109 protein-coding genes, 4 pseudogenes and 1 riboswitch (1 of these 114 running past the window's edge) are annotated in these 115343 nt (G+C 35.0%); of the genes and pseudogenes, 67 read left to right on the top strand and 46 right to left on the bottom strand.

Translation table 11 applies throughout. The annotated features are described in order from the left end of the window. Positions 1 to 2 carry a 2-nt sliver of a bifunctional hydroxymethylpyrimidine kinase/phosphomethylpyrimidine kinase gene (thiD, locus tag ERK18_RS02255; RefSeq protein WP_187154104.1) on the bottom strand. The gene continues 802 nt to the left of window position 1, outside the view, so a 2-nt sliver of its 804-nt coding sequence is all that appears in the window; the start codon is cut by the window's left edge — 2 of its three bases fall inside, at positions 1 to 2; its stop codon lies beyond the left edge, outside the window. 11 nt (positions 3 to 13) lie between these two features. Further along, positions 14 to 802 carry a hydroxyethylthiazole kinase gene (thiM, locus tag ERK18_RS02250; RefSeq protein WP_187154103.1) on the bottom strand — a complete coding sequence of 263 codons (789 nt, stop codon included), beginning with the start codon at positions 800 to 802 and terminating at the stop codon, positions 14 to 16. 75 nt (positions 803 to 877) lie between these two features. Beyond that, positions 878 to 976: riboswitch (TPP riboswitch) on the bottom strand. A 216-nt stretch (positions 977 to 1192) separates the two neighbouring features. Here thiM and tenA point away from each other — a divergent pair. The 3 genes from tenA to ERK18_RS02235 all read left to right on the top strand — a co-directional run bounded on the left by tenA (position 1193) and on the right by ERK18_RS02235 (position 2759). Continuing rightward, the gene (tenA, locus tag ERK18_RS02245; protein WP_187154102.1) at positions 1193 to 1852 is read left to right on the top strand and encodes a thiaminase II; all 660 of its coding nucleotides are present in this window, start codon (positions 1193 to 1195) and stop codon (positions 1850 to 1852) included. 106 nt (positions 1853 to 1958) lie between these two features. Further along, positions 1959 to 2219 carry a hypothetical protein gene (locus tag ERK18_RS02240; protein WP_187154101.1) on the top strand — a complete coding sequence of 87 codons (261 nt, stop codon included), beginning with the start codon at positions 1959 to 1961 and terminating at the stop codon, positions 2217 to 2219. 123 nt (positions 2220 to 2342) lie between these two features. Then, complete coding sequence (locus tag ERK18_RS02235) at positions 2343 to 2759, top strand: hypothetical protein (protein ID WP_187154100.1); 417 nt, start codon at positions 2343 to 2345, stop codon at positions 2757 to 2759. Between the two features lie 102 nt (positions 2760 to 2861). Here ERK18_RS02235 and ERK18_RS02230 read toward each other — a convergent pair whose 3' ends face one another. Continuing rightward, positions 2862 to 3188 carry a hypothetical protein gene (locus ERK18_RS02230; protein WP_187154099.1) on the bottom strand — a complete coding sequence of 109 codons (327 nt, stop codon included), beginning with the start codon at positions 3186 to 3188 and terminating at the stop codon, positions 2862 to 2864. Positions 3189 to 3433: 245 nt separating this feature from the next. Then, a complete protein-coding gene (locus ERK18_RS02225) occupies positions 3434 to 4273 on the bottom strand; it encodes a helix-turn-helix domain-containing protein (RefSeq protein ID WP_187154098.1) in 840 nt (279 codons plus the stop codon). A 472-nt stretch (positions 4274 to 4745) separates the two neighbouring features. Between ERK18_RS02225 and ERK18_RS02220 the strand changes: the two genes are divergently transcribed. Next, on the top strand, positions 4746 to 5099 hold the full coding sequence (locus ERK18_RS02220) for a hypothetical protein (RefSeq protein WP_187154097.1): 354 nt from the start codon (positions 4746 to 4748) through the stop codon (positions 5097 to 5099). A gap of 449 nt (positions 5100 to 5548) precedes the next feature. Here ERK18_RS02220 and ERK18_RS02215 read toward each other — a convergent pair whose 3' ends face one another. Next, positions 5549 to 6226 (bottom strand): type 1 glutamine amidotransferase, encoded by a 678-nt coding sequence (locus tag ERK18_RS02215; protein WP_187154096.1) that lies wholly within the window; start codon positions 6224 to 6226, stop codon positions 5549 to 5551. 65 nt (positions 6227 to 6291) lie between these two features. Then, complete coding sequence (thiD, locus tag ERK18_RS02210; RefSeq protein WP_046332760.1) at positions 6292 to 7104, bottom strand: bifunctional hydroxymethylpyrimidine kinase/phosphomethylpyrimidine kinase; 813 nt, start codon at positions 7102 to 7104, stop codon at positions 6292 to 6294. Between the two features lie 147 nt (positions 7105 to 7251). On the opposite strand from thiD (ERK18_RS02210), the gene glpK reads away from it, so the two are divergent. From glpK to ERK18_RS02150, 11 genes are all read left to right on the top strand, one after another. After that, the gene (glpK, locus tag ERK18_RS02205; RefSeq protein ID WP_046332759.1) at positions 7252 to 8754 is read left to right on the top strand and encodes a glycerol kinase GlpK; all 1503 of its coding nucleotides are present in this window, start codon (positions 7252 to 7254) and stop codon (positions 8752 to 8754) included. Positions 8755 to 8780: 26 nt separating this feature from the next. Next, the gene (locus ERK18_RS02200; RefSeq protein WP_109586857.1) at positions 8781 to 9554 is read left to right on the top strand and encodes a tyrosine-protein phosphatase; all 774 of its coding nucleotides are present in this window, start codon (positions 8781 to 8783) and stop codon (positions 9552 to 9554) included. Between the two features lie 465 nt (positions 9555 to 10019). Further along, positions 10020 to 10937, top strand: a complete 918-nt coding sequence (gene yhfZ / locus ERK18_RS02190; protein WP_187154095.1) for a GntR family transcriptional regulator YhfZ — start codon at positions 10020 to 10022, stop codon at positions 10935 to 10937. Between the two features lie 17 nt (positions 10938 to 10954). Beyond that, a complete protein-coding gene (locus ERK18_RS02185; protein ID WP_187154094.1) occupies positions 10955 to 11311 on the top strand; it encodes a PRD domain-containing protein in 357 nt (118 codons plus the stop codon). A 1-nt stretch (position 11312) separates the two neighbouring features. After that, positions 11313 to 11675 carry a DUF2620 domain-containing protein gene (locus tag ERK18_RS02180; protein WP_187154093.1) on the top strand — a complete coding sequence of 121 codons (363 nt, stop codon included), beginning with the start codon at positions 11313 to 11315 and terminating at the stop codon, positions 11673 to 11675. Between the two features lie 55 nt (positions 11676 to 11730). Further along, a complete protein-coding gene (locus ERK18_RS02175) occupies positions 11731 to 13026 on the top strand; it encodes a YhfT family protein (protein WP_187154092.1) in 1296 nt (431 codons plus the stop codon). A gap of 9 nt (positions 13027 to 13035) precedes the next feature. After that, on the top strand, positions 13036 to 13929 hold the full coding sequence (locus ERK18_RS02170) for a phosphotriesterase family protein (protein WP_187154091.1): 894 nt from the start codon (positions 13036 to 13038) through the stop codon (positions 13927 to 13929). Next, complete coding sequence (locus tag ERK18_RS02165) at positions 13922 to 15019, top strand: aminotransferase class V-fold PLP-dependent enzyme (RefSeq protein WP_187154090.1); 1098 nt, start codon at positions 13922 to 13924, stop codon at positions 15017 to 15019. The genes ERK18_RS02170 and ERK18_RS02165 overlap by 8 nt, the downstream gene beginning before the upstream one ends. Further along, a complete protein-coding gene (locus ERK18_RS02160; protein ID WP_187154089.1) occupies positions 15019 to 16185 on the top strand; it encodes an alanine racemase in 1167 nt (388 codons plus the stop codon). The genes ERK18_RS02165 and ERK18_RS02160 overlap by 1 nt, the downstream gene beginning before the upstream one ends. After that, positions 16185 to 17411, top strand: a complete 1227-nt coding sequence (locus ERK18_RS02155; protein WP_187154088.1) for a phosphopentomutase — start codon at positions 16185 to 16187, stop codon at positions 17409 to 17411. Before ERK18_RS02160 ends, ERK18_RS02155 begins: the two co-directional genes overlap by 1 nt. A 145-nt stretch (positions 17412 to 17556) precedes the next feature. After that, a complete protein-coding gene (locus ERK18_RS02150) occupies positions 17557 to 18069 on the top strand; it encodes an O-acetyl-ADP-ribose deacetylase (RefSeq protein ID WP_187154087.1) in 513 nt (170 codons plus the stop codon). Between the two features lie 164 nt (positions 18070 to 18233). Here the strand turns inward: ERK18_RS02150 and ERK18_RS02145 are convergent. The 9 genes and pseudogenes from ERK18_RS02145 to ERK18_RS02105 form a co-directional block, all read right to left on the bottom strand. Next, a pseudogene (locus ERK18_RS02145) lies at positions 18234 to 19850 on the bottom strand (glycoside hydrolase family 13 protein). An 83-nt stretch (positions 19851 to 19933) separates the two neighbouring features. Further along, the gene (locus ERK18_RS02140) at positions 19934 to 21007 is read right to left on the bottom strand and encodes a P1 family peptidase (RefSeq protein ID WP_187154086.1); all 1074 of its coding nucleotides are present in this window, start codon (positions 21005 to 21007) and stop codon (positions 19934 to 19936) included. 107 nt (positions 21008 to 21114) lie between these two features. Continuing rightward, complete coding sequence (locus tag ERK18_RS02135) at positions 21115 to 23067, bottom strand: MucBP domain-containing protein (protein WP_187154085.1); 1953 nt, start codon at positions 23065 to 23067, stop codon at positions 21115 to 21117. Positions 23068 to 23395: 328 nt separating this feature from the next. Next, complete coding sequence (locus ERK18_RS02130; RefSeq protein ID WP_187154084.1) at positions 23396 to 24175, bottom strand: SLAP domain-containing protein; 780 nt, start codon at positions 24173 to 24175, stop codon at positions 23396 to 23398. Positions 24176 to 24185: 10 nt separating this feature from the next. Next, on the bottom strand, positions 24186 to 24461 hold the full coding sequence (locus ERK18_RS02125; protein ID WP_187154083.1) for a BspA family leucine-rich repeat surface protein: 276 nt from the start codon (positions 24459 to 24461) through the stop codon (positions 24186 to 24188). 49 nt (positions 24462 to 24510) lie between these two features. After that, on the bottom strand, positions 24511 to 25560 hold the full coding sequence (locus ERK18_RS02120; RefSeq protein ID WP_187154082.1) for an IS30 family transposase: 1050 nt from the start codon (positions 25558 to 25560) through the stop codon (positions 24511 to 24513). A 180-nt stretch (positions 25561 to 25740) separates the two neighbouring features. Continuing rightward, positions 25741 to 26868, bottom strand: a complete 1128-nt coding sequence (locus ERK18_RS02115) for a MucBP domain-containing protein (protein WP_187154081.1) — start codon at positions 26866 to 26868, stop codon at positions 25741 to 25743. A gap of 506 nt (positions 26869 to 27374) precedes the next feature. Continuing rightward, positions 27375 to 27545: a hypothetical protein gene (locus ERK18_RS02110; RefSeq protein ID WP_187154080.1), complete on the bottom strand. Its 171-nt coding sequence runs from the start codon at positions 27543 to 27545 to the stop codon at positions 27375 to 27377. Between the two features lie 260 nt (positions 27546 to 27805). Continuing rightward, entirely contained in the window at positions 27806 to 28759 is a 954-nt protein-coding gene (locus tag ERK18_RS02105) for a class A sortase (protein ID WP_187154079.1), read from the bottom strand. Between the two features lie 250 nt (positions 28760 to 29009). Here ERK18_RS02105 and ERK18_RS02100 point away from each other — a divergent pair, with 250 nt between their 5' ends. The 3 genes from ERK18_RS02100 to ERK18_RS02090 all read left to right on the top strand — a co-directional run bounded on the left by ERK18_RS02100 (position 29010) and on the right by ERK18_RS02090 (position 33459). Further along, on the top strand, positions 29010 to 29879 hold the full coding sequence (locus tag ERK18_RS02100) for a PRD domain-containing protein (protein ID WP_187154078.1): 870 nt from the start codon (positions 29010 to 29012) through the stop codon (positions 29877 to 29879). 145 nt (positions 29880 to 30024) lie between these two features. Next, entirely contained in the window at positions 30025 to 31998 is a 1974-nt protein-coding gene (locus ERK18_RS02095; protein ID WP_187154077.1) for a beta-glucoside-specific PTS transporter subunit IIABC, read from the top strand. Positions 31999 to 32013: 15 nt separating this feature from the next. Then, complete coding sequence (locus tag ERK18_RS02090) at positions 32014 to 33459, top strand: glycoside hydrolase family 1 protein (protein WP_187154076.1); 1446 nt, start codon at positions 32014 to 32016, stop codon at positions 33457 to 33459. Between the two features lie 124 nt (positions 33460 to 33583). Here ERK18_RS02090 and ERK18_RS02085 read toward each other — a convergent pair whose 3' ends face one another. Further along, entirely contained in the window at positions 33584 to 35305 is a 1722-nt protein-coding gene (locus ERK18_RS02085; RefSeq protein ID WP_187154075.1) for an ABC transporter ATP-binding protein, read from the bottom strand. 370 nt (positions 35306 to 35675) lie between these two features. Here ERK18_RS02085 and ERK18_RS02080 point away from each other — a divergent pair, with 370 nt between their 5' ends. After that, a complete protein-coding gene (locus tag ERK18_RS02080; protein ID WP_187154074.1) occupies positions 35676 to 37823 on the top strand; it encodes a PTS sugar transporter subunit IIABC in 2148 nt (715 codons plus the stop codon). A 453-nt stretch (positions 37824 to 38276) separates the two neighbouring features. Here the strand turns inward: ERK18_RS02080 and ERK18_RS02075 are convergent, their stop codons facing one another. Together ERK18_RS02075 and ERK18_RS02070 are read right to left on the bottom strand one after the other, a co-directional pair. Then, entirely contained in the window at positions 38277 to 38783 is a 507-nt protein-coding gene (locus ERK18_RS02075) for a hypothetical protein (protein ID WP_187154073.1), read from the bottom strand. 194 nt (positions 38784 to 38977) lie between these two features. After that, positions 38978 to 39841, bottom strand: a complete 864-nt coding sequence (locus ERK18_RS02070; RefSeq protein WP_187154072.1) for a helix-turn-helix domain-containing protein — start codon at positions 39839 to 39841, stop codon at positions 38978 to 38980. A 107-nt stretch (positions 39842 to 39948) separates the two neighbouring features. On the opposite strand from ERK18_RS02070, the gene ERK18_RS02065 reads away from it, so the two are divergent. Continuing rightward, positions 39949 to 41193, top strand: a complete 1245-nt coding sequence (locus ERK18_RS02065) for an MFS transporter (protein ID WP_187154071.1) — start codon at positions 39949 to 39951, stop codon at positions 41191 to 41193. Between the two features lie 582 nt (positions 41194 to 41775). On the opposite strand, the gene ERK18_RS02060 is transcribed toward ERK18_RS02065, so the two are convergent. The 3 genes from ERK18_RS02060 to ERK18_RS02050 form a co-directional block, all read right to left on the bottom strand. Continuing rightward, positions 41776 to 42108: a type II toxin-antitoxin system PemK/MazF family toxin gene (locus tag ERK18_RS02060; RefSeq protein WP_122053019.1), complete on the bottom strand. Its 333-nt coding sequence runs from the start codon at positions 42106 to 42108 to the stop codon at positions 41776 to 41778. Next, positions 42102 to 42353: an AbrB/MazE/SpoVT family DNA-binding domain-containing protein gene (locus ERK18_RS02055; RefSeq protein WP_052059690.1), complete on the bottom strand. Its 252-nt coding sequence runs from the start codon at positions 42351 to 42353 to the stop codon at positions 42102 to 42104. The genes ERK18_RS02060 and ERK18_RS02055 overlap by 7 nt, the downstream gene beginning before the upstream one ends. A 156-nt stretch (positions 42354 to 42509) precedes the next feature. Continuing rightward, entirely contained in the window at positions 42510 to 43748 is a 1239-nt protein-coding gene (locus ERK18_RS02050) for an MFS transporter (protein WP_187154070.1), read from the bottom strand. A 150-nt stretch (positions 43749 to 43898) separates the two neighbouring features. On the opposite strand from ERK18_RS02050, the gene ERK18_RS02045 reads away from it, so the two are divergent. Beyond that, complete coding sequence (locus tag ERK18_RS02045; RefSeq protein ID WP_187154069.1) at positions 43899 to 44816, top strand: cytochrome C5; 918 nt, start codon at positions 43899 to 43901, stop codon at positions 44814 to 44816. A 234-nt stretch (positions 44817 to 45050) separates the two neighbouring features. Beyond that, complete coding sequence (locus ERK18_RS02040; RefSeq protein WP_109586824.1) at positions 45051 to 45374, top strand: hypothetical protein; 324 nt, start codon at positions 45051 to 45053, stop codon at positions 45372 to 45374. Between the two features lie 111 nt (positions 45375 to 45485). Here ERK18_RS02040 and ERK18_RS02035 read toward each other — a convergent pair. The 3 genes and pseudogenes from ERK18_RS02035 to ERK18_RS02030 form a co-directional block, all read right to left on the bottom strand. Continuing rightward, positions 45486 to 45764: pseudogene (locus tag ERK18_RS02035) on the bottom strand (type II toxin-antitoxin system PemK/MazF family toxin); the annotation flags it as partial. Positions 45765 to 45967: 203 nt separating this feature from the next. Next, entirely contained in the window at positions 45968 to 46099 is a 132-nt protein-coding gene (locus ERK18_RS09455; RefSeq protein ID WP_261982404.1) for a hypothetical protein, read from the bottom strand. A gap of 306 nt (positions 46100 to 46405) precedes the next feature. Next, positions 46406 to 49393 carry a TIM-barrel domain-containing protein gene (locus ERK18_RS02030; protein WP_187154068.1) on the bottom strand — a complete coding sequence of 996 codons (2988 nt, stop codon included), beginning with the start codon at positions 49391 to 49393 and terminating at the stop codon, positions 46406 to 46408. A gap of 156 nt (positions 49394 to 49549) precedes the next feature. On the opposite strand from ERK18_RS02030, the gene nagA reads away from it, so the two are divergent. The 3 genes from nagA to ERK18_RS02015 all read left to right on the top strand — a co-directional run bounded on the left by nagA (position 49550) and on the right by ERK18_RS02015 (position 53536). Further along, a complete protein-coding gene (gene nagA, locus ERK18_RS02025; protein WP_187154067.1) occupies positions 49550 to 50704 on the top strand; it encodes an N-acetylglucosamine-6-phosphate deacetylase in 1155 nt (384 codons plus the stop codon). A 216-nt stretch (positions 50705 to 50920) separates the two neighbouring features. Continuing rightward, positions 50921 to 52564, top strand: coding sequence for a malolactic enzyme (locus ERK18_RS02020; protein WP_187154066.1), 1644 nt, complete (start codon positions 50921 to 50923; stop codon positions 52562 to 52564). A gap of 6 nt (positions 52565 to 52570) precedes the next feature. Further along, on the top strand, positions 52571 to 53536 hold the full coding sequence (locus tag ERK18_RS02015) for an AEC family transporter (protein WP_187154065.1): 966 nt from the start codon (positions 52571 to 52573) through the stop codon (positions 53534 to 53536). Positions 53537 to 53638: 102 nt separating this feature from the next. Here ERK18_RS02015 and ERK18_RS02010 read toward each other — a convergent pair whose 3' ends face one another. Continuing rightward, positions 53639 to 54076: a GNAT family N-acetyltransferase gene (locus ERK18_RS02010; RefSeq protein WP_187154064.1), complete on the bottom strand. Its 438-nt coding sequence runs from the start codon at positions 54074 to 54076 to the stop codon at positions 53639 to 53641. 363 nt (positions 54077 to 54439) lie between these two features. On the opposite strand from ERK18_RS02010, the gene ERK18_RS02005 reads away from it, so the two are divergent. From ERK18_RS02005 to ERK18_RS01985, 5 genes are all read left to right on the top strand, one after another. After that, entirely contained in the window at positions 54440 to 55042 is a 603-nt protein-coding gene (locus tag ERK18_RS02005) for a rhodopsin (RefSeq protein WP_187154063.1), read from the top strand. 161 nt (positions 55043 to 55203) lie between these two features. Beyond that, entirely contained in the window at positions 55204 to 55908 is a 705-nt protein-coding gene (locus ERK18_RS02000) for a hypothetical protein (protein WP_052726905.1), read from the top strand. A 10-nt stretch (positions 55909 to 55918) separates the two neighbouring features. Further along, entirely contained in the window at positions 55919 to 56554 is a 636-nt protein-coding gene (locus tag ERK18_RS01995) for an ATP-binding cassette domain-containing protein (RefSeq protein ID WP_046332705.1), read from the top strand. Next, positions 56544 to 57068 (top strand): hypothetical protein, encoded by a 525-nt coding sequence (locus ERK18_RS01990; RefSeq protein WP_187154062.1) that lies wholly within the window; start codon positions 56544 to 56546, stop codon positions 57066 to 57068. The genes ERK18_RS01995 and ERK18_RS01990 overlap by 11 nt, the downstream gene beginning before the upstream one ends. Positions 57069 to 57078: 10 nt before the next feature. Continuing rightward, positions 57079 to 57867 (top strand): hypothetical protein, encoded by a 789-nt coding sequence (locus ERK18_RS01985; RefSeq protein WP_187154061.1) that lies wholly within the window; start codon positions 57079 to 57081, stop codon positions 57865 to 57867. A gap of 48 nt (positions 57868 to 57915) precedes the next feature. On the opposite strand, the gene lepB is transcribed toward ERK18_RS01985, so the two are convergent. Both lepB and ERK18_RS01975 read right to left on the bottom strand, forming a co-directional pair. After that, positions 57916 to 58572, bottom strand: coding sequence for a signal peptidase I (gene lepB / locus ERK18_RS01980; RefSeq protein ID WP_187154060.1), 657 nt, complete (start codon positions 58570 to 58572; stop codon positions 57916 to 57918). Positions 58573 to 58909: 337 nt separating this feature from the next. Continuing rightward, a complete protein-coding gene (locus ERK18_RS01975; protein WP_187154059.1) occupies positions 58910 to 60355 on the bottom strand; it encodes an SLAP domain-containing protein in 1446 nt (481 codons plus the stop codon). Positions 60356 to 60646: 291 nt separating this feature from the next. Between ERK18_RS01975 and ERK18_RS09615 the strand changes: the two genes are divergently transcribed. From ERK18_RS09615 to ERK18_RS09450, 3 genes and pseudogenes are all read left to right on the top strand, one after another. Further along, entirely contained in the window at positions 60647 to 60736 is a 90-nt protein-coding gene (locus ERK18_RS09615) for a putative holin-like toxin (protein WP_081945396.1), read from the top strand. A 518-nt stretch (positions 60737 to 61254) separates the two neighbouring features. After that, the gene (locus ERK18_RS01965) at positions 61255 to 62838 is read left to right on the top strand and encodes an ATP-binding cassette domain-containing protein (protein WP_187154058.1); all 1584 of its coding nucleotides are present in this window, start codon (positions 61255 to 61257) and stop codon (positions 62836 to 62838) included. 192 nt (positions 62839 to 63030) lie between these two features. Next, a pseudogene (locus ERK18_RS09450) lies at positions 63031 to 63138 on the top strand (IS3 family transposase); the annotation flags it as partial. A gap of 57 nt (positions 63139 to 63195) precedes the next feature. Here the strand turns inward: ERK18_RS09450 and ERK18_RS01955 are convergent. After that, on the bottom strand, positions 63196 to 64656 hold the full coding sequence (locus tag ERK18_RS01955) for an SLAP domain-containing protein (protein WP_187154057.1): 1461 nt from the start codon (positions 64654 to 64656) through the stop codon (positions 63196 to 63198). Positions 64657 to 65030: 374 nt separating this feature from the next. After that, positions 65031 to 66383, bottom strand: coding sequence for an FAD-dependent oxidoreductase (locus tag ERK18_RS01950; RefSeq protein WP_187154056.1), 1353 nt, complete (start codon positions 66381 to 66383; stop codon positions 65031 to 65033). Positions 66384 to 67116: 733 nt separating this feature from the next. On the opposite strand from ERK18_RS01950, the gene ERK18_RS01945 reads away from it, so the two are divergent. The 3 genes from ERK18_RS01945 to ERK18_RS01935 are packed head-to-tail and all read left to right on the top strand — an operon-like array spanning position 67117 to position 69266. Then, positions 67117 to 67821, top strand: coding sequence for a lantibiotic protection ABC transporter ATP-binding subunit (locus ERK18_RS01945; protein ID WP_187154055.1), 705 nt, complete (start codon positions 67117 to 67119; stop codon positions 67819 to 67821). Beyond that, a complete protein-coding gene (locus tag ERK18_RS01940) occupies positions 67814 to 68542 on the top strand; it encodes a lantibiotic immunity ABC transporter MutE/EpiE family permease subunit (protein WP_187154054.1) in 729 nt (242 codons plus the stop codon). Before ERK18_RS01945 ends, ERK18_RS01940 begins: the two co-directional genes overlap by 8 nt. Next, the gene (locus ERK18_RS01935; protein WP_187154053.1) at positions 68535 to 69266 is read left to right on the top strand and encodes an ABC-2 family transporter permease; all 732 of its coding nucleotides are present in this window, start codon (positions 68535 to 68537) and stop codon (positions 69264 to 69266) included. The genes ERK18_RS01940 and ERK18_RS01935 overlap by 8 nt, the downstream gene beginning before the upstream one ends. A gap of 232 nt (positions 69267 to 69498) precedes the next feature. On the opposite strand, the gene ERK18_RS01930 is transcribed toward ERK18_RS01935, so the two are convergent. Both ERK18_RS01930 and ERK18_RS01925 read right to left on the bottom strand, forming a co-directional pair. Beyond that, positions 69499 to 69879 carry a type II toxin-antitoxin system HicB family antitoxin gene (locus tag ERK18_RS01930; protein WP_187154052.1) on the bottom strand — a complete coding sequence of 127 codons (381 nt, stop codon included), beginning with the start codon at positions 69877 to 69879 and terminating at the stop codon, positions 69499 to 69501. A 38-nt stretch (positions 69880 to 69917) separates the two neighbouring features. Next, positions 69918 to 70106 carry a type II toxin-antitoxin system HicA family toxin gene (locus ERK18_RS01925; RefSeq protein ID WP_187154051.1) on the bottom strand — a complete coding sequence of 63 codons (189 nt, stop codon included), beginning with the start codon at positions 70104 to 70106 and terminating at the stop codon, positions 69918 to 69920. A 260-nt stretch (positions 70107 to 70366) separates the two neighbouring features. Here ERK18_RS01925 and ERK18_RS01920 point away from each other — a divergent pair, with 260 nt between their 5' ends. The 4 genes from ERK18_RS01920 (at position 70367) to ERK18_RS01905 (ending at position 75266) form a co-directional block, all read left to right on the top strand. After that, complete coding sequence (locus ERK18_RS01920; protein ID WP_187154050.1) at positions 70367 to 71479, top strand: SLAP domain-containing protein; 1113 nt, start codon at positions 70367 to 70369, stop codon at positions 71477 to 71479. Positions 71480 to 71511: 32 nt separating this feature from the next. After that, positions 71512 to 72597 (top strand): SLAP domain-containing protein, encoded by a 1086-nt coding sequence (locus ERK18_RS01915; protein WP_187154049.1) that lies wholly within the window; start codon positions 71512 to 71514, stop codon positions 72595 to 72597. Between the two features lie 345 nt (positions 72598 to 72942). Next, positions 72943 to 73932: an SLAP domain-containing protein gene (locus ERK18_RS01910; protein ID WP_187154048.1), complete on the top strand. Its 990-nt coding sequence runs from the start codon at positions 72943 to 72945 to the stop codon at positions 73930 to 73932. Positions 73933 to 74156: 224 nt separating this feature from the next. Beyond that, positions 74157 to 75266 (top strand): SLAP domain-containing protein, encoded by a 1110-nt coding sequence (locus ERK18_RS01905; protein ID WP_187154047.1) that lies wholly within the window; start codon positions 74157 to 74159, stop codon positions 75264 to 75266. A 140-nt stretch (positions 75267 to 75406) separates the two neighbouring features. On the opposite strand, the gene ERK18_RS01900 is transcribed toward ERK18_RS01905, so the two are convergent. The 7 genes from ERK18_RS01900 to ERK18_RS01870 form a co-directional block, all read right to left on the bottom strand. Further along, positions 75407 to 75751: a hypothetical protein gene (locus tag ERK18_RS01900; RefSeq protein WP_187154046.1), complete on the bottom strand. Its 345-nt coding sequence runs from the start codon at positions 75749 to 75751 to the stop codon at positions 75407 to 75409. 264 nt (positions 75752 to 76015) lie between these two features. After that, positions 76016 to 76327 carry a MazG nucleotide pyrophosphohydrolase domain-containing protein gene (locus tag ERK18_RS01895; RefSeq protein ID WP_187154045.1) on the bottom strand — a complete coding sequence of 104 codons (312 nt, stop codon included), beginning with the start codon at positions 76325 to 76327 and terminating at the stop codon, positions 76016 to 76018. Positions 76328 to 76446: 119 nt separating this feature from the next. Beyond that, positions 76447 to 77394 (bottom strand): GIN domain-containing protein, encoded by a 948-nt coding sequence (locus tag ERK18_RS01890; protein ID WP_187154044.1) that lies wholly within the window; start codon positions 77392 to 77394, stop codon positions 76447 to 76449. A 22-nt stretch (positions 77395 to 77416) separates the two neighbouring features. Next, positions 77417 to 78304, bottom strand: coding sequence for a DUF4097 family beta strand repeat-containing protein (locus ERK18_RS01885; protein ID WP_187154043.1), 888 nt, complete (start codon positions 78302 to 78304; stop codon positions 77417 to 77419). Between the two features lie 36 nt (positions 78305 to 78340). Next, positions 78341 to 79192, bottom strand: a complete 852-nt coding sequence (locus tag ERK18_RS01880; protein WP_187154042.1) for a GIN domain-containing protein — start codon at positions 79190 to 79192, stop codon at positions 78341 to 78343. A 44-nt stretch (positions 79193 to 79236) separates the two neighbouring features. Further along, positions 79237 to 80088 (bottom strand): DUF4097 family beta strand repeat-containing protein, encoded by an 852-nt coding sequence (locus ERK18_RS01875; RefSeq protein ID WP_187154041.1) that lies wholly within the window; start codon positions 80086 to 80088, stop codon positions 79237 to 79239. Positions 80089 to 80428: 340 nt separating this feature from the next. Continuing rightward, entirely contained in the window at positions 80429 to 81253 is an 825-nt protein-coding gene (locus ERK18_RS01870; protein ID WP_187154040.1) for a helix-turn-helix domain-containing protein, read from the bottom strand. Between the two features lie 203 nt (positions 81254 to 81456). On the opposite strand from ERK18_RS01870, the gene ERK18_RS01865 reads away from it, so the two are divergent. From ERK18_RS01865 to ERK18_RS01840, 6 genes are all read left to right on the top strand, one after another. Then, a complete protein-coding gene (locus ERK18_RS01865) occupies positions 81457 to 81720 on the top strand; it encodes a hypothetical protein (protein ID WP_187154039.1) in 264 nt (87 codons plus the stop codon). A gap of 27 nt (positions 81721 to 81747) precedes the next feature. Beyond that, positions 81748 to 82002: a hypothetical protein gene (locus tag ERK18_RS01860; RefSeq protein WP_034978277.1), complete on the top strand. Its 255-nt coding sequence runs from the start codon at positions 81748 to 81750 to the stop codon at positions 82000 to 82002. A 196-nt stretch (positions 82003 to 82198) separates the two neighbouring features. Further along, positions 82199 to 82873 carry an HNH endonuclease gene (locus ERK18_RS01855; RefSeq protein WP_261982420.1) on the top strand — a complete coding sequence of 225 codons (675 nt, stop codon included), beginning with the start codon at positions 82199 to 82201 and terminating at the stop codon, positions 82871 to 82873. Beyond that, a complete protein-coding gene (locus ERK18_RS01850; protein WP_187154037.1) occupies positions 82843 to 83187 on the top strand; it encodes a hypothetical protein in 345 nt (114 codons plus the stop codon). Before ERK18_RS01855 ends, ERK18_RS01850 begins: the two co-directional genes overlap by 31 nt. Positions 83188 to 83727: 540 nt before the next feature. Continuing rightward, complete coding sequence (locus ERK18_RS01845) at positions 83728 to 83889, top strand: hypothetical protein (protein WP_187154036.1); 162 nt, start codon at positions 83728 to 83730, stop codon at positions 83887 to 83889. Further along, positions 83886 to 84779 carry an EamA family transporter gene (locus ERK18_RS01840; RefSeq protein WP_187154035.1) on the top strand — a complete coding sequence of 298 codons (894 nt, stop codon included), beginning with the start codon at positions 83886 to 83888 and terminating at the stop codon, positions 84777 to 84779. Before ERK18_RS01845 ends, ERK18_RS01840 begins: the two co-directional genes overlap by 4 nt. Before the next feature lie 262 nt (positions 84780 to 85041). On the opposite strand, the gene ERK18_RS01835 is transcribed toward ERK18_RS01840, so the two are convergent. Beyond that, positions 85042 to 85803 carry a hypothetical protein gene (locus tag ERK18_RS01835; RefSeq protein WP_122052967.1) on the bottom strand — a complete coding sequence of 254 codons (762 nt, stop codon included), beginning with the start codon at positions 85801 to 85803 and terminating at the stop codon, positions 85042 to 85044. Between the two features lie 827 nt (positions 85804 to 86630). Here ERK18_RS01835 and ERK18_RS01830 point away from each other — a divergent pair. From ERK18_RS01830 to ERK18_RS01800, 6 genes and pseudogenes are all read left to right on the top strand, one after another. Then, a complete protein-coding gene (locus ERK18_RS01830; RefSeq protein ID WP_158595214.1) occupies positions 86631 to 87338 on the top strand; it encodes an ABC transporter permease in 708 nt (235 codons plus the stop codon). A gap of 91 nt (positions 87339 to 87429) precedes the next feature. Then, positions 87430 to 88367, top strand: a pseudogene (locus tag ERK18_RS09610) (ABC transporter ATP-binding protein). Next, entirely contained in the window at positions 88333 to 88959 is a 627-nt protein-coding gene (locus ERK18_RS01815; RefSeq protein ID WP_122052963.1) for a hypothetical protein, read from the top strand. Before ERK18_RS09610 ends, ERK18_RS01815 begins: the two are co-directional and overlap by 35 nt. 299 nt (positions 88960 to 89258) lie before the next feature. Then, entirely contained in the window at positions 89259 to 89552 is a 294-nt protein-coding gene (locus ERK18_RS01810) for a MazG nucleotide pyrophosphohydrolase domain-containing protein (protein WP_122052962.1), read from the top strand. A 450-nt stretch (positions 89553 to 90002) separates the two neighbouring features. Then, positions 90003 to 90671, top strand: coding sequence for a dTMP kinase (locus tag ERK18_RS01805; RefSeq protein WP_122052961.1), 669 nt, complete (start codon positions 90003 to 90005; stop codon positions 90669 to 90671). A 306-nt stretch (positions 90672 to 90977) separates the two neighbouring features. Then, complete coding sequence (locus ERK18_RS01800) at positions 90978 to 91340, top strand: hypothetical protein (RefSeq protein WP_187154034.1); 363 nt, start codon at positions 90978 to 90980, stop codon at positions 91338 to 91340. Positions 91341 to 91399: 59 nt separating this feature from the next. Here ERK18_RS01800 and ERK18_RS01795 read toward each other — a convergent pair whose 3' ends face one another. Then, entirely contained in the window at positions 91400 to 91678 is a 279-nt protein-coding gene (locus ERK18_RS01795) for a hypothetical protein (RefSeq protein WP_046325577.1), read from the bottom strand. 215 nt (positions 91679 to 91893) lie between these two features. Here ERK18_RS01795 and ERK18_RS01790 point away from each other — a divergent pair, with 215 nt between their 5' ends. Further along, entirely contained in the window at positions 91894 to 93288 is a 1395-nt protein-coding gene (locus ERK18_RS01790) for an MFS transporter (protein WP_222710077.1), read from the top strand. Between the two features lie 120 nt (positions 93289 to 93408). Here ERK18_RS01790 and ERK18_RS01785 read toward each other — a convergent pair whose 3' ends face one another. Continuing rightward, positions 93409 to 93747, bottom strand: coding sequence for a hypothetical protein (locus tag ERK18_RS01785; protein ID WP_187154033.1), 339 nt, complete (start codon positions 93745 to 93747; stop codon positions 93409 to 93411). A gap of 171 nt (positions 93748 to 93918) precedes the next feature. Here ERK18_RS01785 and ERK18_RS01780 point away from each other — a divergent pair, with 171 nt between their 5' ends. Both ERK18_RS01780 and ERK18_RS01775 read left to right on the top strand, forming a co-directional pair. Next, the gene (locus tag ERK18_RS01780; protein ID WP_187154032.1) at positions 93919 to 94584 is read left to right on the top strand and encodes a type 1 glutamine amidotransferase; all 666 of its coding nucleotides are present in this window, start codon (positions 93919 to 93921) and stop codon (positions 94582 to 94584) included. 410 nt (positions 94585 to 94994) lie between these two features. Beyond that, complete coding sequence (locus ERK18_RS01775) at positions 94995 to 95087, top strand: putative holin-like toxin (protein WP_081945322.1); 93 nt, start codon at positions 94995 to 94997, stop codon at positions 95085 to 95087. 737 nt (positions 95088 to 95824) lie between these two features. On the opposite strand, the gene ERK18_RS01770 is transcribed toward ERK18_RS01775, so the two are convergent. Next, complete coding sequence (locus tag ERK18_RS01770; RefSeq protein ID WP_109586793.1) at positions 95825 to 96301, bottom strand: nucleoside 2-deoxyribosyltransferase; 477 nt, start codon at positions 96299 to 96301, stop codon at positions 95825 to 95827. A gap of 23 nt (positions 96302 to 96324) precedes the next feature. Beyond that, positions 96325 to 97125 carry a tyrosine-protein phosphatase gene (locus tag ERK18_RS01765; RefSeq protein WP_187154031.1) on the bottom strand — a complete coding sequence of 267 codons (801 nt, stop codon included), beginning with the start codon at positions 97123 to 97125 and terminating at the stop codon, positions 96325 to 96327. Between the two features lie 141 nt (positions 97126 to 97266). On the opposite strand from ERK18_RS01765, the gene ERK18_RS01760 reads away from it, so the two are divergent. The 6 genes from ERK18_RS01760 (at position 97267) to phnE (ERK18_RS01735) (ending at position 102863) form a co-directional block, all read left to right on the top strand. After that, positions 97267 to 97758, top strand: a complete 492-nt coding sequence (locus ERK18_RS01760) for a universal stress protein (protein WP_034978255.1) — start codon at positions 97267 to 97269, stop codon at positions 97756 to 97758. Between the two features lie 517 nt (positions 97759 to 98275). Next, positions 98276 to 99208, top strand: coding sequence for a phosphate/phosphite/phosphonate ABC transporter substrate-binding protein (locus tag ERK18_RS01755; RefSeq protein WP_187154030.1), 933 nt, complete (start codon positions 98276 to 98278; stop codon positions 99206 to 99208). A 325-nt stretch (positions 99209 to 99533) separates the two neighbouring features. Beyond that, positions 99534 to 100460 (top strand): phosphate/phosphite/phosphonate ABC transporter substrate-binding protein, encoded by a 927-nt coding sequence (locus tag ERK18_RS01750; RefSeq protein WP_045928673.1) that lies wholly within the window; start codon positions 99534 to 99536, stop codon positions 100458 to 100460. Positions 100461 to 100481: 21 nt separating this feature from the next. Then, positions 100482 to 101255 carry a phosphonate ABC transporter ATP-binding protein gene (gene phnC / locus ERK18_RS01745; RefSeq protein ID WP_187154029.1) on the top strand — a complete coding sequence of 258 codons (774 nt, stop codon included), beginning with the start codon at positions 100482 to 100484 and terminating at the stop codon, positions 101253 to 101255. Then, on the top strand, positions 101248 to 102051 hold the full coding sequence (gene phnE / locus ERK18_RS01740; protein ID WP_046332658.1) for a phosphonate ABC transporter, permease protein PhnE: 804 nt from the start codon (positions 101248 to 101250) through the stop codon (positions 102049 to 102051). The genes phnC and phnE (ERK18_RS01740) overlap by 8 nt, the downstream gene beginning before the upstream one ends. Beyond that, positions 102051 to 102863, top strand: coding sequence for a phosphonate ABC transporter, permease protein PhnE (gene phnE, locus ERK18_RS01735; RefSeq protein ID WP_046332657.1), 813 nt, complete (start codon positions 102051 to 102053; stop codon positions 102861 to 102863). Before phnE (ERK18_RS01740) ends, phnE (ERK18_RS01735) begins: the two co-directional genes overlap by 1 nt. A gap of 59 nt (positions 102864 to 102922) precedes the next feature. Here the strand turns inward: phnE (ERK18_RS01735) and ERK18_RS01730 are convergent, their stop codons facing one another. Beyond that, on the bottom strand, positions 102923 to 103489 hold the full coding sequence (locus ERK18_RS01730; protein WP_187154028.1) for a DNA-3-methyladenine glycosylase I: 567 nt from the start codon (positions 103487 to 103489) through the stop codon (positions 102923 to 102925). A gap of 202 nt (positions 103490 to 103691) precedes the next feature. On the opposite strand from ERK18_RS01730, the gene ERK18_RS01725 reads away from it, so the two are divergent. The 6 genes from ERK18_RS01725 to ERK18_RS01700 all read left to right on the top strand — a co-directional run bounded on the left by ERK18_RS01725 (position 103692) and on the right by ERK18_RS01700 (position 112414). After that, entirely contained in the window at positions 103692 to 104177 is a 486-nt protein-coding gene (locus tag ERK18_RS01725; RefSeq protein WP_187154027.1) for a hypothetical protein, read from the top strand. A 52-nt stretch (positions 104178 to 104229) separates the two neighbouring features. Then, positions 104230 to 105627: a metallophosphoesterase gene (locus ERK18_RS01720; RefSeq protein ID WP_187154026.1), complete on the top strand. Its 1398-nt coding sequence runs from the start codon at positions 104230 to 104232 to the stop codon at positions 105625 to 105627. A 109-nt stretch (positions 105628 to 105736) separates the two neighbouring features. Continuing rightward, positions 105737 to 107686: an asparagine synthase (glutamine-hydrolyzing) gene (gene asnB / locus ERK18_RS01715; protein ID WP_187154025.1), complete on the top strand. Its 1950-nt coding sequence runs from the start codon at positions 105737 to 105739 to the stop codon at positions 107684 to 107686. Between the two features lie 19 nt (positions 107687 to 107705). Then, the gene (locus ERK18_RS01710) at positions 107706 to 108962 is read left to right on the top strand and encodes a carboxylate--amine ligase (protein ID WP_046332652.1); all 1257 of its coding nucleotides are present in this window, start codon (positions 107706 to 107708) and stop codon (positions 108960 to 108962) included. Between the two features lie 186 nt (positions 108963 to 109148). Continuing rightward, the gene (locus ERK18_RS01705) at positions 109149 to 110369 is read left to right on the top strand and encodes an MDR family MFS transporter (protein WP_187154024.1); all 1221 of its coding nucleotides are present in this window, start codon (positions 109149 to 109151) and stop codon (positions 110367 to 110369) included. A 95-nt stretch (positions 110370 to 110464) separates the two neighbouring features. Next, positions 110465 to 112414: a M13 family metallopeptidase gene (locus ERK18_RS01700; protein WP_187154023.1), complete on the top strand. Its 1950-nt coding sequence runs from the start codon at positions 110465 to 110467 to the stop codon at positions 112412 to 112414. Positions 112415 to 112544: 130 nt separating this feature from the next. Here ERK18_RS01700 and ERK18_RS01695 read toward each other — a convergent pair whose 3' ends face one another. Together ERK18_RS01695 and ERK18_RS01690 are read right to left on the bottom strand one after the other, a co-directional pair. Next, on the bottom strand, positions 112545 to 114575 hold the full coding sequence (locus ERK18_RS01695) for a KUP/HAK/KT family potassium transporter (RefSeq protein WP_187154022.1): 2031 nt from the start codon (positions 114573 to 114575) through the stop codon (positions 112545 to 112547). 121 nt (positions 114576 to 114696) lie between these two features. Next, positions 114697 to 115143, bottom strand: coding sequence for a hypothetical protein (locus tag ERK18_RS01690; RefSeq protein ID WP_187154021.1), 447 nt, complete (start codon positions 115141 to 115143; stop codon positions 114697 to 114699). Between the last annotated feature and the right edge of the window lie 200 nt (positions 115144 to 115343).

Raw genomic sequence — 115343 nt, 5'->3', positions numbered from 1 at the left:
ATCATAAAGTTCCTTAATCAAAATCAGCAATTTGTTCAATATCTGCAACTTTTACTTTATACAGATAATCCATGAGATACATGCCAAAAGTAGCGGGCCCGACATTGGGATGATCTTTAACTACTAATTGACCAGCGCAACTGAAAACTAAAGCACCTATTTGAGCTGCTTCAAAAGGATCGTCAGCAACAGCTGTAAAAGCTGTGACAATACTGGTTAACATATCTCCTGAGCCGACATGAGTTTTAAAAAGGGGTGAGCCGTTATGGATATGGGCTATTCTTTTACCGTCGCTTATTGTGTCTATAGGCCCGCTCGCAATGACTGTGCAACGATATTTTTGAGCAGTTTTTGCAGTAATTTCATCAATATCACCAGAACCGGAGCCTGCATCAATCCCCTTTGAGCTCCAATCAAAGCCACCTAAGGCAGCTATCTCACCAATATTGCCCCGAATACTACTGGTATGAAAATCCCATAAAAGTTTATCTGTGATTTTATAACGGTACTCCACGGCGCCAACGGCAACGGGATCAAATACTATGGGTTTATTATATTGGCGCGCTAAATCTTCCACTTTTTTAATGTGGTTAATTTGCTGCTTGGTTAAACAACCAATATTAACTGCCACAGCGGAAGCCATCCGCACAATTTCTTCAGCTTCAGCGATTTCATTGCTCATAATTGGTGAAGCACCAATAGCATTAACAGCATTGGCCACGTCTTGAACTGTTACAAAATTAGCAATATTGAAAATAACAGGGTTTTCTGCTCGTAATTTGTCTAATAATTTTAACTGCATTTTATTACTCCTAATTTAATATCCTTAAAATTTGTGACTAATAAAAAAACTTTGGCATGCGGAAATGCCAAAGCTTCAGCAGTTTTGACACGTTCCTACGCAAGTATTAACTTACAGGTTCAAAGGGTCTGAAATATTTTCATCTCAGCCAAAAAGGCACCCCTCGTGTTATCGCTTACAATTATAACGGAATTTATTACTGATTACAATAGTAGGTTGATAAAGTTGCTATCTATTATAAACTATAAATGCTGGTACTTTGACTGTTATTAAAAGATTGTGCATAACAGTCAAAAACAGTATAGTGGTTAGAGTTTATCTTTAGTAAAATGTAATCAATAATAATTAACAGTCATTTTACAATATTATTTAACTCGAAGGAGAATATTCATGAATTTTACGGATCGACTGCACGAAGCTGGGAAGGCATTGTGGCATAAAAGTATGGTGCATCCCTTTATAAAGGAGTTACAAAGTGGCGAACTCCCAATTGCAACTTTTAAATTTTATCTGTTGCAGGATCGCTATTATTTAAGAGAATTCAGCAAGTTGCATAAATTAATTGCGGCAAAAACGGATAATCAGGAAGTAAAGGAATTTTTACTGGCAGGGGCACAAGACTTGAAAGATGTCGAAATATCAGTGCGAGGCCATTTTTTTGAAGAATTAAACATAACTGCGTCTGAAATTGCTGAAACTCCGGTGGCGCCAGCAGCTTATAACTACGTTAACCATATGCATATGACATTAAATCGATCTGGTGTTAAACCAGCGGTTGCAGCACTTTTACCATGTTACTGGCTCTATCAGGAAATTGGCCAAAAAATGGCAGAAAAGGGCTCACCGGTTTCTTATTACCAAGAGTGGATTGATACTTATGATGGCGAGTGGTATGGTGCCAACGTAACAAAAATGCTGCATTTAACCAACTCTTTGGCTGAAAGTGCGACTAATGAAGAACTTGAGCAAATGCAAACTGCGTTTGTGCGCAGCAGCTATTATGAATTGCAGTTTTGGCAGATGGCTTATGAAAAGCAAGATTGGAAGTAACTTCTGTAAAAACCGCTTTTATTTTATTCTTACTTGTCTTTAGTCAATTTCATAATAAAATTTTGATATTGGACAATGTAATTATTGTTCAAAGTCCCAGGAAAGTGTGCAACTTGGGGAAAGCAAGATATATTTATTTTATAATAATGTAGATTTACCTAGTACTGTTAATGGTGATTTAGGAATTTCTAAAATGTGGGTTACTAGTGGCAGCATATATTATGCACTAAAAGCAACTGATCTTAAACCTGTATTTCTAGTCTATAATTGGTCTGGAGAGCTAACAATGCACTACTATGCTAGTGGAAGCAAAAAAGCAAGAACCGTCAGTTATAGTGCTCGCGGTATAGGCCGATGCCAAACTTAGCCGCAATATTCTTATTCTTGCATTCGTAGATGACATGGCTATGCCACTTTAAGCGGCAAAATTGATGGCTTCATAGGAGATATAATGTTTCCGAGCACCGCCTTTTAAATGAGAATAATAAAAATGAATGATGAACAATTTTTTAAATTAAGAAAGATACTAGATTTTTTTAAAAAGCAAGCTCCGACAGCTATTATTGAAGAGAATGTAAATAGCGTTGAAAATCATAAGGCAGAATCTGCTGATGAGTATAATAGAGCAAAAAGTTATCTTGGCGAAAATAATAATTCGTTTAAATCTTTTCATGTAAGTGTGGATTCCGCAAAAGATTTCTTGTGTTTATTGAATTTGCTGGTTGCAATACATGCAAATTTTAATATACGTTCAAAGCCTTTTATAATAGAAGGAGAAGAAAACAGCAAGGCGCTAAAAAGAGAGAACGACTATTATAACAACTGGATGGAGTGTTTTTCAAACTATGAATTTATGATAGTTGATTTTGATGAAACTGCTTTAGACCAGGATCAATATTACGGTTAATTTCATTAATTTATAGAAAAGGCAGCTTACCAAGTTTAAGCTGCCTTTTTAGTTCAGTCATTTCGCATTGTTAAAATCATTATATTAAAAGCTAATATGCTATTATTCATCAATTTTTTTAATATAAATTAATTTTGCTTTTCTTAATATGCCACGATCTTTAAATAGAAAGCCATAATATCTATTATTAATTTTTCCGACATAATAAAGCGTATCATAAGATCCTTGATTATCAGTAGTTATTTTAACAGAAGCAATTTTTTTATTATGTAAGCATTTATATGTGTCTAAGTTATATGAATATTTTCTTTCGCCAGCACTAAGATATACGGTTTTTTCTAAAGAATTAATTCTATAATAATGTATAAAGCCCATTCCCATGCCTATAAAGAGAAATGTTAAAATAAATACAGTTATAGTTTTTTTCATTTTTGCTTCCTTGTTTAATACGATAATATGCCTGAGATGAATAATACATCGGCAGAGCCTTTTGAGCTTGTCGCAACATATAAAAAATATAGCAACAATTGACAACACAGTGGTTATGGAGGTCAAAGGCAACGATGTAACTCTCATTAAAATATATATGGGAGATAAAGTACACTTTTGCGAACATATTAGAATTTATATGATTATAGAGGAAATAATTGTTCACTAGACTATGTTCAATAAGTCTAAAGAAATTCTTTGATTTCTGATTTCAAATTATTAGCTAATTGTTGCGCCTCAATTTTTTCTAGTAAACTTACTTGTTCCAAAGCTTTAGTTTTATCTTTTTGACAAACCGCAATTCTTGCCCTTATTACAAGCAATTTATCATATTGACCAAGCTTTTTAATTAGCGGCTTTAGCTTAAGCATATTATCAGCTGCCAGCTTAAATTTATGATCCAGCATTTCTATCATGGCCTGATTAATTAAAGTATTAATTTTCAAAGCTTTTTTAAAAGGGTAATCTCTGTCAATTACCATAATGATTTTAGCAATAATTTCATTTGCAGTTTCATAATCAAAAGCAAATAAAATTGTATTTAGAACATAAATATCAGTGATTGTAAGAATTTTAGTTTTAGCCAGATAATCAAACCAGATTGGTTGCACCATCTTTTTAGCTTTGTCTAACCCTTTAGGTTTATTGGCTAATAATAAAGCTTCTAAAATTGTTTTAATTCTTCCGATGTCCCCGTCATTTTCTACCAAAAAGCAATCTTGCAACAATGCTTCTATATCAGCGATACTATTATCGGCAGTATCTGTACTTATTTCAAGTTCAAAAAAACGGTGTAATAGTCGTCGCTTAAAGCTTAAAGTATAATTATTACTAATATATTCAAATTCATCTGGTGTAAGACTTAGTCGTTTAATCAGTTCGATTTCATTCTCATAAGAAACAGCTAATTCACTATGTTCTATCTTATAAAGTTCACTGCGGTCAAAAAGATCATTTGCTAACTCTTGTTGTGTTATTCTGCGGGATATTCTCAATTTTCTAATAGTTATACCAAATCTACTCATACCGGCCAATTACCTTAATTAGTTTTATTAAAAAATTATTCTGTTTTTAATATTTATTCTATAAATATTAAACAATATTTTTTCCTTATTGTGCAGGCTTTGCACACATTTTCATAAAAATCAATGTTATTATGAAAGTAGGAATAAAATTAAAAATAGAGTTCTAAATTTAACATAATTTCTAATATATATATTAATTCTTTATAGAAAGAATTTATAATGTTTATTACATTTTCAGTTATGCGGTTTTTAAATAAAAGCTTGCACTTTTAGCAAAATGCCTCGGCTATAGTACAAAACAGGGCACAAACCTGGGCAACTAATTTATCTAACTTTAATGCCAGCTATAGAAAATCAGGAATTTATCAAGATATAAATTAGGCTGCACAAGACTCCGAAGGAGTTTTGCACGATTAAAATTCTAAAAACATTACAGACTATCAAATAGTTTGTATGTTAAGGGGGCTCAAAAATGGCTACTTCACCAGTTATACAATTCATACTTCATGTAGGTCAGCTTTCATTAATTATCCTTGTGATAGCAGGTATATTTTATGTAAGTAGACACAAAAAAGAAGTCTATAGTAGACCACGACTATATCCTAAAAATGTTGAAATATTTTTATCTTGTATTCCTTTTTTGGTTCCATGGGGCGCATTATTCATGTACTTCATATTTCCAATTAAAGCTAATGTTTCAGTATATATTCAAAAAGTAGTTGATGTGTGGCCATTAATTATAATATGCGCCGTTTGGACATTGATATTACTTATTGCCATACATTATGACTTAAAGATGCGTAAAAAATATGGTGGAGATCTATAAATTTAACAATTAAATTTTAAGTCAAAGAGATTGGTTAAAATGTTTTAGCCCCGCCATTTTATTTCTAATAAAGAATGCTCCTAACAACTTTGCTTGCTAGGAGTATTTTTATGTAGTAATTAAAGTCAGCAATATAACTAATTAAATAAATTATTTATTTAAATGTGGCATCTATTTATACGAAAGAAAGATATTTAATATCTATAATAATGTTTGGATCAACTCAAAATAGTAAAGAATAAAAGAAGAATAGATGAGTTTTAGTTCACTAAACAATAAAAATACATTTAACGCCAACTTAATTCACCAGAGCCAATTTGATAATCATGCCAAAGATAATAGATTTCAATTTTATCTTGCTTAGACAATTTAGACATAAAAATATGACCTGCGAAATTGTCTTAATTCAGGGGTCATATCATTTACTACGTCTAGTAGCTTTTTTGCAATTAATTTGTTTTAGCTGCTATTCGCTCATCATGCCATTCAAGAATCATCTTTACTATGGCATTAGCGACATTCAAGTTTTTTAACAATGGTCCGTGAGAATAGGTACCAGTGAAATTACGATAACGCAGGCCTTCAACGTGGTCTTGCGGGTTGTTGCCGTAGCCTTCAATCATTTCTCCTAAGGGATGCAGCTTATCCTGATCGTCAAAATAAGTTTGCCCGGAATGATTTTCAAAGGCCTTGACTTCGCCCCATTCACTCATGTAGCGGGTATCGCCAATCATGCGCTTATCTGCTTTAAAAACAGTATGGAAGGGCAGGATATCTAGCCCCTTGATAGTCACACCGGCATTAGTTTTGTAATAAGTGCCAACGAGTTGGTAGCCGCCACAAACGCCTACCATAGGTTTACCTGCGTTAATGTACTTGGTTAAAGTTTCTTTATGACGCGGTAAATCTTTGGCAATAACAGTTTGCTCGAAGTCCTGTCCACCGCCAAAAAAGATGAAATCATAGTCAAAAGCATTGAACTCACTACCAAGAGAAATATTATCGACTTGCGTAGTATAGCCTTGCTTTTTAAGTAAAAAACTTATGATTTTAACATCTCCGGAATCACCATAGGTGTTCATCAGGTCTTCGTATAAATATGCAATCTTGATTATTTTGTTCGCCATTGTTTACCAACCCCTATTTTCTTGTTTAAAGTATATCTTAATAGTTAGAAGTGGGCAAAGAATAGTTATTTAAGATTTTGTTGCGCTGCAAAATGATTAATAGGGCCATATTTGGAGCCAACTGCAATGGGGTGAGCAATAGCTTCATAAGTAAAATCTTTAGCAGTTTGTACACTGGCAATAATTGATTGTCCTTTTGCTAATTCAGCAGCAATTACTGCTGATAGTGTGTCACCTGTACCATTAATTCTATCTGTATTAATAAACGGCTTGGTAAATTCGTGAAATTTTCCGTCTGCAGTGAGTAAAATATCTGTTACTTGCGACTGCGCAGAATCATCATGACGGCCTTTCATTAAAACATTTTTGGCTCCCATATCCTGCAATTTTTTGGCTCCCTGATGAATTTCATCTTTGCTAGCTAAATTCAAACCGGTTAATTTTTTCTGTTCGTAAAAGTTAGGCGTAATAATGTCAGCCAGTGGCATTAACTGCTCAAGAAAAGCCTGGTAGGCATCGTCATCAAGCAAGGTATCACCGTGTTTGGTCATAATAACCGGATCGAGTACGATCTTACCCATATCATACTTGTGCAAATTAGCAGCAACACAGGCAATTACGTCCTTGTTAGCCAGCATACCGGTTTTTAGTGCGTCAATTTTAAAATCATCGTTTAGTACGTCAAATTGTTCCTGAATAAAAGAAATAGGCATAACTTCTTGTGCATATATACCAGTTGTATTACCAGCAACGGCAGCTGTTAAAAGCCCCATACCATATACTTGACGGGCATAAAATGAATGTAAATCAGCAGTCATCCCCGCACTGCCATCGCTGTCATTTCCCGCGATTGTTAAAGCAATAATTTCTTTTTTCATTTTCATGTATCCTCTTTTTAACGTAAGCTCTATGTAACCAGTATAACTTAAAATAGGGATAATGTTATAATAATTTCTTGTAAAAGCAAGTCCGGGTAGTAAAATTAGTATAAACCGCTTTCTGTCGGAGAGGATACAAGAAACAATATGCTAAAACAATATATTATGGCAATCGATGAGGGAACTACTTCAACCAGAGCGATGATAATTGATCATCAGGGCAGAAAAATAGCTTCATCACAAAAGGAATTTCCCCAATATTTTCCTCAACCTGGTTGGGTAGAGCATAAACCTGAAGAGATTTGGCACGCAGTTCAAACAACAATTGCCAATGCCATTATTAATTCTGGCGTGCGACCGGGGCAAATAGCAGCAATTGGTATTACTAACCAGCGTGAAACAACGGTAATTTGGGATAAAAAGACCGGCAAACCCATTTATAATGCAATTGTTTGGCAGTCACGGCAGACAACCGACTTGGCTGAAAAGTTAAAGACCGATGGCTATAGTGAATTGATCCATAAAAAGACGGGACTAATAATTGACCCGTACTTTAGTGCTACCAAAATTCGCTGGATTTTAGACCATGTTGCTGGTGCACAAGAAAAGGCCGAAAATGGTGATTTGCTTTTTGGTACAATTGACAGCTGGCTTTTGTGGAACTTAACTGATGGTGAAGTCCATGTGACTGACTACACTAATGCTTCGAGAACGATGCTGTTTAATATTCACGACTTAAAATGGGATGACGACATTTTGAAACTGCTCAATATTCCCAAAGTAATGTTGCCAGAAGTTAAGTCCAATTCTGAAATCTATGGTTATACCAAGTCTTATACCTTTTTTGGTGGCAAAGTACCAATTGCCGGTATTGCCGGAGATCAGCAGGCAGCCTTGTTTGGTCAACTGGCTTTGAAAAAAGGCATGGTTAAAAATACTTATGGTACTGGCTCCTTTATCGTGATGAATACCGGTGAGCAGCCGACAGAGTCGGACAATAATCTATTGACGACTATTGCTTATGGCTTGAATGGGAAAATTTCTTATGCTTTAGAGGGTTCTATTTTTGTTTCAGGCAGTGCTATTCAGTGGCTGCGCGACTCGTTAAAAATGATTAAGACGGCTGCAGATTCGGAAAAAGCAGCCAGACAATCGAAGTCTGAAAATGAGGTTTACGTTGTTCCGGCTTTCACAGGTTTAGGTGCACCGTACTGGGATTCAGAAGCACGTGGATCCGTTTTTGGAATTACACGTGGAACAAATGATAAGGATTTTATCAAGGCGACGTTGCAATCGCTGGCTTATCAAACACGGGATGTAGTGGATACGATGCAGGTTGATTCCGGCATTAAAATTCCAACCTTGCGCGTTGATGGCGGAGCGTCCAATAATGATTATTTGCTCCAATTCCAGTCAGATATCCTGGGCATTAAAATCGAACGTGCTAAAGTATTGGAAACAACTTCAATGGGCGCAGCCTTCTTGGCTGGCCTCGCAGTCGGCTATTGGCAAAATGTGGCTGAATTAAAAGATATTTTTGTTGTAGGCAAGACCTTTGAACCTCAAATGCCTGAAAGTGAAAAAGAACATTTATATCAAGGCTGGAAGAAGGCCGTAAAAGCTACTCAGGTTTTTGCACATGGTGAATAAGTTATTTAAAAAAGGGGGACAAGAAATTGGCACATGATCGAATAGTAGCACTAGATAGTCCGATGAACTTTCGTGATGTTGGCGGTTATCAAAGTGTGACTGGTAAAACAGTTAAATGGAATAAAATTTATCGTTCAGATTCACTTAGTTCTTTAACGGCCAGGGATCAAGTTAAATTAGCTAAAATGCGTGTCACTGTTGATTGCGATTTACGCTCTGAATACGAGAAGTCCTCTTCACCGGATATTTCTTGGCCCGATGTGGAATATGTGGACTTGCCGGTATATTCTGATAACGTCAATGATGCCCAAAACAATCGTTCAATCTACCGTTTTTTGCACCATATTCCTGATATGCACAATAATTTTATTGGTCGCATTTACCAGCAAACTCTGCTTAGTTCGCACAGTCAGGAAATGTTTGCCCGTGTTTTTGCGGAACTGCTAGAATTGCCCGCAGATGAAGCACTGGTCTATCACTGCAGTGCTGGTAAGGACAGAACAGGAATGGTTTCGGCTTTAATATTAATGGCACTTGGAGTAGATGATGATACCATCGCCCGCGATTATTTATTAACTAACGAGTTATATGATTTTGCTGTTTCTCGCCAATTGCCAAGTAATGATGAAATTACGCAAATGGTTTCAAAAATGAATGTAACTAAAGGTGAAGGTATAGCTATTCGCGGCATTACAGAAACAGTCCGTGGCGGCTGGGGCGATTTTCCCACCTTTTTCAAAAAAGTATTGGGCTTTAATGATGATGACTTGGCTCAACTAAAACGAATGTACTTAGATTAGGGGCGAATCGTGATGGTAACCTTGCTTGATGTTGCTAAAAAAGCTAATGTTTCAAAGATGACAGGTTCATAAGTGTAGTCCTCTGGTGTAGTCAGGTGATGGGTTAATAGTTCTGTAAAATATTAAACAAAATGCTTAATTTAAAAAGAAAAAATCAACGAGATAAAAAGGCATTGAATTTTATTGTTCAATGTTTTTTTTCATATATATTTTTTCTTGAACTTAATATTAGTTATCAGTAAAAATATCAAAATTTAACCGTAAGGTATAAGAACTATATAAAGCCCTTTTTTAAGGAGATTAACCATTTATTTTTAAGTTTTACCGATAAGTTTTCTTTAAAGCTTGTATTTGATATATTATGGCAAATTTAAAATTATATTGACAAAAGGCACGATTTGAGTAATACTGAAACCGTATTCAATATACGGTATTTTGAATATTCTATAAAAAGGAGATTTTAAGTTGCAAACTGCACAGTATAAAATGAGAGGATTAGCGCTAACATTTTTAGCAAAAAAGTATTTACTTTTGGAACCTGACGATCGCGTACCAACAGTAGAGGAATTTTGCAAAGAATCAAATATATCTCAGGGTACAATGCAGGCAGCAATTAGTATCTTAAAGGAGGATGGTGCAATTAGTACAAGATCAAGAGGTCATTTAGGTACATTTGTTGAAAATGTTAATCACCAAAAGCTACTTTCTTATATAGGAAATCATACATTGGTTGGTTCATTACCACTACCATATACTAAAAAATATGAAGGACTCGCAACTGGAATTTACAAGGCATTTTTGAACAATGAGATTCAGGTCAGTCTTTCGTATATGAATGGTAGTGAAAAGAGACTTTCGGGATTACAGGAAGATCGTAGCAATTTCATTATCACTTCAGGCTTAACTGCTGATTATTTAATTAAAAAAAATGACAACTTAGCGGAATTTTTAGTACTGCCTGAACAAACTTATGTTACAAAGCACGTTTTAGTTTTCAGAAAAGGTGAAGATGCACAAATAAAAAGTGGTGCCAAAATTGGGGTAGATACACAGTCCATTGATTATACTTTACTGACTAAATATGTGACTAAGGGCCAAGATGTACAGTTAATTCAAATGCCATATAACCAAGTGAGCAAGAGTATAGAAGAAGGACTAATCGACTTTGCTATTTGGAATGAGGATGAAGTTGTCGAACATAACTATCCACTTGCTTATAATGAAATAGATAATAACTTAACTGTTCGCTCTTCTCAAGCTGTATTTGTTGGTAAAAAAACGGATATTTTTACAAAAAGTATTTTAGAGAAAACGATAGATGTAGATAAATTACTAAGCACACAGAAAAAAGTGATTTCTGGAGAACTTCTTCCAGAATATTAAGGATGTGGTCATTTTTAATGCAAAAACAGACACAAAATAAGTTAAATTTACTATTGCAGGTAGGTAAAATTAATGATTTAGACGTAAAATTTCTTAACGAAATTGATAATGATTTGAGTAAATATGATGATGGAAATAAAGAAGAGATGTTATTAATTCATGTGGCAATGACCATCTCAAGACAAAGAAATAACGAAATGATTGATACCATGCCGGAAGCTCTTTGGCAGCAAATAGAAAATAAGCCTGCATATCAACGAGCAAAGCAATATTGGCTAGAAAAGAAAGCAAAAGCACCAGTTGTCCTTAGTAAAGATGAAGATCAATATATTATTATGCATTTAGTAAATGTTTTATCGAAGGGAGGTCAATAATATGACTAAAATAGTAATTGGTGGTCAAATGGGCAAGGATGATATCAAGAAAGATTTACAAAAGTTAACAAGCGATAAAAATGTCGAAATTACTGTGCAGAGTGACCTGGATGCTGCAATGGCAGTCCAAAATCATCAAGCTGATTTTTACATCGGTGCCTGTCAAACTGGTGCTGGAGGTGCATTAGCGATGGCTACCGCCTTACTTGGTTCGGGAAAAACCCTCACTGTTGCTACACCAACTAAGGTATTAAAAGCAGATGAAATTAAAAAAGGGGTAGAAAACGGCAAAGTTGCTTTTGGCTTTACATTTAATGCTAAAGATACTGTATTGCCAGAAATTGTTAAGGCATTACCTTTATAGTGTTTTTAATATCAATATTCAATTTTTAGAATATTGAATATAAGGAGGAGAAAAAATGTCAATGACTACAATTATAAATTATGTTCTAATAGCCCTGGTTGGGGGCGTTGGTTCAGTTTTGGCGAATAAAGGCATTGCTGTTTTCAATGATGGATTAAGGCCAATTTATCCAGAATATTTTGACCACAAAATTAATAGACGTGAATTAGCTCTAACATCTTTTGGAGTTAGTTTTGGCTTAATTATTGGTTTTGGTATTCCTGTATCAATTGGTTCAACGATTTTACTCGCTCATAGTATTTTACTTGCTTGCGATATTTTTGGGACTTGGACACCTGATAATAAATGGGGTGCCACTGCTGCTTTTGCAATTGGAGCAGTTTATGGTGCTGGCTTATTATTAGGCTTATCCTGGATCGTTAAACTATTCAAAATGCTGCCATTTAACTTTTTTGGAGCACTTTCTCTTTTAGGTAGTCCAATATTGCTTGCCTTTTGTGCATTTCCAGCAATTGCAGTTGCAGAGCAACATAATGTAAAAAAGGGTCTTATTACCTTTGTTTGGACCTTTGTAACTTACATTCTAATTAGTAAGTTTGGAATCTTTAACTTGGGTAATGGTATTACCATCACTTTGAACGCAACCGGTATGGCACTATTAGTGGCAATGATTTGTATGGTTTATTACGCAGCCAAAGTAAAGGGAACCAATAACTCAAACGAAAATTTGGTTAATGTCTTTTCTGCACGTATTGGAAGAATTAAGAAAAATTGGATTTGGCTTTCATTAATGGGGGGCTTGATCACTGCTGCTTCAAGTGAATTAATTCTTGCAGTTGATGTTCTTCCTCAACAGTTATTGATTAAAGGGCAAATTCAAGAAGCAGCAATGGCAACTTTTGCCAGAGCCATCGGCTTCATTCCCTTAGTATTTTCCACCGCTATTGTAACTGGTGTTTACGGTATGGCTGGAACAACTTTAATTTTTGCCATCGGCTTGTTATTAAAAGGTCAACCGTTAGTTGCCTTTATCGCAGGTGCTGTCTGGATGTGGATTGAAGTACAAGCCTTAGGTGCTACCGCTAAAGGAATGGATAAGTTTCCAGGTTTACGTGATATGGGTGACCATATTCGTACTTCTCTGATGGAAACCATTTCAACTTCGTTATTAATTGGGGCGGCCATTGCATGTAATAAGATGGCACCAAATCTGGGATTCTTCTGGGTCATAGGTACCTGGCTCTTAAATAAAAAAATGAAGAAGCCTTTAGTTGATATGGCTGTAGGACCAATTGCCACTATAGCTTTAGGACTTTTGTTAAATATTTTAAGAATAGTTCATTTATTCTAAGGAGATTATATGACAGTTTTAAAACCAGGTATCACGTATGTGCATGAACATATTCCTATAGACCGCTCTGAAGTAATTGAGGATGAAGATGCATTACTTGATTCTCAACAGCTTGTAATACAGGAATTAAAAGAGCTTTACAAAAAAGGGGTAAGAAACATTGTTGAAGCAACCTGTCGAGGTATTGGAAGAAATATAGCTTATGCACAAAAAGTAGCTACAGAAACAGGAATTAATATTGTCCAAGCTACAGGCTGGTATCAATCCGCCTTTTTACCAATAGAAGTATATCAGTTATCAGTCACACAATTAGCTGAAATGATGATCAAAGACATTACAATAGGAATTAAAAATACAGATATTAAAGCTGGAGTCATAGGAGAAATTGCCACAACTAAAAATAGGTGGACTGAACAAGAAGAAAAAGTATTTAATGCAGCAGTTATTGCTAGTAAAGAAACTCATACTCCAATTATGACACATACCTCAATAGGTACTTTAGGACACGAGCAAGTTGAATTTTTTCAAAAAAAACATGCTAATTTAAGCAAAATCATTATCGGACATGTTGATTTAACCGGTAATCCTAATTATGTTTTAGAAATGTTAAAGACAGGAATCAACGTAGAAATAGATACTATAGGTAAAAATAATTATATGTCTGATGCTAAACGGGTGGACATAATTAAGGCAGCTCAAGATGCAGGCTTTACAGATCAAATTGTTATGTCGATGGACATAACCAGAAAATCTCATTTAAAAGCAAATGGTGGCATTGGCTATGCTTATTTACTGGATAGTTTCATTCCTGAGCTAAAAGCTGGCGGTGTAACTGAGGGGTTTATTAATAAAATGCTGGTAGAAAACCCTCAAAGAATTTTTGGTGGTGATTGGAATGACTGATTTTACAACATATCCGCTAGAAAGTATTACACCGGATGAAGCTTTAAAAAAGCAGTGGCAATTAGTAGATGCAATTACTAATGTTTTTGCGGGTAATGAGATTATTACCAGAGGAGACTTGGGAGTTATTCCAGGATTAAATGAACCCAAGTTTACAAAAAAGGCAGAGGAAGTAATCGCTAAGTTTTTTAATACTGAAGCCGCCATGCTGGTAAGAGGTTCAGGTACTGGCGCTATTAGAAACGCACTACATTCTGCTTTAAATGCGGGACAAACTTTGTTAGTTCATGAAGCTCCAATTTATCCCACTACCCAAGTTTCTCTAACTATGATGGGTGTAAAAACAAAAGAAGTTGATTTCAATGAAATTGATACTGTTAAATTACCGGAAAATATTGCGGGCATATTAGTTCAATATACTAGACAAAAGCCTGATGATTCTTATGATATGGGTCATGTTTTAAAAATCTTAAGGACGCACTATAACCGCAATATTCCTATCATTACAGATGATAATTACGCCGTTATGAAAGTGCAAAAAATTGGAACTGAACTAGGTGCAGATTTAAGTTGTTTTTCCACATTTAAGTTATTGGGTCCTGAAGGGATAGGATGTATAGTCGGTAAAAAAATGTACTTGGATAAACTACGAGAAGAAAATTATTCGGGTGGTTCGCAAGTTCAGGGGCATGAAGCTTTGGATGTTTTAAGGGGCATGGTATATGCACCTGTTGCATTAGCTAATCAGGCTCGAGTTATTAATGAGTTAAAAGAGAGACTTAATAACAACGAGGTTCCAGGGATCAAAAAAGCTTACGTTGCAAATGCACAATCAAAAGTTTTACTGGTGGAATTTGCTCATCCGATAGCAAAAGAAATTTTAAAAAATGTAGCTAAATTTGGTGGGGCACCTAATCCAGTTGGTGCAGAATCTAAATATGAAATTGTTCCTATGATATACAGAGTTTCAGGAACATTTAAAGCATATGATCCTGAATTATTGGACAATACTATTCGAATAAATCCATATAGAGCAGGTGCAGATACTATTATTAACATTTTACAAAAATGTATAAGGGAGGTGAAATAATGTTTTTACCTTCACTAAAAAAATATAACCCTTGTCTAATTGATTATGCAGTTCAACTTCATCAAAGTGGTCGGATTTTACCAGACACTTATGTCATTGATTTGGAAGCAATTAAAAATAATACTAAAAAAATGGTTAAGGTAGCTCAAGAAAATAAGGTTGAATTGCTTTATATGACAAAGCAATTTGGTCGTAATCCAGTTATAGCCAAAACGATTGAAGAAGCAGGAATACCACTAGCAGTTGTTGTTGATTTTAGGGAAGCAGAAACCTTTATGCATTATGGACTGCACCTCGGTAATGTGGGAAATTTGGTGCAAATGCCGAGAAGCTTAGTAAAAAAAGTCTTAGCTTATGGAACCAAATACGTAACGGTTTATTCGATGAACAATTTAGTATATATCAATCAAATAGCTAAAGAATTAAAAATAACTCAAAAAATCATCCTTAAAGTTATAGGAAATAGTGATGAACTCTATCCGGGACAAGTGGGAGGGTTAACTATCAGCGAGTTTGAGTCTAATTTCACTAAAATCGTAAACTTTTCAAATGTTGAGTTGGTTGGTATAACCTGTTTTCCCGCACTTTTATTTAATGACACTACTAATAAAATTGAACCTACTACTAATATTAAAACTATAGAAAAAGTCAGAAAAATATTTCGGGAAAATAATTATCCTTTACAGGTTGTGAGTTTACCTTCTGCTACATGTTGCAATTCAATTCCATTAATTAAAAAATTGGGAGGAAACGAAGGGGAGCCCGGTCATGGTTTATCAGGTACTACGCCACTTCATGCAAATTCAAGGCAACCGGAAATTCCGGCATACTGCTATGTTAGTGAGATTTCGCATAGTTTTAAGGGCCACAGCTATTTTTATGGCGGAGGATATTACAGAAGAGGACATGCACATAATGCATTAGTATTTGCTGATAATCAGGAATATGAAAGTAAAGTTTTGCCTTTTGATAGTGAAAGCATTGACTATTACTTGGAGCTTGAAGATTCTTATACAGAGGGTGCAACAGTTATTACTGATTTTAGGACGCAAATTTTTGTTACAAGAAGTGTTGTAGCGATTGTAGATGGTTTGCAATCAGGCAAGCCAAAATTATTAGGTTTATATGATAGTCAGGGCAAGCATATGCCTAAGGAGATAATGTAATGAGTAAATTTGGTGTAATAGTTTTAGACGGCTTTGGTGTTGGTGCAATGGACGATGTACCTCAAGTCCGGCCTAATGATGTTGGTTCAAATACAGCTTTAAATATCATTAAAGCTGAGCCGAATATTGACATTCCCAATCTTGAAAGATTAGGTTTAATTAATGCAATTGGTGTTGAACGTGGCAGACATATTTTTTCGCCAGACGCGAACTGGGGTACAGCTCTTCTTAAACATCACGGAGCTGATTCTTATTTAGGACACCAAGAAATAATGGGAACTAATCCACCAATGCCTTTACTTCAACCCTTTAATGAAGTAATTGATCAGGTTGAAAAGCAGGTAAAAGAAGACGGCTTTGCTGTAAAAAGATACGGAGATCCAGGATTAGAAATTTTAGTTGTTAATAACTGTGCAACTGTTGCTGATAATTTAGAAGCAGATCCAGGACAAGTATATAATGTTACGGCTACTTTAGATAAAATGTCATTTGCAGAAATTACAAAATTAGGAGAATCTGTTAGAAAAGTAGTCAAAGTATCCAGAGTAATTGCTTTTGGTGGTAGTGATGTGACCATTGATAATATTCTTGATGCTCGGCACATTAAAAAAGAAAAGTATGTTGGTATTTCTGCACCGGAATCAGGTGTATATAAGAAAAATTACCATGTTGTTCATTTAGGTTACGGTATTAATCCCAAGGTCCAGCTAGCTAGTATTTTGATTCGCCATGGAATTGATGTAGCCTTAATTGGTAAAGCTTCTGATATAGTAAGAGGTGACACTGATAGAAGATTTCCTGGTGTAGATAGTAACTACTTATTTGACAGATTTATGGATCAGGCAAAAGAAATAAGTAATGGATTAATTTTCATGAATATTCAGGAAACTGACTTAGCTGGTCACTCTGAAGATACAGATCATTATGCAAATATTTTGGAAATTGTAAATAGAAGATTGCCTGAAGCGGAGCAGTATTTTACCGGAGATGATATTTTAATTGTCATGGCAGATCATGGTGATGATCCTACTATCGGTCATGCACAACATACTAGGGAAAAGGTTCCTTTATTAATATATAAAGAGAATGTTCATTATAAATATGTTGGTGAAAGAGAATCTCTTTCTGATGTTGGTGCAACTGGGGCTGAATTCTTTGGAGTAGAAATGCCACAGAATGGAACTAGCTTTCTTAACAGAATAACAGGCGGTGTGGATATTTCTTGATAATGCTATAATATATTTAAGGCTTTTACTGATTTATATAGACCAAAAATGATAGACGAAAAATGCGGCTCACATGAGTCGCATTTTTTTGTTTTGGCAAAAAAATAATTTGGGCTTAAAATTAAATAAAAAAGAGGCCAAGTTTATGGAAAATATCAAAATTATTCAAGGGGACATAACTAAATTAACGTTAGATGCAATTGTTAATGCTGCCAATAAGACATTGTTAGGTGGCTTGGGTGTTGATGGGGCAATACACCGGGCAGCTGGACCGCAGCTACTAGCAGAGTGTCGCCAGCTTCATGGCTGTGAAACGGGGCAGGCTAAGATTACCAAGGGGTACATGTTACCTGCTAAGTTTGTCATTCATACCGTGGGGCCAATTTATTCAGGTTCTAAACAAGATAATGAGTTATTAAAAGACTGTTATATAAACTCGTTAGCTTTAGCTAGAGATCATAACCTGCATAGTATTGCTTTTCCGGCAATTTCTACAGGAGCTTACGGTTTTCCGGCTGCACCAGCTGCCCATATTGCTTTTACTGCCGTGCAAAATTGGCTTACGGAGCATTCTGACTATCAAATGAAAGTTATTATGTGTGCCTTTGATGCCCAAACGGCAGAGTTATACCGAACAGAAGTTAAAAAATATGCTTGAGTAAAAATTAAAAAAGTTGCTATCAATTGCTTTTCGAAAATTAATCTTCCTGACATCGAACCATCCCTTTAGTTGCTAAATCTTATTTTGATAATTTAGCCACAATAATACCCCTAAATTTAGAACAAATTTGGGGGTATTTTTCACGTAAATACGGTTGGTTCTTATTTTACGACCACAGCGAAGGCTTCATATGGCCTTAAGTTAATGTTATTAAGTGATTGCGGTGCATTATAGTTACTAATTAAAACCTAGTCAATTTTATCTGGTGCAGAAAACTGTTCAACACTATCTGTCAAATTGGCAACAACTAACCAGCGCATGCCTGCAAGTTCACGGTAATAAGCCAAGATGCTAGGGCTGGCGGAAACAGGAGTGAAGTTGCCATTAGTGATAATTTCGTTTTCATGACGTAATTTAATGAGTTTGTGATAGGTATAAAAAACTGATTGTGGGTCAGCTAAAGTGGCTTGAACGTTAATATCCTGATAATTGGGATTAAGTGCTAGCCAAGGCGTCCCGGTAGTAAAGCCAGCAGCAGAAGCCGCTGACCATTGCATCGGCCTGCGCGCATTGTCGCGCCCTTTAGCATTGATTGACCTGATCAGTTCTTCTTTAGTATACCCTTGCTTGAGTCGCTCATTATACATATTGATACTTTCGAGGTCTTCAACTTCAGAGATATCTTTGACTGGGCAGTTAGTCATACCAATTTCTTCACCATTATAAATATACGGAGTACCACGCATTAAATGTAAGGCAATGGCAAACATTTTGGCAGATTGTACGCGGTATTTGCCGTCATCACCCCAACGTGAAATGACACGGGGAAGGTCATGGTTTTCCCAAAATAAACTATTCCAGCCATGATTATAATCGATTTGCGTCTGCCATTTAACTAAAACTTCCTTAAGATCGCTGGCTTTAAAGGGCTTGAGATCCCATTTTGGTTTTCCCAGTTGTTTATCAATATTCTGATCTTCAAATTGAAAAATCATGGAGAGTTCATGCCGGTCAGGATCAGAATACTTGCGGACACTGTCAAGGTCGGCACTCCAGGTCTCACCAACAGTGACTACATCACGGTTAGCTAAAACAGCTTGGTTCATTTCCTGAATATAATGATGAAGCTGTGGACCATTTTCGCGAATTTTGCGATCAGGCTCTTTGCCAATCAGTTCGATTACGTCCATGCGGAAGCCGCCAATGCCTTTATCAAGCCAGAAGTTCATCATGTCGTATATTTTGTGCCGTAATTTTGGATTTTGCCAATTCAAATCTGGTTGTTGCGGGGCAAAAAAGTGCAAATAATATTGACCGGTTTGAGCATCAAATTGCCAAGCAGAACCTGAAAAGTCAGATTTTAAATCGTTAGGTTCATGACCGGCAACAGGATCACGCCAGATGTAAAAATCACGGTAAGGATTATCTTTACTTTTGCGTGCCTCAATAAACCATTGATGTTGATCAGAGGTATGATTAACAACTAAATCCACGATGATCCGAATGCCGCGTTTTTTAGCTTCACTAATCAGCCTGTCCATGTCTTGCATGGTGCCATATTGCGGATCAATTGCTTCATAATCGGCAATGTCATAACCATTATCGATGCCGAGAGATTTGTAAATTGGCGAAAGCCAAATTGCATCGATCCCCAATTTTTGCAAATAATCCAAGTGACTCATAATGCCGGGCAGGTCTCCAATACCGTCACCGTTACTGTCTTGGAAAGACTTGGGATAAATCTGATAAATTACTGCATTTTTCCACCATGGTGTCATCTTAATTCTCCTTTGCAATCGCTCACATTTTCAGTTAATTATAACACTGCAAGATAGGATAAATTAATGTTACCGGTATCTGATTAAAGTCCTAAGTCCGCAATTAGCTGCAGCGCTTCTTTATCATCGCCCAGTTGCAATAGGGCATCTTTTAAGCATAGCATGGGCTTGCCGTCACGGTCGGGGGTTGTTTGGGCATGAGCCAAAGAACTGAGAATGGCTTCGTGCACAATATCTACCGTAATCCTAAAGTAGCGGTCAATTTTGTCATCAGTAATTGCCTGAATCGTGCTTAATTCGTGGTCAGGGAAATGACTTACACGGTTAGCAGTAGAAAAAGCCAGAGTAATCTCACCACTGCCGTTGCCGCTAAATGAGCCACTGCGTGTGATGCCGATACCGGAACGTTTGGCAATGCGTTTTAATTGTCTTGAGTTGAACGGAATATCGGCAGCAATTATTGTAATAATACTGCCTTTTTCCTTACTGTCTTTGTTATCCACAAACTTTTTACCAATGGCATGACCATAAATGTTCAAATCAGTACTGAGGCCAAAATTGGACATGACTAGCGCGCCCATTGTAAAGGTCTTGCCGTCAATCTCGACTTGTCTTGAAGCAGAACCAATGCCACCCTTAAGTTCATAGCAGCGCATACCTGTACCGCCACCAACTCCGCCTTCTGCGAAATCAGTTGCTGCAGCGGCATAAGCATCGTTGACATCGTTTTCAGTGACGCCTAGATCGCGGATATGATTAATTGAGCTGTCATTGCACTCCATAATGATCGGATTGACACTACCAGTTGAAAGGCCAATTTCAGGATTTTCAGCCAGCATTCTTTTTACTAAAGCCATTGAGGCGGTACCGACACTGAGTGTATTGGTCAAAACCAGGGGTGTTTCAATTGTGCCCAGTTCGTTAACTTGAATAAGTCCTGTGCTTTTGCCAAAGCCGTTAATTACATGTGCAGCTGCCGGCATTTTTTCACGAAAGATATTATCTGGGCAGGGGTTGATCACAGTTACACCAGTCCTGAGTCTGTCAGTAACAACCGTCTTGTGGCCAACTGTAATGCCCGCAACATCTGTAATTAAGTTTTTTGGTCCAGGCTTAGTATCGCTAAGCGCAAATAAAAGTGGTTTATTAAGTCCCATTTTTACTCCTTTTTTTAAAAAATTTTCTTCTCTTATTAAAACGGTTCGTTTATTTTTATGCAAGACGAAAAATTCCGTCAATTATGACGGAATTTTTGAATTTGCAATCATCCTTTTTTCTTTTTACTAAAGCAACTGGCAAGCAGGCTGCAAATTACCGACAAAAAGCCTAACAACAGCACAATTATTTGTGAACGTTCATTAGTGCCAGTTTGTGGCAACTCTTCTTCTTGGCCATTGTTGGTGATAAGTGTTGGATTAGTGGAGTCAGAATCACTGTCAGAGGATTTGAAAATAGTATAGTTCTCAGTAACACCATTCTTGTTGAGCCTGTGTTTGTTTTGGGACTCATTAGTTTGGGAAGTTGAAGTACCATTTTGGCTAGGGTTATTACTGGATGAATTTATTGGACTATTTTGGTCATTTTCTTCAGGGATGGCATTATTTTGAGCATAAATATAAGTTACGCTTTGCTGTTCAGTGCTGAAAAAACCGGTGGCATTCTCAGGTCTTACTTTTAAAGTATAATCTGGGATCTCAACAATACCAGTGGTGTAGCCGTCACCCACATTACCTTGTAATACCGTTTCAGGTGCAATTTGATTGCCGTTTTCATCTTGATAATAGACGGTAACATCTGCAGCTTTAATTGGTGTGATGGTAGAGTTGGATTCTGGGTCAGCAGAATAAATAAATTCGATGTTCTGCGGCTGATCGGTGAAAACCCCAGTAGAATTATCCGGGACTTCCTTTACGATATATCCCGGAATTGGCTTCGCAGTCACTTTATAAGCATCGCCAATTTTGCCCTTCAAACTAATATCGGGTGCAAGTGATCTTTTACTAGTATCCAAGTAAGAAACAGTAATAGGATTACCTGGTCGAATATAAGTGTCACCAAGAATGTTGTGGGCATGGGCAATTAAGTCTTCAGACAGATATTTATTGTTTGCTTGTGGTTCGTCTTCGCTTCTATCGCCGATATTGACCCAAGTTCCTGGAGTGTTAAGATGCGTATCATTAATATATGTACTTTTACCTAGTTTAAGGGTATTTAATTTAGCGAGTCCATCTAACATATAACCCTTATCAATATTGGGATCTATGACAAAACTCCTGAGATCAAGTTCTTTTAAGTTACTACAATTATTAAACATTCCATTCATATCAATTACGTTAGACGTGTCGAATGATGATAAATCCAACTTGGTTAAGCTGGAGCAATCCTTAAAAGTCCAAATCATTTTTTTAACTTGGCTAGTATTAAACTTACTAAGATCTAAAGCAGTTAAGCTTGAACATCCACTGAACATGTGACTTATATCGTCCACCTTGGCTATTGTGAAATCAGGTGAAAACTTAATGTTCTGTAAATTTTCACAATCCTGAAACATGCTCTCTACATAACTAGTATTAGCAGTATTAAAACTTGATAGGTCCAGACTTGCTAATTTACTGCAGCCCGCAAACATAAAAGACATATTAGTAACTTTGGTGGTCTGTAAATTATCAATGCCAGCTATGCTGGTTAAATTTTGGCAATTCGCAAACATGTACCGCATATCACTGGTAGCAGATGTATCCAGATTTTCCAAACCAGTGATTTTAGTTAAATTAGTTAAGTCCTTAAACATTTCAGAAGCTGAACCAATCTTTAGTTGACCTGTAAATTTAACTTCTTGGATATCGTCACTATTAATGCCGGTAATGTGAGCTAAAGAATCCGGTTGACCTACACTACCACTGGGGACGGTAATGACATGGTTACTATAGCTGATATCAAGATTGCCCCATTTAAAATTAGCAGCACTTGGAGCAGTAGACTCTGCAATTTTTGGCTGAAGTTGTTTTTGAGGGTTTGGTTGCTCTTTGCTAATTAACTTAGAATTAGCATAATTGGTATTATTAATTTGTTTATTCTTAATTTGTGCAGGAGAGGGCAGAGATGGATCTGCTTTAGCTGTTATAGAGTTAACAGTTAGTGAACTTGAAATTGCTGTAGCAACACTAAAAAACATTGTTGCTGTTTTGGTTCGCATAGGTTTCTTTTTCTGGCTCATTTTGCTATTCATTCCTTGATTATAAAATAAACATATACATGATTAATATTTTTCTTATACCTATTTCCCTTATTATACAATTCATTAAACTTAATAACACTATTTATACATTTCACCTTGTTTGGCAAGAATAAATAATTAGCTCACCTAAAAACTGTTTTTGATTTATAAATTTAATTTCGTTATTTGCTGGAGGTATTACTCTAATTAGTAATATAAACACATCATCTTGAAGTTGTTTAATAAGTTTTGAGCATAAAAAAGAACTCAATTAGCATTTTAACTACTAGTTGAGTTCTTTTTATTTATAAAGTAAATCTCTTAATCTTTAAAAGTTTGCTTTCTTGACAAATTGGTTCTTGCCTACGATGTAGTATAACTTATTGTGCATCTTAATAGCACCACCGTAAGTTCTAACTGTCTTATTCTTTTTAAGGACTTTGTGACCATAACGTTTAACTTTATTATTAGCTTTCTTAGTGTAAATAAAGGCATTGTGCTTTAATTTACGGTTAATGCCAGTAACATTATTAGCCTTAACGAAACGGTTCTTGCCTAAAGCGTAGAACTTCTTGCCGTTAATGGTCTTAGTACCATAAGTAGTAACAGTTTTACCAACGAAGTATTCACCTTTTACATGCTTGCCTTTTTGGTTAAAGATATAAGCGTTGTGGGTAACAACTCTCTTAACACCTTTCTTGGCCTTCTTAGCTGGCTTCTTGCTGTCAGCAGCAGGCTTGGTAGTGTCCTGTTTGTCAGTCGTGGTTGTAGTATTATTACTTGGAGTTGAAGGGGTGCTTGCTGTATTGTTGTTATCCACTGGTTTTGTAGTGGTGTATTCACCAGCATATTCAGTAGTATCATTTTTACCATCAAATTTTCGCATGAGTTCTATTGAACTTAATCCTTTGTTATTACTGTCTTTATTGTCTTTTAGGAACCAGAAAGTCTTTCCTTCGCTGAGACTTTCTTTTTCTGAACCAGGTAGTCCTGAGCTGTTAATGATATTGCTTCTACCAAGTTTAATATCATTTAGGCTATCCATACCTGAAAACATGTTTTGATCAATTGTATCAGTTTTTCCATCACTAGGTTCTATGACATTCATCTTAAAATTACTAATGTCTAAAGACGTTAAAGCACTTTTGGTTACTGAACGTATTGTGCATCTGTTTTGCACTGGTAGTATCAAACTTATCCAAACCTTTAATTTCAGTCAATTTTGGAGTGTCATTTGCATCTAGTTTATTGTCAGGATTAAATGTATCATTTATAGCAAACATGTATGACATGTCAGTTACAACAGAAGTGTTAAAGAATGACAGGACTACTGAAGTCAATTTAGGATCACTGGCAAACATTAGTTTCATGTTAGTGCCTTTTTTTTGTGTCAAGATTGATTAATCTTTCAATTTCGAAAATTGCAATTTTAAGTTGAACACCCTATTTGATCTGATAGATGCAATCTAATCTTCTTTCATATAATTCATCGGGTGTGTGGTGGGCTAAGATTTTGCGGGGCAGGTTATTGCACCAGTCCTCAATGCCGTAGATTTGCCTTAAGTCATAATCCTTGATGTACTTGCCTTTAGGAATGAAGCGCCGAATTAACCGGTTGTGCCGCTCAACCCCGCCCTTCTCGCACGAGGTGTAGGGGTGTGCATAGTAAACCAGCGTCTGCGCTGCTTGTTCTAACTGGGCTGGATCCGCAAACTCAGAACCATTATCGGTGGTAATGGTCTTAAAAACTTCGTGCCAGTGCTCCTGGTATTGGCTGCGCAAGGTTTTAAAGGCCGCCATCACGCTGGCAGCCGTCTTATCCTTAATCGGGATAATCATGAATTTGCGGGTCATGCGTTCATACAGGGTCAAGAGAGCTTGGTCATCTTTAGTTTTATGTCCTAAAACCAGATCGCACTCCCAGTGGCCAAACTCGCGGCGCTGGTTAATAGTAGCCGGCCGTTCACTAATACTGCGGCCCAATCTGCGTTTATGCTGGCGTACCCGTTTGGCTTTCGTCTTGCGGCTTAAGCACTCAGGCAAGTCAGTTGCCTTAATCTGTAATAAACCAAGTTCCACATAATGGTAAAGCGTCTTGGTGCAGACTGTTTCATTCCGGGTAAAGGCGCCGCTGGCTAAGGCCCGACCGGCGCAGGCATCAAGCGACCAGCCCTGCTTGAAGAAGTGCCGTTCAACGTACTTAATGAAACGGGTTTTGGCTAGAAAAGCTTGCTTACGGCCGCAGTTTAAGCGCCTTATCTGGTAGCGTCTTTGCGCCACTTGCGCATCGTAGCGGTGCCGTTTACCGTGATAGAGTGCAATCTGGCCGCGTTCAAGCTCGTACTTGACTGTGGTGGGCGAACAGTTGAGACTAGCGGCGATTTGACGCAGGGACTGGCCTTGGCTGCGTAAAACTTGGATAATTACGCGGTCTTGCAAAGCAAGATGTTGGCCCTTTTGGTGACTAGATATGGTAGAATTAAGCGAGTTCATTGGAAACTTCTTTCTAGAATTGATTGGGTTAATTACATTCTATCAGAGAAGTCCAATGGACTTTTTTTATTTTCTAATCAGGATAAGTGTTCAACTTCATTTTACAATTTACCAATTTAAAAATACTCCGAAAAGCCAATCATGCCTCACGGAGTATTTTAAAGTTTACATTAAATTTAGTTATTCTTTCTTTTTACGATTAAACCAAGCACCTACTATACTAGTAATAATTGCCATAAAACCAACTAGCAAAGCAACAAATCGTGATTGTTTGTCAAAGCCGGTTTGTGGTAGTTTTTCACCCTGTTTTGTATCTTTATTGCTTAATACCTTAGTAGCAGCATGACCATTATGGTTGTCAGAGCCAGTTAAATTACTTGGATCGCCATTATTTTTACCACTATTAATAAGCTTGCGGTTTCCAGCATTATCATTATGATCTTTTGTTTTTGGTAAATTATTGGTCTTGCCAGTTCCATCAGTTATATCAATACCATTTCCTATATTATTGTCATTATTTGGAAGATTATCCTGATTGTCTTTGACATATACGTAAATTACGCTTTGAGGATAATCACCAAAGAAACTGGTAGCGTTATCCGGTCTTGTTTTTAAAGTATAACCTGTAACTTCTTTAGCGCCAGTTGTATACCCATCGCCAACATAACCATTTAAAATTATGTCGTCCGCTAGGGTATTGCCCAATTCATCCTGATATTTTACAGTAACTGCTGCAGCCTTGTTACGATAATAGGTTTTTTCCACTTTGGCATAGACAAAGGTAACCGTTGGGTTAGAGTCAGCTCCAGTATAGTCTAGACTTGCAGTGTCAGTATCGGTTACTTTGTTGCCATTGATTAATATGTAGCTAAGCTTGTAGCCTTTAATTTCAGGGGCAGTGAAATGCTTACCTTTTTCGCCTTCTTCAATAGTGCCGTGATCAGAGGTCTTGCCTTCATTATCAGGCAAAGCTTTCCCACTTTCATCCTTATAATAGATACTGACTTGTTCTTGAAGTTTGGTATCAGCTTTGCCAACATTGCTGTTTTGATTTTTGTCGGAACCAGTAGTATTTTGGTCTAAATTTTCTTCTTGCACGATTTTGGCTGAAGCAATTGAAGTAGGAACAGCGCTAACTGGTTTTAAATTATTATTTTGATTAACTTTTTGGGTCATTAAATAGCCAGCTGATAAATTATCGGCTTTAACAGTATAAGCTTTTGTACCCAAAAGACTAATAGCTGTTATTGTTATACCGCTAACAAACAGCTTTTTGCTTTTTTTATAAAATTTACTTTGTGTAGTCATATAATCCCTCTTTTACTGATATTATTGAATATAAACCAATTATATGTCGTGACTTTTTGAAAGTCAATGCAACTTTGTAAAATAAAATAACATGTGTACTATAATTTATAAAAATGTTATTTTATTGTTTTAAAGTCTAACTGGGTACACTGAACTCAAGCTAGGCTATACCAGTAGTTTTCAATCCGAACAAGGGTTTAAGGATATCATACAAACAGAGTTGTAACAAATCAGTATTATCTAGGGTTTGTCTAGGAAGGGCAAGTACAGGGGATGATCTTCGATTTAATGAAGCTAGGATGTTTCAATGCTATTAAGATCAAACTATTTATGCAAATAAAATAAAACCGAGAACTACATTAATTGACTTAACAACATAAGAAAATATCATAAACTAAAATATACAATGTCGATCAATAATGAAGAATCGTGTATTAAATCTTTATCAAAGTTTAAATCCTTAACTTTTAGTAAATAGGATTAATATTATTAAGTATGAATGGTCTTTAACATGATAGCCATTTTTGATAGTTTTCATAACTGATATTTTTGTCTCTTATCAATTTTTGAAAAGGAGAGATTATATTAAAGTTGAAATCTTCGACAGAATTTTGCAGTTTAAATGCAGGCTCAATTGTATCATTCAAGTCGCTTGATTCTCGGGTTTTAGTCGTCATTTAGTCACCATCTTCTTTACTAATCCAAATAGCTGTATATTTGATGCTAAGAGCGCTTACTTAGAACTAACAATAGCAATTGTAATGCTTAAATGAAATTCCTTTTTAAAATTTAACTATCTATTTTGTATGTAAAAGTAACCGCAGTCAAATACTATCCTCATAATACTGTGTTAACCTCAGTATAGCATGGATTAACACAGATGACTATTTCGAAATAGATAATTTTTACTACTATTATATAGTTAACCTTTCAATTGCTATTTCAAAAACCAGATATGACCAAGTCGCCAGCCTATAGTAAGGACAAAAACAACGTTAAAGATAATAATTACTGTCCTGATAAAAGTCATATTTTGGTAAAATTTTGGCTTGGCCTTTGACCTGACTTGCACAGTCTTGTTAAATGTCTCGTGCTGTTTATTTTTTTTCAAAGATACCTGATGCTCTTTTTTAATATGCTTTGGCTTAGCAGTTAATTCGCTAGTCACTAGATTATGCTTAGTAGCCTTCATTTTGCTGATCAAGTCGCCCTGTGCAACTGTACGGTGTTGACCGTAACCGTATTTGGAAGTGTTAAAGTCTGAACATGTAATTAGGGTAATCATACTCTTATCCTGCACATTGTTTTCAACTTCAACTTGAGTTGGTTTGATGGCAAAAGACATCCTTTTTATTTTATACACGTAAATATGATGCAAGTCTGTTACATAGATGAGGTCACCAGGGTGTGCCAGATGTAAATTATCCAAAACTGCAGGACCATAAGACCCCATATAGTGTCCTGCAAGCACATAATTATTAGCACCGCCCATGACGCGATCGGGCAGACAGGTAACGACACCGTATTCTAAGTTCTGGTTTTGATCGCCATAACCGGCAAAAAGGGGGTTATGAATATTAACAGCAGGAATAGCAATGCGACCAATAGCGTATGCCTTAATTTGCTTGGCTCTAAGGACGCTGGCTGCACTAACTGATTTGGTTTTGCTGGCATCATAACTTGTTTTGCGTTTTTTATTTCTATCTGCTTTCTTTTGTGTTAAAGTGGTATTTGCTTTTTCCGCATTTTGCTGCACTACATAGGAGTTGCCAAAACCGGAGCCGAAAAAGATCAAGGTTACGCCCAGATAGAACAGGGCACCTAAAAGTAACACACGAATAGTGGACCATATTTGTGTTTTTAAAGATTTTGCTTTCTTTTTATTTGCCATTTGATTCTTTTCCTTTAAACTGCTATTAGGCTTCTGCTACTATTTAAGTATAAATTTGCGTAAAGCACAATTATTTATCTTGAATTAAACACTTAAAAAAAATAATCAAATAAGTATTGAAATCGCTTTAATACTGATTTATAATATCAGCTGTATGTAGACGTGTTACTGATTTGATCAGGCATTACCTATGAACAATACTTTTTTGGTACTGTTTGTAGGTTTTTTTATTGGAAAGGAAGTAGTTGAAGTGAAATTTGTTAAAAATTTTAACAACAACGCTGCCTTGGTGTCTGATAAAGCTGGAGTAGATTGGGTGGTGATTGGCAACGGGATTGGCTTTGGCAAAAAAGTTGGCGATCCCATTGATGAGAACAAAATTTCACGCCGTTTCGTTGCTGTTGAAAAGAACATTAAGATGATTGACAGCGTAAGAGATATTGATCAGCGGACCTTGACGTTAACGACTGCTGTGATTAATTTGGCAAGTCAAAAATTACAGATTACTTTTTCTGATTATGAATTTTTGGTTTTGGCTGATCACATTGATTTTATGTTAACCCGTGCTACAGGAAATATTGAATTAGGTCAAGATACGCTTGGCTGGGAAATGAAAAAAATATTTCCTAAGGAATATGGCACGGCTCAAGAAGCCTTAAGGTTAATGAAGGAAAAAACTAAGCTTGACTTTCCTCAAAGTGAGGCAGCTTATCTGACATATCACTTCATTAATGCAGGTTCTGGTCAAACAAAACTGCAGGATACAATTAAAATTACTAAACTGATTAAGGGAGTAATTGATATTATCCAGTATCAATACGGAATGCAGCTGGATACTGAATCATTTAACTTCAACAGGTTCATGACCCATTTACGTGCCTTTATGGTAAGGCATATGTGTGGTGAAAGCGACCAGGATTCAGGCAGTGAACTTGACCATTCCTTAATTGAATTAATGAAAGTCAAGTACAAAAAGGCTTATGATACTGTCCAAAAAATCGGCACGTACTTATACAAGCAGGCAGGCTGGCAATTGCAGCCTGACGATCAGGTATATTTAACTCTTCATGTCTGGCGGGTAACGCATAGACAAAAAGATGCTCAATCGCAGAAGAATTAAATTTACTCTATTTTAATAATTTATAAGTTTAAACGGTGTGTTACTGTTTACAGGCATTAACCCGAGAACTTCAGGTGAAAATCTCACAATAAATTAGTGAGGTGCTTTCTTGAGGTCCTCGGGTTTTGATATTTAGGAGGAAAAAATGGCTTACGAGGATCTAAGTCGTGAAATTATCGCTGATGTTGGCGGTAAAGATAACGTGATCAGTGTTGTGCACTGTACTACGCGCTTGCGTTTTAAATTAAAGGATATGAAAAAAGCTGATGATGACAAATTAAAGGCCACTGATGGTGTAATTTCTGTTGTGAAATCGGGCGGTCAGTACCAAGTTGTGATTGGCAATAATGTCGCTGATGTTTATGACACGCTGGTTAAAGTAGGCGGCTTTTCTGGTGGCGGCAGCGTGCCCGATGATTATGAAGATACCAGCAACATGAGTTTGGCCGATAAGTTCATTGATTTAATTTCCGGTATTTTCAACCCGATTTTAGGACCAATGTGTGCTGCCGGTATGATCAAGGGCTTTAATGCCATGTTTCTGGCTTTTGGCTGGGAAGCACAAACTTCTGGTACTTACATTATTTTGAATGCCATTGGTGACAGTTTATTCTACTTCCTGCCAGTTATTTTAGGAATTTCAGCAGCTAAAAAGTTCGGCATGAATGGCTATCTAGGTGCAACAATTGGTGCTGCACTTTGCTATCCTTCAATTGTCGCAATGGCCAGCAGTAAAACAACTCTGTTTACTGTATTTAAAGGTACTATTCTCCAAGCACCAATTCACATGACTTTTTTGGGAATTCCAGTAATTTCGATGAACTACACTTCATCAGTCATTCCGATTATCCTGTCAATTTGGTTTGCATCTAAAGTGCAAAAATTGGCTAAAAAGATTATTCCTGATGTTGTCAAAACTTTCTTAGTGCCATTTATGGTTTTACTAATTACTATTCCTGTTACCTTTATTGTCATTGGTCCTGTTGCTACCTGGTTAGGTAATGCTATTGCAGCTGCTGTCAGTGCTGTTTACCACTTCAGCCCAATTGTTGCCGGCATTTTAATGGGAGCATTCTGGCAAGTATTTGTTATCTTTGGCGTTCACTGGGGCTTTGTGGCAGTTATGATGACCAATATTGCTGCTTTAGGTTATGATCCAATCTTAGGCTTATCTTTAGCTGCATCATTTGCCCAAACGGGTGTCGTTTTAGCAATTATTTTCCAAACTAAAGATGAAAAAACCCGCAGTATTGCGATTCCAGCCTTTGTTTCTGGTATTTTCGGGGTTACTGAGCCAGCTATTTATGGTGTCACCCTCGAAAGAAAGAAGCCGTTTATTTTAAGTTGTATTGCCTCTGCAATTGGTGCCGGCATCATTGGCTTTTTCCAAGTAAAAGTATTCCAGATGGCCGGAATGGGAATTTTCTCAATTCCAGACGCTATTGGTAAAAATGGTATTGATACTGGCGTTTATGGTTTAATTCTAGCAATGGTTATAGCAACAATTTTAGGCTTTGTTTTCCAAATGCTATTTGGTAAAAACAGTGTTGACGCACCGATAACTGAACAAGCTGCTTTAGCCACAGCTACAAATGCAGGTACAGATGATGCTGCAGCAAACAATTCTGCAAGTTCCGCAAATGTTAAACCAGAAGTTTCATACAATAAGGAAGAAAAATTGGTAGCTCCGTTAAATGGACAGGTTGTGCCATTAAGCGAGGTTAAAGATGAGGTCTTCTCCAGTGGCTCAATGGGCAAAGGTGTTGCGATTGCACCACGAGAAGGCAAAGTTTGTTCACCCCTTGATGGTGAAGTGGTAATGGTTTTCCCTACTGGCCACGCAATTGGTCTTAAATCGACTAATGGCGCAGAAGTAATGATTCATATTGGTATGGATACGGTGGAACTTGATGGCAAAGGCTTTACTACTTTAGTTAAAAAGGGTCAGAGTATTAAAAAGGGTGAGCCTCTTATTAAATTTGACCTTGAAGCTATTAAAAAAGCTGGCTTTGAAACTACAACACCAGTAATTGTTACTAATTCTAATAATTACCATGAAGTTAATGTAGTTGCGAATGGTACAATAACCATTGGGGATGCATTATTAGACTTGAAATAACGAAAGGAGACAATAATGACCACAAATAATTTTCCTAAAGGATTTTTATGGGGCGGTGCTACTGCTGCCAATCAATTAGAGGGTGCTTACCAAGAGGGAGGTAAAGGTTTATCTTTACCAGATGTTATGCCTGGCGGTAAGGACCGAATGAAAATCATTGCTTCACCTGATTTTGATTTTAAGATTAATTCAGATTACGTTTATCCTAACCACATTGGTATTGATCACTATCATCATTATAAAGAAGACATTGCACTTTTTGCCGAAATGGGCTTTAAGTGCTACCGCTTTTCAATTGCCTGGTCCAGAATTTTTCCTAATGGGGATGAAGAAACTCCTAATGAAGAGGGACTTAGGTTTTATGACTTACTAATTGATGAATGTCTAAAGCATGATATTGAGCCTGTGATTACTATTTCTCACTATGAATTACCTCTTCATTTAATTACAGAATATGGCAGCTGGAAGAATAAGAAGTTAATTGACTTCTACGAGCGTTTTGCCCGCACTGTTTTAACCCGCTACCAAGATAAAGTTAAATACTGGATGACTTTCAACGAAATTAACAGTGCCGCTCACTTTCCAATTATGAGTCAAGGCTTAACGACAAGTAATGGTGCTGACGATAAGAAAAATATTTACCAGTCATGGCATAACCAATTTGTTGCTAGTGCAAAAGCGGTTAAAATTGGTCATGAACTCAATCCTGATATAAAAATTGGCTGCATGATTTTATACGCTACCACTTACAGCTATGACTCAAATCCTAAGAACCAGTTGGCTACCCTGCAAGATAATCAGGCTAATAACTTTTTCTGTGCTGATGTTCAAGTCAGAGGACATTATCCTGCCTATACTAAGAGTTTATTAGCTCGTCAAGGCGTGCAATTAGCTGACATTGATTATACTGATGATGAATTAGCATTGTTAGCTCAATATCCAGTTGACTATATTGGTTTTAGCTATTATATGTCATCTGTAGTTGATGTTACCCATGAAAACCAAGAAACTGCTAACGGCAATATGATAGGCGGCGTTAAGAACCCATTTTTAAAGAGCAGTGACTGGGGCTGGCAAATTGATCCGACTGGATTAAGAATTGCCTTAAACCAATTGTCCGATCGCTACCAAAAACCTGTTTTCATTGTTGAAAATGGTCTGGGCGCGGTAGACAAACCTGACGAAAATCATTATGTGGCTGATGATTACCGGATTGACTACTTGCGTGAACATATCGAGGCTATTTCCCAGGCAATAGACGATGGCGTTGATGTTATGGGCTATACTCCTTGGGGCTGTATTGACTTGGTCAGTGCTTCAACTGGTGAAATGTCGAAACGTTATGGCTTTATCTATGTTGATGAAGACGATGAAGGCAACGGCAGCTTTAACCGTTACAAGAAAAAGTCTTTTGACTGGTACAAAAAGGTTATTTCCACTAACGGTGCTGATTTAGGGTAATTATTGTCGGAGATACAACTCGGCTCATGTGAGCAAAATAAATAAGAAAAAGCGTGCTTAAAAGCACGCTTTTTTGCTATGTCAATTTCTATTGCAATTTTTTCAAAACATTGATTGCTATAAACTAATTAGTCATAGTTAGGCTGCATAGATTATATAAATCACCTTTTTGCTTCATTAATTCTTCATAAGAACCTTCTTCAGTAATAGTGCCGTCTTTCATAAAAATTATCGCATCATATTTTTGTAATAAGTTTGGATTCAATTTATGTGTTACCACAATTGATGTTAAATCCTTTATTTCTAAAATGGCATTTTCAATTGCAGTAGTATTTTTTTGATCTAAAGATGACGTTGCTTCATCCATTAACAAGATAGGTGTTTTTCTAATTAATGCTCGCGCTATAGAAATTCTCTGCTTTTGGCCACCAGATAAAGCTTTGCCATTTTCGCCAACATTCAGATCAACGCCCTTAGAATTGCCGTCTACTAGCTTTCTTAAACCAGCCTTATTTATAGCATAATTCAGTTCTTTATCTGTAAAAGATTTCCCTAGCATTATATTATACGCAAGAGAATTATCAAAAATATAGACGTCCTGTTGGACAATATTTATTAGTTTATAAAGCGATGACAAATTAATGTTATTGATATTTACGTTATCTATACTGATGTTGCCATCCTTAGTCAATTTGTAATATCTCATTAGTAACTTTAATAATGTTGTCTTACCGCTGCCCGACATACCTACAAGTGCGTATTTTTTGCCTTTTTCTATTCGTAAGTTGATGTGTGAAAGTACCCTCTTTCCCGTTTCACCATGCTGGGGATAGGAAAAACTAACGTTGGTCAATTTGATTTCATTTTCAAATCTGTTCAATTTCAAATAGTTGCTGTTATCTTTTACCGGATTATGCACTTTCTCCAGCAACTGATTCAGAGTTTTGCTGGCGGCTAAACCAGCCTTTTTGTTATTCATTTCCAGACCCAATTTGCTCAGTGGCATTACAATAAAATTAACTAATTGCACAATTGCTGTAACTCCGCCAATACTGGTGTTTCCATTAATTACCATAAACATTCCTAGTCCGTATGCAACCAGAAAAACTAAATATCCAGAGAAATTCGAAATTGATACCGAAATATTATTAAGTTCTGACAGAGAAAACTCACTATCAGCCCGTTTATCGTTACCGTTCTGAAATTCTTTGCTAATTTGCTTTTCAATATTAAAGCTTTTAATTACTAAAAAGCCTGAAAATGCGTCTTTTACCTTGGAGACATAGGCATTTTGTTGCGTCAAAGCCAGATTTTGCTTTGCCTGCATTTTCCCACCCAACAAACTCATAACAATAATTGGCACTAAACTTACTATTAGCACTGGTATTGACAGCTGCCAGTTAATCATAAACATCCCTATAATCGAGAAAAGCAGTAATGACGAGTTAGAAACAATACTAAAGAAAGATTTGATATATTTTTCCTCAATTGTCGAGACAGTATTTGTCATTGTTGCTAAAAAATCTCCGGTACTATTGTTGCTGAATTCATTTAGGTCACTTGCAATAATCTCATTAAAAATATGCCTGCGATATTTTTTACTAAAATTATTAACAAACCTATTTTTGGTTAGTTCACTGGTAAAAACAGCAGTTGCCAAAAATATACATACTAATAAACAAACAAATATTGCATTTTTTAATTCATAAACATTCCTGGCAATCCCTGAGTCAATTAATCTTTTTAACACCAAAGCAAGCAATAAGTTTACAAGGGGATAAACTATTCCCGAAAAAAAGAGCGCAAGATAATAATTTAACTTATCATATTTTTTATACTTTTCCATTAATATAAACAACCTTTCTATTCTAAAAAACATAAGTAAAAGTATCTAATTATTTTAAATTCTTCTACGTCTTCTCACTATACGCTAAACATTTTATAATCGAAAGAACTATTTTAAAATAAAGTTATATTTTTTAAAATTATAAAATAATAGTTATTTTGATAGTTCTGCGTGAAAAAAATTATAGAAAGTTTTTTTAAAAATAGGCAGGTCAAGTTAGTATTAATTTGAAGGATATTAAGCATAGAAAGAAGTATTTCATTACAAATACAGAAAAAAATAGTTTTTACGAATCACAAAGGATTGTTTATATTTTGTCTTAATGAGAACATCTAATCTGGAGTATTTAAATAGATACAGGAGGAAAATAATGAAAGGAAAAATTTATGCTAAGGCGCAACAGGTTGGCAAGACATTCATGTTGCCAATTTCGTTGCTTCCGATAGCGGGATTATTTCTAGGATTGGGTGCTTCTTTTACCGGTCCGACTTTTATAAAGTTGTATCACTTGGAGAGCATTTTATCGCCAGGGATGCCGTTAAACAGGTTTTTAAGCATTTTAAATGACTGTGGCTCTGTAGTCTTTGACAATCTAGGCTTGCTATTTGCTGTCTCTATAGCGTTGGGAATGGCAAAAAGTGAAAAAGGGGTCGCTGCGCTTTCTGCGGTTGTAGGCTACTTTTTAATGTACGCTTCCTTAACCAGTTCAATTAAAAATCTCAGAAATTTAAATCAGCTCAAACAAGTTAATGGCTTAATTACAAATGTGTTGGGTTTTAACAACACAATGAACCTGGGAGTATTCGGGGGAATTATTATTGGGTTGATAGTCGTATGGCTACACAATAAGTACTACAATATTAAACTGCCAGATGTAATTTCATTTTTTGGCGGGACTCACTTTCCGCCAATAGCCGCCGCGGTTTCTGGCGTAATATTAGGAATTTTGCTTTCATATATTTGGCCTTATTTTGCTGCTGGAATTTCTGCTTTGGGCTTCTTTATTGCTAAATCAGGAGTAGTTGGTTCCTTTCTATACGGATTAATCTACAGAATGTTGATACCCTTTGGTTTACACCACATTTTCTATTTGCCATTTTGGCAAACAGCGGTAGGTGGAACGGCTGTTGTTGCTGGTCATACCGTGCAAGGTGCCCAAAATATTGTCTTTGCACAATTAGCTGCCGGCGGGAAAATTTCGTATGAAGCTGCCAGATTCTTTTCATTTCAGTTCCCAGAAATGATTTTTGGCTTGCCAGCTGCTGCCCTTGCAATGTACTCTGTAGCTCGTAAAGATAAAAGGAGTGAAATTAAAGGACTTTTAGTATCCTCTGCGGTAACTTCCATTTTAACTGGAATTACCGAACCACTTGAATTTACTATTTTATTTGCTTCACCATTTTTGTATTTTGGCGTTCACTGTGTACTTTTTGCTTTTTCTGCAGTCTTTGTAACATTGCTAAAAGTAGGAGTAGGCTTTACCTTTTCCGGTGGCTTAATAGACTTTGTTCTTTATGGTGTGTTACCCGGAAATGCCAGAACTAATTGGGTTCCAATCATCTTCTTAGGTATTGCTTATTTCGTTGTTTACTATTTCTTGTTTAGATTTGTAATTACTAAGTTCGATCTCAATACGCCTGGTCGTAAAGATGATACTACTTTAAAAACCAAGAAAGATTATGTTGATAATAAGAAATTTACTGCTCTAACTAAAGATGAGCAAGTAGCTTATGAAATAGTAGCAGCTCTAGGCGGAACTGATAATTTAGTGAATGTTGACAACTGTGCCACAAGGCTGCGGGTGACAGTTAAAGACGGCAATTTAGTAGATAAAGAAACTTTAACCTCAACGGGAGCAGCCGGAACAGTAGTTAACGGTGCGTCTGTCCAGGTAATTTATGGCACTACTGTCGGCAACATTAAAACAAATGTAATGGATCTGATTAATAGCGGCAAAGCACCAAAAACTGTTGCAAATTCTGTTAAGCCAGCAAATAGTTCGAAGTTAGATTCAGAGGATAAAAAAGTTCAAAAGTCAGTTGAAACGGGTCCGAGTCAAAAAATTGCATTGTTTGCACCTGCTGATGGACAGCTGGAATCATTGCAAACCTTAAATGATGGGGTCTTTTCCAAAGAGTTGGTAGGTAAAGGCCTTGCGATCTTACCAGAAAATGACAATATTTATGCTCCAGTTAATGGCACTATAACAACAATTTTTCCGACTAAACATGCAATTGGCATAAAAGATGAAAATGGCATTGAGTATCTTTTGCATATGGGATTAGATACTGTTGAACTTAAGGGCAAAGGCTTTAAGATTCTTTGCTCTGAAAAAGAACAAGTCCATCAGGGTGACAAGCTGGCAGAGATGCATATAACAGAAATTAAATCTGCTGGAAAGGCAACTGATGTTATCTTTGTAGCTACTCTGTCTGACCGATTATTAGATGTCAAAATTGCTGATAATGATAGAGTTACTGCTAATGATCAAGTAGCCGAGTTGTTGGTTAAAAAATAAACAGCTATAATGCCAGATTTCTATGTTAGAACATATTGCTTCAGCCAATTGCTGCAAGTAAAAAAGCCAAGCTTTTCGTTTAGAAAGCCTGGTTTTTTTTACTCAAAAATTAAATTGATGGCAAATTTGAAATAGGGTTTAGTTGCCAATTTGCTTACGCTATATTTATTCACATTTTATTTTTACTGTCATAGATTCAACAAAAAATCGACTTTTTGTGGACAATACAATTGTGCATTGTCTACTTATGCAGAATCGTCTACTAACATTTTTTGCATATTTCAACAAAAAATTAAACAAGCTGTGCCTTTTTATCTATGATGCCACTATAGTGATGCCCATTTACCATTATGAAAGTGATTAAATAAATTTTTATTCTCTTTAAGCAACCAAACTACTGTTGTCTATCATAAACAGCTACTCCAAGATTAGTAAGTATAGTGACAATTTCTATTAAATCTTTTGCTTGAATTTTCCTAATTCTAATTGAATAACTTTTTTATTCACAGTCAAATTTAGTTTAAAAAAGTCTGGGTTAAAATCAAGTGGACTGATTCGAACTTTTTTATGATATGTAATTTCAGCATTAGTGATATTCTCGAATAAATATGATTTTGTATATATTTTTTTGATATGTAACAGCTGCATAAGTTTCATTGCATCATTTGAACTATAACTCACTACAGTAATTCCATTTTTATCGATCAGCCAATATCCACTAAAACATGTTGGTAAAGTAATAAAAATTCCTGCCAAAATTGTGAATCCCAGTACCCACCATGGTTGATAGCCAAATCCAGTCATAAATAATGACACTAAAATGACTAAAATTATTCCTGTGATTACATGCAGAATGTTTACTTTATGTCCAACAGTCACACTTTTATTGGAGTTAGTAAATCCTGAATTATTTGAAGGATAGAGTTGTTGTCCTTCAATCATTTCTTCGTTTGACTTCATGATATTTACACTTTCACAACTTAGCAGTAACTGCTTTATTTTCATTTAATTATACTGCGTCTTAGCTTTAGAAAGGCTTTTCTTGGCAGCAACGGAAAATTTTTGCTTTTTGTTGATCCCTAGACTATAGGAGTGTCTTAATCAAATTGATAATAAAAAGCTGGTTACCAGTGAATGCTGGAACCGGCTTCTATTTATACTAAATTGCCACCTGTCTTTTCCTGCACAATTTTTTTCAACTGCTTACTATATTCAGTCATGCCGATTAAGGCAAACTCTTCTATTTGCCTTGCGCAATTATCCAGATAAACCTGTTGGGGATCAAAATGATAGTTAATAATGTTTTCCAAAAATAATAGAGTCATCTTATTAAAGCAGGTTAGTGGCTGGGTGTGAATCTCATGCGATTTTTCCACCAACTGCTTTGCTTCCTGGTACTTGTCTTTTTCCAGACACATACTAATCATATTGATTAATATTCCCAACACTATAAATTGTATATTGTCATTATCGCTATCTTTAAATTGTTGAAAAATTTTGTTAGTAATGATCATATCACTGGCAAAATCATAAAAAACCATGCAGTTCAGGAAAATTTTGATAGTTTTCCAGTCAAAATTCTCTTCATTAAAGAATTTATTTTTTAGTTGCTGGATTTCCGCAGCGCTCAATTTCTCTTTAGTACCATCTATAATAGCCAGGATCGAGTTCACACGTAGCATTAATTCATTTTTACTAGCAAGCTGGCTACCTGCGATAGTCTGTTTGATTTCTTTTAGGCGCTTAATATCAAAATTATAATAAGCGTCTGTCATTTGGGCAACAATCTTCTTTTTGAGATTATCTTCACTTTCAGCCTGGTAATCAAGTTGCTTAAAAAAAGTAGCAATTTTCACGTGATTTTGCCGTAATAGTTCAATTAGGTCTGCCGCTGAAATACGGGTCAGATCTTTTTCTACTTTAGAATAAAAAGAGGGGCTGATAACGTCGCCAATCCATGCGCGTTGAGTTTTGCCAGCTTCTAAACGGTATTGTCTAAGTAATGCACCGATAGTCATAATTTAACCTCATTAATATTTTTTTGTTTCATATATGACACTTTTCTTTTCTCAATTTTAGCTCAAGTACAATTGAAAATAAAGAAAGCTAAAAAGGAGAAAAAATTATGACTATCTTTTTTAAAAATAAAGAATATCGCAAGTTTTCAATTGCCAGCATTTTATCTAGTGCTGGAGATATTTTATTCTATTTAGCGCTGATGACTTATGCCAGTCGGCTCAAAAATTATTCGCTGGCCTTATCATTAATCGCCATTTCAGAGTCAGTTCCCCGGCTGTTTTCCAGCGTTTGTGGCTATCTAGCTGACCGGACGCAGAATAAATTTCAAAAAATAGTCTGGATGGCCATGATTAGAGGTGCGCTTTATTTACTGGTTGGTTTTCTTTTTAGCCAGAATATTGCGGGTTGGAATCTGGTAATTATGGTGATTATCATCAACTTTATTTCTGATACGGCCGGAACTTATTCTGGCGGACTGACCACACCACTAATTATTAGTCTGGTTAAAAAGGATGAGATTGCTGAAGCCGAAGGCTTTACCAGCGGTGTCTCACAGGTAATTACTTTGGTTAGTCAGTTTGTTGGGTCAGGACTTTTGCTATTTATGTCATATTCTGCACTGGCTGTAATTAACGGCCTGACCTTTATCTTAGCCGGCTTGATCTATTACAATATTGCCAGAAGTAAACGTAAAAAGGGTATTGCAACTATTACGCAGGAAATCGATGATCGCGGTTTTTGGGCTACCTTGGTTTTAGCATTAAAGCAAGTGAAAAAGGCTAGTGGCCTAGTTACTACAGTACTGGTAATCGCCGTTTTAAACGGAGTTCTCAGCACGATCGAGCCCCTGATTTCTATTGTAATTGCGGGCAATCGTCAGGTGATGGTCATCGGAACTTATAGTTTTACAATAGCGTTAATTGGCGCTATGGCAGGAATAGGCGCTGCCTCAGGCAGTATTTTTGGTACTAATTTATTTAAAAAAGTTAGCCTTTATCTCATTATTATATTTGCCAATATTGCTGGTGCCAGTGTCATAATTGCTATTTTAAGCAAACAAATCTGGTTCTGTTTAATAACCTACTGTATCTTAGGCTTTTTTGCGGGAACTGCTACACCAAAACTAACGCAGTGGATGGTAGGTGCAGTTGATCATAAAATTTTGGCATCTTCCATTGGCCTGATCAATACGATTTTATTAATTGCCAGTCCCTTAATGACAACTGCTTTTACCACCTTATCAGCGGTGACAAACGTGCAATATTCTCTTCTAGGATTATTAATCGTCAGTATTTTGCTCTTTGCAATTACCGTATTGGTGATGAGAAAATCCGCACAAAAAGCGCAATAAATAGCCATTTAGCTGGTAAACTTGCAGTTGCTTTTTGCCAGCATTTTTCTAAGCCAGATATAAAAAGCCACCAAGATAATGGTGTGAATACCAAAATTAGCACACTTTATGGTTGTTAACTGAGAACTAATTGCCCTTATTTGATCGGAGTTAGTTCTTTTAGTTTGGTCTTAATTTGATAATTATGCCAAAGCTGATAGATTATAATTTTATCTTGTTTAGCTAATTTAGACATAAAAAAGACCCAAAAGTTGGATAATTTTTGGGGTTCAGTACAGTTTTTGCTTTTTTTAAAAAATTGAACTAAAATTGTGCTAATTTTTTCATATTAGCTTCGTCTAATCTTACTTTGATATTACCTTTCATTTTGACAGTTGGATCTATTGCCCTAACATGCTGTAGTAAGGCTGCAGCTTAGATTTCCTCTTGATCTATCTCCATAAATAAAGGTAATTTAATAAGCTTTTCTGCTACTCTATATTTCTTTGGTGAAGATATGAGAACTGTTAAAACCGTGTTAAAAAAAGGACCAATTTTAGCTTCACAACATATCATGGAATTATCTACAGAAAAACCGCTTGGCTAATCTTTCTGAAAAACTACTTTTACAATTTTGAGTATCTTTTCCATATAATCATCAGGTAGTTGCTCTAAATAATGAAATGGTCGATTATGATAATCGATTGTAACTAGCTGATCTAGCATGACTACACCTTTTGTTTGAGATGCAGCAGGTAATTCTTGATATAATGGGTAGCGTCTTTTAGTAGTAGATATAGGAGCAAACACAGCAATATGGGCGTATTTTTCAACTCCTTTATAGCTTAAATATAAATAAGGTCGTTTGCCAGATTGTTCATGCCCCTGTTTAGGACTTAAATCCATTAATAGAATAGATCCTTGCTTAATTACCATTTTTCATTTCCTTTTCTCTCATCTGGTAACTTAATTTCAGTATCAAATTCTTCACCTGAATAATCTTTAAAAAGTTCTTCAAAAGTTAAATCAGGTGTATCATCTTGCTTTGACATTATTACTTTGTTGTCCTCAATTTTAAAGTTTAACTGATCTCCTATAGTAGCGTTTAATGCTTGCAAGACTGCTTGGTTTAATCGGATGCCTTTAGAATTACCCCATTTAGATATAGTAGCACGAATCATAATTTTCCCCCTATAAAAATAAACAATGTATATCCTGAAATGTAATAAAATTATACAATGTTTATCTACGGAGATCAAGCAAAACAAAAAAGCATCCTGAACGAAATATGATGTGACCACCAAAATTAGGATACTTTATTGGTTGTAAGTTAGCTCTTATTTATTAGTGCTTTTTCTCAAACTGAAAAAGATAATCAGAATAAAGTTAATCAATAGGGTGAAACCTGTAGTCCAGAAAACTGTAGCGTAGTTGAACAGACCGGAGATAGTAGAACCCATTAGTGAACCAAACACAGAACCAACTGCTTGGAAAGACTGATTGTAGCTAAAGATTCGACCAAAGCTTTCGGCCGGAGTGTTCAATGTCAAAACAGTCTGTGCTGCCGGTAACATTGCAGCACTGGCAATTCCCAGTAGAAAACGCAATCCTGCCAGCACCCAAGGTGAGTGTGTTAAAGCCATAGGTACGAAGAGAATCGCACCTACTATTAAACCTAAGCGTAATATTTTTAGTGGTCCAATTTCATCCATTTTATGTCCGATTTTGGAAGCAGCCAGCAGTGTTCCGAGACCTGGGGTTGCGGCTACGATCCCCGCTACAAAGGCAATATTCTTGCTATTAGGCATCATCGATTTGACATACAAAGAAACAATTGGATCAATTGACATGTTAGCGGCCTGCACTAACAGGGTGGTTATGAACATGACTACAATCAGTTTAACGCTTGGTAGAGAGTGCATGATTTCTTTCATAGGCTTCATTTCTTCACGAGAAATTGGGGTAAAGTTTTCATGAACTAAGAATGTCGACCCTAAGAAGACGAGCACCATCAAAAAGCCGGTGATGAAGAATGGAATCCGGTAGCCCCAGACGCCACCAAGCCAGTTACCGAAGAAGTTTGACAAAACACCACCTAAAAGTGGTCCAACTAAGTTTCCAGCTGTACCGGCAGTCATCATTTGACTCATTACCCAGCCACTTTTTCTGTGGGGAGTTTCTCCTGCGATCAAGGCAGTAGCATTGTTAATGTAGCCGGAAAAAGCACCCTGAATAAAACGCATGACAATTATGTAAATAGCATTAGGGGCAAAACCTGTAGCAGTAATAGTTAAAGCCATGACCCCAGATGCCCGCATGCACATTAATTTACGACCCTTGCGGTCAGCCAAGTTGCCCCAATAAGGTGAAACAATTGCCTGAGCAATAAAGGTCATGGCAAATGCAAGACCGGAATACATACTAATCTGCAACTTGCTGTAGTGGCCCAGATCAGCGATAAATAGTGAGATAAAGGGCATTGTCATGGAATAACCCATACCTGTGATAAAGCAGCCTAGCCATAAAGTGACAAAAGCTTTATGCCAGCCAGCCGGAAATTTTTCGGAAACTGTCAAAACGTCCTCGCTTTCTTTTTTAATGTTTTTCTAAAAAATATGATATCTTTTCTATTTTAGCACAATAAATTTGCTAAGAATTTGCTAAATAGATGATATTTTCATATTAAACATGTTAGGATATTATTTCTGAAAGGAAGGGATGTTGGTATGGGAAGAGATTCGCACTTAACTAGGCAGGAATACCGCCAAAAATCCCAGTCGCACACAAACAAGGTGCCAAAGGCAACGATTAGAGAAAATAATACTTCTCAAACTCGTGCCGACTGCCGCCATTTAAAGTTAAATTTCTGGGATATTTTTGCAGATCGGCCATACATCGCGGTGGCAATAGTTGTTTTGGCTATTTTCTTAGTTATGGTCAAACTCTGGTGGCTTCTTGCTGCACTGGCAATTGTGGTCGCAATTGGCATCTTTGTGATTGGTCGCAGTCATCATCCTAACCGGGTACTTAGTCTCGAATTTAAAATGAAGTCATCCCGGAAATTAAGCATGTTACGAGCTTTGCAATTTGGTGGCTCGATTATCATGTTTCTGGCCACTTATATGAAAAAAGTGGTAACAGTTAATTTTTCCACAGCTGGTTCGACTGATGGCTTGCAAGTCGTTCAGGGCATCTTGTCTAATCGTGGTGGCGTCTATGGTCAACAGGGATCATACTTCTTGAGTTTATTGAATACCCTAACTGGTGGACAGCTGTGGGGTAAATATCGTTATGCGGCTAACAGTGCGCAAATGATGAACAGTGGTGCAGGCCGTTTAATTATTATGTGGGTTCTGCTTTTAATGATTGCACCAGCATTTTGCGTTTTAGCACAATTTTTTCGGGAACCATATTCGCGCAATACGGCCTTGGTAGCTTCAATCATAGCTACTATCAGCTTTGTTTTAACTCCTCGTTTATTGAGTAAGTGGATCGTAGAATACGCTGTCGAAAATCGTATGGCCAGCAGTCAGGCTCAGGCTGCTATTAGTGTCGGACCTATGGCCTATGTGGCAATGCTTTGCGCAATTTTAGTTTTAGTTATTTCAGTTTACCGGGTAATTAAAAAGGACAGATTCGTTTAAAAACCAGAAAAAGTTTTAAATTAAAAACCAGCTTTGTTTTCTATAAGCTGGTTTTTATGATTTTAAAAACTGCTTTGAAAAAGCAGTTTATTATATTTTGCATAGCAAATTTATTTTTACTTAATATTGTAAAAGTATAGGTTTGTCTTTAAAATCAAGTTAAACAGTAAATAATAAAATATCATCTGTTTAAAAATTTTTTTGACTTAAATTGTAAATAGGAGGGGATTATTTATGCTTAATGATATTGTTTTGATTTTACTAATAGTTGATGCTATTTACTTAATATATCTAGTTTGCGTCAGATTAACACACAAAACACCGCAGAATTCTAAACTTATACAATTTTATCAGCACCAACATTTACGGTGGACTAAAGTTAAGTACTTCTTCCTTGTAGTTCCTATTGTTTTATTTCTTCTGCCATATGATAATAGCTGGAATAATTATGTAACATCCTTGTTTGTGCGCATTATTGGAATTGTTTTGTGGACGCTGATATTTGTGATTGGTGACTTTCTCGATGGGAAAATGTATCACTGGTTTTTCAAAAAATAATACGGATAAGTAAAAAAAACATAAGCACCTCAGGTTAAACCTGAGGTGCTTTTAAAATGAAACTATTTTTATTTTTTGAGTGACTTGAATTAAGCAATATTTTGATAAAAATTAGCGCTTATCTAAAATTTGATATGCTTTAGATAGCAGGTTATCCAAGTCTTTATCACTAACATGTCCAACAATTTTACCATTTCGACCGGAAAAATCATAATTAGGCATTTGAAAAGTAACTACACTACCAGATATCCCACTGCTGATATCAGCAAGACGATAGTATAGACCACGATTATCTTTTTTAAGATCATGCGTAAGAGGCATGCAGATAGCGAGTCCTGTTTTTTGATTATATGCATTATTTGATGTAACTATCGCTGGTCTTTGAATATTGCCAGATTGGGGATTATGACCGCCTTCTTATCGTCCTGCATGTGGTTCAGCATCTATCCGAATAATGTTTCATTGATTAGATGCTACATTTTCCTTACCAACCTGCATAGTATCAGGGTTACCTACTTGTTCAATTTCTTTTTTAAAGTCAATATCGTCATATTCTCCATTAAACCAAGGATTAGAGTCAATAACCTTATAGATTAAAGTGCTATTTTATCTTCCTGAATCAATTCAAATCGTTGTCCAGGTTTAACTCCAGCCTTACTCGGGACCATAAGTGCTATAGAATTACCAACTTTTCTAGCAACAAAGTTACCCAGTTTCTTTTTCATTAATATTAGCTCCCTAATTTATGTTAGTACAAGTATACACCGCACCCGATGAGATTTCGATTATGTCTCTCCAAAATTTAGGTGATCTTGATTTTAAGTAGCAATATAGTTTTAACAGCTATTTAGCATAATTAATAGAAGTCATAATCATATTTTCAATGCGATAATGCCTTAAGACTAAAATATATAGATAAATCATGAGCCAAAAGTTTAATTAAATGTCTAATATAATTTTTAAATAAAAGAGCCCCAAGTTTAGGACAATTTTTGGAGGCTCAGTATATATTAGCTTTGTGTTTATATTTATTATCTTTTTGCCCTGAAAAAGATAATTTCTCTTGCAGCAATGATCGGACCGGATGATTGATAGATAGTCAAATGCACTTTTTTTGCACGGACATCTCGCAGACCAACCACCTTGTTTTTCGTGTCAGCTTTCCACTGCAAGTGGTCTGCATAGGTAGTATATTGCTCGCCATCCGTTGAAACAGCAATTGAAACGACAAGAGGATCACCATTATGATCAATATTTCGTGGCACATAGACCATTCTGCTTAATTTCTCAACTTTTTCAAAAGTAAAGGTTAGTTCCAGTGGTTGTTCAGGTGAAATTGATTGATCCGTTTGCCATTCGCTTGCCAGTTTAAGATCAGTTAAATAAGACAGGGGATGATTTTCTTTGCTGGTATAGTTGCTAGTCACATCAATATTTTCAATAGCATAATCTTTAGCAGCGTGCTTGGTAATGACGCCGAAAAGATCAGACCATTCAGAAACTTTATTTCCTATTACATACCGCATTCTAATGATATAGCGAGTATTAGGGGTTAATTCGTGAAAAGTGAAATTTTTCCCAGTAATGCCGACATAAAGGAGATTATTAACTTCTATCTGAACTGCGCTTTCGTGAGGCCAGGCAAGTTCGAACGAATGAGCGGAAATTTTACTTGAATCAACTGCCGGCAATTTAGGCGACGGCAGTACGCCACTGGTAATTTCATGTACTAAAACTTTCTTGCCATAATTAAAATTGTGCACTGTAATTTCGATTTTAGTTGTGGTAACGTCTCGACTTGCTAATTTTATTTGCAGGGCAGTTTGCGTATTCTTGTGATATTGTTTAAATTCATCCAAGCCATAATTAGCATTGTAAAAAATGCCTTCGCGAGCATGGTTGAAAGCGTCAAGCGATCCGTATTCTTCCACTGGGACAACTTGATCGTTAATTTTAATAGTGATGCGATCAGGGTAAGAATCACACATAATAGTCAGCTTAGTAGGCTGTTCAACTTCTTGGTTTTCCCAGTTGCCTGCAACTGGTGGAATAGTTACCAGCAATGTTTCATTTTCAGTTTTACTGAAAATTTTTGAAGTGGAATTATAGGATTCAGCGGCTTGAGAGTTATCGTTGTAAATAACTGTCTCGCTTTGATCTTGTGGGTAAAGCAGAAAATCACGATTGCCCCAGTCAAAAATACTGCCACCGCGAACAAAGACTGGTAAATGCCATAATGGAAAAGATAAATTATTGTAGGCCTTGCCACCGGCATATTTTTTACCTGTAAAAAGATCAATCCACATTGTCTTCTTCCCAGGTAAATACAGATTATCTTTGCGTGAATCTCCGTTTTCATTTTCACGACCATTAGTAATTGGTGCAATTAACAAATCGGAGCCTAACATGAATTCATTGCCAAACTGTGCTGTGTAATTAGCCAGCTCGTCTGGAAAGTCACTAAAAAGGGGACGCATGATTAATGCGCCATTTTTTGCCTGTTCATTTAGTGTATATAGGTAGTTAGTCAAATGCTGGCGTAATTTTAGGTAAGCCAAATTAATGTCGGTTATTTTCCTATTATAGGCAAACGGGTTTTTACTGAAGTCGCCCTGATCATCAAAGTTAAAGAGCAGAGGGGTAAAACATTTCCATTCAAAATCACGGACATTGATTTGTGCATTGCCACCGCCTTGCAGTCCATCAACTGCTGCACCAACTAAAGGCTGACCTGAAAGATTTGCTCCGAGCATACCAGCTACTTGTGTAGCAACATTGCCCCAGTTGCCGCCAACATCTCCAAAGATCAAAGCAGCGTTTTTTTGCATGCCGGTACTGCCGCTATCAGCAAGCACTAGTGAACGCTTTGTTTGTGATTCGTTTTGAAGCTGTGCTTTATCTTTAGTCGCTATTTCATTAGTAGTAAAAGTAAAAGCAGTTTTTTCCGGTAATTCGACTTCGCTTTGGTGCCAAAATCCGGGATGAACGTCTTGGTTTAACGCATATTCATTAAAGAAACTGAGAGCTTGTTGATTGTTGGCTTGAACACCATAATTGGGTACAAACCAGCTCAAAGGAAAATGCATGGCATGATAGCAGTCAATTAGTGCCCGCGCGGAAAACTGGTAATTTTCTTCGCCGTTAAGTGAAGCTTTGCCCGATGCGGCTTTTTCATCTTTTGTACGAGTATAATAATTATTGCCAATTTTACTGACATTGCGTTTCTTAGCTTGACTTGGTTGCCACAAAGTTGTACAGAAATTGCCAATATGACCCAGACCTAAGGCGTATTTGGGCAATAACATTGGTTTGCCCGTTAAAGTATAATAGTGCTGCAAAATTTCCTGAGGATTAGTACCAAGAAGGTAAAATGCATCAAAAACTGCATCTTGATGGGTAAGAATAGTAACTCCTCTCTTGGTTTTGCCAAAATCATAAGTTCCTGCTGCAGTAGTGTTTCTTAATTCGCCATAACCAGCATTCGACCAGAAAAAAGGGACAGGCATAATGACGCCACCTTGACCGGTTATTTGGTCATGCTTAATTGCGATTTTGTGTCCTCTGTGACTAAAGTAGCCGTTTTGCAAGCCGCCACCATAAAAAAATTCATTTTTATTTTCTGTTAAAAACTCACGGGTTCTGGTAGAACTAAGTTCAAGTGGTTGAGTTTGGTGCATCCTGTTATGGTGCAATGATTCATCAAAAATACTTATGACAGCTGGATTTTGTCCAAAAATAATTTGGTAATTGCCAGTATGGATAATTAAGGAATCATTGGTGGCTCTGACCTGCGACTTTGCAAAGGCTGAGTTATCAAACTGGGTTAATTGAATAGTTTCCGTTCGATTTTCAGTAAAATTTTGCTCTGGATCAATTAAAAGGCGAAAAATGCCGTCAGCTAAGACATAAAAGCGCGCAATTTCGCCCGTGGCAAAATGTAATTCGTAATAGTGGTCACACTTGCTGGCACCAGTAAGTGCTCCTAGTTGATGTTGATTTGTTTGCGTATTTTGAATCATATTTCTTGTTTCCTAATTAGTTACCTATACCACTATTATAACTAAAAAATAAAAAGTTTCTGTACTATTTGAAATTGAACTGGTAAATACCAGTTGATTAAGCTAAAATTAAGCTATAAATACGAGTTTTATTTTAAAAAGAAAGGCAAAAATATTATGACTTATTATATTCATGCAGATAAATTCTTTCTTGAAAATGTGACAGAACAAGGTGGTTACTTAGAAGTTCAAGATGACGGCAAATTTGGCTTTTACTATACTGAAGATCAAAAACCTGAAGGCAAAATAGTAGACTATAAAGGCAAATGGATTGCACCAGGACTGGTTGACACACATGTACATGGTTCACTAAAAGAAGACGTGATGAAAAGTGATTGGGCAGGAATAAACCGCCTGTCAGAAGGCTTTTTACGGTCTGGCGTTACCAGCTGGCTGCCAACGACTTATACTGCCGGTGCAGATACATTAAGCAAAATTTGCCAGATGTTTGGCGCCCATAAAGGTGAAGAAACTGGTGCTAAAATTCAAGGGTTGCATTTTGAAGGACCATACTTTACTGCAGAACATGCTGGTGCAGAAAACCCTAAATATTTGATTGATCCTGATATTAATCAATTTAATGAGTGGCGTGAAGAATCTAAAGGGCTGCTGAATAAAATATCTCTTGCGCCTGAGAGAAAAGATGCCCGGGAATTTATCCGTGCTGCTGTTAAAGAGGGTGTAGTTGTTTCTTTGGGGCACTCGAGTGCTGACTTTGAAGAAGCTAAAGCCGGTGTTGAAGCTGGTGCAACAATGTTTACTCATACTTTTAACGGAATGCCTGATCCTTCACACCATGATACATCAATTTCTAACGCTGCGATGGCTCTGCATAATGTTACAGATGAATTGATCTGTGACGGTCACCATGTTCAAAAAGAAATGGTGCGGGCATTGGTTCAGCTTAAAGGTGCCGAACACATTTGTTTAATCACAGATTGTATGGAAGCTGGCATGATGCCTGACGGTGACTATATGTTAGGTGAATTACCTGTTTATGTTAAAGAGGGCATGGCTCGTTTGAAAGGTGGCAATAATTTAGCCGGCAGTATTTTGCAATTAAAGACTGCAGTCAAGAATGTTGTTGATTGGAATGTTGCTACTCCTGAAGAAGCTGTTATGATGGCTTCTTATGTTCCGGCTAAGAGTGCGCACGTACTCGATAAATGTGGTTCAATTGCACCTGATAAAGATGCTGATTTCTTAGTATTAAACCCTGACATGACTTTAAGTGAAACTTATTTAAATGGTGAGTCACGCTACCAGGCATAAAGCAGCTTATTAATTATTATATAGAATAAAAAACCAATTCATTAACTTGAACTGGTTTTTTTATTTGCACAATTTTTAATAAAAACTATATTTAAGCACATATTATATACTATATGCTGTTAATATAAGTTTAATTTATTGCACTTTTTACATGCTGGTTATAGTCTAATCATATAGTACGTGCTAATAATAATTAAATAGACGGAGAGTGAAAAAATGGCTAAAACAGGACAAGATAGGTTGAATGACCCATTTTTAAACAAAGGTACTGCTTTTACAGAAGAGCAGCGAGAAAAGTATCAGCTGGCAGGGATGTTACCTCCTAAGGTGCAGTCATTAGAAGAGCAGGCGCGGGAAGTTTACCTGCAGTATCAGGAAAAATCAACTAATTTGGAAAAGCGCATTTTTTTGATGACTGTTTTTAATACTAATAGAGTGCTGTTTTTTAAGGTCTTCAGTGAGCATGTTACCGAATTTATGCCGATTGTGTATGACCCGACGATAGCTGAAACTATCGAAAATTACAGTCATTTGTTTGTAAATCCGCAATATGCCGCATTTTTGTCAATTAATGAACCTGATCAAATCGAAGATAGTTTGAAAAATGCGGCTGATGGCCGTGATATAAAACTAATAGTGGTTACTGACGGTGAAGAAATTTTAGGAATTGGTGACTGGGGTACACAGGGAGTTGACATTTCTGTTGGCAAGTTGATGGTTTATACTGCTGCAGCTGGTGTTGACCCGGCGTGTGTATTGCCAGTAGTGCTGGATGTTGGCACTAACAATGACAAATTACTCAATGATTCGCTCTACTTAGGCAACCATCAGCGTCGCGTAAATGGTGAACCATATTATCAATTTGTTGATCGCTTTGTGCAAGCTGTAGAAAAATTATTTCCAGGACTATATTTACATTTTGAAGATTTTGGTCGGGATAATGCTGATAATATTTTAAAACACTATCGTGATCATATTTTAACCTTTAATGATGATATTCAAGGTACCGGTGTCATTGTTTTGGCCGGTATCTTGGGAGCATTGAAGATTAGTGGTCAGAAATTAACAGATCAAAAGTATGTCTGTTTTGGTGCCGGAACAGCTGGCACAGGAATCGTGGAGCAAGTCTATGCCGAGATGCTGCAAGCAGGTTTACAACCTGATGAAGCACGCAAGCACTTTTACTTAGTTGACAAACAAGGTCTGCTCTTTGAAGACACCCCCGACTTAACACCAGCGCAGAAACAATTTGTCAGGAAACGTTCTGAATTCAGCAATGCTGACCAGCTTAAAGATTTAAAGAGTGTTGTACAAGCAGTTCATCCTGATATTTTAGTGGGAACTTCAACTCGTTCAGGTGCTTTCACTCAGGATATTGTGACGGAAATGGCAACCCATACCGAGCGGCCAATTATTTTCCCATTGTCAAACCCAACTCAATTAGCGGAGGCAAAAGCAGAAGATTTAATTCATTGGACTAAAGGCAAGGCTTTAGTAGCTACTGGTATTCCTGCTGATCCAGTTGATTATGAGGGCACTAAGTATGAAATTGGACAAGCTAACAATGCTTTGGTCTACCCAGGACTTGGTCTTGGTGCTCTGGCAGTTAATGCTAAGATTTTAAGTGATGAAATGATTAGTGTAGCGGCCCACTCACTTGGCGGCATTGTTGATTCAAGTAAACCAGGCGCAGCAGTTTTGCCACCAGTTGAAAAACTAAATGTCTTTTCTCAAACTGTAGCAAAAGCTGTGGCTAACAAGGCAATTGCCGATCACCTCAACCAAAATGATTTTCAAGATGGTGACAAGGCAGTGGCTGCGCTTCGCTGGGCGCCTGAATATAAAGATGAGCAGGAGTGAGAATAAATGCAAGCCTTTATTACTTCATTAACTAGCGTCGTTGAGCTGTTACTTGTAATTGCTTTAGGGTATTGGTTGCGCACCAGTGGCAAGCTGGGCGATCAGTTTAAAGGTAATATTTCCTATTTAATTATGAATATTGCTTTACCAGCTTCAATTTTTGTTTCGGTCTTAAAATACTTGAACCGGCAAAAATTGTTTGGCTTAACAGGCGGATTGATCTATGCCATTATCTGTTTTGCTCTCAGCTATTTGTTCGCATGGATATTATGTAAGCTTCTGCGGATCCGCAAAGGTCGCCGCGGTACTTTCATTAACGCCATTACGAATGCCAATACCATTTTTATTGGTTTACCATTAAATATTGCCTTATTTGGGCAAAAAAGTATGCCGTACTTTTTAATTTATTATGTGTTAAATACGGTTTCTACCTGGGCAATTGGTGTCTTCTTCATTTCTAGCGATGACCCAACTGAACAAAAAGGAAAACAACAAAAATTCAACTGGAAAAAATTGTTGCCAGCACCATTAGTTGGTTTTCTAATTGCCTTAATTTGCTTATTAGTTGAAGTACCAATTCCTAGTTGGATTACGGCTGTGTTAAGCATGGTTGGGGGCATCGTCACGCCGATGTCATTGATTTATATTGGTATTATATTGGCAGATGCCGGTTTGAAGTCAATCCACCTTGACCGCGATACCATTTGGGCATTGCTTGGCCGCTTTATCTTAGTACCGGCTTTAATGATGCTTTTAATTGTTGTTGGTGCAAATTGGCTGCCATCCTTGACGGGTCTAGCTAAACAAACCTTAGTAGTACAATCTGCTACTCCTGCTTTGGCAGTTTTGCCAATCTTAGTGGGTGAATCGCACGGGGATGTGCAATACGCTACCAACGTTGTGACTACCTCAACAGTTTTATTCGTAATAGTTGTACCAGTAGTTTTGGAAATCACGCAAATGCTAATATAATTAATAAAAATTCATGTTATAAAAACCCGTCTTTGATCATGTAGATAAGGCGGGTTTTTGTTTGGAAAATATTTTAAATTAAAGTGCTATATTATTAAGTTGTTAATCCAACTTTTTACCAAATCGTTTTTGAATTTTATTACTGGTATAGCCCAGTTTTTCGTAAAATTTATGAGCACCTAAACGTGATTCTCCTGAATTTAACCTAATTTCTTTCATGCCTAAATTTTTAGCCTGTTTTTCCAAAGTATGCATAAGTTGACTGCCAATGCCTTTCTTTTGCACAGAAGAATCTACTGCTAAAGCTAAAACGTTGAACATGGGGTCAAAATAGGTTTCTTCAAAAACTTCTGCATGCAAATAACCTTCAACTTTTTTGGTATTATCATCTTCAAAGACCCAGAGATAATGATGTTCAGGATCATTTAGCAGCCTTTTAATGTTGGCAGCCGTTTTTTCTACAGGATAATCATAACCTAGTTCAATTTGATTGATTTTTTGAATAGCTGGACTGTCAGCAACTTCACATTTTCTAATCATGAAAATTCCTTTCTTATATTTATTGCTTTATGAGTTAAAGTTATTTTAGCGCTCTCAATAATAATTAGGAAGCTCTTTTGTATGTCTAGATATAATAAAAGCACTATTAAAGTTGTACTGCCAAATTTAATAGTGTTTTTTTAATTCTATACAAGTGGTAGTATTGGTGTAAGCTATTTCATTTTTAAGAAGTGCGAGTGTAAACAAATAAGGAGAGAACAATTGCATTCTAAAGCGGTAGACTCAAAAACATCTCTTGTAAATTTATTTTGGGATCAATTTTTATTTTTGTGGCAACTAATAAAATCACGCTTTCTTTTTTGGTTAGGCTTAATAAGCTTTGTAATACTGATGTTGAAATTAATGCCGAATTCTGCTATAGTTCCTATTTTTTTCATGGGTGTTGATTTTAACGCTGTTAAATCACGCCAAGTTATTTTGCCTGTTTTTTGGTTTGTTTATTTTGTAGTACCGCTACTGATAGTCTTAAGCGGTATTAAACAATTATGGCAAGTAAGGGGAATGCAATTGCGAGGGCTGAGATACTCACCATTAAATTTTGCTGTAGTTAACATTGGGTTAATGGGATTGATCACCCTCATTTATGTGGCACTAACAGAAGGAATCATGGCTTTAGTGACTGATTTTTCCTGGCTAAAAAATTTTAAACTATTACAATTTCACGGATTATCAGCTTTATTAGTATTGGTCATTAATAATTTTTTAGGAATATTTCTGTTGTTGATAATTCAGGCCACTATCGGTCGCTTCAATGCTCCACTGGGCATAATTATTCCTTTTAGTTGGCTTATAATGACTGTTTACACCACTTGGAAATATAATCCGCTCAATAGTTTAATGTTGTTGCGGATCAATAAGAACAATATTCTGTTGTTATTAGTTACAACGCTATTAATGCTAATTGTCTATTTAATTACTGACCGTTATAGTGAACCAGATTATTAAAAGTCTAATTCTACTATTTTTAATAATTCTAAAATGGTACTATGAATGTATAGAATTAAACGATAATGAAAAAATAAGAAACAAAAACTGGCTATTTATAATAGTCAAATTAATTTATCTTTATTGTTGCGGCTACCCCCACTCTTAAAAAGAAGGTCTTTATGAAACGTTTGTTTTGGAATCAATTACTATATTTATGGCAAATAATTCGCTTCCGTTTTATTTGCTGGCTAAGTTTGATCTGCTTTTCAATTATTTTTCTCAGTACGCAGCTAATTAATAGTTCACATACTTCTATATTTAATCTTTTCTTTGCCGATACCAGTCAAGGTACATCTTTTAATTTTATTTTGTGGCTGGTCTATTTCTTAATACCACTGCTTATTGTATTAAATAGCTTTAAACTGCTTTGGCAAACTACCATTATGCACCTAAGAGGATTACAAATTCCACCGAAAAATTTTACTGTCGTCACTATGTTATTAATGGGAGTAATAGCTTTTGCCTATGTGTTTGTTACACTTTTAGTTATGTTGCTTGTTACGGCTTTATTTAAATTGCCCTCTTTGTCTTTTTTTAATTTAGCTGACTGGCAGGCGATCCCACTACTTTTCATCAACAATTTTTTAGGAATATACTTCACGCTTATTTTGCAAGGTACAATTGGAAAGTTTAATTCGGCATTGGGTCTGATTATTCCAGCTTCACTTTTGATAATGACATCTCTTTTAAAGTGGCCATTAAATCCTTTGAATAACTTGATAATTATGAGATTTAATTTCCCTGGTTTTTTATTATTAGTGCTGGCAACTTTGATTATGGTGATTGTTTATGGGATTATTGACCATTTCTTTAGTGTAGAGTAAGGAGCAAAAAATGAGTTTTATTGAATTAAATGAAGTAGGAAAAGTAGTGAAAAGACGGCCACTATTGCATGATGTTAGTGCAGAGATTCCGGAAGGCAGTATTACTGTTTTAGAAGGAATAAACGGTTCCGGTAAAACGTTAATCTTAAAAACGATTTTAGGTCTAATAAATACCAGTGGGGAAGTCATAGTTAATGGTAAGAAGATGAAGGTCCAAGAGCCTTATCCAATTAAAGCGGGAATTTTAATTGAAAATCCCAGTTTAATAGAAGAATTTACTGCTTATAAAAACTTAGATTTGCTAGCAAAATTAGATCCGGATATTCAAGAAAAGCAGATTAATGATTTATTGGCATACTTTGATTTAACCAGGTTTCCTAAACAAAAAGTTAAGAAATTTTCACTGGGGATGAAGCAGAAATTAGGAATTGCACAGGCTTTTCTTGGAGCCTATCCGTTAATTGTTCTGGATGAGCCTACCAATGCGCTGGATCATGAAAGTATTGGTAAATTAATCAGATTGATTGATGGGTATAACCATAAAGGTTCAACCTTTGTTATTGCTTCGCATGATCATGAGTTTGTAAACAAAGTCGCCACGCAAAAGCTATATGTACAAGAAGGAACAATAAATTATGAAAAATAAAAAATTATTATGGAGCTTCTTAATTGTGATAATAATTGTAGTTGGCTGCGTGGGCTTTTATCGCTACCGCCAGGTAAACGCCCATCCTCAGCAGTATGGTGTGACTAAAGAACAGCTTTTTCGCAAAAATGAATTGGTAAAAGCCTATCACGTTAACTTTATTGTTCATGAAGCTGCAGTTAAGAAAAGTAAAGACGCTGTACAAGCCAAAGTCAAATTTAATATACGTCAAACTGGCCGGCCATTCTATGGCGAGAGAAAAAACAATCCTAATTTTATAGAAAATATGTATCTAAATAATCCTTATGGTACAAGCAATCCCTCGGTAAAATTGTATGACAAAAGTCATCACAGTATTAATCCTTATAAAGCATTGGAGCATGGCAAGCAGCCTTTTACAATGGACTTTACTATTCCGCGCTATTCATATGACATGCGCAATCAAAAGTTACGTTTCAGTTTCTTGGTACCAGCTAAAAAGCACTATGTTAAATATTCGCTTCTGCTAGAATAGGGAGAATAAAATGAAATTTTTGTGGTCACGTTTGAATAAATTATGGTTGTTTTTGGCATTGGTTATAGGAATAAGTATTAGCGTTGTACAATGTGGCGTTTCTGCGTCTAAAAATATTCCTGCGACAAACTCACCTTATACTATGTGGATGTCAATAGATGGTTTTACTTTTGTACCTACTATATTTTTTATCTTGTTACCTTTAATAGCGAGTTTACCTGCCAGTACATTATTAAAAGAAGATTTTACCAACGGCTATTTTTATAAATTAAAGATGGAGAAGTCCATTAAACAAATCTTGTTAGGATACCTAGGGATTGCATTTATGACAGGTTTTATTGTGATCGCTGTTCCTTTACTGTTTAACTTCTTATCTTGGTTTATGATATTACCTAATATTAAGCCCGATAACTTACTTAATATTAATATTGGTGCTAGAAATTTTACTATGCTGTTTGTCTCCCTTTATTATTCCCATCCATTTGTCCACGCTATTTTGTCAATTATATTTTCTTCTCTTTGGGGTGGATTATTTTCTGTATTCGCAATGGTTACTTCTTTGTGGATTAAAAATAAGTTTGCTGCCATGTGTACAGGTTTAGTTTTGCAAATAGTTTTATTATTAATGAATGCAACTATCCGTTTGCCATATTTCATAAGTTATTCACCTGCTGATTTCTTACGTGAACTCCCTGGAATTATGACTAACATCTATGTGGTGGTGTTTATGACTGCAATATTATTATTTTATTGCATGATTATGTTTCATTTAGATGAAAAAAGATTAGCAGAGTTATAAAAAGTGAAAGGAAAAAGGATTAAGACCTAAATTTGGACTTAATCCTTTTTAATATACTTTGATTCTGTTAAGTGGCCAATAGCGATATTTAACAACGCCTTCAATTTTACTTCTAGGGATTGCGCCTATATAACGACTATCTTTTGAAACGCTCCTATGATCACCCATTACAAAATATGAACCTTTGGGAACTTTGTTAGTACTTTTCATTTCTTTTAATTGAGAAGGGGAATAAATCCTTTTATATTCTTTTGTTCTTGCTAAAGAACGAATTGAAAAGTCAGCAGTGTAAGAATATTTTGTACCATAAAAGCCGTCTTCGTTATCCGTTAGCTTAAATCCTGGTTTTAAATAGTCTTGATTTATTTTTTTGCCATTAACATAAATCTTATTATTTTTTCCAGTAACAGTTTCACCCGGTAATCCTATAATTCTTTTTATATAAAAGGAATTACGTTCATCCGGAGCCTTTAAAATGACAATTTCATTTCGTTTCAATTTGCTATTGCGATTAGCTATAACTCTTTCTTGGTTTTCAAAAGTTGGTTGCATTGAAATGCCAGACACGGAACATTTAACTATTAAATATTTTGTCAGTAAAAAATTAATTAAAATAAAAATCGCAAATAAGACTATTGTATATTTTAAAAAATCATAAAATTGTTTTGTTTTCTCATTTTTTTCGTTATTCTGATTATTTGCCATAAGTAAATCCTTACAAATAAAATTACATATTAATATAACTAGCCTGTGGTTAATAGATAAATTATAGGCAGATAAATAATTAAAAGTCAAAATAATCTAAAAACCAACCTAAAATTAAACAAATAATCTATTTAGATGTTAAGAACTTTTTTAAGCTTGGAGATCACAATCTATATCAGATCATAAGGCTAATTTCTGTTTTTATTGTAAATAGCAAGTGGATAGTTATAAAAAATTTGCAGTCAAAAAAGAATCAGTACAAAACAAAAAGGACTAGCTTCGTTAAATATCGGAAGTTAATCCTTAATTGAAATTTATTAAACAGAGTAAAAAGTATTTAGAATGGTCTCGTTAAAGCCAGCATACTATTAACTTTTAATTCATCAGCTGGAAGAAACCAACTATTCTGTTGATTCTTTAAGGTGAGTGTAATTTGTTTAACCTCTTGCAGGCTGGCTGTATTTGAACTATTAATTTGCTTTGCATATGCTAAAGCTGCATCATATGTTTCATGTCTGTATTGCTGATAATTCTCACTTGCTTTAACTTTTTCATCTTGACTGATTGCTTTTTGCAGGTCTTGTTTATCAGTTTCAGTAGATACCTTGGCGTCTGCCTTGGCTTCATCTACTGTATTAACAGGCTTTAACAATGGTCCAGAAACAAATTCGCTGTCAGCTGCTTTAACAAAAGTCATACTGTCTTTGTTAATTGTCTGGAGAGAAATGTCACTCACAGTTGTATTTGGAGCAAGGTGGTAATATAACTCAGCCTTGTTTTCCTTGTTATTCCAAATGTATAGTTCCTCATCAACGGGTATGAAAGTGCCTTTAGCAAAAGAAGTAGTTGCACCGTTTATTGCCGTTAGGTTTGAACGAGCCTGTCCGTTGGCATCATAAGCATCGATATTCTTGCTGGCAGAAACATAAGTAAAATATGTATAGTTAAGAAGCTGCTGTCTTGGCTTTTTATTTACTATAGATGTGGCGAAAAAGCCTGTCTTTGTTCCGCTTATGCGATAACTAGCTCTGTATGATGGTCCAGACAATACTTGAGAGACGCGATCAACTTTGACCTTTTCTCCAGGTTTGATACTTGTACGCTCTTTACCGGTGCCAACCTGTATAGCACTAGTTGTATTAACTTTCACACTTACATCAGTTGTGTAAAGTGATTTATTATCTATCTGCCCAACATTGGCCGCATTAACATAGCCGCCAGCTCCAATACTATAGTAGTATTTGCCGCCAATTTTTTCATAGGGGAGCCATGACTGATTATAGTTATCATCATTGACTAGGAAATACTGTTTGCTATTCCGGTCAATTTTTTCAATAGAACCAGAGTATTTCAAAGGGGTGCCTTTGCGCAAATGCGTATTCTTTTTACTACCACGGAATTTCCCCAAACGCTTGCCATTCTTATCATAGACGTAAGAATTGTAATTGAGCTCCAAGTTTCCATCTTGTACCTGTTTGTTAACAACACCAACATTAGCGGCCTTAACGTAGGCACCACCGGTTAAAGGATAGTAGCTTTTACCATTAATTGAAGTTGTTTTGGCACTACCGTTTACAGTGGTGCCCATACGTATAGTCTTCTTACCGTTATAATAGGTGCGCTTGCCCTGAGCCGTATAAACATAAGAATTATGATTCAACGTGAGAGTATCAGTCTTAGCAGCTAATACTTCTGTATTGCTTGGCATTACTGCGGGTAGCATAGGACTAATAGCAAGAATGCTTGCTATGGAAGCATAAACGAATTTTTTATTTAATTTCATGTAATCACCTCAAAAATTGATTAAATACCTTACGTACAGTATAGAATAATAGCCTGTCTTTGAATAGGTTTTCAAACAGTTTAATACTAAGTTAATAAGGTGAAGGTGAGTGAAAGTTATTTACACCAAGCCGTTTAGTTAATTATCTGGCTCTTCTTTTATTCAATATGCAAACAGTATTTGTTATAATTAATTTAGAATTCAAGCAAATTGTTTTGAGGGCGGTTGGCTGTTGATCTGGAAAGGAGATGGTGCCTATGGCACGAAATCTTTTAGAAAGAGAAGCAGTTAATGAGCGTTTACCAAGCATTACAAATAATGTTGGCATTCGCCACGTTTATTATTGTGTTGTTGGATTATATCAATAATCACAAGAAATAAAAAAGACCGTCCCAATCATACTTTAGCAAGTTAGGGATAGTCTTTTTTATATTCCTACTCAGCTAACCGCCTTTAGAGCGGCTGCTTGTTTTCAAAAAGGTCTTGTTAGCGCAAGGCCTCTTTTCTTTACAATTAAATTATATCATGACTGAATTAATTTTGCACAAGTGGACTGAGTCAGGGATTGCATGTTGCCATTTATAATCGTTTTTTTAACAGTTACAAAATAGGATTAAGGAAAAAATTAGTGCTAACGGGAAATTTGTCAGTATAAATATTAAAAGAAAATAAAATTATCTTATTGACTTTTAAAGATTAGAGCCTTAGTATTTTGGTTATCTAATATTTATTTTTTATTAATTTAAAAGCCTGAGTTTTAATAATTAAGCTAAAAATTTCTTCACATGGCTTATTGGACAAGCTTAAGAGCAATATTGAATTTAAAAATGAGTATACATACTATAAGTGAAGAACTAGACTAACAAAATGCTATTTAAAAAATATTGGACGGGAAAACTATGATTATAAAATACTCACACCCATGGAAAATAGCCTTATACGTTTTTTTTGCTTTTTTGAAATCGCTTCAGGTTGTTTTTGCTGCCTTCATTTTTCAAAAATTTATTGATTTCGCCCAAAAGCCTCAAGGCAGCTTAATCAAGCTGACTGTCTTTGCTGTTTGTGGTCTGCTAATATTTGGAATAGTCGGCGTTATATATCAGTATTTCTATTATAAAATTATAGAAGAAATTAATCTTAACCTAAAAAGTGCGTCTGCTAATTATTTAGTGAATAACTATGCTGGCCATAACGAAATTGACAGTTCATTTATGACCAATGACCTCAAGCAAATTGAAACTAATAGTATTGAGGCAGAGCTTTCAATTATTTCTGATTTAATTCAATTTTTGGCAGCTGTAATCTCTGCATTTGTTAGTTCTTGGATTATTGCGCTGGTATTTTTAATAGCTTCATTTACTCCTGCCGTTATTCAGTCTGTTTTTGGCCCTAAGATCGAAAAAAATTCTGAAAAGTGGGAAAAATCCAATAGCAACTACACCAACACCGTTATTGAAACTCATTCCGGAGCAGAAATGGTTAACATCTATGATGTTCAATTTTCAATGGTTAACAGGCTGATTAAAGCAGCGAAGCTAATGGAAACGGCTCTTTTCAAAACCAATTGGACTAAAGGTATGTCTAATGAGATGACTATGATAGTAGCATATATTTTCAGTATGTTCCTTCCTTTTGCCATTGGTATTAGTTTCATTGTTAGCGGTCGGCTGACTTTAGGCACGTTTATGATGATCGCACAACTGGCTAATAATTTTATTAATCCTGTAGTTGGTATTTTTGGGTCAGTAAACGATATTAAAACGGCAAAGCCGATTTTGCAAAAAATCAAAAAAATCGACTTGTTGATAAAGCCGCAGGGCAGTAAAACTGCAACTGCTTCAGATACTTTTCAATCATTACAATTGACTGATGCTGGAGTTAGCCTGGGTAAACAGAAAATTTTTGCCAATGTTAACTTAAAAATTGATTCTGGGGAAAAAGTTCTCCTGCAAGCCCCATCAGGTTGGGGGAAATCAACTTTACTGAATGTCTTAATTGGTATTCAACAACTTGATTCTGGATCCTATGAAGTTAATCATTCTGAAGTAAATGGTAATTGGGCAAAACTACACGAGTACTTTTCCTTTATTCAGCAAAAGCCTTTTATTCTAGATGATACTTTAAAATACAACATTACTTTAGGTCGCCATGTGTCTGAAGAAGACTTAAATTATGCTGTTGAACAAGCAGGCTTAAATGATCTCGTAAACGAAAAGGGATTAGACTACCAACTTGGAAAGAGTGGCAGTAATTTATCTGGTGGTCAAAATCAACGAGTTGAAATTGCACGAGCATTAGTATCAAAAAGACCAATATTATTAGCTGATGAAGCAACTTCATCTCTTGATCAAAACTTATCTTTGCAAATACATCAAACAATTCTAAGTGAGTTTAAAGGAACTGTTATCGAAGTTGCTCACCACATTTCATCAAACGAAAAGGAAATGTTTGACCAAATAGTTGACTTGGCAAAGCAATCTTGATCTTGAGCTATCAATAAAGCATAGTAAAGTAAGAGAGAAAAATAAGTAAAAAAGGATATGACTCTCGAAATTGAAGTGTTCCATAATAGTTAGACAATAATCCGACTATAAGGAGCACTTTTTTCATGAATAAATGTTCCATTGCTTTGAAAAGCTGTATAAGAATCTCACCGAGCTGGGAGACGCAGTAAGAAACTTATTGAGTATTACAATCACAAAAGAATTAAAATCAAGCTAAAAGGACTAACTCCGATCGAATATCGGCAGTTAGTCCTCAGTAAAGCTAATAAAGTGTCCTAATTTTAGGGTTCACATCATTTAATAATTTCTTGCTTCTTTAATTAACTTTGTAAGTTTCTAATATTTTTCTGGCATTGAGTTTCTTGAATTACTGTAGGCAGCATATTCATCAACTGTTAAGTAGGCTAGTTTTGCTTTCATCTGTAAACGTCTCGTGGCTTCTTTAACTTCTGAAACTGTTGCTTTATCTGAACTATTAATTTCTTTGGCTCTTTTTAGTGCATCATCATAAAAATTAAAGTGGTAAAACTTGTATCCATCAGTATTGTGAACTGCATTTTCCTGTTCAATTTCCTTTTGGAGGTCTTTTTTATCTGCTGCAGTTGCTATTTTCGCATCTGCTTTAGCTTCATCAACCGTATTAAGAGGTTTCAAAAATGGACCAGAAATATATTTACTGTCAGCAGCTTTGATGAATGACATATGTTCTTCATTGTTTTCTTCAAAGTTGCTGTTCGAAAAGTTATTGGCGTCGCCTAAATGATAGTAGAGCTCAGCTTTGTTGTCCTTATTCGACCAAATGTATAGTAATTCATCAACCGGAATTTTCTCGCCTTCAATAAAGGTGGTTAGACCGGCTTTATAATCTTGATTTGGTCGTAAATTTCCATTAGCATCAAAAATATCAGTTCCAGCAGTAATTAAAACATAGGTGTCAGCGGTAAAAGTCAGCAGCCTTTGTCTTGGCTCTTTTTGTACGTATGATTTAGGAAACCAGCCAGTTTTTGTCCCACTAATAATGTAACTTGGTGAACTGGTTGGATCATACCTAAATAGCGTTTCACAGTTAACTTTTATTTTTTGTAAAGGCTTAACCGTGATTTGTTCTTTGCCCAAGCCAATCTGAACTCCTTTGGAGTCAATATCCTTTGGACTAATTGTCACGGTTGCTTCTGCGACATAAAGGGGTTTGTTATCAATGTTGCCAATATTGGCCGCATTAACATAGCCACCGGCTCCAATATTGTAGTAATATTTACCACCGATTTTTTTATAAGGGAGCCATGACTGATTATAGTTATCATCATTGACTAAGAAATACTGCTTGCTATTCCGGTCAATTTTTTCTACAGAGCCAGAGTATTTCAAAGGGGTGCCTTTGCGCAAATGCGTATTCTTTTTACTGCCACGGAATTTGTATAGCCGTTTACCATTCTTATCGTAAACATAAGAATGGTAATTGAGCTCCAAGTTGCCATCTTGTACCTGTTTGTTAACAACACCAACATTAGCCGCCTTAACGTAGGCACCACCAGTTAAAGGATAGTAGCTTTTACCATTAATCGAAGTTGTTTTGGCATTACCGTTTACAGTGGTGCCCATACGCAATGTCCCTTTACCGTTATAATAGGTGCGCTTGCCCTGAGCCGTATAAACATAAGAATTATGATTCAACGTGAGAGTATCAGTCTTAGCAGCTAATACTTCTGTATTGCTTGGCATTATTGCGGGTAGCATAGGACTAATAGCAAGAATGCTTGCTATGGAACCATAAACAAACTTTTTATTTAATTTCATGTAATCACCTCAAAAACTGATTAAATATCTACTATTCATTATAGAGCAGTATAGCTGTCTTTGAATAGGCTTTCAAAGAAACTAATACTAATTTAATGAATTGAAAATAAGCTAAAGCGATTTAAATTTGAAAGCAGACAAAAAATTAATTTCCCAAGAATAGTGAAGTTAATCAAGATAAGCGTTTTATTTAGTTGTAGTGCTTTTTGACTCTCTAGATAATTTAGTCATAAAAATAGTCCCAAAAGTTGTCTAACTTCTGGGACTCATTTTATAGCAGTCCGCATTCCTTACTCTACTAATTGTCTTTGGAAAGATATAGTAAGCATCTTAAATGGAGTTGCCTCACAAAGCTTAGTAATATCTAAAATTAATTAAAACTTGTGTAAACCTAGCGCATGTAGTGCGGCTAAGTTTAAAATATTCCATTGCCGATCAAAACTTGGTGAGAAGAAGAAGTCTTGTTCAGCTAAATCTTCTAATGTTAATTTATGACCAATTGCTAAGCTTAAGACATTGCCTTGAGCGGTGATATCATGCTTGGACATAACTGCACCTCCAAGAATCTGATGAGTGTCCTTATTATAAGTTAAGGAAATATGTCCCAACGGATTATCATTTGCAGGAATAAAGTCTGGACGCAAATGATCGATGTAGATGCTAGTTGCAGCATTAATGCCGGCAAATTCAGCAGATTTTTGTGGGAGACCGCTAACTACTGCATGTACATCACCAAATTCTAGCAATTGTCCGCCAACTAAGCCTGGGAATGGACGGCTTGGTTTTTCTTCAAACAAATGTTGTACTAAGTAATTTGCTTCGTGGCGAGCAGCGACTGCTGATGGAATTGGCATCCTTTTATTAGCCGGGATTGACAGTGGCCAAATAGCATCACCCAAAGCATAAACATCTTTTTGATTAGTTCTTAAATATTCGTCTGTTTCAATATAACCCCGTTGGTTTAAATTAATAGTATCTTTAAGCCAGTCTGTATTAGCAACAATGCCTGCAGCAACAATGACTAAATCAGCTTTAATGTCACCATGATCAGTTTGGACTAGGTGATCATTGGTAAAGCCAGTAACTTTTGTATCAAGCTTTAAATCGACACCCTTGTCTCGCATTTCTTGTTCAAAAACATCGGTAAAGTCTTTTGAAAAATAATTAGCTAAAATATGGTTGCTGGCATCAACCAAGGTCATGTTTTTACCAGCTAAAACACCAGCTTCAACGGCAGCGATTCCGTTACCAGCACCTACTACAACGATATTTTTAATTTCATCATTATGAAGAGCTTCATTGATCTTTTTAGCCCAACTGTAGCCCCGCATTAAATAAACGTAGTCTAAATCTGCCCCTGGAATTGGCAATTGGAGTGGATCAACTCCTGGAGACAAGATTAATTTGTCATAGTTAACTTCTTCAGTCTGACCAGTTTGGGTATTTTTAATTGTAACTTGCTTATTTGCCGGATTTAAGGCAACTGCTTGCGAATTATTGACAATCTTACCACCTAATTTTTCCAAATCAGCAGGTGAAAAATTGCGTACATTGTCCTGACCGGTAGTTTTTTCTTCTAAAAAGAGCTTCATTCCGCAAGACATAAATGAAACAAAGTCACTTGCTTCATAAATAGTGACATCAAGATCTTGATATCTGTCTAATAATTCGATGGCTGCCTCATGACCTGGATGAGAAGCACCAATGATGACTACTTTTTGATTCATTGAAAAAATCCCCTTTTTATCAGTATCTAAAAGCGTTTGTAGCACTTTCATTGTATCCTATGGTAACACAAGAAATGTGTCAGTTATACAAAGATGCATCAGTATAGCTAATTTGTATATATATTAAAATTTATAAAGTAATAAAAATTAATACCACCATATAAATTTACTTTACAAATTTCACTAAATATAAAATTTACTGATAATTTATGAGTAAAATACGGCCAAGTAAATCATTTAAAAAGAACCTAAGAAGTATAAGCGGTACTCAAATAATAGTACAAATAGAATATCATTTGAGAAAGGAAAGTGTTCATTTAAGTATGTGAGATCAAAATGAAATTGCAACTTTTGCTATTGCTTTAAAATCCGAAAGAAAAGGCAAAAACAGTTCTTTGTCAAATTTTGTTGATAAAGAGTAAATGAAAAGAATCAAGTATATAATATACTGCTTGGTTATTTTCTTTGTTTTCTTCCAATCTGATCCTTATTAGAAAATTTTTGAAATTGGTGTGGCCAAAAGATGTGTGCTCAATTTATTTGTTTAGAGCAAACTCCTTTTTGACATCTACTATTACAAAATATATTGATCTGCTTTTTTATATATAATATAATCATCTTTATTATGTTATACAAGTTAATTTTAATATTGCTAAATTGCTTGTATATAGTTTAGCATTAAAAACTATTTGAGTATATTTTAACAATAAAAATTATTATAAAAGAGGAAAACATGTCTGATTTAATAGTAACAAATAAACTAACAAAAAAGTTTAAAGATCAAGTTGTACTCAATCAAATAAGCTTACATGTCCCAGAAAATCAGGTTTATTGTCTGCTAGGACCTAATGGCGCAGGTAAGACTACCTTAATGAAGATTTTAACAGGAATCATACCCACTACTAGCGGTACTATTATGTTTGCTGGTCACGATTGGTCTAGAGCGGATTTATCTGCTATTGGTTCCCTGATTGAAAATGCACCTCTTTATGGAAATTTAACGGCTGCTGAAAATCTCCAGGTAGTTTGTCGTTTAAGAGGGGTCGAAGAAAATAAAATACAACCAATTCTGGAAAAAGTAGGCATTAACGATACGGGGAAAAAACTGACAAAAAATTTTTCTCTGGGAATGAAAGAAAGACTTGGAATTGGATTAGCTATAGTTGGTCAACCCAAGTTGTTAATTTTGGATGAACCGACAAATGGACTTGATCCACTGGGCATTCAGCAATTGCGGAATTTAATTACTAGCTTTAAGAAAGAAGGCATTACTATTATCATTTCTAGTCATATGCTTTCTGAAGTCGAGCGTCTAGCCGATAAAATTGGTATTATCGGTAAAGGCCAGCTTTTGCTTGAAAAAACTATAGATCATACAGAAAATCTGGAACAATTATTTAATGATACTTTAATGAATGCTGGTGTAACGAATGCTTAACTCATTGTCTATTGAAGTAATAAAAACAAAAAGAACTTTAGTCAGACAGTTGTTGTGGCTTTATCCTCTTTTAGTAATAATTGTAGTGACAGTGCTTTTTGCCACTACTGGTTATGCTATTCAAAGTGTCATTAATCAGTGGAGTACCATTTGGTTTCCCTTATTGCTTGCTTTGGTTGTTGGGCTGATTGACCGACACGAGAAAAATAGCACGAATTATAAGTTGATTTTGAGCTCACCTTACAATTTATTTGATTATGAATTAGGTAGAATTCTACACGTTGCACTTTTAACATTAGTTTCTTCTTTATTCTTAGTTCTTTTTGTAAGTTTGCTTTATGTTATTTCTGAAATCAGTGTCTCGTTGATCTCTTGTTTTTTAGCAATTTTGGGTATTTGGTTAGTTAATCTTTGGCAAATTCCATTATATATTTGGCTTAGTCGCCTTACTAATATATATGTAACTATTGTATTGGCCTTTGCCGGAATTTTTAGCGGCATAGAAGTAAATAGTTATTTCCTTGGCAAAATTTGGCCATTTACCTGGTCTGAACTTTTCCCAGTACCGCTAATAAAAATGAATATTAACGGATTACCTCTAAGTCATAATGTGGCAGGTTCAAATAATTATTTGATTATAGCAGCAGCTATTCTGCTTTTCATTTTGCTCAGTTATCTCGCTGCCAGATCATTTAAGAAGCAGGTAATTAAAAATGCTTAAAAATATTTTTCGGTCAGAAAACGTTAAACTTAAGCGGAGTTTTTTATTATATTTACATTTGTTAACTTTAATTGCTTATCCATTATTAATGGGATTTTATTATGGTACAAGAAAAAACATTGTAAACTCATCCGTTATGATAATAACTTTTTACGAATTGCTGGCGCTTATTTCTCCGCTAGTTATTAGCATTGTTATCGGTCTGGTTTTTGATCGCGAAGAAAAAGCTGGTCATTGTAAAAATTGGTTGGCTAATCCTGGCAAAAAAGGCTTAACTATTGGGCTGCAGCTATTTTATTATTGGTTATTATATTTCTTTGAAATTATCGGAATGAGTTTAATTTATTTCTTTATTTTAAGATTTGCTTTTCTGATAAATAATATATCCTTTATTAAAATTTTACTAACCAGTTTTATTTTTGCACTTTTCGGTCTTATTCAATACGAACTAGCACAATGGATAGTATTAAAGCTTAATGCTGGTGGTGCCATGATTCTGGGCTTTTTTGGTGTTGTAATCTCAGGCTTAAGCATTACCAGTCTTTTTGATTTTATCTGGCCCGTGATTCCTTGGGCGTGGCAAATAAGATTAATCACTTTTTGGGAAGCTACGATTAGCAGTCAAGTACAAACTCTGACGGCTTGGGAAATGATTATTCCGTTAATTTTAACTATGGTTATAACTTTGTTAATTATAAAAGTGTTCGACAACTGGCAAAATTAGAAATGACAATTAAATAAATAATTGCTCATTGTCGTTGATGTAAATAAAAAGAATCAAGCAGTTTATTAGCTACTTGATTCTTTTCGTTTAATCTCTATCAAAAGGATTTGACAAAGAGCCGTAAAAATCAGCTATTAGGTGCATTATTTTGTATTATGCTATTTAACAATTAGTCCAAAAATTGTAAAAAGGTCCCGAAAGTTAATTAACTTCCAGGACTTATTTTTTCTAGTTATAAATTTAATTCTGTTTTTAAGGCTTTAGTTAGTAGAGCAGAAAAATTTAAATTTTTCTCTTTGCCCATTTTTATCAGATATTCTGGTACAGTTACTGTTTTGCGGATTGTCTTGGAATTATTGCGTCTATAATCATCCATATCAATGGCAACAATAGTTTTAATATCATTGTCAGCAACATGAATACTTTCTAACTTAGATGGTTTAGGATAATTAGTCGTGTCTTCCAACATTAATCCAATCATATCAGAAGCCATTTCCAAAGCATTAGTTAAATCTTCGCCCTGAGTAAAACCACCTGTAATATCTGGAACTTCGACAGTATAGCCAGTGTCTTCAGGGTGAAGTATAACAGGGTATACTAAAAGTTTAGACATATTAATTCCTCCTAACATGTAAAAATTAGCTGAAAAATTCATTTTAATCCAGCTTCTTTTAGAATTCTCTGTTCTAGTCCTTTTTTCATTTCTTTCGGATGAATGGGAACAGGAATAGTAACATTTGTAATGGGGTTATACATTTTTAGATGGAATCCGTTTTGAGACTTTTTTACAAAGCCTTGCTTTTTTAAAATCTTGATAATTTCTCTTGACGTCTTCGTCATAAAGTAAACCTTCCATGTTTCTTATTATACGTATAAATACATATAAATTCAACGAAGAAAGTTTAAAATTAAGTATCTCCATATATATTAAGATATTTGCCTAATTAAGCCCACCATTTTTTACCTTCATTAATTACTGAGAAAGGTTCAGAATGAATTATAGCCAGTATGTTTGCGCTATCATTTGTTTTGCATTTTTATGAAATAAGAGCGATGCAGTAACAACAGTGCCTGCCTTAAAAGAAAGAAGTAAAAGTTATATGTATAAAAAACTTTTTCGCTACTTACTAGTTGCTATCTTAAGCGCGTCTGTAAGTTTGATATTAAACCAACATGTTAATACTGTAGACGCCAAAAGTATTGTTAAGACTATAATGCATAATGCTCAAGCTTGCGACTTATACGGTGATAAAGTCAAAGGAAAATATACGGCTTATACTCAAGTTAAGGTGGACGATGACCCAATTTCATTCAGATTTAAACCGTTTGCACCAGCATACAAAATTAGCGGTAAAAATAAATATATCAAGGCCAGCAACATAGATGGTGTTAAACGTAAAGTCAAACATAATTCCTTTGTTTACGCTACGAGCTCGCGGAGGGCTGATTCTCGCTTGCTTAAAAAGGGCAAGACAATAACAACTTATGGCAATTCCTTCAAATTTAAGAACGGTTTACGGTACTACCGCATTGGTGGATCAAAAAAGCAATATGTGAAAGCTGCTAACTTGGGTAAAATTATTGGTTCTAATACAGAAGAAACAACTGTGACAGTAACTGCAAAAAAAGGTGCTGATATTACTGATTATGCTTTTATTGATAGTGACGATGAAGACATTGTAAAGAGAGTCAAGAAAGGAACCAAATTCAAAGTTGATTATGCTCAATATTCTTCCATGGATATAGACGATCCTGATGGATATGAATATCATATAAAAGGTACAGACTTTTGGATATGGTACCGTGATGTCAAAGCAGATAAGAAAATACCAATACATGATTATAAATTTGAACATTTTACTTATATTATGTTTTATAAAGATACTGATGTTTATAATGCTGACGGTACAAAGCAAGATCATCATGGGCAAAAAATTATCAAACAAGGAGGTTTTATAAAGGTAAACAAATTGCTTTATATTTGGATAAAATCCAAAAATAAGGCTGAATTGTTTTATCATTTAGCAGGCCATCAATTTTACGCTACAGATTTACCAGATGGAAACAGTGGCTCGGATGTAATAAATGTCGGTCAAGGCTATGTTAAGAAAAAAGATGTTAAATTTATTGATGGTCTTAAGCTAAGTCCAAGTAATACACCAGAAGAAGCGCGTCAAGCTGCAAAACAAGATACAAATAAGAAAGCTGAATAATTTTTGAAATATGTCTAGAAGGGAGAAAATATATGAATAAGCAGTTTCTACATTATGTTGCAGCTACTATTTTAAGCGTTTGTGCAATTTTTGTTATGAACCAAAAAGTCAATACTGTAGAAGCTAAAAGTATTGTTAAGACCGTGATGCACGATGCTCAGGCTTACGATTTGTACGGTGATAAAGTAAAAGGAAAATATGCAGCTTACACTCAGGCTAAGTTAGATGATCAACCAATTCCATTTTCTTTTAAGCCGTTTGCACCCGCATATCAAATTAAAGGTAAAAAGCAATATATCAAGGCAAGTAATATTGACGGTGTTAAACGCAAGGTCAAACGAAACTCTTATGTTTACGCTACAAGCTCTCGGAGGGCTGACTCCCGTTTGCTTAAAAAGGGTAAGACAATAACAACTTATGGCAATGCTTTCAAATTTAAAAACGGGCAACGTTATTACCGCATTGGTGGACCAACAAAGCAATATGTTAAAGCCTGCAACTTAAGTAAGATTATTAGTTCTAATACAGAAGAAACAACTGTGAAAGTAACTGCAAAAGAAGGAGCTGGACTTTATGATTTTATTAAAGACGATACTTATTCCACGAAAGCCAAAAGGGGTACAAAATTTACGGTAGACTATGCTGAAAATAATGGAGGAGATGAAGATGATCCCCAAATATTTACTTATCATATTAAAGGTACAAAATATTGGTTACTGAGCAGTGAAGTTAAAGCCAAAAAGAAAATGCCTGTACATTACTATGATTCTGAACATTATTCTTACATTAAGTTTTATAAAAATACAGATGTTTACAATGCAGACGGTACTATGCAAGATCATCACGGACAAAAGATCAGAAAACAAGGTGGGTTTTTAAAGGTAAATAAATTGCTTTATATTTGGGTACCAGCTGAAAAGAAAGCTGAATTATTTTACCACTTGAAGGGCCATGAATTTTACGCCTCTGCCTCACGAGACGGAGGAACCTCTGTAATAGATGTTGGTGATGGCTATGTTAAGCAAAAAGATGTTAGATTTATTGACGGCGTAAAACTAAGGCCGATCAACACAGCTGAAGAAGCCCAGCAAAACGCTAAGCAAAAGGCAGACAAATAAATTATTTTAAGAGAACTAAATAATTTAAATGTACCTAATAGTAAAAGCCAGCTATTGGATGCATTTTTTATTAAGATATTTGCCTAATTAAGCCCACCATTTTTTACCTTCATTAATTACTGAGAAAGGCACAGAATAAAATTATATGATTCCTTGTTTTGATTACAGAAATTAGACAATCAAAAATAAAGATAGCAATTTTTTGAAGAAGAGAGGTTAAAGTACATGAATAAGAAACTTACTCATTATTTAGCAGCTGGTTTTTAAGGCTTAACAACTATTTGGACATTTAATCATCAAGCCCATACTGTTAAAGCAAAGATTCCCAGCACCATAAGAACTGTTATGTATACGTCACAAGCATACGATGAAGATGGACGGAAGGTTAAAGCTAAGTATCCAGCTTTTCACCAGGTCAAAGTTGAAAAAAGACCATTAATCCTAACTTTCAATCCCTATGCCCCATACTATAAAATTAGCGGGAAAAAACAATATATCAAAGCCAATAATATCGATGGCGTTAAACGCAAGGTCAAACGTAACTCTTATGTTTATGCTACCAGTTCACGCAGGGCTGACTACCGCCTAATTCGGAAAGGAACCTCAATTACAACTTATGGTGGTACCGTCAAGTTTAAGAATGGTTTGCGCTACTACCGCATTGGTGGTCCTGCAAAGCAATATGTGAAAGCCGGCAACTTGGGCAAAATCACTGCTTCAAACACCGAAGAAACTATCGCAACAGTGACAAAAGACGGTGGGACTCCAATTTATGAGATCAATAATGGTCTCAAAACTACTAAAAAGGCTAGAAAAGGTACTACGTTCGTAGTCGACTGTGCTCAAGAAGAAGGATATGCCGACGATATAACCAATATGGCTATCCCAAATGCAGTTATTTATCGTATTAAAGGGACGAATAATTGGCTCAATTGCCTAGACGTTAAAGTTAAAAAAGAGCTTCCGCATCATTTTTATAACTCTGAGCATTATTCTTATATTAGATTTTATCAAGATACAGACGTCTATAATGCCGATGGCACCAAGAAAGATATTAATGGACAAAGAATTAGGAAACAAGGCGGTAATATAAAGGTAGATAAATTGCTTTATATTTGGGTACCAGCCGAAAATAAAGCCGAACTGTTTTACCATATGAAAGGTCATTGGTTTTATGCCACTAATAAGCCAGACGGAAGTGGCGGTAGTGAAGTGGATTTTGGTGATAGCTATGTCAAGGCGAGTGATGTTAGATTTATTGACGGTGTAAAACTAAGGCCGATCAACACAGCTGAAGAAGCAAGTCAAGCTGTTAAGCAAAAAACGACCAAATAAATTATTTTAAAAGAACTAAATAATTTAAATGCACCTAATAGTAAAAGCCAGCTATTAGATGCATTTTTTATTAAGATATTTGCCTAATTTAACTCACCATTTTTTACCTTCATTAATCACTAAGAAAGGTACAGAATGAAATTATATAATTTCTTGTTTTGACTGCAGAAATTAGAGAATCAAAAATAGAGATAGCATTTTTTGGAGAAGAGAGGTTAAATTAAATGAATAAGAAACTTACTCATTATTTAGCAGCTGGTTTTTTAGGACTTACTGCAATTTGGACATTTAATCATCAAGCCCATACTGTTCAGGCAAAGATTCCCAGCACTATAAGAACCGTTATGTATACGTCACAAGCATACGATGAGGATGGACAAAAGGTAGACGCTAAATATCCAGCTTTTCGCCGGATTGAAGTTGATAAAAAGCCATTAATCCTAGATTTCAAGCCCTATGCCCCATACTATAAAATTAGCGGGAAAAAGCAATATATCAAAGCTAATAACATTGACGGTGTTAAACGTGAAGTTAAGCATAATTCCTATGTTTATGCTACCAGCTCACGCAGGGCTGACTATCGTTTAATAAGAAAAGGAACTTCCATTACAACCTATGGCGGTACCGTTAAGTTTAAGAATGGTTTACGTTATTACCGCATTGGTGGTCCCGCAAAACAATATGTGAGAGCCAGCAACTTGGGCAAAATCACAGCTTCAAACACTGAAGAAACTATCGCAACAGTGACAAGCGACGGTGGTGCACCAATTTATAAGATCGATAATGGGGTCAAAACTGTTAAAAAGGCTAAAAAAGGTACTACGTTCGTAGTTGACCGAGCTGAAGAAGATAACTATGCGGAGGAGATTGGTCATTCGGCTATCCCTAATCCTACTATTTATCGTATTAAAGGGACGAATAATTGGCTCTATTGCCTGGACGTTAAAGTTCAAAAAGAACTTCCGCATCATTATTATGACCTTGAGCATTATTCTTATATTAGATTTTATCAAGATACAGATGTCTATAATGCCGATGGCACTAAGCAAGATAATGATGGACAAAGAATCAGGAAACAGGGAGGTAATATAAAGGTAGATAAATTGCTTTATATTTGGGTGCCAGCCGAAAATAAAGCCGACCTGTTTTACCATATGAAGGGTCATAGGTTTTATGCCACTGATAAGCCAGACGGAAAAGGCGGTGATCAAGTAGATTTTGGTGATAGCTATGTCAAAGCGAGTGATGTTAGATTTATTGCCGGTGTTAGACTAAGTCCTATCAACACAGCTGAAGAAGCAAGTCAAGCTGCTAAACCAAAGCCGGCAAAGTAAATAATTTAATGCACCTAGTAGTAAGAATAAGCTGTTAGGCGCATTTTTGTATTAAAAAAAGGTCCCGAAATTGAGAAAATTTTGGGACCTTTGTCAAATTAAGATTACACTTTTCTAAAATAGCTATTTCTAAATGTTTATTAGGGGAATAGTACGCATAACAGACCGGCTTCCATAGAAACAAGACCTGAACCACTTCCCGGGTTATCTATAAGTTCCACTAAAGCCGTAAAAAGTAAAACTAAACCTACGCAAGTCGAAAATATCTGCCTATTCCTATAGACTTTTTCAGAATATTTTTTAGGTTTATCGGCTGGATCCTTTCCAAAAAGAACATTTGCAAAATCCAAGAGAGCAAGAATTAAAAATATGACTATGACATAAAATTTGTGTTTTAAAACAAAAATTGCAAAGAGGCCTAGCAGAATTTGTATAAAACCAGATATTATATGTTTAGTTTTATAAGATAAGTTTTTTAAAACCATAACATTATGACGCTTTCTCTATTATCAAATAATCTTGTATATAACTTGATATCAAAGATGGTATTTATATTATATTTGGATATATTAAACCCTGATAATTAAAAAGGCAACTCTATTTTTCATTATTTCTTAAGTAATTAGGCTACCAAAAAATATACAAGTTTTAATTCAAATAGCTAGAAAAAGATTGTTCATCAACTTTTGTAAAAATTGAATAACTGTCTGATAGCTTGACCATGCTGTTATTAAACCAAAGCTATCGGTCTATTTATCTTTATCAGCAGGACCAAGTTTAACGCCATTTTTGTATACTCTTTTTTCGTTTATTTTCATTTTATTAACAATGTCTTCACCCAGGTCACTGTCCAGCATTTCTGCAATGCCTAATAGGAATATCCCTACATCGGCTAATTCCTCATTGATATTTTTCTTATTATTCTTGCGCCAGGCTTCAAATAACTCATTAGCTTCTCCATGTAATCGCAATAATTCAAACTCAATATCTGTGGTATTGAAACCGTGTTTTTTCTTATTTTCCATGACTGCTTTTTGCAGTTTCTTGGTGTCTATGATCAATTTGGACTCCTAAATAATGATTTTATTCTATTTTATATTTAATTTGTAAATAGGTGCAAAGAATATCAGATTAGGTTGACTAATTTTACTGTGTGAGTTTTGACTCTAGACTATATAGCTTAATCCTTAGATATTGAAATTTTGCCAGTTTTACTGGTAACTTTAAGCAATGGGTTTGCTTGGGAAGAAGTAGAAAAATGATGAGAATAGTATTTTTTACCAACTTTTATTTTTTGTGTAGAATCAGTTGTAAGGTCACAATTGATTTTTGGCAAATCAAACATATCGAACATACTAAAATTACCGGTATTTAGATCGATTGTGCTTTGGCCAATAGCTTTACTGCTGCCAAAATTAAAATTGCCATGATTGATAAAAGTATTAGTTTTTAGCTTACTACTATAAATATAAATGTTTCCTTTATTTACATTGAAATTACTGCTTTTTAATTTAGAATCAAAGACATCTATGCATTCATTATTCTCGTCATGATTTTGTTTGGCATCATAGCTTTTAACTGTAAAGGTCACATTATTTGCTTTAACATCTGAAATAAAAAGGGATCCTGCAGTTGAGCTTAAATTAATACTGGGAATATTCAATTTATCTATTATGACGCCATATTCATAATTGAAACCAGTTATTTTTTTTACGCTATTTTTGTGAGGAACGGTAATATTTATTTGATAGTCACCATCGTTGAATTTATATTCGGGTTCATCATAAACAGTAAGCTGATTGTTGTCCACTTTTGTATTAATTTTATTAACATCGGCTCCTTTTTCTCCTATAACAGTGATTTTAAATTTTTTACCTAAGTCAATGACCACATCTGGTCTGTAACAAGCAAGTTTGATTTGGCTAAATTTGGGAACAGTATAAGTTTTCTTGACTTTGCCTTTCTTTGTTTTTGTGACAACTGCTTTGTAGCTATTTGTTTTTGTAGTTTGACTGGCTTTTGCATCAACGATTCCAGTTTTCGAAAAATTGTTGTTTGCTTTGCCAACTACAAAAAGAAGAGCTGCTAAAGTAGCGATACTGCCACATATTTGATAAAACTTTTTCATTTCTAATTTACCTTCATTTTAATTAATCTATTTTAATATTTCCTCTGCTGTTAACTTTAAGAAGTGGTTGATTAGGAACAGTCTTAGAAAATTGATGAGTGTAATGTCTGCTTTGAAATTTGATTTTACCTTTTGGTTTAGTTGTCAAATCATAACTGATTTTCGGAGCACCCGTCATAACAAAGTCACCTATAGCCAAATTAATTGAACTATTTCCTAAAAGGCTGGAATTTTGAATTTTGACACTACTATATTTGAAGTCAGGTGCTAAAGCTAAATTGGCCTTTGTTTTGAACTTACTATTTTTAATTGTTAAATCTCCAACGCTTAATTTAACTGTACTGTTTTTAATTGTTGAATTTAAGACTTTTAAGTCACCATTTGTTTGCTTGACACTAACATTTTCAGAGTTGACGTGATTAAGGATAACATCGCCATAGCCTGTTTTGACATCAACACTTGGAATATTCAAACCGTTGAAGTAGATATCACTGATATCACAATTCCCAGTCACCTTTTTTATAGAGTTCTTATTAGGAACCGTTATGGTAACTGTATATCCGCCATAATTATGATGACCGGTAGGTTTGTCATAGATAGTTAGTTTTCTGTTTTTAACGCTGACTCTGGTAAGCTCAATATGAGCTCTGTTAGTTCCGCTGGCTTGTACACTAAAAGCATTCCCTACAACGAATTTGATATCAGGCCTATTGGTGTTAAGTTTGACTTGATCAAAATCTTTAACACTAAAACTTTTGTTGACTTTATTTTGAGATCCAGACTTTTTGGCAAAAACGACTTTGTCATCTTGATACTGAGAATTATGTAGGAAATTACTTGCTTTAATGCCAGTAAGTATCAATAATCCTGCAATTCCTATAACGCTGCCTAATTTATATAATCTTTTCATAGTTTATATCTTCTTTTCTGAAAAACTAAGCTAAATCTATCTATAAAATTCTATATTTGCGTTTTTACTAATTACTTTAACAGTTGGTTTGTTCGGTACGATAATAGATAGGCGTTTATGATAATCTTTATTGTCAGTTTCAATTTTATGCTTAGGATCAACGCGCAGGTCATAACTTATTTTAGGAGCATCTGTCATCAAAAATAATCCTTTATTAAGAGTGAAGGAACTATCACCCATGAAAGTGCTGCCAACAACTGTCATGCCACCCTTGCTAATGTGCACTTTAGCTTTGATTTTACTGTCATCAATAGTCATATTACCTTTACCGATGTTAATAGAGCAATTCTTTAAATTCGAATCCATTATGTCTGAAACTTCATGTTTTATTTTTAACTTAACATTTTGAGAAGAGACATGATCAAAGGCAAAATAAGCAATGTTTGATTTGAAATTTATTACTGGTATATTTAGCTTCTCTAAATATATGGAGCCTCCTCGTAAATATCCCGATACCTTTTTCAAAGCATTCTTACTTGGCACAGTAACAGTTACTTCATAATAGCCATCATTAAAGTGTTTTTCCGGTTCATCATAAATAGTCAGTTGCTTATTTTTAACTTTGGTTTTGATTTTTTGTGCATTTCCACCACGTTTAGCTTTAATTTCGACTTGGTATTTGTTACCCAAAGTAACATCAGTATTAGGTTTGTAAGAAGAAAATTTGATTTTATCAAATTTTTTAACTGTGTAAACTCTTTTGGTAATTTGATTGGTTTGAGCTTCTGTAACTTGATTCCTTGGCAAAGCACTATTTATTTTCCAACCTGCGAAAATAAGAAGACCAACAATTCCACAAAAAATGCCAATTTTAAAAATCTTTTTCATTTTATTTCCTTAATATACTTATATTAAATTTAAACAAGTAAAGCTTATTTAAAAAATTCTATATTTGCATTTTTGCTGGTTACTTTAACGGTTGGCTTGTTTGGTACGGATATAAGAAGCCGATTACGATGATCTTTAGTATCCGTTACAATTTTATGTTTAGGATCAACGCGCAAATCATAACTGATTTTTGGCGCACCGGTCATCGAAAATACTCCTTTGTTAAGAGTAAACGAGCTATCACCCAAGAAAGTACAATCATTAATAAGCATGCCGCCTTTGGCAATGAATACTTTAGTTTTGATCTTGCTATCGTTAAAAGCTATATTGCCTTTGCCAATGTTAATGGAAGAATTTTGTAAATTTGAATCCATTATGTCTAAAACTTGATGTTTAATCTTTAACTTAACGTTTTGAGAAAAAATATGATCCAGAGCTAAATAAGCAATGTTTGACTTAAGATTTATTACTGGGACATTTAACTTCTCTAAATACACGGAACCTCCTCGTAAATATCCTGATACCTTTTTCAAAGCGTTTTTACTTGGTACAGTAACAGTGACTTCATAATAGCCATCCTTAAAGTGCTTTTCTGACTTATCATAAATAGTCAGTTGCTTATTTTTCACTTTGGTTTTAATTTTTTGTGCATTTCCACCACGTTTAGCTTTAATTTTGACCTGGTATTTGTTACCTAAAGTAACAATAGTATTGGGTCTGGAAGAAGAAAATTTAATTTTATTAAATTTTTTAACTGTGTAAACTCTTTTGGTAGTTTGATTAGTTTTGGCTTCTGCTACTTGAGGCTTTTGTAAAGCACTATCTATTTTCAAACCTGCGAATGTAAGAAAACCAACAATTCCACAAAAAATGCCAATTTTAAAAATCTTTTTCATTATAATTACCCCCTCATTTTAATTTAAACGAGTTGACGCTCAATATTTAGTTAAATTAATTACGACAGTATGAAAGCAGATTCTGTTTTTTAATAATAAAAATTTTGCTTGTTTATTATTAACAGTATTATACTATCTTCACATATATTATACAATATATGATATTAGATTTTTTAGGTGATAGGCAATAGTAAATAAAAAAAGGTATGTTTCATTTTGATGACGATTAGCTACTGTGCAATTAATTTTTTAAGATAAAAAATAAACCTTTGAAATTTCAAAGGTTTATTTTTAGATGGCTTTTGTTAGTAACATTAGAAGTGGGCATTAATGTTTTTATTTAAAAAAACTCTGCGATTTCCTGTTTTAAATGCCTTGCTAAATTATCAGCACCAATTTTTTCTAATAAACTAATCTGTTCTAGTGCTTCTAATTTGTGTTTTTGACAAATTGCAATTCGAGCATTAACAACAAGCAATTTATCATACTGTCTTTGGCTCTTTAATAAAGGCTTTAAACTATTTAAAGTAGTGACAGCTAACTTAAATTTGTGATGCGTCATTTGTATTATTGCCTGATTAATTAGCGTATTGGTTTTCAGAGTTTTCATAAACGGATAATGACTGTCTATATTTGCAATAATCTTGGCAATAATTTCGTTTGCTGTTCGATAATCAAAAGCAAATAAGATGGAATTAAGGATTGTAATATCTGTAACTGTGAAAACTTGGAGATCACTAAGGGAGTCGAACCAGATTGGTTGAACAAGTTCTTGTGCATGAGTAAATCCCTTTGGTTTATCAACTAATAATAGAGATTTAAGGATAATGGCAATACGTTTAATATCATTATCGTTTTTGACCCAAAGGCAATCCTCTAGCAAAGTTTTTATTTCGTCTTGATCAATGCTGCCGTCAAGGTTTAAAAAACGATGCAATAGCTGATTTTTGGTACTAATATGATAACCATTACTAATATATTCAAACTCATTAGGGTTTAGACCCAATCGTTCTATTAATTTAAGTTCATTTTCGTAAGTCGTTGATAATTCAGCATTTTCAATTTTAGAAATTGTGCTGCGGTCAAACAAATCCTGTGCTAATTCTTGCTGGGTCATTTTACGTGTAGTTCTAAGGTTATGAATTGTTTTGCCAAAATTGCTCATGATTGTACTCTGTTTATACTTATTTATTCTTAGAATAATGTGCTGATTTTGCACATTATTAATAATGATTTAATGTTATTCTTAGTTTAGAAATAAATCAATAATTATATCTGATTTATTTCGTCGATTAAAAAGTCGTTATCTTACATATAACGAAGTAAGAATATGTCTTTTATACATTAATTCGGAAAGGAGGATAATACATGACTGAAATTATAGCAACTACAGCTTTGATTATTGCATGTTGGTGTTTTGGTAAAATTTATAAAGATAATCCAATAATCAAATTTCTTAGAACTAATCGCGGAATGGTGTTGATATTAACCTCCGTTGCCTTATTAGCCTATGACTTAGTAATACATAATTTTCAATTTGGCCAAATTATACCGTCTTTTTATTCTCTAATAGTTTTGCTTATTCTGTTAGGCTTCTTTTATATGTTTAAAGATCGTCGATCAACAAAATAAACGATAAAGTATTTATGAGGTGAAAAAATGTTGTGGATTATGGTTTTACTTCTTGTATTATTTGCTGGAATGGAATATACAGGAAGAGAGCAACTGCAAGCTCTTAACAAAATTTTTGCGGGTGTAGCGGTTGCAATTATTGTTATACCCCCAGTTGTATCTTACTTGCTATTTAAGAATTTCACTGCTTTAAACAGTGTCAGCATTCTTCTTGGAGTAGTTCAGGTATGTGCACTAGCAGCAGTATATTTTATATTCAGAAAAGTTGCTTTGAACGATTAGTTATTAAAAGCATAAAATAATTTGTAATAAGAATTTTAACGTTAAAGTGCTTCTATTAATAGATTAGTAATCTAATTATAAGAAGCATTTTTTTATGATAAAAATTAAAATAAGCTTTTTGAATACATGTATAGTAATAATGTGCTATTATAAAAGTGACAAAATAATAATCCAAATTTAAGAACAGGTGATAGCCATGATTCAGTGCAATAAAAAAATTAATTTACTACACAAATTAAGGAATATGTCTTTTTCGAGTTTACCTTGTAGCAAGATTAAAGAAATTAATGACATTGACTTAACAAAATTTAATGCAATTGGCTATATGGGGAGGAATTCTTCTTATTTATATTCCACTCATAATGGCGAAATATTATGCACGAAATCCAGTAAAAGTCAAACTGCATCTCATGTAAAGCAAGTATTTGAAGATATTCAAGACTTTTCTACCAAAGCAGATTGTAAACTTCTTATTGTTGTTGAAGAGGATTACGTCTTAAAAGATATGCAAAAAGCAGACTTTGAAAATCAAAATACGATTCTCAATAGAATGAAAGAAAATGGCTGCAAAATTATTGGGGCAGCAGAATATCACAGCAGGTTTGGTTTTAAAGTTCCTAATAATACCCCGCCTTTAAATGAACAAGAAAAAAGAATTGTTTATTACTTATATGACGGAAAATGTGCTTATTGTAGTAAAGATCTTTGTTTTACTGATAGTCAAATAGATCATATTGTCCCTAAAAAAGAGGGCGGCAATGATTATTATAAAAACTGGGCATTAGTTTGTGAGCCTTGCAACGAAAAAAAGTCTAATAGGATTTTTGGCGATCCTGAGGAATGTATCGGGGAGAAAGGAAAAAATACATAAGAAGGTTAAGTGAGTGCTATCACTTTTATAAAGCAAAAATAGATAATGACGAAAGATATAGCTTAGTTAGAGAGCAAAAAAATTTTGGCTTTAGAAAATACTATACCATATATAAAAAAGTAAATAATAAATATGTAAATAGGGATAATAAAAACGGTGGGTATCAGTTCATTATAAATATAGTTAACAAAGATAATCTTGAGAAAATAAAAGAAAATGGGAACGAAATATCTGGAAAAGAAATAGAAAACGCGCTGGATCCTAAGGGAACGGATATGTGTGGAACATCTAAGATAGATAATTGGCTGAGTTAAATTTGAAATTAATAAAATTTAAAGGAAATTTTTCTACTAATTAGAATAGCTTATCAATATATAGTTAAGGACTGGTTATCATTATGCAAATGATAGCCAGTCATTTTTATATGTTGCTTTTTAAGAGCTATGACGAATTCTCTTATTAAATTTATTGCTAAGTTAAAATCAACTTTTCCTAACCATTGTACCCATTGATAACAATACCGTAATTGACCAATAATTTTGTTGATAAAGGAAAGCTGAAAGGTTGTTGGTAATTTTAAAAGTAGAGATCAGTTTGCGAAAAAGTCGAAATATGGACTAGTATGCATAACATTTAAGTAAATAAGAGTAGAGACTTAAATGAAGAGCAACGTAGTCTTTTTGAGAAAGACAATGCTATTTAATTTCTCAGATGGTCTTTGCCCTTAATATTAGTATTTATGAAAGCCCTTTAAGTCTCCTAGCCACTTTTTTGAATTTTAAACTTGGTGTATAATAAAATACTATTCAAACCAAATAATGTGTTTTTTATGATTAGTCGTTAGTGGATATCATTTGAATACATTTAAACTTTGTATGTCCAATGGCTGGATTTTAGTAACTAGACAACTCATAGTTATTGATAATAAATATTTCTCTGACTTTTTAATTGTGGCTGCAAAGACCAAAATATTAGTAATAGTTTTAGACTATGTTTTTCATATGGAGGAAGCATGATTATCAGTAATATTTGGTTGATTATTTTTGCCACTATTTCGTCATTTTCCAGGGGAATAATATCAGTTATTGACCGTTACCAAATGGGCTATCGCAAGCAAAGCTCAATTGATGTGAACTTTTTAAATAATATTTGCAGCTCGGTTTTAGTGACTTTCTTCCTGATTTACGTCCTGCACAGTTTTCCCAGTCCCAGAATAACCAACAACTATATTATTAAAGTCCTTTTATATGCTTTTTTGGCTCAAATCGTCGCTTATGGCTACAGCTATGTGTTCAAAAAAGTTTCAATTATGCAGTCTGTGCTTTTGAGCAAGGTGACCGATCTTTTTATTCCTTGGGCCATTTTGCTGACTATGGGCTACTTTAGCAAATCCTCATATTTAGTTTCTATTATTTCCACGGTGATCGTGGTTATTTATATTGTTTTCGAACAGCGCCACAATAATTTAAATTTGAAAAACCTGTTGACGACTTTTGCCGTAATTGCGCCCTTGTTGATTATTCAAGCGGCACTTTCACCGTTATTAACTAAAGGCCTAATCAAACCGATTGATCTGGTCTTTTTTACTATCATGACAATTTATGTGCGCTGTTTAATTACCCTAATTACTTTTATTTATAAAAATAGAACTCTTAAAATCAGCGCTGAAAATCTTAAAGGTAAGGTTTATCTGATTTATGGTTCTCGGGCGGTTTTGACTCTTTTAGCGCAAGTAACTTATACTTTGGCAACGTCTTCACCCAACTCAAGCATTGCCTGGATCTTTTTAAACATGACCTCTTTATACAGCGTCATCTTTGGCGATATTTTCCTTAAAGAAAAGATGAAATTTGCAGATATCTTGGTAATTGTGGCTATTTTTATCTTGGCTTTGTTTTCAAAGTAACTGGAACAGTTTTTGGGGTGCTATTAAAGAATTAGGTTAATATAATAAATCACTTGTAGCTAAAGCCAGAGTTGCTTCTTGTCAGAAAAATAAAGCCGCAGCACTAGAGCAAGTTTGTTTACTTCAAAAAATCGAAGCTGATCATTTAGCTGATAGCTTAAAATCAGGATTTCATAAATTTTTATAACTTAGCATAATAAAAAGGTGCTACCCAATAGTAATGGCACCTTAAATCATACCTAATTTTTTGCTGATTCGATTCTTATCTTTTTTCTTTCCTATTAAAATCTAATTTGTTTATAAATAGCAAATTCTCTGCTAAAGTGGCTAAATTATTATTATAACTAGATATATTGTTTTTAGATACGCAGGGAAAGACTAAAAGTTGCTCTACGCGTTTCGCCAGCTGTTGATTATTATAACCATTATTTTTTATGAAAGAATAAAGAAGCCACTTGTCTTTAAGAATCACACGATCGTAAAGGCAACCACGTGCTTTTATTGAATAGATAATAGATGATCTAAAACACTCAATGGAAGAAATAAAGTTTTCTACTTTAAACATTTTATTTCCATCATCTTCAAGTTCATATGATTTCTCATTGGACAAATCAAATACCAATTTTGCAATATCAAAGTGTGCTATTCCATCTAATTTTTCTAGAGATTTAAAGACAGGCATACTTATTTTTATCCTCCATAATCTTTTTATATCACCATCGGTTAAATCGTACTTATTTTTTTGGAGAATTTTGTTAATTTTTTTATTTGAAATTACCTCTATATCAAGTGGTATATTACCCAAAACAAAACTGAGGCGTTTTACATAAGCCTTGTCATCACTGACTATAACGTAAACATCTAAATCTGAAAATTTATTTCCCAAACCATCAAATTTAGACGAGTATACACATGCATATAAAATATCCTTCTGTATATTACATTTAAGCTTTATTAAATGTAAAATATCCTTCTGTGGGTCTGATAATTTGGTTGCTTTTTTTAAAATGTCTAACTTATCCATAATTTATCCCTACTTCCTTACTAAATAGTGATTAATAAAATTATACGAACTTTTCTTTTTTTAATGTGTACCATACAAGAGAATTTTTTATAACTATAATCATACACTTTCAATCTCTTCAGGTGAACCTTCTACTTTCAAATCAAAATCATTTTCACCACTTAAAAAGTTTATTTAGGTTACACTTTGCTTGCCCTTTTTAAATTTCGTGACCGATAGTCGTTAAATTTTCTTTTAAAGACAGTAGCTGAATTTTTGGAAGAAACTTCTATATTTTGAATCATTTATCAAAATTGATAAATGAATTTTTGGGGCTTTTTAATAATATTCATCTCTATCGAATATTAAAATACCGTTTAATTATTCTCACCAACATTAATCAGCACCGTATAGCCATTCTTAAGCAACGATAGATTATTAGTATTTTATAAAAAAGTTAAGCGTCCATTAGTACAATTACTTAATTTAAAAAGGCTACAAATTAAACAAATGCCAATGAGCTATATATGATAAGTTACCAATTTTTTCAAAAGCTATGATGAATTTATTTTAATATCAGATTTATTATTTTGTTTCTTTGATTATTATATTAATTCTAAAAAGCGCAGATATTAAATTTAAAGTAGTATTAAATGAGCAAAATAATAATATAAAAAGCTATGAATTAAGTACAAAAATACTACTTATAGCATCGAAATCTTTTGTTTTCCCTGCTATTTTTTAAGAATTTGACAAGGGCTTAAAAAAACTATATATTTTTTTAATTTGAATCTACGATTTTTTATAAAAACTAGTTTTTGTCGTTTTTTATGAATATTGGGGGCTCTATGAAAAAAATAGTTAATGTTTTTAATGCTGTTTTTATAAGATCAATAAAAGATAATTTTAGTGCTTATGGTTTATCTCTAGTTACACAACGTGTGGTTTCTCTTTTAGTAAGCTTATTACTACCTCTCTCTCTTTATTTTTTTGTTTTCAATCAACAAGTAAGCTCTGCTTTTAAACGCAGCAGCAGTAGTAACTATGTGCTTTTTCTTTTTTTAGGTTTTATTGCATATTCAGCTTCTTTTTCTTTATTAATGTCGATTGGAAGATCAATAGTTACTGAGTTCAGACAAGGGACCTTCCAATATTATATATACTCAGGTGCAAATTTATTAATTTATTTGGTTGCTGTAAGTCTTACAGGAATAATCTTATCCTTTTTGGAAAGCGTAATTCTCTTTATTTTTTTGTTTATAACTAACTCGCAAATAAGCTTTTTACAGTTGATAATCGGATATGGCTTAATCATATTTAGTTCCATTTCCATAGCTGTGTTTGTCGGCTCTATAATGCTTTTCTTTAATAATACCTATTTGGTACAAAATACAATTAGTGTACTTATTAGTTTTTTATGTGGTATTTCTTTTCCTATTAAGTTTTTACCTAAGTGGGTTCAATATATTTCTGAGGCAATCCCATTAACATCTGCTTTGGACATATTTAGAAATAAAGCAATTCTGATAAATATAGATCTTGGAAAAATGATATAATATTTAACATTTTTTTGTCAATTATCTATTTGACTGTAGGATATTTTTTCTTAAAAAAGACTATAAAGGTAAGATTGGAGAGTTTGGCATAATGATTAAAGGGGAAAACTTAAAAAAAGCTTCCAACAATAATAATGTTAATGTGGTTGAAGCCGTTAAAGGTATAAATATTGAAATAAAAAAAGGTCAAATTACAGGTCTTCTTGGTTTAAATGGTGCAGGGAAAACCACATCTATAAGAATGCTATCTGGGGAGCTTTTACCAGATGAAGGAACAGTTTATGAAGATAACACTCCTATAGAAAAGAATTTAACTAATTTTAGGACAAAAGTTAATGTAATTTCTGGCACTGAGCGTGGACTTTTTTGGCATTTAACTGCCTACGATAACTTGACCTATTTTGCAAGGCTATACGGTATAGAGAAAGAAACATACAGAAGCAGAATTCCCAATCTATTAAAATTAGTCCGGCTAGAAAAAGCCAGTGGTCAAAGAGTAGAAACCTTTCTAAAGGTATGAAACAAAGATTACAATTTGCAAGAGGAATGATTAATAATCCAGATTATATTTTTTTTGACGAGCCAACAATTGGTTTAGATGTTGATATAGCGACCGAAATGAGGGAATTAATTGCGGATCTAGCTCACAATAATAAGAAAGGCATTTTGTTAACTACGCACTACTTAAAAGAGGCAGCGGAATTATGCGATAACATATATTTTCTACGTAAAGGTGAGATAACCTCCAAGGAATCTTCTGTAGAGTTATCAAAGGAAGCCAAAGTAAGTGAAAAAATTCTTATAAGTTTCAATAAGGTTGTAAGTCAAGATCTTATTAAGATGCTTAAAGAAAGTGATGGTGTAGTTGACGTTAAGAAGGAATCTCCACTATCTGTGAGTGTATTTGGTCATTCTAATTTGATAAGAAAAGTAATAACAAATGACAGGCTAGCAAACTATTCAGTAGAAGAAATGAAAAAGGAGGATATTACACTTGAAGACTTCTTATTTACACAAATTACGAAGTAGATTACATTTATTAATTCAATCAATATTTGCTGAATTTTTGAGATGTAGTAAGTTAAATACTTTGAGTTTCAATGGTATCGTAGCTTCAATAATATGGCCACTTTTGGGACTTCTAACTACTTTGTTTACATATAAGAGTTTTAATTTGAAATTGTTTACTCATTTCGGTATCAATTCACATTCAGATTTTTTAATTTTTCTTTTATCAGGATTTGTGTCACTTTCATTTTATTCTGCTATGATTACACAAGCTTTATCAATCCAAAGGGATCGTGAAGATGGTACATTGCAAATAATTTACATAAGTCCAGCAAATAGATTTGGACTTTTGCTTGGCAGGGCATTGTCTGGTTTTCCACAAATTATATTTTCTTTTGTATTAATATATTTTTATATTTTCTTAATTAGTTCAGGAAATCCTTTTATAAAAATAATGTTCTATGCAATTGCTGGTATGATCCTTTTTATTTCTGCTTCTTTATGGGGAACCTTTATGTGTGCTTTATATTTAGTGAGTAGAAATACTTCTATTTGGTATATTCTTTTCAATACCGCCGATGGAGTACTTATCAGGAGTCTCAATTCCTATTAGATCTTTTTTAAAGTTTTTGTATTTCTTTTCTTTTATCTTTCCGCTTACTTATACTCTACAAATAGTGAGAAAGATGTCAGTTCTTTCTTGGCCAGGAATTATTGAGTGGCTAACTTTTATTTTTATTAACTTGGTATGTTTTTTCTTTACTTTATTTGTGATAAACAAAAGTGAGAAAAATTTTAGAAAAAAAGGCACTATAGATTTATTTTAGGGATTTAGTTTTTGTAAATATTTCTAAGAAAATCATAGAATAGAGCTTGGGAAAATAAGTGATTTTGATTTGAGGAAAATGTAAAATGATAATCAATACACAAAAACTTCAAAAGGACGTTATTGAAAACAAAAAGAAACACGGCTTTAATACAACTGATGTAGAATTCGAATTACTTAGGTTGTATGGTGAAACTAATGAACTTTTTGAGGCATGGCGTAAGCAAGATAAAGAAAACATAAATGAAGAATTAGCGGATGTGGCAATTTTTTTATTGGGCATTTCAGAGATTCTTGATAGTGATTTAGGAGAAGATATAGTTAAAAAGATGAAAATAAACGAAAAAAGAGTGTATAAAAAAGGGATTAAGTGCTCATAATTTTCGGGTGTTTAATTTAGTTGGCCTAATAAATTAAAATCTATCTTTAGAAAATGATTCATTATTACTAACAGAAAATTTGCCCTTTGTTTTTTATCTAGCTAATTTGAAGACATACAAAATTATGCTTAGCAAATTAGAAGTTTTTTATTTTCTGTAAATAATTGAGCAGATGGAATAAACGTAACTATGATTCACAAAAATTTATATAAAGTAATATGAAATATTTTCGTAAAAAAGATTAAAGGATAAAAGCTATTAAAAATTTGGGAACAAATATAGAATAATAGATGTAAAAACATCAACTGATATGATTTTTACATGTAATTTGGAGATCTCGCTGATTACTAAGATAAAATTGAAATTGGGATTAATTATTAGACATTACGCATGCAAAAAATGTTGTGATTGATACATTTAAGGGAATAATTTTTAAAAAAGGGAGAAAATATGAAACGTGGAAAACTTATAAGCCTAGAGGGTATAGATGGCGTTGGAAAAACAACCTGTGTAAAGTACTTGATTGAACACTATTTACAAGATCAAGATACCACATGGCAATATGTAAACAGAAAAGAAATTCCAAACACTAATAGTTATGTTAAAAAGCATATGGAATATCTTTATGCAATAATGTGGGGAAAAGGAAAAGTTTTTTCTCAGGCTCCAAATGTCCCCTTTAATGGCTTTAACAAAGAACATTGGCGTTATCTTTTTCTAGTTTGGTATAGTGCTTTCGAACAACACAGGATAATACCACTTTTAAACAAAGGTGTTTCTGTTATTTTAGATGGCTATTTTTATAAAGAAATGGTAAAAGCAATTGAGAGCTCCAAGACATTAAAAACAAGTGAAGAGTTCGATTTTCTTTATAAGCCTGATCTTTCAATTCTTCTCGAAGCACGGCCTGAAGATTGTATACGTCCAGATTCGAATTCTAATCCAGTTGAATCCGGAAGTTTCGGTGGAAATCCTAAGGACTTTATTAAGACACAAACACATATGTCAAAAATTTATGAAGAATTAGCAGAAAAATACCATTGGGCCAAAGTTAAACGTGATAAATCAGTTGAAGTAACATGTCAAAGAATTATGTCTCAGATAAATGAATTTATATAAAATAGGCATTATTTACTTTTATATAAAGTAATAAAAACTTAATTAAATATTTCTACAGCTTGATGTCGATTTTCATTAGACGTCGAGCTTTTTAGTTTTCTTTAGCGTAAAGCTAAGAGGGTTCTAACGGCTTATCTAAAAAGCAAAAATTTGAACTTTTTTGGATCTTTTTTTGCTAAATAAAAAAGAAACTAAAAATATAAGACTATTAAAGTCAAAATTCATTAAAAAATGTAATATCATATGAATTGCTTTTTTAATAAAATGAACTATTATTTGTTCAATATTGTAAATGAGGTGGCAATAATGACTAGAAAAGTGAAATTTGGTATATTTGCATGTATTGTTGCTGCAGGTCTTTTTTTATTTTACTATTGGTCATCAAATGACTATGTACCTGACGTAGCACAGTACCAGGTTAATCACATAATAAGGAATCACGATACACGAGAAATTAACCAGGTAGCAACTAATAGAAAAACAGCGAACTTTTTACATTCTCTTAAAACTAGTGACCGCTGCCATAAAATTAGCGATTTTCAAGGTGGAACTAAAGAACGGGGCTATTATGTTGCAAGTATCAAAAATAAAGCTGTTGGGATTTATATGCAAAAAAAATCCAATTCTTTTTGGAATTGGAAAATAAAAAGTATTGCATATTTTGATTAAGCCAACCCTATAAAAATGTAGGCTACTTAATATATCTATAAATAACAGGTTGAGAATTATTAAGATTTAGGCAACATTTTTACCAGATCACTTAAATCCAATCCGTAGTTTCTAATACAAATTTGAAACTCTAATTCAGGCTCAGGTAAATACGAGGTACTAAAAAAGGCACCTATTGCTCCAAGTAGTCCTAAAGCCCTGCGGAAATCCTCTTTCGTAAAAACTGATAAGTAAATGTTATCATCATAATCATCTACTCTAGCAGTGTATTCTGTTTCTAAATTTTTTAGAGTGCTTTTGAAAAGTTTCATTAAATTTTCTTGTTTTGTTTTTTCCATGATAATTTGTAACTCCAATTTATGGTTATTGATCTGGCTAAAGTATAATTTAAAAATTATTCCTTGCTTTTTATGCTAGTTGACAAAATTTTGTATTATAAAACAATACTCTACTCAATCGCTTTTTCTTAACTGGTACTACATATTACTGTAATATACTTATTTAACTAGATATTGTATCTAAAAAATAATGACAAAAGGAATTGAGAATTTTAATGGTAAAAAATAGTAAGCTAATTGGTTCAATACTCTCAGTGGGAATACTTAGTTTTTTGGGAATTGTGATAGAAACAGCACTCAATATTGCTTTTCCCCAATTAATGACTGAATTTAATATTTCTGCCAGAACGGTTCAGTGGTTAACAACAGGCTATATGTTAGTATCTACGATTATTATTCCTTTTGGTTCGTATTTACAAAAGAGATTCAAAGTTGTTTCTTTATTTAGAATAGCTGTTTTATGCTTTTTACTAGGTACTTTTTTAGCAGGAATTTCATCAAGCTTCGCCTTATTACTATCTGGGCGTCTTTTACAAGGAGTTGCTGCCGGCATTGGTTTGCCACTAATGTTTTCAATAATCTTAAGAGAATCACCTCAGAAGCAAGTAGGCATGTTTATGGGACTTGGCACTCTTGTTATTGCTTTTGCTCCTGCAGTTGGTCCAGTATACGGTGGAATAGTTCTAAAACTATTTCAGTGGCAGAATTTATTTTTGTTTATTATCCCAGTAATTATATTGATCTGGGTATTAGGCGAGTTTAGTATCACTCAAACTACTAAAACTGAAAAAATTCCACTCGATTTTCAGGGCGGCTTACTTTTAATTGCGTTTCTCCTGTCCGCTTTATTTGTACTTTTGGGTTTTACCAGTGGCAATAATATTTACCTGCAATTAATATTGGCATTAATCACTATTATTACTGGATTCTTCTTTATTTTGGTTGAAAAGCATAGCAATCATGCAGTTTTAAAAGTTAGTTTATTTAAAAATTGGCAGTTTACTTTCTTTTTGCTGGCATTTTTTCTGTTGCAATTAATGTCACTGAGCATGTCGTTTTTGATACCCAACGTGTTACAGACAGCTTTTGCACAAACAACGGCCACAGCTGGGTTGCTGGTTTTACCTGCTGCTATCACAGATGCAGTTGTTTCAGCGTTTGCTGGAATAATTTACGATAAGATTAATCAAAAATTACCAATAAAATTTGGAGTAGTAATAATTCTTCTCACTTTTATAATTGCTATTTTTTTGAACCCAAATATTACCAACATGGTCTTTATTTATATCAGCTTTATGTTTGGCTTGGGATTTAGCTACGGTAATATCATGACTTTTTGTTTATCCCATATTCCGACTGATGTCAAAAATGATGGAAATGTCATTTTTATGACTGCCCAATCATATTCTGGGGCGATAGGCACAGCACTAGCAGCTTCGTTAGTAACCTTGGCGCAAACAGGTTTTAAAAACAAAAAGTTAGCGGCATTGGCAGGTCTAAAACTAAATTACAATATGTTAGTATTCCTATCTTTGATCGTACTGGTTTGCATTTTAGTCTGCTTTATTTTTACTAAATCGAAAAGTAAAGCATCTCAAAATTTGTTTTAATTTTCAGGTACTTTTTTAATTCAGCACAATAATTAAAATTATCGTTCAGTATATGCCTTCCAATATTAAAAATGAACATTGAACTACTTTTTATTTACTACTTTTCCTGGAACCAATAGGTTAAAATAGGATAAATAATAAGAATGCATCAATTTGCGGAATATATGAAGTTCGATTAGTCCTATCAAAAAGTATTGCTAGTAGAGAAAATGCTAAAAGTGCTAAATTTAAGTATTTGCAAAACTTTTCTACGCCATCCAGATTAGCCTTTTGAATAATTTTTACAGGGTGGGTGGTTTTAATGAAAATAGCGCCTAGCAGTAATATCACACCAAAGAAAAAGTAAGTATATATAGCTATTTTATTTTTATGATAATAAATAAAAAGAATACCAATTAAAAATTGTAAAATGCCCATTAAAAATAAGGCAATTTTCGGATTAAGTTTATATTTCAGCATGATTTGAATCTTTCAAATTAAATTTAATAAGGCTACGCAATAAAAAAGTAATCTTTTTACTGTATAGACTTAAATTTTATTTTATCATTGAACTTTAATAATATTAAAACATTATTATAATATTTTATTAAAAACATTATGATGCTAAATTATTTTAAAAGGAGCAAAATAATGAGAATTAATGTATTACAACACACGCCAAACGAAGGCCCTGGTTCAATTCACGAATGGTCTGACCTGCATTACCATGACTTTTATGTATATCATCCCTACCAATTTGGCATTTTGCCTACTGCTGCCACAACAGATTTACTAGTTATTTTAGGCGGTCCTATGAGTCCAAATGATGATTTGCCATGGATTGAGCAGGAACGTCAGTTAATTAAGCAGCTATTTCAAGAAAAAAAACCTGTTTTAGGAGTATGCTTTGGCGCACAACAAATTGTTAAAACTTTAGGCTATCAGGTTAAAAAGGCCCCAGTTAAAGAAGTGGGCTGGGGTCCGGTCAAGTTGCAGTCCAAATTAATTAGCGGTTTGCCTGAAAGTTTAGAAGTATTACATTGGCATGAAGAGATGTTTGAAATACCAGAAGAAGCTGAGGTCTTATTTGCCAATGATAATTTACAAAATCAGGGTTTTGTCTTAGGTAAACAAGCCGTTGGTTTGCAGTTTCATTTAGAACCAGAAACAGATAATATCAAAGAAATTGTGGTCAACGATGCGCAATATCTATCCGGTTCGGTGTTTAAACAAACAGCTAAGCAAATTATTGAGCATCCTGTTCCCAAGGAAAATAAAAGGGCAATGTTTCGCATTTTAGATTATTTGACAGAATAAATAATTTAGATATAGAAAATTTGTTTTAAAGAGTGTCGCTTTATTTGTTCCCATAACTTTAATTGCTATACTACGAGAAACGAACTATCTGCTGGGGCAGACCTTACTTCAAAATTATAAACGGCAGATACCATGGCAGAGGCATGATTAGCATTTGGGGCGTACATTAATTAGGTATTGTAACTACTGAAATAACCTTCAAAATAAAAACCAAGCCATTTTAATGGCGTGGTGTATATGATTATAGGTAATTCTTATAAAATCCAGTTAATATTTGGGATTGGTTTGTTATAATTTAATTAGCGTAGAAAAGTTAAAAGGACGGTAGCTGCCGCTTTCATGAAGGAAGTGAGGCCTATGAACTATCTTGATTCATACTCCAATCTCCCAAAAGAAGGGAGCAGCAGTTGATGAGCACTGCCGAAGCGCTAAGTTTAATGCTTAACTTTGGCATGTTTATCTTGACCTTGTTAATGTTTATTGACAAGCATCATGATAAATAATCGCATCAAAAAACCGTCCTAGATACTAGCTGGGCGGTTTATAAATTTAAAAAATTATAACTATAAGCGCAGTTACCGTCCTTTGTGGCGGCTCTACGTGAGGAAGACTTATGGCGTAAGTCTTCCTTTTTCTTACATATGTATTTTAGCATGGATACCTTTATGGTGCAATTAAGTATTATAGAACAGAATTCATTGCGTAAAAGAATACAAGGCATTTTAAATTGCAAAGCTAGCACTAATTTAACAACATGCAGTTAATTATACGCACTAAGCTAAACTGCCTTGAACAGTCATATCTTGCTCATACAAAAACCGTTTCAACAGAAACGGTTTTTATTAACAAGCATCATGATAAATGAGCAAATCAAAAACCGTCCTAGATACTGGCTGGGCGGTTTTAATGTAAAACAAAAAATATTATAAGCGCAGTTACCGTCCTTTGTGGCGACTCTACGTGAGAAAGACTTATTGGCGTAAGTCTTCCTTTTTCTTACACCTGTATTTTAGCATGAATGCTTTTATGGTGCAATTAAGTATTATAGAGCAGAATTCATAGCGCTAAAGTATATAAGGCATTTTTAAATTGCAAAGCTAGCGCTAATTTAGCAATATGCAGTTAATTTTATACACTAAGCTTAAACTACCTTGAACAATCATATCTTGCTCACACAAAAACCGTTTCAACAGAAACGGTTTTTTGTCATATTTAGTTTTGCTTCGACAAAATGTTATTTTTAATAAACAGCACCATCGTAAAAGCCAAAGCGAGGCTTATTAAAATCAAAATCTTTTAATTCGCTCACTTTAAGAGCAATGTCGCAAACGCCCCAGCTCATTAAATTAATTGGTTTGCCGTAGTCTTCATCAGGGATGACCAACACAATGTATTTTCCTTGTGATAAAGCATAACCCAGCTCCATACCTAGACCAACATCTTCTTCATCAGGTAGATATACTCCGATCATAACATCACTGGCTTTAATACCGGTTAAATCGCCACGGTAAGTTGCAGTTTCCCATTCACGATCACGCAGATATTCGGGATTTTCCTCAACGCTGATGTTTTTGTATTGATGATCCAAAGGAACATAACTGTTTTCCAGGTCAATGGTTGGGTTTTCTTCTAAGGCTTTCATTGCCTTTTTGTAAGCATCGTTTTGCTTATCGTTAAACCAACCGGCACCAAAATAAACAGTTTTTGTTTTAGTCATAAAATTTCTCCTTACCATTAAACCTAATTTAAATAAATTTCACGCAACTTACTGATTTCATCATCAGTTAATCTCATAATATCACGTAAGTAGTTTTCAACGCTACCATAATTTTTATTTATAGTTGTAAGTACAAAGTCAATGTATTCAGAATGTACAGTTTGCAAGTCTTTTAAGATGTTTAGGGTTGCGTCATTTGCTCCTTCATCTTTAGCTTTTTGTAAAAAATTATGAACAAAGTCTTTGGTGGCAACGTTTGTTAAAAGATAATCTTTTTTGATTGTTTCAAATGGTACGCCAAGAGCCGACAAAATTAACAATGCCGCAAAACCAGTCCGGTCTTTGCCGGCAGTACAATGAAAAATTATACTTTGATTTTCCTGGTCATTAGCCAGCAACACGTCAAAAAAGTGGCGGTAAGCTCTTTGGGCAGACTCACTTTTAATCATGTCATCATAGGCTAAAAACATGTGGTCAAATCCAGCTTTAGGATCTTGATGCTTTTCGCTAAGAATTTCGTCAATTCCCTTTGAGGATTCGGTCAAATCTTCGCTAAATACCGGATCAAAGCTATAAATAGCACCCTCAGGTATACGATCAGGTTCCCGGTCAACTTCGTCCTTGCTTCTAAAGTCAACAACGTATTTTACGCCGTAGTCTTGTAAAAATTTCAGGTCAGTCTTATCAAGGGTTGCCAAATTAGCGGTTCTAAGCAATTTGTGCATTTTGACGGTTTTGCCATCTCTAGTTTGATAGCCACCAAGCTCGCGAAAATTACGGCCACTTTTTACGCCAATTAATTGATTTTTTAGTTTTTGGGTCATGATACCTCCACCTTTGCGTTTGACAATTACACCTAATTTTAGCAATAAACAAGTATATAAACAATTATAAAAAAAGCCAAGAGTATATCGAAATTATGGTAAAATAAACAAAAGAACAATATATTTCAAAAGGGTGAGAACATGGAAACGAAAAAAGCTAGTATTTTAGTTCCAGTCGACGGTTCAGAGTCGGCAGAAAGATCCTTTGATAAAGCAGTTAAAATTGCAATGACGGAAAATGCTCACATTGATGTCTTAAGCGTAATTGATACCAGACAGTTTTTAGGTGAGATGCAAGATACGCTGATTACAGGCGACACCGTTTATCAGATGACGCAAGATTCAGAAAAATATCTCAAGAGTTTGAAGGAATGGGCTCATGATAATTTGGGTTTTGATGATATTGATTACCACATTCGGTATGGCAGCCCGAAAGCAATTATTTCCTATGACTTTATTAAAGACCATCATAATGATTTGATTATCATGGGTGCAACTGGTTTAAATGCAGTAGAAAGAATGTTGATGGGTTCTGTTACAGAATATGTTAATCAACATGCTTTGGCTGATGTGTTAATAGTTAGAACAGATATTGACAATAATCCAATTAAGCCAGAACGTAAAAACAAGTAGATTTCTAAAATAAAAGACATACGATAAATAAATCGTGTGTCTTTTTTGTGCAAAATAAGGAACCTTAAAAAAATTTGTATTACTGATGTTCGTAAAATTTACTTTCATAATACAAAAACAAAATAAAATTCGATATTTTATTGCGTTTTTGCGAATATTTATGGTATCATTTTCAATGAATGAACGTAATTATACTGTTTGGAAGGTTGAGGGCAATGAAAGTAAATGGAAAAATTTTTAATATGTTTTCCTATTTGTATACTTTTCAACTAGCTTCGTTAACCGTTCGTTTTTCTTTCAAAATATCTTCAAGGGCATGATATGACATAGTCATATTTTGCCTTTTTATTTGCTCAATATTTAGGAGGGTGCAATGGAAAATAGCAGCGGAAGTTAATTCAGGTCAATTTTATTTGAATATCTACATAAATGTAGTGCCATTAATGTGACAACTAAGTTTATGCTCAAAAAACAAGAAATATCGTTAGTGTATATTGATTAGGAGTATAAAAAACAAATGACCAAAATTAAAAAGTTTCTGATAGCATGTTTTGCTTTGTTACTAACAGTCGGTGTGACAGCATGTTCCAATTCAAGTAAGAAATCTAGTTCAAGCAGTGACGCGCCTAAGTCACTTAACGTCCAGTTTGTGCCCAGTGTAGCTGCCAATAAGTTGGAAGCACGGGCTAAGCCGATGGAAAAACTATTGTCTAAGCGCCTTGGCATCCCAGTCCATGTTTCAATGTCAACTGACTACAATGGCTTAGTTGAAGCTATGAAGTCAAAGAAAGTTGATGTTGGTTTCTTGCCTTCAGACGCTTACATTATGGCTCACAAGCAAAAAGCAGCTGACCTGCTTTTACAATCAGTTCGTTATGGCATTAAGCAACCAAATGGTGTTCAAACCAAAGAATTAGTTAATTCGTATCGTGGCGAAATCCTGGTTAAGAAGGGTTCTTCAATTAAGAGCTGGAAGGACTTAAAAGGCAAGTCAATTTCAGTTCAAGATATTACTTCCGACTCTGGCTATGTTTTCCCAGTTGCTGAATTAAAGCAAAAGGGTTTAGATGTAACCAAGAGTTGCAAAACTGTATCTGTTAAAGGTGCTGATCAAGGCGTCTTAAATGTTTTAAACGGTGATACTGATGCAGCTTTCGTATTTGAGGACGCACGTAATAATGTTAAGAATGATGATCCGAAGATTATGAGCAAGGTAGTACCAATCTACTTCACCAAGCGTATTCCTAACGATACCATTTCAGTTATCCCAAGTTTGCCAAAATCCTTCCAGAAGAAACTGGCTAAAGCATTTATTGCTATTGGCAAGTCTAAAGAAGGTAAAAAGATTATTGAAAATGTTTATAACCAAGAAGGCTATACTTACGCAAAAGACAGCGACTACGACATTATTCGTCAATATAATAAAGTAATTGCTTCTACTAAGAAATAATTTCCCCAATATTTTAAAAATCTAAAAAGGCTACATAATAGGAATTAAATAAACTTTCTTAAACAAAATAAGATTTCTAGTCAATTCTCTTTTCTAAATAAAACATTTCTGCTATTATTTGATAGAATAAATACAGTATGTCGAAAGGAGGGTGAAGGTAATGCAAAAACGGCGCTTGGCGTTCATTGAAGTTTTTGCAAAAAAGCCTTTTCGTTCCTTTCAAAATGGTATTGTTCGCTTTTTAGTAAAAGTGTTATTGAAAGACTTAGTTTAATTCACATTCGTGTTTTTAGCTAAAGTCTTTTTTTATGTCTGGGAGGGCATGATGAAAAAATTTAGAAAAATACTAGCTGGTGCCGCTATTTTTTTAGTAGCATTCATGATGGCTGCCTGCTCAAACAAGGAAAAGAGCAAAGATACTGGCACGCCTAAGTCTTTGAACGTCCAATTCGTTCCTAGTCAGGCTGCCACTAAACTGGAATCTCGTGCAAAACCACTGGAAAAAATGTTGTCGGACCGTTTAGGCATTCCAGTACATGTATCAATGTCTACCGACTACAACACGGTGGTTGAGGCCATGAAGTCTAAGAAAGTTGATGTAGGTTTCTTGCCGCCAAATGGCTATATTTTAGCTCATAAGCAAGGAGCAGCAGATGTATTGCTCCAAGCACAAAGATATGGAGTTAAACAACCAAACGGACGTCCAACCAAGGAACTGGTTAACTTCTATCGTGCTGAGATTGTAGCTAAGAAAAATTCTAAAATTAAGAGTTGGAAAGATTTAAAAGGCAAGTCAATTTCTATTCAAAGTCCTACATCTTCAGCCGGCTACGTTTTTCCAATTGCCGAATTGAAGGAAAAGGGTCTTGATGTACGCAAGAGTTGCAAGTTAGTCACTGTGACTGGTCAAGATCAAGCTGTACTAAATGTGCTCAATGGTGACACAGACGCCGCATTTGTGTTTGAAGATGCGCGGACAATTGTGAAAGACGACAATCCTAAAATCATGAGTCAAGTAGTACCAATTTACTTTACCAAGCCTATTCCCAACGATACGATTTCCGTTGTTCCCAGCATGTCTGACTCATTCAGAAAGAAGCTGGCTAAGGCATTTATCGATATTGGCAAGTCTAAGAAGGGTAAAAAAGTCATCGAGAGTATTTACACCCATGAAGGATACGTTCACACTAAAGACAGTGACTTTAACGTTGTGCGTAAATATGAAAAAATTATCGAATCGACCAAAAAATAAGGAATACAAAGGAAGTTTATAATGGCAGATTCTGCAGTTAAGCCAATAATCGAATTAAAAAACGTTAAAAAAGTTTATGGCAAAGATGTTGTTGGTTTAAAAGACGTCAATTTAACTATCAATAAAGGTGAATTTGTCGTTATTGTTGGTCTATCTGGCGCCGGCAAATCAACGCTTTTGCGGTCGATTAACCGTTTAATTGATATTACTGAGGGTGATATTTTAATTAACGGTGAATCTATTACCAAGGCTAAGGGTAAAAAATTAAGAACTTTGCGTCGTCATATTGGGATGATTTTCCAAAGCTTTAACTTAGTTAAGCGCTCAAGCGTGATGCGTAACGTTTTAACTGGCAGAGTTGGATACTATCCAACTTGGAAATCTACTCTAAACCTTTTTACTAAAGAAGATAAACAACGGGCCTATGACGCTTTGCAACAAGTTGATCTTGAAGACAAAGTTTACTCTCGTGCTGATGAATTGTCCGGTGGACAGCAGCAGCGGGTAGCGATTGCGCGTGTTTTAACCCAAAACCCGGATATTATTCTGGCAGACGAGCCAACAGCTTCGCTTGACCCACAGACTTCACGTCGGGTGATGAAAGACTTGCAGATGCTTAACGAAAAGCATGGCATGACTGTTGTCATTAACCTGCACAGCGTGCAACTGGCACAGGAATTTGGCAAGCGAGTCATTGGAGTTCGTGCTGGTGAAATTATCTATGACGGTAAGATGTCTGATACTCCGGCAACCACGTTTGATAAGATCTATTCCGGTGGTGATGAAGATGAGTAGCACAGAGCAAGAAAAATTGAGGGCTTTGCCTAAGAAAAAGTTTAAAATCTTAAACTTGCTTTGGGTACTGCTCTTTATTGCTGGATTATTCATTTCTACTAATGAAACCAAAACTGACTTAGGTGCCTTGTTTGCCAACTTCGGTCAATTTGCTGACATTTTCTTGCAAATGCTGCATCCTGACTGGTCATACCTTGGCACTGTAGTGCCACTTTTGCTGGAAACTATTAAGATGGCGATCTTGGGTACGGCAATCGGCTCTGTAATTGCTTTTATTTATTCTTTGCTTATTGCCCGCAATATTGTGAAAAATAAAGCACTTACGGGAATATTGCGGATTATAATGAATATCATCAGAACAGTTCCTGACCTGCTTTTAGGTGCTATCTTCGTAGCTATTGTTGGTATAGGGCCAGTAGCCGGTGTTTTAGCCTTGGCTATCTGTACGTTCGGAATTGTGGTCAAACTGTTTTACGAAGCAATTGAAACTATTGATCCAGGTCCAATTGAAGCCTTAACCGCGGTTGGTGCTAATAAGCTGCAAATCATCGTCTTTGCGGTTTTGCCTCAGGTTATGACCTATTTTATTTCCTATTGTTTGTATGCATTTGAAATTAACGTGCGTGCTTCAACTGTTTTAGGTTATATCGGTGCCGGTGGTATTGGTTTGTATCTGCAACAGACGCTGCAAATCTTTGATTATCCTAAGACAGGTACAATTATTATCGTGATCATCATAGTAGTGGTACTAATTGATTATGTTTCATCTAAATCACGGGAGGCGTTGATGCAATAATGGATACGAGTATGAAAAAATTGCCTCCTAGGCCTATAGATGTCAAAAAGCGTGTTTTGCACTGGCTGATAGCAATTGTTACTGCAGCTTTAGTTGTTTGGTCATGCACAGGAATCGATTTTGGTGGAATCAAAGAAACGGCTGGACAGATTGCCGGTGCGATCTTTTCTGGTATTTTTCATCCTGATTGGTCTTATGTCTATAACGGTTCAGGCGAAGACTTACTGTCGCAATTATGGGAAACTGTTTGCATTGCCTTCTTAGGAACATTCATTTCTGCCATTATCTCACTGCCTTTTGCCTTCTGGGCCGCGAATACTAAGCACAAGCACTGGTATGTCTCACGGTCGGGCAAGATTGTGCTGGCAATAATCAGATCATTTCCAGAAATTGTTTTAGCCTTAATGTTTATTAAAGCTGTCGGACCTGGTTCTGCTGCCGGTGTTTTAGCACTTGGCTTTCACTCAGTGGGGATGCTCGCCAAGCTCTTTTCTGAAGCAATTGAGAACTTGGAGGATGGTCCCAACGAAGCAGTTACTGCTGTTGGAGGCTCAAAAACAAATATTATCATGTTTTCTACTTTGCCTAATTTAATGCCGGCGTTAATTTCAAACACTTTATACCGGTTTGATGTTTCGATTCGGTCAGCTTCTATCTTAGGCTTGGTTGGAGCCGGAGGTATCGGCTACCCGTTAATCATCGCACTGCAATACCGTCAATGGAATCGTGTTGGTATCATTTTACTGGGTATCATCATTATGGTTGTGATCATTGACTGGATTTCGGGCTGGATCCGTAAAAAATTAGTCTAAAAACGAAAATATCTCAAAATAGTGAATCAAGCATGTGGATATCAGCTTGATTCATTTTTTTAGCCGTGATATTTAAAGGGACAATTTTCTAAATGATCGTTGATTAAACCAACGCCCTGCAGAAAAGAGTATAGAATTACTGGCCCCACAAAAGTAAAACCGTCTTTTTTCATATGCTTTGCTAATTTTTGCGCAATTTTGTTTGTCGTTGGCACCTCATCACTTGTTTGAGGATGATGAATAATGGGAGTAGGAATGAATTTTTGTAAATAATGTGCAAAATTGCCGTGTTTGGCATCAATAATTAATAGTGCGCGTGCGTTGGTAATTGCAGCGGCAATTTTTCTTTGATTGCGAATGATTCCTTTGTCTTGCAATAAGCGCGCCTGATCCTGTTCGGTCATTTGCGCAACTTCTGCGGGAACAAAATTGCAAAAAGCCTGGCGAAAATTTTGCCGTTTATGCAAAACTGTAGACCAACTGAGACCAGACTGAAACAGTTCCAGCACCAGCATTTCAAATAAGTAACGTTCATCTAAGTTTAATTTGCCCCATTCGTGGTCGTGATAATCCCTAATTAAGGAATCATCATGGTCACTCCAAGGACAGCGAGTAATATTATTCATGTCTTATTCTCCTTAAATATATATTAACGTTCATAAATAAATACGCCAAAATATTTTTATTCTTTTAAAAACAATTTTTCCCAGTTATTGTGCTGAAATTTTTTAATTATTTTCTTTTTGCTTAAATATCAGAAACTTTTCCTTCAAAAAGTGCAATAGTTGTTTTTTTGGTATAATATATAATGAACTTTAGGAGGAAACCATGGAGAAGTTAGAAATAATAACTTTGGCCGATGACTTGGCCGCAAATCAAGAAAGTATTTTAAATAAAGAAACAGATTTTGATGCCGAGGAAGTTTATCGTGTAATTGATAATTTGCACGTTTTGCATAAGCCAATAAAAGAATACTTCGGCATGACTCAAGAACAGTATTACGACACTGAAAGTGATCATAAACTGACTTTAATTAAGTTGTCAGAGCAATTAACCGATTTGCAGGATCGGATTTTAACTAATCACGTTGATGGTTTTGTTGATAAAAACGAAATTAATTTAACTTATAATCATGAAAATCCCTATGAAGATGGGTTTTATAATGACTTGGTAGATTTTCATGTCGTTAGTTACAGTTTAAAAGTAATTGGAGCCGTTGAAGAAGTAGCGCCAAAAACATTACAAGGAGTTTTGTCTAAAGATGCACTTCTATCAATTGGTTTAGCGGCACACGCTTTAGAAAAAAGTTTATAATTTTAGAGCTGAATGTGTGTTCAGCTCTTTTTCTTTCTGCTTGAGGCAAAATATGGGTGTTTTAAAGTATACTAAAGGACTTGCTGATAAGATAAATGGTGCTAAATTACGTTCTTTATTTAAGAAAAATGATGCACAGCTTGATCCTATGCAAAATTATTTAACGGTAGGAGAGTATCACGTTGATGGTGAACAGGGTACACCTAATGATCAGCCGTATACTCTGACAGTTTACCAAGATGAAGAAAAAATTTTGCATCAAGCTCTCAGCTTGGAAAGTACAGATAAATTAGAGCCTGAATATGTCCGCCGATTTAGTCCTGAACTGCAACGCTACCGCGCTTTTGTCAACCGCAAAACTGGCAGACGATACGTTGTAGAAGAATACTTGGATCGCTTTGTTGAAAGAGTCAAAGGCCACATTCGCACAGGGAAAAATTCTGTTAATGTCAGCGTTATTACTGATACCCATTATAAAGATCGTAATAGTATGGACTTTTATGGCTGGAACGGCTTAACTCACGTTAACGAATTTTCTTATCTTGATGACTCAGGACTTTTAAGTTTAAAAGTTCATTTGGGTGACTGGATTGATGGTTCCGATACCGGCTTTTTGGGCGAAAGTGAATTAACCAAGTTGCGTGATTCATTTGTTTCCGACAAAGTGCCTTATATGCTGATTAAAGGCAATCATGATGAAAATGATAAGTTTGATGAACACCATGATTTAAGTGCTTCTTTTCCTGAAAATGAGTTTGAAGGGATTATGTGGCCTGCTTTGTATAAGCAAAAGGGTGTCCATTATATTTCGCGTCAACACGGGGTTTGTTACTATGATGTGGATGACTTGCGCTTTATTTCCGTTAATACTTCTGATTTGCCTTACTATTTGGATGCCCAAGGCAGAAAAAAGTATGATGTGAAACTTACTTTGGCTGTGAGGGAAGATCAAATTGAAGAAATTATTGAAATATTGGAGCAGTCATCAAATAAGCAAATTATCTTTATGAGCCATGCTAATCCGATTAATCGTAAGGGTTCAAATGCTTTAAAGTATAATGGTCGTTCTCTGCACGAGTTACTGGTTGCCTTCAATCAGGGTGAAAAAGGACAGATGCATTCCAGCCACGGAATTCCACCAGAGTTTCGTTTAGCTAATGACTTTGATTTTACTAATGTGAAAAATGCGCGCATTATTGCCTACTTTTGTGGTCACAGACATAACGAAGACCAATACCGGATTAACGGAATTCAGTATATCTTGTTTAACTGTTCGGCACTGATGGGTCCTAATCATGCTTTAACCACTAAATATAACAAGAATTGGAAAAGACAAATTGATCATCAAACCGAATTTGCGGGTTATATTGTCAATATTGACATACAGAGGCATTATATTCAGGCCTTTGGTTATGGCGCTGCCAGCAAACGCAGAATTTTTTATATTTAGTAAAATCGCGACGGGCAATTTGGAAATTGCCCGGCTTTTAGCATATAATAGAAAAGTTAAATTAAAGACAAAAATATACAAAGTAACATAAATTAAGGGAAGATAAGCAATGTGCGGAATTGTTGCATTTTATAATCCAGAAATAAATGATAAACAAGCCGCTATCGGTAAAATGATGGCAGCAATTATGCATCGTGGTCCTGATTCAGATGGTTATTATACCAACGATAAAGTTGCTTTAGGGTTTAGAAGATTATCAATCATTGATTTACGTGGCGGCAGTCAACCAATTTACAACGAAGACAAAACAAAGGCGATTATCTTTAATGGTGAAATTTACAACTTCCAACCTTTAAGAAAAGAACTGCTTGCGGCAGGTCATACTTTTACCACTAAGTCTGATACGGAAGTGCTGTTGCATGGCTTTGAAGAATGGGGCATGGATGGTCTGCTTAAGAGAGTTCGCGGCATGTTTGCTTTTGCGATTTGGGATGACAATACCCAGACCTTGTACGGTGCGCGTGATTTCTTTGGCATTAAGCCGCTCTATTACAGTGATGAGAATGGACATTTAACTATCGGCTCAGAAATCAAAAGCTTTTTGGCAATGCCTGGTTTTAAAAAACGTTTGAATATTGAAGCAGTCAAACCATATTTGATGAATCAGTATAATGATTTGCATGAAACTTTTTTCAAAGGAATTTATAGATTTCCTGCCGGCCACTGGTTCGAATATAAAGATGGTAAAATGAAAATCCATCAGTATTGGGACGCAGAATACAAGGCTAATACTTTAAGTTTTGAAGAGACTGTCAATAAAATTGACGAAGATTTACACGAGTCAGTTAAATTGCATCATATTGCAGATGTTCCGGTTGGCGCCTTCTTATCAGAAGGCGTGGATTCAAGTTACATCACTAGTATATTAAATCCAGATGATGTATTCTCAATTTCTTTTGATGATGCAACTTATGATGAAGCTTCAAAGGCTAGGGCTTTAGCTGATATGAAGGGCTGGCATTTCTTTTCTGATAAGGTTAAGGCAGATGAAGCAATGCATGACTTCCCGGAAATGCAGTATCATATGGATGAGCCGGATGCTAACCCGTCAATAATTCCATTATGGTATTTATGCAAGATGGCACGTAAACATGTGACAGTTGCTTTGTCCGGCGAAGGTGCGGATGAATTATTTGCAGGTTACGTTAACTACGGAATGCACACGCACAACAACATTATTAAAGTTTTTACTTCCCAATGCAAAAAGTTGCCGAAGAAGACTAGGGTTAAACTGGCACACAGAATTAAAAAAATGCCGAACTTCCCCGGTAAGGTTCATTTATATACCAATTTAGCTGAACCGAGTGAATTTTACGTTGGTCAATCAGTAATCTATGACATGGATTATCCGACTATCTTTACATCTGAAGATGCTAACAGTGTTTTAAAGCCTTCTTATCGGAATAAATTAACTGTCAACGGGATTTATCAAAGTGATTTCAAAAAAGTAAAGGACCTTGATAATGTTCGCCAGATGCAGTACATTGATCTGCACCATTTTATGCTAAATGATATAGAGCAAAAGGCGGATAAAATTTCTATGGCCCATTCCCTGGAATTACGGGTGCCATACCTCGATAAAAAGGTTGCAGAAAGAGCCAATTCAATTCCAACTGATTATTTAGTGAACAAGCATGATACTAAGTATGCTTTGCGCAAGGCTTCAGAAAAGGTTTTACCGGATGAATGGGCTAAACGGCCAAAATTAGGCTTTCCCACTCCAATTAAAGAATGGTTGCAAGAACCTCGTTTTTATAAACAAGTGCGTGAATTATTCAGTGAAGACTTTGTACAAGACGTTTTCGAGCAGGATAAAATTTTGGCTCTGCTTGATGAAAACTACAAGGGTGACGGTTCCCATCGTCGACAAATTTGGACTATTTATACATTTTTAGTATGGTATAAATTATTCTTTGTTGATTATGACGGCACAGTTGCCAAATACCAGCATGTTCAACCGGAAGTTGCTAGCTTGATTAAGCAAGGCAAGCTGGTTTAATGAGGAGCACAATTTATTAATGAAACAAAACTTTACGCCAATTTTACTTGGCAGTGACATTAATGTTTACGGTATGGCCCGATCGTTTAACGAGGCATATGGTATTAGCGTAAAGGCGTTAGCTGACAGTCAGCTGGCGGCAACGCGTTATTCTAAGATTGTCAGTGTGGAATTACATCATGGCTTCAGCGAAGATCCAACTTTTATTGAGGTTATGCGTGAACAAATGAAAATTTACCAGGACCATGAAGAACCGGTAATTCTAATTTCATGCGGAGACGGCTATTCTGAACTACTTGCCAAACATAAGGAAGAACTGCAACGAGTTTTTGTCGTTCCCTATGTTGACTACGATTTATTACAAAAACTAATTTCAAAAGAAAACTTTTACCAGATAGCTGAAGAATGTGGACTGCCATACCCTAAAACCAAGATTGTGACGATGGCTGATTACAAGGCAGAAAATTATTTGGAACTGCCTTTTGGCTATCCACTGGAGCTCAAGCCGGAAGATCCTGTTTCCTGGCTTGATGTGCAGTTTGAGGGGCGTAAAAAGGCTTTTACCATTCATAATGAAACTGAATTGCGTGATATTGTTACTAAAATTTATGAAAATGGCTATCAAGAAGACTTAATTTTGCAAGATTTCATTCCTGGCGATGATTCCTACATGCGAGTATTAAACGCCTATGTTGATAAGGAACATCATATCAAGATGATGTGTATGGGTCACCCATTGCTGGAGGATCCGACTCCGCAATCAATTGGCAATTATATGGCAATTTTACCTGATTATGACGAAAAACTTTACGAGCAAGTTGAATCATTCTTGGAAAAAATTAATTATACGGGGATGGCAAACTTTGACATCAAATATGACACGCGAGATGGCAAATATAAATTCTTTGAAATTAACTTGCGCCAAGGCCGTTCAAGTTTTTATGTGACTCTTAATGGTTATAATTTAGCCAAATGGTACGTAGACGATTATGTTTATGACAGCTTAAACGATAAGGAACCGGTTTACGGTAATAAATTAAAGTCAAAACATAAATTGTGGTTAGGCATCCCTGTCAATGTGTTTAAGCAATATGCCGTTGATAATGAAGCTAAAAGAATGGCTGAAGAGCTAATCCATGAAGGACGTTATGGTACAACAGTCTTTTATGATCAGGATCGCAATTTTAAGAGGTGGCTGCTTTTAAAATATATGTTTCATAACTATAAAGGACGCTATCAAAAGTATTATCAAGAAAATAAGGGTCAATTCTTTTAGATTCTGCATTAATTAAATAGCAATAAAGATGATTGCAGCAAATTACTGGTGATCATCTTTTTTCTCTAAGAATAAAATTATTATTTTATATGTAAAATACCAGTTCAGCTATTTATTGGGGGTGTTCTTTTTTAATACTTCTTGCTAAACTGGTAAATGGAAACTAAAAAAGAAAGGACTGAATAAATGAAACTTAAACATGGATCTCATGAAGAAACTGAAATTAAGTTACGCTGGCTATTACTGGGGGAGCTGGCCACGTGGATCGGGTCGAGTTTTGTTTGGCCCTTGACTTCGGTTTATTTAAACAAGCAATTACACATCAGCCTTTCTGTAATAGGGGTTGTTTTATTTTGCAATTGTGCCAGCAATGTATTAGGTTCGCTTTTAGCTGGACGCTTATATGACCGTCTGAACCCATACCCACTAATTGTTACAGGATTAGGACTGGATGCCTTTGTTTTGTTCATGATGGCTTTTTTCCATGGCTGGCCGCAATATTGGTTTTGGCTTATTCTTACCGGTTGCATCAGTGGTTGGAATGGCACCTTAATTAACTCAATAGCAACAAGCTTGCGTAAATATTCAGGGCGTTATGTTTTTAATCTGATTTATTTTGCCCAAAATGTCGGTACTGTCACAGGGACACTGCTGGTAGGATATCTTTATGACTTTTCAATTGAGTTCTTATTTATTTTAGCAGCTTCACTATTTGCCATTGCCTGCGTTAATGCAGCGATTCATTATCGCCCAATTAATACTTTTCACCAAAATCGCAAAAAGAATGGTATTAAAAAGGGTGTAAAGCAAAAGGTTGATCCTATGCCCAAATATAACGTGATGTTAATGGTCGGATTTTTGATTTCTTTGGCTGTGACATGGCTAATGTACATGAATTGGGAGTCTAACCTGTCAGTTTACATGGTTTCATTGGGAATACCTTTCCATTTATATAGCCTGTTATGGACTCTAAATGGTGCCGTAATAGTCATTATTCAAGTGATTTTGGCACGCTATCCTAATTTGTTTAAGAACTTGTTTCAGCAAATTATTTTTGGCACGCTCATGTTTGCAATTTCTTTTGCCACGTTGATTTTGGCTAAAGATTTTGCCCACTTTGCATTATCAATGTTTATCCTGACTATGGGTGAAGCAACTGCATTTCCAGCTGTTCCGGCATACATTAACGATTTATCTCCAGCAAACAGCAAGGGCAAATATCAGGGTGAAATCAATGTTGCCCGTGGCATTGGTCAGGCTTTTGGTCCATTATTTGGCGGCATGATAATTGATCGTGCAGGTTACATTCCATTCTTCATTATTGCTGCCTGTGGTATTTTTCTGATGGTATTGCTCTTATTGCCATTGCACGCAAAATTGCATAAGCATATCACGCTTTATAAGTAATTTTGTAAAGACTTTTTAATGTTAAGGGTATAATTAGAATGATAATATTAATTTAGTCTATTTTTAATTTAGATAAAAAGGGGAGGACTCTCTGAATGAATAAAAACTTCGCAGTTCGAGGCGGTAGTGGTAATATCATCGAGCCTAAGCTTGATGCACGCCCACAGGACAACCTATACCTGGCTGTTAACTCAGAATGGATTGAAAAAACTAAGATTCCGGAAGACCGGTCACGAATGGCTTCGTTTGATGGTATTGATGTTGATGTTGAAAAGCATTTGATGCAGGATTTTGCTGCTTTTGCGGCTGGAAAAAAAGAAGTACCAAGTGTGCCTAACTTTGATGAAGCCGTTAAGTTGTACAAATTGGCTAAAGATTTTGATAAAAGAAACTCTGATGGAGCTGAACCAATTAAGTCAGACTTGGAACTTCTTGATGGTTTAAAAGATTTTTCTGACTTTAATTTAAATGCACCAGATTTAGTAACTTTTGCCGCAATTCCTTTTGGTCTTGATGTTGAACCTGACATGAAGAACACCAAAGTCAATGCGTTGAATTTTGCAGGTCCTGGGACATTTTTACCAGATACAACTACTTATCAAACACTTGATGCGCCAAAATTGTTAGGTATTTTGCAAAAGCAATCAGTTAAACTGTTAACTATGGCAGGTATAGCTGAAGAAAGAGCAGAAAAATATGCTGAAGATGCAATTAAGTTTGACAAAAAGCTGGCCAAAATAGTTAAGTCAAGTGAAGAGTGGGCTGATTATCCTGCTACTTATAATCCAATGAAGATTGCTGATTTTGAAGCTAAGTTTGCTGATTTCCAAATTTCTTATTTTCTTAGAGAAGTAATCGGTGAGGAACCAAGCAGAATTATAGTTCAAGAACCGCGTTATTTGGATCATATTAACGAAATTATCAATAAAGAAAACTTTGCTGAAATCAAAGGCTGGATGTTGGTTAACTTTATTAATGGTGTTGCCGATGTTTTGTCACAAGATTTCCGCGAAGCATCATTTCCATTTGCTCAGGCGCTTAGTGGTCAACCACAATTGACAACTGGTGAAAAACAAGCTTATCACATTGCAAATGATTCATTTAGCGAAGTAGTTGGCGTTTATTATGGTCAAACCTATTTTGGTAAAGAAGCCAAAGAAGACGTTGAAGACATGATTCACCGTATGCTTGATGTTTACAAGGAACGTCTGCAGAATAACAATTGGCTTTCTGAACGAACCAAGAAACGTGCAATCATTAAACTTGATGCTTTGGTATTAAAGATTGGTTATCCAGATAAAATTGAAGAGATTTACAATCGTTTAAAGGTTATTCCAGCTAGTCAAGGAGGCAGTCTTTATTCTAATGAACGTGCCTTTGCTATTGCTGAACAAAAATATAATTTTGAACAATTACATAAAGAAGTAGATAGAACTGTTTGGGCAATGCCAGGTAACTTAGTCAACGCCTGCTATGACCCACAAAGAAATGATCTGACTTTTCCTGCAGCAATTTTGCAGAAGCCATTTTATGATTTGAAACAAGACAGAGCAGCCAACTTTGGTGGCATCGGTTCTGTAATTGCTCATGAAGTTTCCCATGCCTTTGATAACAATGGTGCTCAGTTTGATGAATTAGGCAATATGACTAATTGGTGGACTGATGAGGATTATGCTGAATTCAAGAAACGGACACAAGCTGAAATTGACTTGTTTGACGGTATAGAATATGGACCAGTTAAACTCAATGGTAAGCAAATAGTTTCTGAGAATATTGCTGATCAGGGTGGCTTGACTGCTGCTGTTGAAGCTGCCAAGAACGAAAATGATGATTTGAAGAAACTGTTTGAAAACTTTGCACGCATTTGGGCTAATAAGCAACTGACTGAATCAATTAAGAGTCAAACTGCTGTTGATGTTCATGCGCCTGGTCCACTGCGGGCTAACGTTCAAAGTCAATGCCAAGATGACTTTTACAAAGTCTTCGATGTTAAACCGGAAGACGGCATGTGGCTCGACCCAGAGAAACGAGTACATATTTGGTAATTAATATTAAAAATAAAAACATTGTTCCAATCAGAACAATGTTTTTTGTTAACTTAATTATAGAGAATAGAAAAATCGCTTTAACTAAAAAATAGCACCTGTAAATTTGATCTACAGGTGCTATTTTATATTATTCAAATTCTTTATTCTTTAGATTGGAATAGTCGCGCGGTGCAACCCTCTTAATATGCAGGTTATGTCTTGGTTTACCTAAAATGAGTGGTACTTCCTCGACCACAGTGTCAGTGTATTCCAACCCAAACCATGAAGCTGGATTAGAAGACAGGTTTTGTAACCAAACCCGTGCCTTTAACATAACTTTTTCAAAGCCTTTAAGTCGGGTTAAAGGACTGACAACTTCATTAACAATTACAAATGAGAAGTCACCCACTTTACGACCGGGAGTTGTAGTGTACTCCTGAGGCTGTGCTTCGATAGTACCATCTTTAATTAAATCATGGACAATCTGGCGCAGGTAAACATTAACACTGGTTTGTTTTTTGAAACCAAGGTAGAGCTGAACGTTAATGACATTCTTAGTACCAAAAGTATTAACAGCATATCTGGCAGTAAACGGTTCATTCGTAATATTGACAGTTACAAACCAATAGGCCTGAGCACGTTTAGGTCTTTTATCCAAGATGGAGTACATAATTTCACGTTTGATAAATTTATTGTATTTAACTTTAGCCATGTAAACTAAGTTAGTGGCATAAGTGGGATAATCATCGTCGTGGCTTAAATCCGTCAGCATATCAGTGTATTCGTCCAAACGGACATAGGTATGAGCACCTTCATGCTTATCACGAACTTTATTGCCAAAGTACCAGATGAACATAATGACGCCAATGAAACCGGCAATTAAAACGGTGACGTAGCCACCATGCATAAACTTGGTCAAACTGGAAATCAAGAACATGCCTTCAATAAAGCCAAAGGCTATTAAAAAGCAAAGGCGTAAAATTAATGGGTGATGCTTTGAACCTAAGTATTCAAAGAGCAGCAGGGTAGTCATTAACATTGTGACTGTGATTGACAGACCATAAGCTGCTTCCATATGTTCTGAAGTCCGGAAGAAAATTACGATAGCGATAGTTGCCACGCAAATCATTTTGTTTACGGAAGGAATGTAAATTTGTCCATGCTTAGTAGTAGGATAATTAATATTCATCCGTGGTAAAAATTTCAGACCACTTGCTTCAGATACTAATGTAAATGAACCGGTAATCAGTGCCTGGGATGCAATAATAGCTGCTACTGTTGCCAAAATGATGGCAAAAAGTCGTAAATTTCCTGGTACAGCTTCAAAGAATGGATTCAGTTCACCACCATTTGTCTGGTAATGTGGATTTTGCAGAATCCAAACTCCCTGACCAAGATAATTTAAAGACAGGCAGAGAAAAACATAAGGCCAGGATCCACGAATATTTTCTTTACCAACATGACCGACATCAGAATATAGCGCTTCTGCACCGGTAGTAGCCAGAAAGATTGAACCTAAAATAAAGATACCGGCTTTATTAGATGGACTAAAAAGAACTTTAATAGCCCAAACGGGATTCAGTGCTTCTAAAATTGACCAGTCATTAGCCATATTATAGATACCGATAATGCCTAAAAATGTAAACCAGACAAACATTATAGGACCAAATGCTTTACCAATGCTGCTGGTGCCAAGCATTTGAATTGAAAAAAGTACCAGCAATATCGCAATTGTAATTATGATTACAGCATTTTGGTTAGGCACCGGTACGCTTGAACCGAAGTGCATATTTTTAAGCCCTTCAATCGAAGTGGTAACCGTCACAGCAGGGGTCAATGTCCCATCAGCTAATAGGGCTGCTCCACCAATCAGTGCCGGCATAACAAGCCATTTGGCTCGTTTACGTACCAGAGCGTATAATGCAAAAATACCACCTTCACCACGGTTGGTAGCTCTGAGTGCAATCATGACGTATTTAACGGTGGTTAGCAGTGTGACTGTCCAAAAAATGAGGGAAATTGATCCTAAAATCAGTTCACGATCAACATTGGCAATGCCACCGTTGCCTGTAACGATTGACTTCATTACATAGAGCGGACTAGTTCCGATATCACCATAAACGATACCGATGGTAATTAATAGACCGGCAGCTGAAATCCGCTTCGTCTTTTTATCCATAGTAATTATGTACTCCCATAGACAATATTGAAATATTCATTTTTAAGTAAAAAAGAATGTCAGTGTGGCATTCTCATTCAAGTATCTATTTTGTTCTTTTTTTTGCTTTAGTACAAGTAAATTATGATAAAGAAGTTGAAATTTTATTGCGACGTTCTTCGTACCAGTTATCCCAATCTTTATATGTTGTCATTTTTTCTGCATCAACACCATCTTTATCAGCAATTTCGTCAATTATGCTTTGGAAATTCTGGGCATGGTATTGCAAAACATGTTTAACTAATTCTTTGCGAGTGAATTGAATGTTATTAAGCAGATAGTGGTTGATGTCAACCATGTCGGAATTGGTATCATATAAGTTCATGATTTCCAAATCGCGCTGGTTAAACTGAGCAATGTAAAAGTCAGCGAAAACTTTAAGGTAATCCGGTTGCTCTGTAAACTCTTCTTCTGGCATGGTAGTCCATTCAGCATCAGGCATCACAACCTTGATTTCTTCTTCTTTATCCTTTTTTTCTTGTTCTTTTTCGTTATCTTTTTCTTTGTTATTATTTTCTTTTTCAGTCAAAGCAGACACTCCTTTAATAAAAATAGGAAACGTGAAAGTCAATAGTCATTTTACAGAGTTTAGGCTATAAAAGCAACTATTGAAGCAGTTTAACTTCTATATATGGTGGTTTTTAATAAAATTATAGCATTACCTACAGCTGCATTAAAATAGACCAACTGGTTAAATAAAAACCGTCCTGCATAGTAATCAGGACGGTT

Origin of the sequence: Lactobacillus kimbladii (assembly GCF_014323605.1) — a bacterium.
Taxonomy (GTDB): domain Bacteria; phylum Bacillota; class Bacilli; order Lactobacillales; family Lactobacillaceae; genus Lactobacillus; species Lactobacillus kimbladii_B.
The sequence above is the reverse complement of the archived record's forward strand: the minus strand, read 5'-3'. Positions and strand labels throughout refer to the sequence as shown.

Bases quoted from the DNA above. Each gene is read 5' to 3' on its own strand.
- ERK18_RS01880 (WP_187154042.1), bottom strand. From the start codon at position 79,192: ATGAAAAAGATTTTTAAAATTGGCATTTTTTGTGGAATTGTTGGTCTT.
- ERK18_RS01975 (WP_187154059.1), bottom strand. From the start codon at position 60,355: ATGAAATTAAATAAAAAATTCGTTTATGCTTCCATAGCAAGCATTCTT.
- ERK18_RS02140 (WP_187154086.1), bottom strand. From the start codon at position 21,007: ATGGGACTTAATAAACCACTTTTATTTGCGCTTAGCGATACTAAGCCT.
- ERK18_RS01770 (WP_109586793.1), bottom strand. From the start codon at position 96,301: ATGACTAAAACAAAAACTGTTTATTTTGGTGCCGGTTGGTTTAACGAT.
- ERK18_RS02170 (WP_187154091.1), top strand. From the start codon at position 13,036: ATGACAGTTTTAAAACCAGGTATCACGTATGTGCATGAACATATTCCT.
- ERK18_RS02005 (WP_187154063.1), top strand. From the start codon at position 54,440: ATGCCGAATTCTGCTATAGTTCCTATTTTTTTCATGGGTGTTGATTTT.
- ERK18_RS01780 (WP_187154032.1), top strand. From the start codon at position 93,919: ATGAGAATTAATGTATTACAACACACGCCAAACGAAGGCCCTGGTTCA.
- ERK18_RS01710 (WP_046332652.1), top strand. From the start codon at position 107,706: ATGAAACAAAACTTTACGCCAATTTTACTTGGCAGTGACATTAATGTT.
- ERK18_RS02000 (WP_052726905.1), top strand. From the start codon at position 55,204: ATGAAACGTTTGTTTTGGAATCAATTACTATATTTATGGCAAATAATT.
- ERK18_RS02160 (WP_187154089.1), top strand. From the start codon at position 15,019: ATGTTTTTACCTTCACTAAAAAAATATAACCCTTGTCTAATTGATTAT.
- ERK18_RS01935 (WP_187154053.1), top strand. From the start codon at position 68,535: ATGCTTAAAAATATTTTTCGGTCAGAAAACGTTAAACTTAAGCGGAGT.
- ERK18_RS02235 (WP_187154100.1), top strand. From the start codon at position 2,343: ATGAATGATGAACAATTTTTTAAATTAAGAAAGATACTAGATTTTTTT.
- ERK18_RS02080 (WP_187154074.1), top strand. From the start codon at position 35,676: ATGAAAGGAAAAATTTATGCTAAGGCGCAACAGGTTGGCAAGACATTC.
- ERK18_RS01795 (WP_046325577.1), bottom strand. From the start codon at position 91,678: ATGGAAAAAACAAAACAAGAAAATTTAATGAAACTTTTCAAAAGCACT.
- ERK18_RS02065 (WP_187154071.1), top strand. From the start codon at position 39,949: ATGACTATCTTTTTTAAAAATAAAGAATATCGCAAGTTTTCAATTGCC.
- ERK18_RS01860 (WP_034978277.1), top strand. From the start codon at position 81,748: ATGTTGTGGATTATGGTTTTACTTCTTGTATTATTTGCTGGAATGGAA.
- ERK18_RS02070 (WP_187154072.1), bottom strand. From the start codon at position 39,841: ATGACTATCGGTGCATTACTTAGACAATACCGTTTAGAAGCTGGCAAA.
- tenA (WP_187154102.1), top strand. From the start codon at position 1,193: ATGAATTTTACGGATCGACTGCACGAAGCTGGGAAGGCATTGTGGCAT.
- ERK18_RS01720 (WP_187154026.1), top strand. From the start codon at position 104,230: ATGGGTGTTTTAAAGTATACTAAAGGACTTGCTGATAAGATAAATGGT.
- ERK18_RS02060 (WP_122053019.1), bottom strand. From the start codon at position 42,108: ATGGTAATTAAGCAAGGATCTATTCTATTAATGGATTTAAGTCCTAAA.
- ERK18_RS01835 (WP_122052967.1), bottom strand. From the start codon at position 85,803: ATGGATAAGTTAGACATTTTAAAAAAAGCAACCAAATTATCAGACCCA.
- ERK18_RS01830 (WP_158595214.1), top strand. From the start codon at position 86,631: ATGAAAAAAATAGTTAATGTTTTTAATGCTGTTTTTATAAGATCAATA.
- ERK18_RS01775 (WP_081945322.1), top strand. From the start codon at position 94,995: ATGAGCACTGCCGAAGCGCTAAGTTTAATGCTTAACTTTGGCATGTTT.
- ERK18_RS02185 (WP_187154094.1), top strand. From the start codon at position 10,955: ATGCAAAAACAGACACAAAATAAGTTAAATTTACTATTGCAGGTAGGT.
- ERK18_RS02090 (WP_187154076.1), top strand. From the start codon at position 32,014: ATGACCACAAATAATTTTCCTAAAGGATTTTTATGGGGCGGTGCTACT.
- ERK18_RS01965 (WP_187154058.1), top strand. From the start codon at position 61,255: ATGATTATAAAATACTCACACCCATGGAAAATAGCCTTATACGTTTTT.
- ERK18_RS02030 (WP_187154068.1), bottom strand. From the start codon at position 49,393: ATGATTCAAAATACGCAAACAAATCAACATCAACTAGGAGCACTTACT.
- ERK18_RS02020 (WP_187154066.1), top strand. From the start codon at position 50,921: ATGGCTAAAACAGGACAAGATAGGTTGAATGACCCATTTTTAAACAAA.
- ERK18_RS01760 (WP_034978255.1), top strand. From the start codon at position 97,267: ATGGAAACGAAAAAAGCTAGTATTTTAGTTCCAGTCGACGGTTCAGAG.
- ERK18_RS01940 (WP_187154054.1), top strand. From the start codon at position 67,814: ATGCTTAACTCATTGTCTATTGAAGTAATAAAAACAAAAAGAACTTTA.
- ERK18_RS01725 (WP_187154027.1), top strand. From the start codon at position 103,692: ATGGAGAAGTTAGAAATAATAACTTTGGCCGATGACTTGGCCGCAAAT.
- ERK18_RS01855 (WP_261982420.1), top strand. From the start codon at position 82,199: ATGATTCAGTGCAATAAAAAAATTAATTTACTACACAAATTAAGGAAT.
- ERK18_RS01755 (WP_187154030.1), top strand. From the start codon at position 98,276: ATGACCAAAATTAAAAAGTTTCTGATAGCATGTTTTGCTTTGTTACTA.
- ERK18_RS02135 (WP_187154085.1), bottom strand. From the start codon at position 23,067: ATGAGCCAGAAAAAGAAACCTATGCGAACCAAAACAGCAACAATGTTT.
- ERK18_RS01945 (WP_187154055.1), top strand. From the start codon at position 67,117: ATGTCTGATTTAATAGTAACAAATAAACTAACAAAAAAGTTTAAAGAT.
- thiM (WP_187154103.1), bottom strand. From the start codon at position 802: ATGCAGTTAAAATTATTAGACAAATTACGAGCAGAAAACCCTGTTATT.
- ERK18_RS02175 (WP_187154092.1), top strand. From the start codon at position 11,731: ATGTCAATGACTACAATTATAAATTATGTTCTAATAGCCCTGGTTGGG.
- ERK18_RS01695 (WP_187154022.1), bottom strand. From the start codon at position 114,575: ATGGATAAAAAGACGAAGCGGATTTCAGCTGCCGGTCTATTAATTACC.
- ERK18_RS02075 (WP_187154073.1), bottom strand. From the start codon at position 38,783: ATGAAGTCAAACGAAGAAATGATTGAAGGACAACAACTCTATCCTTCA.
- ERK18_RS02120 (WP_187154082.1), bottom strand. From the start codon at position 25,560: ATGAACTCGCTTAATTCTACCATATCTAGTCACCAAAAGGGCCAACAT.
- asnB (WP_187154025.1), top strand. From the start codon at position 105,737: ATGTGCGGAATTGTTGCATTTTATAATCCAGAAATAAATGATAAACAA.
- ERK18_RS02150 (WP_187154087.1), top strand. From the start codon at position 17,557: ATGGAAAATATCAAAATTATTCAAGGGGACATAACTAAATTAACGTTA.
- ERK18_RS02015 (WP_187154065.1), top strand. From the start codon at position 52,571: ATGCAAGCCTTTATTACTTCATTAACTAGCGTCGTTGAGCTGTTACTT.
- ERK18_RS01985 (WP_187154061.1), top strand. From the start codon at position 57,079: ATGAAATTTTTGTGGTCACGTTTGAATAAATTATGGTTGTTTTTGGCA.
- ERK18_RS02010 (WP_187154064.1), bottom strand. From the start codon at position 54,076: ATGATTAGAAAATGTGAAGTTGCTGACAGTCCAGCTATTCAAAAAATC.
- ERK18_RS01910 (WP_187154048.1), top strand. From the start codon at position 72,943: ATGTATACGTCACAAGCATACGATGAAGATGGACGGAAGGTTAAAGCT.
- ERK18_RS01765 (WP_187154031.1), bottom strand. From the start codon at position 97,125: ATGACCCAAAAACTAAAAAATCAATTAATTGGCGTAAAAAGTGGCCGT.
- ERK18_RS02165 (WP_187154090.1), top strand. From the start codon at position 13,922: ATGACTGATTTTACAACATATCCGCTAGAAAGTATTACACCGGATGAA.
- ERK18_RS01700 (WP_187154023.1), top strand. From the start codon at position 110,465: ATGAATAAAAACTTCGCAGTTCGAGGCGGTAGTGGTAATATCATCGAG.
- ERK18_RS01955 (WP_187154057.1), bottom strand. From the start codon at position 64,656: ATGAAATTAAATAAAAAGTTTGTTTATGGTTCCATAGCAAGCATTCTT.
- ERK18_RS02095 (WP_187154077.1), top strand. From the start codon at position 30,025: ATGGCTTACGAGGATCTAAGTCGTGAAATTATCGCTGATGTTGGCGGT.
- ERK18_RS01730 (WP_187154028.1), bottom strand. From the start codon at position 103,489: ATGAATAATATTACTCGCTGTCCTTGGAGTGACCATGATGATTCCTTA.
- ERK18_RS01785 (WP_187154033.1), bottom strand. From the start codon at position 93,747: ATGCTGAAATATAAACTTAATCCGAAAATTGCCTTATTTTTAATGGGC.
- ERK18_RS01850 (WP_187154037.1), top strand. From the start codon at position 82,843: ATGTATCGGGGAGAAAGGAAAAAATACATAAGAAGGTTAAGTGAGTGC.
- ERK18_RS01705 (WP_187154024.1), top strand. From the start codon at position 109,149: ATGAAACTTAAACATGGATCTCATGAAGAAACTGAAATTAAGTTACGC.
- ERK18_RS09455 (WP_261982404.1), bottom strand. From the start codon at position 46,099: ATGAAAAAGAAACTGGGTAACTTTGTTGCTAGAAAAGTTGGTAATTCT.
- ERK18_RS01905 (WP_187154047.1), top strand. From the start codon at position 74,157: ATGAATAAGAAACTTACTCATTATTTAGCAGCTGGTTTTTTAGGACTT.
- ERK18_RS02180 (WP_187154093.1), top strand. From the start codon at position 11,313: ATGACTAAAATAGTAATTGGTGGTCAAATGGGCAAGGATGATATCAAG.
- ERK18_RS01890 (WP_187154044.1), bottom strand. From the start codon at position 77,394: ATGAAAAAGTTTTATCAAATATGTGGCAGTATCGCTACTTTAGCAGCT.
- ERK18_RS02220 (WP_187154097.1), top strand. From the start codon at position 4,746: ATGGCTACTTCACCAGTTATACAATTCATACTTCATGTAGGTCAGCTT.
- ERK18_RS02040 (WP_109586824.1), top strand. From the start codon at position 45,051: ATGCTTAATGATATTGTTTTGATTTTACTAATAGTTGATGCTATTTAC.
- ERK18_RS01930 (WP_187154052.1), bottom strand. From the start codon at position 69,879: ATGTCTAAACTTTTAGTATACCCTGTTATACTTCACCCTGAAGACACT.
- phnC (WP_187154029.1), top strand. From the start codon at position 100,482: ATGGCAGATTCTGCAGTTAAGCCAATAATCGAATTAAAAAACGTTAAA.
- ERK18_RS01840 (WP_187154035.1), top strand. From the start codon at position 83,886: ATGATTATCAGTAATATTTGGTTGATTATTTTTGCCACTATTTCGTCA.
- phnE (WP_046332657.1), top strand. From the start codon at position 102,051: ATGGATACGAGTATGAAAAAATTGCCTCCTAGGCCTATAGATGTCAAA.
- ERK18_RS02230 (WP_187154099.1), bottom strand. From the start codon at position 3,188: ATGAAAAAAACTATAACTGTATTTATTTTAACATTTCTCTTTATAGGC.
- ERK18_RS02225 (WP_187154098.1), bottom strand. From the start codon at position 4,273: ATGAGTAGATTTGGTATAACTATTAGAAAATTGAGAATATCCCGCAGA.
- ERK18_RS02105 (WP_187154079.1), bottom strand. From the start codon at position 28,759: ATGGCAAATAAAAAGAAAGCAAAATCTTTAAAAACACAAATATGGTCC.
- phnE (WP_046332658.1), top strand. From the start codon at position 101,248: ATGAGTAGCACAGAGCAAGAAAAATTGAGGGCTTTGCCTAAGAAAAAG.
- ERK18_RS02130 (WP_187154084.1), bottom strand. From the start codon at position 24,175: ATGAATGTCATAGAACCTAGTGATGGAAAAACTGATACAATTGATCAA.
- glpK (WP_046332759.1), top strand. From the start codon at position 7,252: ATGCTAAAACAATATATTATGGCAATCGATGAGGGAACTACTTCAACC.
- ERK18_RS01920 (WP_187154050.1), top strand. From the start codon at position 70,367: ATGTATAAAAAACTTTTTCGCTACTTACTAGTTGCTATCTTAAGCGCG.
- ERK18_RS01750 (WP_045928673.1), top strand. From the start codon at position 99,534: ATGAAAAAATTTAGAAAAATACTAGCTGGTGCCGCTATTTTTTTAGTA.
- lepB (WP_187154060.1), bottom strand. From the start codon at position 58,572: ATGGCAAATAATCAGAATAACGAAAAAAATGAGAAAACAAAACAATTT.
- ERK18_RS02085 (WP_187154075.1), bottom strand. From the start codon at position 35,305: ATGGAAAAGTATAAAAAATATGATAAGTTAAATTATTATCTTGCGCTC.
- ERK18_RS01875 (WP_187154041.1), bottom strand. From the start codon at position 80,088: ATGAAAAAGATTTTTAAAATTGGCATTTTTTGTGGAATTGTTGGTTTT.
- ERK18_RS01810 (WP_122052962.1), top strand. From the start codon at position 89,259: ATGATAATCAATACACAAAAACTTCAAAAGGACGTTATTGAAAACAAA.
- ERK18_RS02115 (WP_187154081.1), bottom strand. From the start codon at position 26,868: ATGACTACACAAAGTAAATTTTATAAAAAAAGCAAAAAGCTGTTTGTT.
- ERK18_RS02055 (WP_052059690.1), bottom strand. From the start codon at position 42,353: ATGATTCGTGCTACTATATCTAAATGGGGTAATTCTAAAGGCATCCGA.
- ERK18_RS01885 (WP_187154043.1), bottom strand. From the start codon at position 78,304: ATGAAAAGATTATATAAATTAGGCAGCGTTATAGGAATTGCAGGATTA.
- thiD (WP_046332760.1), bottom strand. From the start codon at position 7,104: ATGAAAAAAGAAATTATTGCTTTAACAATCGCGGGAAATGACAGCGAT.
- ERK18_RS02110 (WP_187154080.1), bottom strand. From the start codon at position 27,545: ATGACGACTAAAACCCGAGAATCAAGCGACTTGAATGATACAATTGAG.
- ERK18_RS01870 (WP_187154040.1), bottom strand. From the start codon at position 81,253: ATGAGCAATTTTGGCAAAACAATTCATAACCTTAGAACTACACGTAAA.
- ERK18_RS01800 (WP_187154034.1), top strand. From the start codon at position 90,978: ATGACTAGAAAAGTGAAATTTGGTATATTTGCATGTATTGTTGCTGCA.
- ERK18_RS01950 (WP_187154056.1), bottom strand. From the start codon at position 66,383: ATGAATCAAAAAGTAGTCATCATTGGTGCTTCTCATCCAGGTCATGAG.
- ERK18_RS01915 (WP_187154049.1), top strand. From the start codon at position 71,512: ATGAATAAGCAGTTTCTACATTATGTTGCAGCTACTATTTTAAGCGTT.
- ERK18_RS01805 (WP_122052961.1), top strand. From the start codon at position 90,003: ATGAAACGTGGAAAACTTATAAGCCTAGAGGGTATAGATGGCGTTGGA.
- ERK18_RS01790 (WP_222710077.1), top strand. From the start codon at position 91,894: ATGGTAAAAAATAGTAAGCTAATTGGTTCAATACTCTCAGTGGGAATA.
- ERK18_RS09615 (WP_081945396.1), top strand. From the start codon at position 60,647: ATGAGCGTTTACCAAGCATTACAAATAATGTTGGCATTCGCCACGTTT.
- ERK18_RS01995 (WP_046332705.1), top strand. From the start codon at position 55,919: ATGAGTTTTATTGAATTAAATGAAGTAGGAAAAGTAGTGAAAAGACGG.
- ERK18_RS01990 (WP_187154062.1), top strand. From the start codon at position 56,544: ATGAAAAATAAAAAATTATTATGGAGCTTCTTAATTGTGATAATAATT.
- nagA (WP_187154067.1), top strand. From the start codon at position 49,550: ATGACTTATTATATTCATGCAGATAAATTCTTTCTTGAAAATGTGACA.
- ERK18_RS02045 (WP_187154069.1), top strand. From the start codon at position 43,899: ATGGGAAGAGATTCGCACTTAACTAGGCAGGAATACCGCCAAAAATCC.
- ERK18_RS01900 (WP_187154046.1), bottom strand. From the start codon at position 75,751: ATGGTTTTAAAAAACTTATCTTATAAAACTAAACATATAATATCTGGT.
- ERK18_RS01925 (WP_187154051.1), bottom strand. From the start codon at position 70,106: ATGACGAAGACGTCAAGAGAAATTATCAAGATTTTAAAAAAGCAAGGC.
- ERK18_RS02155 (WP_187154088.1), top strand. From the start codon at position 16,185: ATGAGTAAATTTGGTGTAATAGTTTTAGACGGCTTTGGTGTTGGTGCA.
- ERK18_RS01865 (WP_187154039.1), top strand. From the start codon at position 81,457: ATGACTGAAATTATAGCAACTACAGCTTTGATTATTGCATGTTGGTGT.
- ERK18_RS02215 (WP_187154096.1), bottom strand. From the start codon at position 6,226: ATGGCGAACAAAATAATCAAGATTGCATATTTATACGAAGACCTGATG.